This is a genomic window from Kineococcus sp. TRM81007, assembly GCF_022669155.1.
Classification (GTDB): domain Bacteria; phylum Actinomycetota; class Actinomycetes; order Actinomycetales; family Kineococcaceae; genus Kineococcus.
On sequence record NZ_JALBVB010000052.1, the window covers coordinates 138,124 to 220,964 of the forward strand.

The following is an 82,841-nucleotide window of genomic DNA, read 5'->3' on the forward strand; positions in this document are numbered from 1 at the left end:
GCGCGCCAGCGCACGCCTGCGCGAGCAGCTCGCCGTCACCCGGGCGCTGCAGGAACGTCTGGCCGAGGACGCCGTCCGCGACTCCCTGACGGGCCTGCACAACCGTCGCCACCTCGTGCAGGTGCTGGAACGGGCGCTGGCACGTGCGCGGGGGAGCGGGGACCCCCTGAGCGTCGTGCTCATCGACATCGACCACTTCAAGGCGGTCAACGACACCCACGGCCACCGCGCCGGTGACGAGGTCCTGCGCGCGGTGGCCGACGAGCTGCGGGCGGGGTGCCGCGCCGACGACACCGTCGCCCGCTACGGCGGCGAGGAGTTCGTGCTCGTCCTGCCCTCGACCTCCCGCGAGCAGGCCCTCGAGCGCACGGAGGAGCTGCGCCGCCGTCGTGCCGCGGGCGCCGTCCGCCTGACGGGCCCGGTGCCGCACCCGCGGCAGGCCCCCGCGATCGCGGTGACGTTCTCCGCCGGCGTCGCCACCCACGCCGGGGACGGCACCGACGCGGACGGCCTGCTCGCCGCCGCCGACCGGGCTCTCTACGCCGCCAAGGCCGCTGGGCGCAACCAGGTCGCCGCCGCGCGGTGACGCCGCGCGGGTGCCGCGTCAAGGACGCGTCAAGATCGGCGTGCGCGAGCACCAGCGGCGACGGTGCGCGCGCGGCGGCTGGCACCGTGGGGCGGTGACGAGCACGACCTCCCGCGCCGGGAGCGCCGACGGCGCCGGTCCTCCCCGCCGCGCGCAGCGCCCCGCTCGAGCGTGGCGGACCCGCTCCAGCCCCCACCCGGCGCAGCTGACCGTCGCCGGCTTCGCCGTCGGCGTCCTGGTCGGCACCGCCCTGCTGCTGCTGCCGTTCTCGCACCGCGAGGGTGTGCGCACCACCGTCGTGGAGGCGCTGTTCACCGCCACCTCGGCGCTGTGCGTCACCGGCCTGGCCGTCGTGGACACCCCCACGCACTGGTCCACCGCCGGGCAGGTCGTCATCCTCGTGCTCATCCAGGTCGGCGGCTTCGGCATCATGGCGCTGGCCTCCCTGCTGGGGGTGCTCATCACGCACCGCCTGGGGCTGCGCGGCCGGATGGCCGCCGCCGCCGAGACGAGGACCGTGCAGGCCGGGGACGTGCGCGCCCTGCTCGTCGGCATCGCCCGCCTCAGCCTGGTCGTGGAGGCGGTCACCGCCGCGCTGCTGGCCGCCCGCTTCGCCCTCGGCTACGGCGAACCGCTGCCGCGCGCGCTGTGGCTGGGGGTCTTCCACTCCGTCTCGGCGTTCAACAACGCCGGCTTCGCCCTCTACAGCGACAGCCTGGTCCGCTTCGCCACCGACCCGTGGATCTGCGTGCCGATCGCCGTCGCCGTCGTGCTGGGCGGCATCGGCTTCCCGGTGCTCTTCGAGCTGCGCCGGCACCTGCGCACCCCGGCGCGCTGGAGCCTGCACACCAAGGCCACCCTGCTCGGCACCGCCGTGCTGCTGCCCGCCGGCGCAGCGTTCTTCACGCTCGCCGAGTGGGGCAACCCCGGCACCCTCGGCCCGATGAGCGTGCCCGGCAAGCTGCTGGCGGGCGCCTTCCAGGGCGTCATGCCCCGCACCGCCGGGTTCAACAGCGTCGACGTCGCCCAGATGAACACCGGCACCTGGCTGGGCACCGACGTGCTCATGTTCATCGGCGGCGGCAGCGCCGGCACCGCCGGCGGCATCAAGATCACCACGTTCCTGGTGCTGCTGTTCGTCATCGTCTCCGAGGCGCGCGGCGACGACGACGTCCTCGCCTTCGGCCGCCGGCTGCCGCGCGGGGTGCAGCGCCAGGCCCTCACCGTGGCGCTGCTGGGCGTGGCGGCCGTCGTCCTGCCCGCCGTCGCCTTCGCCCTGACGACGCCGTTCACCCTCGACCGCATCCTCTACGAGGTCGTCTCCGCCTTCGCCACCGTGGGGCTGTCCACCGGCATCACCGCCCAGTTGCCCGTGCCGCACCAGCTCGTCCTGGTGGCGCTGATGTTCCTGGGGCGCACCGGCACCATCACCCTGGCCACCGCCCTGGCCCTGCGCAGCAGGCCCCGGCTGTACCGGCTGCCGCCCGAGCGGCCCATCGTCGGCTGACGCGCCCCCGGGACCGCACCGGGTGCGAGCGCCGCGTCACGGGCGCCGCGTCACGGGCGCCGCGTCACGGGCGCCGCGTCACGGGCGCCGCGTCACGGGCGCGAGCGCCCCACCGGCTGGTCGATGGAGACGTGCTCGTCCACCCCGGACACGTGCACCACCCCGGGCACGGTGCGCAGCAGCACCGCCGCGATGCGCCGCTGCCCGGGGTCGTGCACCCCGTCCAGCGTCACCACCCCGTCCTCCACCTGCACCCGCCACGGCTGCCCCGGCAGGTCGTCCGCCAGCCGTGCCAGCGCCGCCTCGCGCACGTCCTCGTCCGGGTGCGCGATCGTGCGCAGCACGTCGCGGCGCGCCAGGATCCCCACCACGCGGCGCCCCTCGCACACGGGTGCGGCGTGGATGCCGTGGTCCAGCAGCAGCGCCGCCGCCGTGGCCAGGTCCGTGCGCGGCTCCACCGTCAGCGGCCGCGTCGTCATCACCTCCGCGACCGTGCGCGGCGGTGCCGCACCGTCACCGCTGTCGCCGTCGCGGTCCAGCTCGCGGCTGCGCGGGTCGGCGCCCAGGCGCTCGCGCAGCAGGTCGCTCTCGCTGACCATGCCCACCAGGTGCCCGTCGGCGTCCAGCACCGGCACCGAGGAGATGCGGTGGTGCAGCAGGGTGCGCGCCGCGTGCGCCACCTCGTCGTCGTCCAGCACGGTCACCACCGGGACCGTCATCGCCTCGCGGACCAGCACCCCGACCACCTCCCGGCGCGCCGCGACCCTCGCAGCGCTCCCGCTCCCGATGGTGGCGCCTGCGCGCGCCGACCGCCAGGGCCGCGGGTCGCGGGTCGCGGCCGGTCCCGCGCGCTGCGCGCGTGGTGCGTGGCGGTCGCTAGTCTCGCCTCCCACCCGTGCGCCCGGAGGGGCGCCAGAGCACCCGGGAGCGAACGCACCGTGCACGGCGAGCCAGCACCCGACGCGACGGGGCCCGAGCAGAACGAGGCCATCGGGCTCTACTACGACGACTTCGCCCCGCACTACGTGCCGGGGTGGCGTTCCCTGGAGCACTACGGCCCCCTGGTCGCGGACTTCCTGCTGCGCACCGTGACGCCCGAGTGCCGGGTGCTCGACGTCGGGTGCGGGCCGGGGCAGCTGACGAGGGACCTCGCCCCGGACGTCTCCGTCACGGGGATCGACCTGTCACCGCGGATGCTCGCGGTCGCGCGCGCCGCCCGGCCCGGGGGCCGGTACGTGCGGCACGACTTCCACGACCCGCTGCCGGACGACCGGGGCCGCTTCGACGTCGTCGTCGCCGTGGGGTGCCTGGAGTTCTGCCGCGACCTCACCGCGACGCTGCGCAACCTCGCCGACGCGTGCGCGCCCGGGGCGCGACTGCTGGTGGGGGTCGTCGAGGACCGCGACGCGCGCGAGCCCGGTCGTTCCCGGCGCGCGTTCTCCGAGGACGGCCTGCCGGGGATCGACATGCACAGCTACGACGCCACCGCGCAGCTGGGAGCGGTCACGGCCGCGGGGCTGTCCCCCTGGTCGTACCGGTTCGTGCCGGCCTGGCGGCACGAGGAGTACTCCTACGTCGTGCGGTACGGGCTGTGGGAACTGCGGAAGGACGCGCCGGGCACGTGAGGCCCGGCGGCGCCGGCGGGACGCCCCGGCCGGTCGCCCCCGGTGTCCACAGCCCCCGCGGGAGCGTTGCAGACTGGGGGAGCGTGGCGCACCGGCGCGCCACCGGTACCGCGACGGAGAGCCTCGTGACCGACCTGCTCACCAGCGACTTCTACGCCTTCCAGGCCGACGCCCTCACGCCCCGCGAGCAGGAGTCCGTGCTCGCCCTGCGCGAGTACCTCGAGAGGGAGGTGCGCCCGATCGCCGACGAGTGCTGGGTGCGCGCGGAGTTCCCCCGGCAGGTCGTCGTGCCGCTGGCCGAGCTCGGCTGCTACGGCGCGGCGTGGCCGGAGACGCGACGCTTCGCCGGCTCCGCCGTGCACCGCGGCTGGGTCGCCCTGGAACTGGCGCGCGTGGACGCCTCCATCGCCACCTTCGTCGGCGTCACCAACGGGCTGGCCATGGGCTCGATCGCGCAGACCGGCTCGCCCGAGCAGCGCGCGCACTGGCTGCCGCCCATGGCCCGCGGCGAGCTCGTCGGCGCCTTCGCCCTGACCGAACCCGGCTCCGGCTCCGACGTGGCCGGGGGCCTGAGCACCACCGCGCGCCGCGAGGGCGGGCAGTGGGTCCTCGACGGCGCCAAGCGCTGGATCGGCAACGCCACCTTCGCCGACGTCGTCGTCGTGTGGGCCCGCGACGTCGCCGACGGGCAGGTGAAGGGCTTCCTCGTCACGAAGGGCACCCCCGGCTTCACCGCCACCAGGATCGAGGACAAGACCGCGCTGCGCACCGTGCAGAACGCCGACGTCGTGCTCGAGGGCGTGCGCGTGCCTGAGGAGCGCCGCCTGGCGAACGCCCGGTCCTTCAAGGACACCGCGGCCGTGCTGCGCCTGACCCGCGCCGAGGTCGCCTGGCAGGCCGTCGGCGTGGCCATGGGCGCCTACGAGGCCGCGCTGGCGTACGCGCTGCGGCGCGAGCAGTTCGGCCGGCCCATCGCCGCCCACCAGCTCGTGCAGGACCTGCTCGTGCGCAGCCTGGGCGACATCACCGCCTCCCTGGCGCTGTGCGTGCAGGTCTCCCGGCTGCTCGACGCCGGCCGGCAGCACGACGCGCACTCCGCGCTCGCCAAGGCGTACACCACCACCCGGATGCGCGAGACCGTCGCCCGCTGCCGCGAGGTCCTCGGCGGCAACGGGATCGTGCCCGGGCACGGCGTGGCGCGGTACTTCGCCGACGCGGAGGCGGTCTACTCCTACGAGGGCACGAGGGAGGTCAACACCCTCATCGTCGGGCGCGCGATCACCGGGCACGCCGCGTTCGCGTGAGCGCGCGGCCGCTGCGGCCGGGTGCGACCGGGCGGTGCGGGTGCGCGCACCCCGCCGTTGCCGCTGGTCGAGGGGTGTCGCTAGGTTGCCGCGCACGCCCTGACCAGCTGCGCCGACCCGCCTGCTGACCAGCGGGCCAGCCCCAGCCGGACGACCCGAGGTGACACCGTGGCCCTGCCTCCCCTGACCGCCGAACAGCGCGCCGCCGCCCTGGAGAAGGCGGCCGCCGCCCGTCGCGAGCGCGCGGAGGTGAAGAACCGGCTGAAGTACGCCGGCGGCTCCCTGGAGGAGGTCGTCAAGGAGGGCCAGGAGAACGAGGTCCTGGGCAAGATGAAGGTCTCCGCGCTGCTGGAGTCGCTGCCCAACGTCGGCAAGGTCCGCGCCCGGCAGATCATGGCCGAGATCGGCATCTCCGAGTCGCGGCGGGTGCGCGGGCTGGGCGCGCACCAGATCGCCGCCCTCGTGGAGCGCTTCGGCCAGGGGTCCGCACCGGCCGGCGACGGGGACGGCGCCGACGGCCGGGACGGCGCGCCCGAGGCGAACGGGAGCTCCCGCGCGGCCGCGAACGGGAGCGCACCGCGACCGTGAGCGACCCGCAGCACCACCCGCACGCCCCCGGCCCGGCGCGCCTGACCGTGCTGGCCGGACCCACCGCCGTCGGCAAGGGCACCGTCTCGGCTGACCTGCGCCACCGCTACCCGCAGGTGTGGATCTCCGTGTCGGCCACCACCCGGCCCCAGCGCCCCGGCGAGGTCGACGGGGTGCACTACCACTTCGTGTCCGAGGAGACCTTCGACGGCTACGTCGAGCGCGGCGAGCTGCTGGAGTGGGCCCGCGTGCACGGCCGGCACCGCTACGGCACCCCCCGCGGCCCGGTGGAGCAGGTGCTGGCCTCCGGGCGCCCGGCGCTGCTGGAGATCGACCTGGCCGGCGCCCGGCAGGTGCGCGAGGCCATGCCCGAGGCCCGGTTCGTCTTCCTCGCCCCGCCCAGCTGGGAGGAGCTGGTGCGCCGCCTGGTCGGGCGCGGCACCGAGGACGCCGAGGAGCGCGAGCGGCGCCTGAGCACCGCGCGCGTGGAGCTGGCCGCCGAGCCGGAGTTCGACGTGACGATCTACAACGACGACGTGCGCCGCGCCACCGACGAGCTGGTCACCTGGATGGGCGTGCCCACCGCGTAGGACCCCACCGCGTAGGACCCCACCGCGTAGGACCCCACCGTCCGGGCCGGCCACCTGGCGTGGGCGCCGCACCCGCCGGACCTCGTAGGATGGGGTCCGTCTGCCCGCCGCCCGGCGGGGACGTCCCGAACCGAGGAGAGCCACCGTGGCTGGAACCGTCGCGTCGCCCGAGGGCATCACCAACCCGCCCATCGACGACCTGCTGACGGCCGCCGACTCCAAGTACGCGCTGGTCATCTACGCGGCCAAGCGCGCCCGGCAGATCAACGCCTACTACTCGCAGCTGGGCGAGGGGCTGCTGGAGTACGTCGGCCCGCTGGTGGAGACCCACGTGCAGGAGAAGGCCCTGTCCGTGGCGATGCGCGAGATCAACGAGGGCATGCTGACCTCGGAGCCCGTCGAGCAGTGAGCCCCACCGCGCCCCCGGGCGGCCCGCGCCGGGTCGTCCTGGGGGTCGCCGGCGGCATCGCCGCCTACAAGGCGGCGCTGCTGCTGCGCGAGCTGACCGAGTCCGGGCACGAGGTCACCGTCGTGCCCACCGCGGCCGCCGAGCGCTTCGTCGGCCGCGCCACGTTCGAGGCCCTGTCCGGGCGCCGGGTTGCCCACGACGTGTGGACCGGTGCCGAGGAGGTCCCGCACGTGCGGCTGGGCCGGCACGCCGACCTCGTCGTCGTCGCCCCCGCCACCGCCGACCTGCTCGCACGCGCCGCGCACGGCCTGGCCGACGACCTGCTGACCAACGTGCTGCTGACGGCCACCTGCCCGGTGCTGCTGGCACCGGCCATGCACACCGAGATGTGGCTGAACCCGGCCGTGCAGGCCAACGTCGCCCTGCTGCGCTCGCGCGGGGTCACGGTGCTCGAACCGGCCTCCGGGCGCCTGACCGGCGCCGACTCCGGGCCGGGCCGGCTGCCCGAACCGGCCGAGATCGCCGCCGCCTGCCGCCGCCTGCTCGGCTCCGGCGCCCGCGGCCACGACCTGGCCGGCCGGCGCGTCGTCGTCTCCGCCGGCGGCACCCGCGAGCCCCTGGACCCGGTGCGCTACCTGGGCAACCGCTCCTCGGGGCGGCAGGGCGTGGCGCTGGCCGCCGCCGCGGCCGCCCGCGGGGCGCACGTGACGCTGGTGGCCGCGCACCTGCAGGTGCCCGCCCCCGCGGCCGTGGAGGTGGTGCCCGTGGGTACCGCCCTGGAGCTGCGCGACGCCGTCGTGGCCGCCGCCGCGGACGCCGACGCGGTCGTCATGGCCGCGGCCGTGGCCGACTTCCGCCCCGCCACCCGCGCGGACAGCAAGATCAAGAAGTCCGACGACCCCGCCCGCGACCCCGTGGTGGTCCTGGAGCGCAACCCCGACGTCCTGGCCGGCCTCGTCACCGCCCGCGCCGCCGCGCAGGGAGCCGGCGGGGGAGCCGGCGGGGGTGGCGCTCGCCGCCCCGTCATCGCCGGCTTCGCCGCCGAGACGGGTGACGAGACGGGCAGCGTCCTGGAGCACGGCCGCGCCAAGCTGGCCCGCAAGGGCTGCGACCTGCTGGTGCTCAACGAGGTGGGGGAGGGGCGCGGCTTCGGCACCGCCACCAACGCCGTCGTGCTGCTGGGCGCCGATGGCACCGAGCGCACCGTGCCCGAGGCCAGCAAGGACGTCGTCGCCGACGCGGTGTGGGACGCGCTGGTGCCTATGCTGACCGCGATCACCCCCGCGGCCGACGACGCCGCCGAGAACGCCGCCGAGAACCCCGAGACTGGAGCCCCGTGACCTCCCTGCGCCTGTTCACGTCCGAGTCGGTCACCGAGGGGCACCCCGACAAGATCTGCGACCAGATCTCCGACGGCGTCCTGGACGCCCTGCTGGCGCAGGACCCCCGCAGCCGCGTGGCGGTGGAGACGATGGTCACCACCGGCCTGGTGCACGTGGCCGGCGAGGTCACCACCTCCGCGTACGCCGACATCCCCACGATCGTGCGCCAGACGCTGCTGGGCATCGGCTACGACTCCTCCGCCAAGGGCTTCGACGGGCGCACCTGCGGGGTGGAGGTCTCCATCGGCTCGCAGTCCCCGGACATCGCCCAGGGCGTGGACGAGGCGTGGGAGAACCGCCAGGAGGGCGGCGGGGTGGACCCGCTGGACCTGCAGGGCGCCGGGGACCAGGGCCTGATGTTCGGGTACGCCTGCGACGACACCCCCGAGCTGATGCCGCTGCCGATCCACCTGGCGCACCGCCTCTCCCAGCGGCTGAGCGAGGTGCGCAAGAAGGGTGAGGTGCCCTACCTGCGCCCGGACGGCAAGACGCAGGTGACCATCGGCTACGACGGCGAGCGCCCCGTCACCCTGGACACCGTGGTGCTGTCCACCCAGCACGAGCCGGACGTGGACCTGGTGCGGACCCTCACCCCGGACGTGCGCCGGCACGTCATCGAGCCGGTGCTGGAGGGCCTGGAGCTGGACACCTCCGACATCCGGCTGCTGGTCAACCCCACCGGCCGCTTCGAGATCGGCGGCCCCATGGGCGACGCCGGCCTGACCGGCCGCAAGATCATCGTGGACACCTACGGCGGCATGGCCCGCCACGGCGGCGGCGCCTTCAGCGGCAAGGACCCCTCCAAGGTGGACCGCTCCGCCGCCTACGCGATGCGCTGGGTCGCCAAGAACGTCGTCGCCGCCGGCCTGGCCCGCCGCTGCGAGGTGCAGGTGGCGTACGCCATCGGCAAGGCGCACCCGGTGGGCCTGTACGTGGAGACCTTCGGCACCGAGCAGGTCGCCCTCGGCCGCATCCAGGCCGCCATCCGCGAGGTGTTCGACCTGCGCCCGGCCGCGATCGTGCGCGACCTGGACCTGCTCAAGCCCGTCTACGCGCCGACCGCGGCGTACGGCCACTTCGGCCGGGAGCTGCCCGGGTTCACCTGGGAGCGCACCGACCGCGTCGAGGCCCTGCGCGCCGCAGCGGGCAGCTGACCGGGACGGCGGCCGACCCGGGCGCCGGCACCGGCCCGGCCCCGGCTGACGAACCCGCCCCGGCCGAGCGCGCTCCCGCGAAGCGTGCTCCCGCGAAGCGCGCCCCGGCGAAGCGACGCAGCAGGGCGCTGGAGGGCGTGGCCGCCACCGACCCGGTGGCCAGCGTGCTGGTCCAGGTGCCGCTGCCGCACCTGGACCGCCCCTTCGACTACCTCGTGCCCGCCTCCGTGGAGCACACCGCCGAACCCGGGCGCCTCGTGCGGGTGCCGTTCGCCGGCAGCGACGTCGAGGGGTGGGTCCTGGCCCGCCGCGACGCCAGCGAGCACCCCGGCAAGCTGGCGCGGCTGCGGCGCGTCGTCTCCGGCCTGCCGGTGCTCAGCCCCCAGGTCCTCGACCTCGCCGAGCGCGTCGCCGCCCACTACGGCGGCACCCTGGCCGACGTGGTGCGCCTTGCCGTGCCCGGCCGCCACGCCGGCGCCGAGGACACCGTCCTGCGCGCCGACCCGGTCCACCACGAGCCGGTGCCCGACCCCGTCACCGGTGGCGAGGACCTGGCCGGCTGGGACCGGCACACCGCCGGGCGCGCGTTCCTGACCCACCTGGCCGGTGGCGGCGACCCCCGCGCCGTGGCCACCCTCGCCCCCGGCACCGACCCGCACGAGGCGCTGGCCGTGGCCGCCCGCGCCACCCTCGCCTCCGGGCGCACCGCCCTGCTCGTCGTGCCCGACCACCGCGACCTGCTCCGCCTGGACGCCGCCCTGACCCGGCGCCTGCCGGCCGGGTCCCACGTGCTGCTGGAGGCCGACGCCGGCCCCGCCGCCCGCTACGGCGCGTTCCTGCAGGCGCTGACCGGCCGTGCCCGCGTCGTCGCCGGCACCCGCGCCGCCGTCTTCGCCCCCCTGCCGAACCTCGGCCTGATCGCCCTGCTCGACGACGGCGACGACTCCCACGCCGAGCAGCGCGCCCCCTACCCGCACGCCCGCGACGTCGCCGTCCTGCGCGCCGACGCCACCGGCTGCGCCGCGCTGTTCGCCGGGCGCACCCGCACCGCCGAGACGCAGGTCCTGCTCGCCGACGGCTGGGCGCGCGCCGTCACCGCTCCCCGCGAGCTCGTGCGCGCCACCGCCCCGCGCACCGTCGTGGCCGGCACCACCGGCCCCGACGCGCAGGACCCGCTGGCCGCCGCCGCCCGCCTGCCCAGCGACGGCTGGCGCGTCCTGCGCGACGCCGTGCGCCGCGGCCCCGTCCTGGTGCAGGTGCCCCGCACCGGCTACGTGCCCGCCCTGGCGTGCCGCACCTGCCGCGAACCGGCCCGCTGCACCGCCTGCCACGGCCCGCTCGCCCTGAGCGCCCCCGACGCCCCACCGGCCTGCCGCTGGTGCGCCCGCCCCGCCGCCGACTGGACCTGCCCCACCTGCGGCGAGACCCGCCTGCGCGCGGTGGTCACCGGTGCGCGCCGCACCGCCGAGGAGCTCGGCCGCGCCTTCCCCGGCGTGGAGGTGCGCACCTCCGGCGGCTCCCGCGTCCTGGACGACGTGCCCGCCGAGCCGTCCCTGGTCATCGCGACCCCCGGCGCCGAGCCACGCGCACCCGGCGGGTACGCCGCCGCCCTGCTCCTGGACGGCTGGGCCCTGCTGAACCGCCCCGACCTGCGCGCCCAGGAGGAGGCGCTGCGCCGCTGGTGCGAGGCCGCCGCCCTGGTGCGGCCCGTCACCGACGGCGGCGCCGTCGTCGTGGTCGCCGACCCGCAGGCCGCCGCCGTGCAGGCCCTCGTGCGCTGGGACCCCGCCGGCTTCGCCGAGCGCGAGCTCGCCCAGCGCGCCGAGCTGGACCTGCCGCCCGCCGCCCGCTTCGCCGGCCTGATCGGCGCCGCCGCCGACGTCGCCGAGACCGTCGGCGCCGTCCTGGCCGCCCTGCCACCCGGCCCGGCCGCCGCCGCCCGCGTCCTCGGCCCCGTCCCGCTGCCCGAGCGCCCCGGCACCGCCCCGGCCGTGCGCACCGTCGTGCGCGTGCCGCGCACCGCCTCCGCCGAGCTCGCGCAGGCCGTCAAGACCGTCACCGCCGGGCGCAGCGTGCGCAAGCTGCCCGTGGTGCGGGTGCGCGTCGACCCGCCCGAGATCGGCTGACACCCGCCCCCGCGGAACGCGCGGGTGCAACGCGGGGAGGGCGCCCGAACGGGCGCAGCGAGCGCACCCGTGCCACGATCGCGCCCGGCGGGAGGCTCCCGCCGGACGAGGGGGTTCGCCGTGCGCGTGGTGGTCATCGGGGCGACCGGGCACGTCGGCACCCACCTCGTGCCCCGCCTCGTGCGCGCCGGCCACGACGTCGTCGCGATCAGCCGCGGCACCCGCGAGCCCTACCACCCCCACCCCGCCTGGGACCGCGTCCAGCGCGTCAGCACCGACCGCGACGCCGAGGACGCCGCCGGCACCTTCGGCGAACGCGTCGCCGCCCTGCGCCCGGACGCCGTGATCGACCTGGTCTGCTTCACCCCCGCCTCCGCCGCCCAGCTCGTCGACGCGCTGCGCGGGCGCTGCGGGCACCTGCTGCACGCCGGCACCATCTGGGTGCACGGCCCCGCCACCGCCTCACCCCTGACCGAGGACGACCCGCGCGAGCCGTTCGGCGACTACGGCACGCGGAAGGCGGAGATCGAGCGGCTCCTGCACGCCGAGACCCGCACCGGCGGCCTGGCCTGCACCGTGCTGCACCCCGGCCACATCAGCGGCGCCGGCTGGCCCGTCATCACCCCGCTCGGCAACCTCGACCCCGCCGTCTGGCACGCCCTGGCCACCGGCACCGAACTGCCCGTGCCGGGCCTCGGCCTGGAGACCCTGCACCACGTGCACGCCGACGACGTCGCCCAGGCCTTCGAGCTGGCCCTGCACCGGCGCTCGCGGGCGGTGGGGGAGAGCTTCCACGTCGTGTCCGAGCGGGCGCTGACGGTGCGCGGCCTCGCCGTCGCGGCCGCCGGCTGGTTCGGGCGCGAGCCGGTGCTGCGCCCCGTGGCCTGGGAGGAGTTCCGCGAGCTGGCCGGTGAGCACGCGCAGGCGTCCTGGGAGCACCTGTCGCGCAGCCACAGCGCCTCGATCGCCAAGGCGCGCGCCCTGCTCGGCTACGCGCCGCGCTTCACCTCGCAGGCCGCGGTGGCGGACTCGGTGCGCTGGGCGGGCGCGCGCGGGGAGCTGGACCTGGCCGGGCAGCAGGTGCCGCCCACCGCTTGAGCGCGAAGCGCCCGGGCAAGCGCTTGCCAGGGCGCCGCGCGGCCTCGTACGGTCGATCGAAGCGGGAGGGCCGTACGCCGCTGAATCGTTTCGCGACGACGGCGTCGCGTGGACCGGGCCCACCCACGGACGAAGGACGGGCGATGAGGCTTCTCCCACGTGCGACCACCGGTCGCGCGCTCCTGTGCGGCGGCGTCAGCGCCGCGCTGCTGGTGGGTTCCGCCGCCGGCACCGCCGGCGCGCACCCCGCACCGGACCGGACGGGCGCCGGCACCGGCGTGCAGCTCGAGTGGCTCGACCGCGGCCTGGTCGCGGCGGCCACCGATCGCGGCGTGTTCCTGTCGTGGCGGCTGCTGGGCCACGAGGTCACCGGCGCCACGGTGAGCGGCGAGACCGGTCCGGGCTTCCGCGTCTACCGCGACGGCGCGCTCGTGACGACCGTCACCGGCAGCACGAACTGGCTGGACACCGCCGGCGGCGAGGGCTCGCGCTACCGCGTCGTGCCCGTCGTCGACGGCCGCGAGGCCGGCCCGGTGGGGGAGGCGACCCCGTGGGGCGGGGCGTCCCTGGACGTGGCGCTGCGCAAGCCGGCCGGCGGCACCACCCCGGCGGGGGAGCAGTACACCTACTCCGCCAACGACGTCAGCGCCGCGGACGTCGACGGCGACGGGCAGCTGGAGCTCGTCGTGAAGTGGGACCCCTCGAACTCCAAGGACGTCTCCCAGGTCGGCTACACCGGCAACGCCTACCTCGACACGTACGAGCTGGACGGCACCCTCCTGGCCCGTGTCGACCTCGGCGTGAACATCCGCGCCGGCGCCCACTACACCCAGTTCCTGGTGCAGGACTTCGACGGCGACGGCCGCGCCGAGCTGATGCTCAAGACCGCCCCGGGCACCTCCAGCACCCGCTACGTCGACGGGGAGGCGGCCGGCACCCGGCCGATCACGCTGCTGCCCGAGGACGTGGCGGCGGGTGTGACCCACGCCGACGACTACCGGCTCAGCGCCGCGCAGTACCGCGAGCACTTCATCGGGGTGCTGCGCGGCTGGCACGCCCACCCCGAGGTCGTCGCCGGTCGCTGGCCGGTAACGGTCGAGGAGGCCCTGGGCCTGGAACCGAGGTACTCCTACCCCCTCTCGCAGGCCGACGCGGCCGCGCTGGCCGACCACTTCATCGACGTCTACGCACCCGCCCGCTCCTCCCGCAACGCGCTGCGGGCCTTCGAGGGTTTCATCCTCACCGGGCCCGAGTACCTCACCGTCTTCGACGCCGGCACCGGCGAGGAGCTGCAGACCGTCGCGTACGAACCCGGCCGCACCGACGACGGCCTGATGTGGGGCGACTACGCCATGTCCCGCATCGAACCGGGGAACCGTGTCGACCGGTTCCTCGCCGGCGTCGCCCACCTGGACGGCGAGCGCCCCTCGGCGGTCTTCGCCCGCGGTTACTACACGCGGGCGACGCTGGTGGCCTACGACTGGGACGGTGAACGGCTGACGCGGCGCTGGTCCGTCGACAGCGGTTTCGCCCCCATGACGAACCCGTTCGACGACAGCCCGCACGGGCGCGACGGCACCGACCCGGTGTACGGCACGCTCACCACGCAGGGTTTCCACTCCCTCAGCGCCGCCGACGTCGACGGCGACGGCAGGCACGAGGTCGTCTACGGTTCCGCCACGATCGACGACGACGGCTCCCTGCTGTACTCCTCGTTCGACACGATGCCCGAGGGCTCGGCGGACCCCGGCGCGAGCGCCCGGCTGGGCCACGGCGACGCCATGCACGTCACCGACATCGACCCCGACCGCCCGGGCCTGGAGATCTTCACCGTGCACGAGGGCGGCACCTGGGCCCCGTACGGCAACGCGCTGCGCGACGCCGCCACCGGCGAGACGATCTTCGGCACCTACTCCGGCCGCGACACCGGCCGCGGCATGATCGGCGACGTCGACCCCGGCACCCGCGGCATCGAGGTGTGGGCGTCGATGCCGAACGGCACGGACGGCTCCGGCCTGCTCAGCGCCCGGGGCGAGCAGCTGGCCACCACCACGCCCGGGACCAACCAGTCGATCCGCTGGGCCGCCGACGGCACCACCCAGATCGTCGAGGGCTCCGGCGACGCCACCCCCGTCGTGGTCGACCGGGACCACGGCGTCCTGCTCACCGCGACCGGCACCCGCACCGACAACGGCACCAAGGGCAACCCGGCCCTGGTCGCCGACGTCCTCGGCGACTGGCGCGAGGAACTGGTGCTGCGCACCACCGACAGCACGGCGCTGCGCATCTTCCTCAGCACCGAGGTGACCGACCGCGCCGTGCGAACCCTGATGCACGACGCGCAGTACCGCGACGAGGTCGCCCGGCAGCAGACCGGCTACAACCAGCCGACGCACCCCGGGTTCTACCTCGCCTCCGACACCGACTTCACGCAGGTCCCCGCACCGGACGTGCTGGCACCCACCCCCGAGGTGCTCGGTGCCCGCCTGGCGGAGCTGTCCGCCGCCGGCGAGGTCACCGGACCGGTGGTGAAGGTCCTGCGGGCGCACGCGCGCAACGCGCAGCGGCACCTCGAGCGCGGCCGCGCGGAGCAGGCCGGGCGCGAGCTGCACCGCTTCCTCGACCGGCTCGAGCAGCGCCCGGGCAGCAGCCGGGTCGGTGAGCACGCGGAGCGGGTCCTGCGGTACACCGCCACCTCCGCGCTCACCGCGCTGGGCTGAGCGCACCGCCCCGGTGCCGCTGCGTGCCCGGCGCCGGCCGTCCGCGACGACGGCCGGCGCCGGGCGCGGGCCTCAGCACGGGCCTCAGCACACGTTTCAGCCCTCGCCCGGCAGGTGCACCACGACCGTGTCGCCGGTGCGCTCCACCCGCACCCCCGGCAGCGCGGCGACCTCCTCCAGCCACGCCAGCTTCCCCGCGCGCGAGACGCCCGTGGACGCGCGCGAGGCGTCCAGGACCACCACGCCCGGCAGCCGCTCCAGCGGTGCGTCCACCGACCAACCCACCACGTCGTGCCCACCGCCGGCGTCCCCCAGCAGGTACGGACCGGAGGTGTTGTCCGCCGCCAGCCGCGTACCGGCCGGCAACTGCGCCGTCGCCGCCTGCACCTGCTGCACGTACGGCCCCGGCCGCCAGGCGGCCGCCTGCCACGGCAGCGACAGCGAACCCACCGGCAGCACCCACGCCGTCGTCGCCGCGCTCGCCAGAGCCGCCAGCACCGCCAGCGGCACCACCGCCCGCGGCCGCCGCCCGCCCACCCGGCGCAGCACGTCCACCAGCGCCACCGCCGCCACCGGCACCAGCACCGCCCCGTAGTGCAGACCCGGCGACCAGTACGACGGCGTGACCGAGACCAGCCGCCACGCCAGCGTCGGCACCGCCAGCACCGCCACCGGCGAGGCGACCCACAGCACCCCGCCGCCGACCGCGGTGGCGAGCACCAGCACCGCCCGCAGCCGCAGCGCCTCACCGGCCGGCACCGGCTCCGGCGCCGCCGCGGTGCGCGCGCTGCCGCCGAAGGCCGCCAGCCGGCTCAGGTCGTGCGCGGGATCCACCGCCAGCATCGTGGCGAACGCCACCACCACCCCGGCCACCGCCGCCGCCGCCAGCGCCGCCCCGGCCCGGCGCCGCCCGCGCACCCACAGCAGCACCGCCACCACCGCCACGGTGGCGCCCATGTCCTCCTTGACCAGCAGCAGCGGCAGCGACCACAGCGCCGCCGCCCGGTGCCGGTGCTCCAGCAGCGCGGTGGCGCACAGCGCCAGCAGCGGCACCGCCAGGCACACCTCGTGCACGTCGAAGCGCGCCGCCGCCAGCGACCCGTGCGCCACCGCCGCACCCGCCGCCACCGCCACCGCGGCCGGCAGCGGCAGGTGCCGCACCGCGCAGCGCGCCACCAGCGCCGTGCCCAGCCCCAGCAGCAGCGCCTGCGCCAGCACCAGCGAGCGCGGGTCCGGCCAGGCCGCCCACACCGGGCCGAACACGGCCGTGGCGGGCGAGAAGTGGTCCCCCAGCAGCGGCGTGCCGCCCAGCACGCCCGACGTGGGCAGCTGCAGGCGCGCCCACGAGGCCGCCGACTGGCTGAAGATGCCCAGGTCGTAGTTCGTCGCCTCGCCGCGGTGGAAGTGCCCCAGACCGATCGAGGCGCACAGCAGCGCCGAGACCACCCCGGCCAGCGCCACCAGCGCCCGGCCGGCGCCCGTCGGCGCCCGCGGCGCGGGCGGGGAGGCAGCCGGGGAGGTCGTGCGCAGCGCGGTCATCGCCGACGATGATGCCGCCCGCCCCGCCCGCCCCCCGCGCCCGGCCCGGCCCGGACCGGTCGGGGACGTCGGCGCGCCCACCTAGACTCTCAGGGCCGCGCGCGCCCCGCCGCGCTCGCGCCCCGGGACCCGCAGCACGACGGACCCGCAGCACGACAGACGCCCAGCACCACCCGATCCCGACGAGGAGCCCCGTGGCAGTCCAGCCGATCCGCCTGTTCGGCGACCCGGTCCTGCGCCAGCGCGCGCAGGAGGTGACGACCTTCGACAAGGAGCTGCGCAAGCTCGTCAAGGACCTCGAGGACACCATGCTCGCCGCCCCCGGCGCCGGGCTGGCCGCCCCCCAGCTCGGAGTGGGCCTGCGGGTGTTCACCTACCACGCCGACGGGGAGCTGGGGCACCTGGTCAACCCGGTGCTGGACCTGTCCGAGGAGTGCCAGGACGGCGACGAGGGCTGCCTGTCCTTCCCCGGCATCGTCGCCGACACCCGCCGCGCCCTGCACGTGGTCGCCAAGGGGTACGACGTGCACGGCGAACCCGTCACGATCACCGGCTCGGAGTTCAAGGCGCGCGCCATCCAGCACGAGACCGACCACCTGGACGGGGTGCTGTTCATCGACCGCCTCGACCGGGCCCAGCGCAAGCTGGCGCTGAAGGCGGTGCGCGAGGCGGAGTGGATGGGCCAGCCCGCCCCGCAGGTCAAGGTCTCCCCGCACGCCACGTTCGGCCAGGCCCGCTAGTGCGCCTGGTCTTCGCCGGCACCCCCGACGTCGCGCTCGCCTCCCTGGACGCGCTGCTGGCCTCCTCCCACGAGGTCGCCGCCGTGCTCACCCGCCCCGACGCGCGCGCCGGGCGCGGGCGGCGCACCGCCGCCTCGGCCGTGGCCGAGCGCGCCCGCGAGGCGGGCCTGCCGCTGCTGCAGCCGGCCACCCCGCGCGAGCCCGCCTTCCTCGAGGAACTGGCCGCCCTGGCCCCGGACGCCTGCCCCGTGGTCGCCTACGGCGCCCTGGTGCCGCGCGCGGCGCTGGACGTGCCGCGGCTGGGCTGGGTCAACCTGCACTTCTCCCTGCTGCCGGCCTGGCGCGGCGCCGCCCCCGTCCAGCGCGCCCTCACCGCCGGCGACGACGTCACCGGCGCCAGCGTCTTCCAGCTCGAGGAGGACCTGGACACCGGCCCGGTGTACGGCACCCTCACCGAGCCGGTCGGCGCTCGCGACACCGCCGGGGACCTGCTGGAACGGCTGGCGGTGCACGGCGCGCAGCTGCTGGTGCGGGTGCTGGACGCGATGGAGGCCGGCACCGCGCTCGCGGTGCCGCAACCGGCCGACGGGGTCAGCCTCGCCCCGAAGCTCACCGTGGAGGAGGCGCGGGTGGACTGGACCGCCCCCGCCACCGTGGTCGACCGCCGGGTGCGCGGGTGCACGCCCGAGCCGGGCGCGTGGACGACGTTCCGCGGTGAGCGGCTGAAGCTGTCGCCCGTGCTGCCGGTCGCCGGGGAGAACCCCGGGCCGGGCCGGGTGGTCGTGGAGAAGCGGCGGGTGCTGGTGGGCACCGGGGACGGGCCGGTCGAGCTGGGGCCGGTGCAGGCGGCGGGCAAGCGGGCGATGCCCGCGGTGGACTGGGCGCGCGGGGTGCGCCCCGGCGAGGACGAGGAGCTGCGGTGACACCGGCGCACGACGGGCGCGGAGACGAGCGCGGGGACGAGCGCGGTCGGAGGGACGGGCGCGGGGGCCCGGGCGGCTCGCGGGGCCCGCGCGGCGGGGAGCGCGGTGGTGCCCGCGGCGGTGCCCGCGGTGACGACCGCTCGGGTTCGCGCGGCCCCTCGCGCGAGGGCCCCGGTGGGCAGTCGCCGCGCCGCGGGGTGAAGCAGGACCGCTACACCCGCGTCGACGACGCGCGCCAGGTCGCGTTCGCCGTGCTGCGCGCGGTGGACGAGGAGGACGCCTACGCCAACCTGGTCCTGCCGCAGCTGCTGCGCCGACGGCACCTGGGCGGGCGCGACGCCGCCTTCGCCACCGAGCTGGCCTACGGCGTGCTGCGCGGGCGCGGCACCTACGACGCCCTGCTGGCCACCGTCGTGGACCGGCCCTTCAGCGACCTGGACCCCGGCGTGCTGGACGCGCTGCGCCTGGGCATGCACCAGCTGCTGGCGATGCGGGTGCCCGACCACGCCGCCGTGGCCACCACGGTGGCGCTCGCGCGCGGGGAGCTGGGCGCCGGCCCGGCCGGCCTGGTCAACGCGGTGCTGCGCAGCGCCGTCGGCCGCGAGCTGGGTCCCTGGCTGGAGGAGGCCGCCCCGCCGGTGGGCACCGACGAGGGGTGGGCGGTGCGCACCTCGCACCCGCAGTGGGTGGTGCGCGCCCTGCGCGAGGCGCTGCGCGCCCACGGCCACGACCCCGACGAGCTCGGGGAGCTGCTGGCCGCCGACAACGCCCCGGCCGCGGTGGCGCTGGCCGCGCTGCCCGGCCTGGCGGCCCCGGCGGACCTGCTCAGCGACGACCGCGCCCTGACCGTGCGCCCGGGCCGCTTCTCGCCCACCGCGGCGCTGCTGGAGCGCGGCGACCCCGGCCAGGTGCCGGCCGTGCGCGAGGCCCGCGCCCGCGTGCAGGACGAGGGCAGCCAGCTGGTGGCGCACCTGCTGGCCGCCGCCGACGTCGACGGGCGCGACGAGCGCTGGCTGGACCTGTGCGCCGGCCCCGGCGGCAAGGCCGCGCTGCTGGCCGCCACGGCCGTGCAGCGCGGTGCGCACCTGACGGCCGTGGAGGTCGCCCCGCACCGCGCCGACCTGGTGCGCTCGGCGCTGGCCGCGGTGCCGGACGGCCCGCTGGGCCCGGTCGAGGTGCGGGTGGGGGACGGGCGCGAGGTCGGCGGCGACGAGCCCGGCACCTACGACCGCGTCCTGGTCGACGCCCCCTGCACGGGCCTGGGCGCGCTGCGCCGCCGCCCCGAGGCGCGCTGGCGGCGCACCCCGGCGGACCTGGGCACCCTGGGTCCGCTGCAGCGGGCGCTGCTGGGCTCGGCGGTCGACGCGCTGCGCCCCGGCGGGGTGGTCGCGTACGCCACCTGCTCGCCCGTGCTGGCCGAGACCCGCCTGGTCGTCGACGACGCCGTCAAGGCCGCCGCCAAGCGCGGCGTGGGCCTGGAACGCCTGGACACCCCCGCGGTGCTGGCGCGCGTGGCCCCCGGCGTCGAGCACGCCGCCGCGGGCACCGCCGTGCAGCTGTGGCCGCACACCCACGGCACCGACGCCATGCACGTGGCCCTGCTGCGCCGCACGTCCTGAGCGCACCGCCCGCGCGCCCGCGCGCCGTCCCCGCACCGGGGAGGGGACGCGGGCAGGATGGGCCGGTGACCTGGGTCGAGGACCTCCACCGCCGCGCCGACGAGCAGCTGCCCGACTACGTCGCGGAGTACTTCGCCACCGCCGCCGGGGACGGGCAGTGCCGGCGCGAGGGGATCGCGGCGTGGGAGGCGCTGCGGCTGCGCCCGTCCGTGCTGCGCGACACCAGCCGCGTGAGCACCGCCACCACCGTGCTGGGCACCCCGGTGTCCTTCCCCGTGCTCGTCGCGCCCATGGCGCAGCAGGTCGCCGCCCGCCCCGAGGGGGAGGTGCTCACCGGCCGCGCCGTCGCCGGGGCCGGGACCGTCCTGGGCGTCTCCACCAACACCGGCGTGACCTTCGCCGACGTCGCCGCCACCGGCGCGCTGTGGTGGTACCAGGTCTACGTCATGCAGGACCGCTCCCTGACGCGGCTGCTCGTCGAGCGCGCCGCCGCCGCCGGCGCCTCGGCCCTGGTGCTGACGGTGGACACCACCGCCCTGGCACCGGCGCTGCCCGGTGTGGAGCCCACCGAGTGGCCCGACACGCACCGCAAGGCCCGGGTGGTCAACCTCACCGACGCCGAGCGCGCCGCCGCCGGCCCGCACGCGCTGCGCTCGGCGGAGGACCTGACCCCCGACGCCATCGGCTGGCTGCGCGAGCTCACCGGCCTGCCGGTGGCCGTCAAGGGCGTGTTGACGGCCCGCGACGCGCGCCGCTGCGTGGACGCCGGCGCCGACGCGGTGATCGTGTCCACCCACGGCGGGCGCCGCTTGGGCACCTCGATCACCAGCGCCCGCGCCCTGCCCGAGGTCGTCGCCGAGGTCGGCGCCGAGGTGGAGGTCCACGTGGACTCCGGCGTGCGCGAGGGCTCGCACGTGGTGGCGGCGCTGGCCATGGGCGCGCGCGCGGTGCACGTGGGCCGGCCGGTGATGTGGGGGCTGGCCGCCGACGGGCAGGCGGGCGTGAGCGCCGTGCTGGAGCGGCTGCGCGCGGACCTGGTCACCACCCTGCGCCAGGCCGGGGTCCCCGACGTGGCGCAGCTGCGTCCCTCGGACGTCGCCCACCCCGAGCCCGCGCACCCCACGGGCCACCCGCTCGCCCCCCCGCAGCCCTGAGAGCGAGCGCCCGAGCGGTCCCGGCGGGCGCTCGCCGCGGTTCGAGGTGCGCGACGCGCCCGGCGTGGGCAGCGTGGGACCCCGACCGCACCAGCAGGAGGAAGCCCGTGCCGCCCGAGACCGACACCCAGACCCCCCGCACCCCGGCCGCCGACGGCCGGGAGGGCGACCACGCCGCTCGGAGCACCGGTGGGCGCACCGACGAGCTCGCCGGTGAGCTCGCCCGCGCGCACGCCGGTGAGTACGACGGCGCGGAGGGTGCCGAGATCACCTACGACGAGCAGCGCTACCCGGCACGCCCGCGGCGGCTGCGCCCGCGCGCCCAGCTGCGCCAGGCGGGCGGGCGCCGCGTCAGCGACCCGCGCGCCGCCGACGGCTCCAACCCCGCCTACGTGCAGTGGCTGGTGGGGCAGTCGATGCTTGCCGACGCCGACGTGCTCTCCCGGCAGCTGTCGGGCCAGCCGGCGATGTGGCGCAACCCGTACGCGCGCCCGGACGCCCGCCGCGCCCTGGCCACCGCCTCGGTGTGGTTCACCGCCTACCCGATCTCCCTGATCACCGCGCCGGGGGCGTCCTTCCTGGGGTCGCTGGGCAGCGACGAGCTGTGGCAGGCGTTCCAGCGCATCGGCATCGACGCGGTGCACACCGGGCCCGTCAAGCGTGCCGGCGGTCTGACCGGGTGGAACGAGACCCCCAGCGTCGACGGGCACTTCGACCGCATCAGCACCCACATCGACCCCCTGTTCGGCACCGAGGACGAGTTCCGCGAGGTGTGCGAGGTCGCCGACCACCACGGCGGCAGCGTCATCGACGACATCGTGCCCGGCCACACCGGCAAGGGCGCCGACTTCCGCCTGGCCGAGATGGCGTACCGCGAGTACCCCGGCATCTACCACATGGTGGAGATCCCCGAGGAGGACTGGCACCTGCTGCCCGAGGTGCCCGCCGGCCGCGACGCCGTCAACCTCGACGCCGACGCCGAGGCGCAGCTGGCCGAGCACGGCTACATCATCGGCGCCCTGCAGCGGGTCATCTTCTACGCGCCGGGCGTGAAGGAGACCAACTGGTCGGCCACCGCCCCCGTCACCGGCGTGGACGGCAAGGTGCGCCGCTGGGTGTACCTGCACTACTTCAAGCAGGGCCAGCCGTCCATCAACTGGCTCGACCCCACCTTCGCCGGCATGCGCCTGGTCATCGGCGACGCCCTGCACTCCCTGGGCGACCTGGGCACCGGCGCGCTGCGCCTGGACGCCAACGGCTTCCTCGGCGTGGAGAAGTCCGCCGAGGGCCTGCCCGCCTGGTCCGAGGGGCACCCCCTCTCGCACGCGGCCAACCACGTCATCGCCGGGATGGTCCGCAAGGTCGGCGGGTTCACCTTCCAGGAGCTGAACCTGACGATGGAGGACATCCGCGACACCGGCCGCGTCGGCGCGGACCTGTCGTACGACTTCGTCAACCGCCCCGCCTACCACCACGCCCTGGCCACCGGCGACACCGAGTTCCTGCGCCTGACGCTGCGCACCTCGCTGGAGACCGGAGTCGAACCCGTCAGCCTCGTGCACGCCCTGCAGAACCACGACGAGCTCACCTACGAGCTGGTGCACTGGGCGACCCTGCACGCCGCCGACACCTACCCCTTCCGCGGGCGGGAGACCACCGGCGCGGAACTGGCCGAGACGGTCCGCGCCGACCTGCTGGCGCACCTGACCGGCGAGGCCGCCGACTACAACCACGTCTTCACCACCAACGGCATCGCCTGCACCACCGCCTCGGTCATCGCCGCCACCCAGGGCCTGCGCACCCTGGAGGACATCGACGACAGCCACGTGGAGGGCATCCGCCGCGCCCACCTGCTGCTGGCCATGTTCAACGCCTGGCAGCCGGGCGTGTTCGCCCTCTCCGGCTGGGACCTCACCGGCACCCTGCCGGTGCCGGCCGAGCAGGTGCGCGACCTCATCGAGGGCGGCGACACCCGCTGGGTGCACCGCGGCGCCCACGACCTCATGGACGTCGCCCCCGAGGCCACCGCCTCCGCCTCCGGGATGCCGCGCGGACGCGCCCTGTACGGCTCCCTGCCCGCGCAACTGGAGTCCGAGACGTCCTTCGTCGCCGGCCTGCGCGACGTGCTGGCCACCCGCGCCAAGCACGGGGTCGCCGCCGCCACCCAGATCGACGTGCCCCCCGTGGCGCACCCCGGCATGCTCGTCATGGTCCACCGCCTCGACGACGGCGACCCGACCCGCACCGACGCACCCCTGCAGGTGACGGTGCTGAACTTCACCGGCGACACGATCGAGGGCACCGTGCGCTCGGAGGCCTTCGAGCCGCGCCACGCCGTCGTCGACGCCTCCACCGGCGGCGAGATCGGCTGGGTGGACGACCTGCGCAGCTTCGGGGTGTGGCTGGGCCCGTACGCCGGGCTGTTCCTGGTGCTGACCGCCCCCGGCGAGCGCGACGCCGCCGTGCAGGGCGAGACGCTGGGCCGGCCCGAGACGGCCTGAGGGGCAGCCCGGGGAACGGCGCGAGGAGCGGCGGCCGGCGCTCGCGGGCCGGGGCCGCCGCTAGGGTCGCGCCGTGACGATCCAGGTCAACCCCAGCATCCTGTCCGCCGACTTCGCCAACCTCGCCGCAGAGCTGCAGCGCATCTCCACCGCCGACGCCGCGCACGTCGACGTCATGGACGGGCACTTCGTGCCCAACCTGACGCTGGGGCTGCCGGTGGTGGAGGCGCTGCGGAAGGCCTCGCCCGTCCCGCTGGACTGCCACCTGATGATCGAGGCGCCCGACCGGTGGGCGCCGGCCTACGCCGAGGCCGGCGCCCAGGGCGTCACCTTCCACGCCGAGGCCTCCGCCGCCCCCGTCAAGCTCGCCCGCGAGCTGCGCGCCGCCGGCGCCCGCGCCGGCCTCGCCCTGCGCCCGGCCACCCCGCTGGAGCCGTTCGTGGACCTCCTCGGCGAGTTCGACATGCTCCTGGTGATGACCGTCGAGCCCGGCTTCGGCGGGCAGTCCTTCCTCGACGTGACCCTGCCGAAGATCCGCCGCGCCCGCGCCGCCATCGGAGCCTCCGGCCTGGACGTGCGCCTGCAGGTCGACGGCGGCATCTCCACCTCCACGATCGAGCGGGCCGCCGAGGCCGGCGCCGACGTCTTCGTCGCCGGCTCGGCCGTCTACGGCGCCGAGGACGCCGCCGCCGCCGTGGACGAGCTGCGCCAGCTGGCCACGGCCGCCTGCGCGCACTGACGCCGCGGCCACCGGCGGTCCCGGCACCGCCCGCGTGGCACACTGACGCGACCGGCGGCCCCGCGCGGGGGACACCGGCCCAGCGAGACCAGAAGCAGGACCAGCAGGACCAGCAGGAACGAACGACACGCGTGCTCCGGGGTCGGTGGAAGTCCGAACCGGCGGTGACAGTCCGCGAGCCCCCACCTCGGTGACGGGCCGACCCGGTGGAACTCCGGGACCGACGGTGAGAGTCCGGACGGGAGGCAGCACGCGGGTAGTGCGCTCGTGCCCGCGCGCGCCCGGTGGCTCCGCCGCCGCGCGCCGCGCCGGTGCGCCCGCACGACCCGGGTCGCTGGTGCGCTCGCGCACCACCGACGGCCTCCGCGTCCCCTCGGACCGCCCGACGGTGCGAGAGCGAGGAACGCGGTGCCCCACACGCAGCCCCCGGCGCAGCCCGGGGACCGGCGCGCGGCCGAGCAGGCCGCCATGCGCCGCGCCCTGCACCTGGCCGCCCGCGGCCCCGCCACCGGCCCCAACCCCCGCGTCGGGTGCGTCCTGCTGGCTCCCGACGGCCACGTCCTCGCCGAGGGGCACCACCGCGGCGCCGGCACCGCGCACGCCGAGGCCGCCGCCCTGGCCGACCTCGCCGCCCGCGCCGGCACCGCGGCCGGCTGCACCGCCGTGGTCACCCTCGAACCGTGCACCCACACCGGCCGCACCGGCCCGTGCGCACAGGCCCTGCTCGCCGCCGGCGCCACCCGCGTCGTCATCGCCGACACCGACCCCAACCCCGCCGCCGCCGGGGGAGCGGACCTGCTGCGCACCGCCGGCGTCGACGTCGAGGTCGGCCTGCTCGCCGACGCCGCCCACGCCCTCAACGAGCGCTGGGCCACCGCCGTGGCCCGCGCCCGCCCCTGGGTGACGTGGAAGTTCGCCGCCACCCTCGACGGGCGCTCCGCCGCCGCCGACGGCACCAGCCGCTGGATCACCTCCGCCCCCGCCCGGGCCGACGTGCACCGCCTGCGCGCCGGGCACGACGCCGTCCTGGTCGGCACCGGCACCGCCCTGGCCGACGACCCCGCCCTGACCGTGCGCCGCGACGACGACACCGAGGCCGGCACCGAGACCGGCACCGAGGACGGCCCGCAGCCGCTGCGCGTGGTCGCCGGCCTGCGCGACCTGCCCGCCGGTGCCCGCCTGCGCGACGGGCGCGCCGAGCTGCTGCACGTGCGCACCCGCGACCCGCACGAGGTCCTGCACGCCCTCGCCCAGCGGGAGGTGCGCACCGTCCTGCTCGAGGGCGGCCCGGCGCTCGCGGCCGCCTTCGCCCGCGCCGGCCTGGTCGACGAGGTCGTCGCCTACCTCGCCCCGGCGCTGCTGGGCGCCGGGGCGGCCGCCGTGGCCGACCTGGGCGTCACCGGCATCGCCGGCGCGCTGCGCCTGGACCTGGCACCCGGTGCCGACGCGGTGCTCCGCGTCGGCGACGACGTGCGCGTCACCGCCCGCCCCCGCGCCCGGCCCGCCGGCGAGCGCGCCCCCGATCCGTCCCACCCGCCCGTCGTCGAGGAGGTCGCCCGTGTTCACCGGGATCGTTGAGGAGGTCGGCGAGGTCGTCGCCGTCGAGCGAGGCGAGGACTCCGCCCGCTTGAGCGTGCGCGGCCCGCTCGTCACCACCGACGCCGTGCACGGCGCCTCCATCGCCGTGGACGGGGTGTGCCTGACGGTCGTGGACCAGCCCGAGCCCGGCGTGTTCACCGTCGACGTCATGGCCGAGACCCTCACGCGCAGCTCGCTGCGCGACGTCGCCCCCGGCCGGCGCGTCAACCTCGAGCGCGCCATGTCCGCCTCCTCCCGCTTCGGCGGGCACGTCGTGCAGGGCCACGTCGACGGCACCGGCACCGTGCTGACCCGCACCCCCGGTGAGGCGTGGGAGGTGGTGCGCATCGGCGTCCAGCCCGCCCTGGCCCGCTACGTGGTCGAGAAGGGCTCCATCACCGTCGACGGCACCTCGCTGACCGTCTCCGCCGTCAGCGCCGTGGACGACCCGGACCCCTGGTTCGAGGTCTCCCTGATCCCCACCACCCTGGAGCTGACCACCCTGGGCGCCCGCGGCACCGGCGCGAGCGTCAACCTCGAGGTCGACGTGCTCGCCAAGTACGTCGAGCGCCTCACCGCCGGCCTGGCGGCGCGCGCCGGCGCTGCGGGGGAGCCCGCTGCGGGGGAGCAGCGGTGAGCGCCAGGACCGCCGAGACCGCCGCGAGCGCCGTCGCGGCCGCGCTGCACGCCCTGCGCGCCGGCCGCCCCGTCCTCGTCACCGACGACGCCGACCGCGAGAACGAGGGCGACGCGATCCTCGCGGCGTCGCTGGCCACCGACGCCTGGATCGGCTGGACCGTGCGGCACACCTCCGGGATGCTCTGCGCGCCCATGCCCGCCGAGCGCGCCGACGCCCTCGCCCTGCCCCGCATGGTCGAGCGCAACGAGGACTCCCTGCGCACCGACTACACCGTCAGCTGCGACGCCGCCGCCGGCGTGAGCACCGGCATCTCCGCCGCCGACCGCGCCCGCACCGCGCGCGTGCTGGCCGATCCCGCCACCGTCCCGGGCGACCTGGTGCGCCCCGGGCACGTCTTCCCGCTGCGCGCCCGCCCCGGCGGCGTCCTGGAGCGCCCCGGGCACACCGAGGCCGCCGTGGACCTGTGCCGGCTGGCGGGTCTGCCGCCCGTGGCCGTCATCGCCGAGCTCGTCGAGGACGACGGCTCGATGTCGCGGTGGGAGCAGATCACCGAGCTGGGCCGGCGGCACGAGCTGCCGGTCCTGACCATCGCCGACCTGCGCGCGCACCTGCGCGCGGGCACCCCGCAGGAACAGCCCACCCCAGGAGGAACAGCGTGAGCGGAGACGGCAGCCCCGAGATCGAGGTGGACGGCAGCGGCCTGAAGGTGGCCGTGGTCGCCGCCCGCTGGCACACCGAGGTGATGGACGGGCTGCTGGCCGGCGCGCGCCGCGCCCTGGCCGACTCGAACGTCACCGAGGTCACCGAGGTGCGCGTGCCCGGCGCCTTCGAGCTGCCCGTGGCCGCCGCGCGCCTGGCCCGCACCGGCCACGACGCGGTCGTCGCCCTCGGCGTCGTCATCCGCGGCGGCACCCCGCACTTCGAGTACGTGTGCGACGCCGCCACCGCCGGGCTGACGCAGGTGGCCGTCAGCACCGGCGTGCCCGTCGGCTTCGGCGTGCTCACCGTCGACAACGAGTCGCAGGCCCTGCACCGCGCCGGCCTGCGCGGCTCGCGCGAGGACAAGGGCCGCGAGGCCGTCCTGGCCGCGCTGGAGACCGTCGTGGCGCTGCGCGAGGCCGCCCCGCCCGCCTGAGCCCCGGCGCGCCCCGGCCCGGCACCGGGCCGGGGCGCGCACCGCCTAGACTCCCGGCACGTGAAGACCTTCGACGGCCTGTTCGCCGAGCTGACGGACAAGGCCCGCACCCGCCCGGCGGGCTCGGGCACCGTGCTCGAACTGGACGCGGGCGTGCACGCCATCGGCAAGAAGGTCGTCGAGGAGGCGGCCGAGGTGTGGATGGCCGCCGAGCACGAGTCCGCCGAGCGCACCGCCGAGGAGGTCTCCCAGCTGCTGTACCACCTGCAGGTGCTGATGATCTCCCGCGGTCTCACCCTCGACGACGTCTACGCGCACCTGTGAGCGCCCAGCCGAACGGTCAGGAGGCCAAACCCGTGCTGCGCATCGCCGTCCCCAACAAGGGTTCCCTGTCGGAGGCCGCCAGCGCCATGCTGCGCGAGGCCGGGTACAACCAGCGCCGCGAGGCCAAGGAACTGCTGCTGGACGACCCGGAGAACAACGCCCAGTTCGTCTTCCTGCGCCCGCGCGACATCGCCCTGTACGTCGGCTCCGGCACCCTGGACGTCGGCATCACCGGCCGCGACCTGCTGCTGGACTCCGGCGCCCCGGCCGACGAGGTCCTCCAGCTGGGCTTCGCCCGCAGCACCTTCCGCTTCGCCGGCCGACCCGGCGTCGCCTCCGCCGCGGCCGACCTGCACGGCCGGCGCATCGCCACCAGCTACTCCGGCCTGGTCGGCAAGCACCTCGCCGAGCACGGCGTCGACGCCGACGTGGTGCACCTGGACGGGGCGGTGGAGACCGCCGTGGCCCTCGGCATCGCCGACGTCATCGCCGACGTCGTGGAGACCGGCACCACCCTGCGCGCCGCCGGCCTGGAGGTCTTCGGCGAGCCCGTCATGCGCTCGGAGGCGGTGCTCGTGCGCCGCGCCGGCGCGGTCGCCGACCCGGCCGTGGACGTCCTCGTGCGCCGCCTGCAGGGCGTGCTCGTGGCCCGCCAGTACGTGATGGTCGACTACGACTGCCCCGCCGAGCTCGTCGAGCGCGCCACCGCCGTCACCCCCGGCCTGGAATCGCCCACGGTCTCGCCGCTGGCGCGCCCGGGCTGGGTCGCGGTGCGCGCCATGGTGCAGCGCTCGGCCACCAACCGCGTCATGGACGAGCTGTACGAGCTGGGCGCGCGCGCCATCCTCGTCACCAGCATCCACGCCTGCCGGCTGTGAACGCACCCGTGGACGGACGCGGAGCGCACATCCCCACCGTGGACGACACCCCCTTCCGGCCCCGTCGCGCCCGCACCGTGGGCCTGGCCGTAGCGGGCGCGCTGGCCGTGGTCCTGGTGGCGCTCGCCGTGGGGCTGTCCCTGGAACCGGGCACCGGCTGGGGCCCGCTCGACACCGCCTCCACCGTGGTCCTCGGGCTGCTCTTGTGCGGGGGCCTGGTGCGCCTGGTGTCCGTGCGCGCCGTGCCCACCACGGAGGCGCTCGTCGTGCGCAACGTCGTCCTCACCCGCCGGGTGCGGTGGGACGAGGTCCTCGAGGTGCGCTTCGGCCGCGACGACCCGTGGCTGGTGCTGGGCACCGCCGACGGGGAGGACGTGGCCGTCATGGCCGTCCAGCGCTCCGACGGCGAGCACGCCCAGGCCGAGGCCCGCCGCCTGGCGCGCATGGTCACCGCGCGCGCCGCGCGCCCGCACCGGAGCTGAACGGCCCGGTCCTGCGCTAGCCGTCCAGCACGCGCCAGCGCGCCCCGCCGACGGCCGCGCTCCCCGCCTCCCGGGGCGGGGAACCGTCCAGCACGACGTCGGCGGCGGCGCGCACGTCGTGCACCGCGAACAGCGCCTCCTCCTGCACCGCCCACCGCCGCCAGTGCGGCGCGAACACCGCCCCGTCGCGCCCCAGGGCGCGCCGCCGGCGCACCGCCTCCGCGGCCGCCACCCACACCAGCACGTCTGCGCGCACGGCGGTGCAGCCCGCCCCCACGCCCTCGACGACCAGCACCGGCGCCTCCGGCGTCGGCAGCGAGAGCGGCACCGGCACCCGTTCCCCCCACCGCCCCCGCACCCAGTCCCAGCGCCGCGGGGCGCTCGCGCGCCCGGCGCGCACCGGCACCAGCACCTCCCGCTCCAGCAGCGCCACCCCCTCGGCCAGCCCGTCCCAGCCGGGGTACAGCTCGTCCAGGTGCAGCACCGGTGCCCCCAGGTGCGCCGCCAGCGCCCCCGCCAGGTCGGTCTTGCCGCTGCCGGAGCGCCCGTCCACGGCCACCAGCCGCGGCCCGGCCGGTGGGCGCGGCGCCGCCGCCGTGCGCGCGGCCAGCAGCTGCACGACCTCCGCGGTGCCCACGCCGCCCTCGCGACCTCTCCCGACGCCGCCGGCCCGCACCCGCGAGAGGCCTAGAACCACGTGGGGCACCACGGCGCCCGCGGCGTCGCCAGCAGCGACTGCAGCTGCTGCACCGCCGCGGGCGAGCCCGCCACCCGCCCCGCCGCCGCCAGCGCCACCGCCGACACCCCGCCCAGCAGCAGCGCCCCCAGCTCCGCCGCACCCAGCACCACGTCCGGCTCCTGCGACGTCGCGGTCACCTCCGCGCACGTCCACCCGTCCTGCCCGCAGCGCTGCGCGTCCACGTGCAGCCGCACCGTCGCCGCCGCCGGGCCGTCCTCGTCGAGCACCCGCAGCACCAGCGAACCGCACCCCAGGTACCGGCGCGCCGCCAACGCCCCGGCCGCGTCCAGGGGCCGCACCCACAGGAAGTCGTCCACCGCACCGCGCTGCACCGCCCGCGGGTCCTCCAGCAGCAGCGGCAGCACCTCGTCCACCGGCCGGTCCGCCGCGTGGACGGTGCGCACCCAGTCCAGCGAGGTCACGAACCCCCACAGGTCCCGGTAGGCACCGGGGGAGAGCGCCTGCAGGTCCAGCACCCGCGCCGAGCACCGCGAGACGCGCCCGGCCCACTCCTCGCTCACCTCGTACGCGGCGTACCCGTCCGCTCGCCCGTCACCGTCGCGGTGCAGCACCACGTGCGCCTGCGGCCCCAGCGCACCCCGGGCGCCCGGTCGCGTCCACTGCCGCCACCACACGTCCTCGCGCAGCAACCCCCCCGGCCGCGCCCGGCGGGCCGCGTCGTGCACCGCGGACAGCTCCCGCCACGCCAACGCCGGCTCCACCAGCTCCAGGCGCCCCGAACCACCCGGTGCGTCCGCGCGGAAGCGCACCGCACCGGCGTCCAGCACCAGACCCGCCGACGCCGTCGCCGCCCCGAACCCGAAGCGCCCGTAGATGGGCGCCTCCGCCGCGATCAGCACCGCCAGCGCGTGCCCCGACTCCCGCGCCCGGCGCAGGTCCTCACCGATCAACCGACGCAGCAGCCCACGCCGACGGTGCGTGGGCAGCACCGTCACCGTCGAGACCGCGTTCACCGACACCGGCCCGGTGCCCGGCAACGTCAGCTCCGAGTCGAACGAGCGGTACGTCGCCACCCACCGACCGGCGTCCACCACCCCCGACAGGCGGTGACCGGCCATCCGCTCCACCGACTCCAGCGCCGCCCGCCCCGCGTCCTCCGGCGCCGGCCGCATGAACGCCACCTGCGGCACCCGCGACCACGCCGCCACCGCCTCCGCGTCGGCGGGGTCGACCGTCCGCAGGGGCAGCGCCCCGCTGTCCGCGCTCATCACCCCTCCGACGCTACCGGGACGGCACCGGCCGGCACCGCGGCGTCCCGGCGCCCACTACCCTCCTGCCGTGAGCGTCGCCGTCCGTGTCATCCCCTGCCTCGACGTCGACGCCGGCCGCGTCGTCAAGGGCGTCAACTTCGCCGACCTGCGCGACGCCGGCGACCCCGTCGAGCTCGCCCGCCGCTACGACGCCGAGGGCGCCGACGAGCTCACCTTCCTCGACGTCACCGCCTCCTCCGCCTCCCGCGAGACCACCTACGAGGTCGTCTCCCGCACCGCCGAGCAGGTCTTCATCCCCCTGACCGTCGGCGGCGGTGTCCGCTCGGTCACCGACGTCGAGCGCCTCCTGCGCGCCGGCGCCGACAAGGTCGGCGTCAACACCGCCGCCATCGCCCGCCCCGAGCTCATCACCGAGATCGCCGAGCGCTTCGGCTCCCAGGTCCTCGTCCTGTCCGTCGACGCCCGCCGCACCCTCCCCGGGCAGCCCACCACGCCCTCCGGCTTCGAGGTCACCACCCACGGCGGCCGACGCGGCACCGGCCTGGACGCCGTGCAGTGGGCCGAGCGCGCCGCCGAGCTCGGCGCCGGGGAGGTCCTGCTGAACTCCATGGACGCCGACGGCACCGGTGCCGGCTTCGACCTGCAGATGCTCACCGCCGTGCGCGCCCGCGTCGGCGTCCCCCTCATCGCCAGCGGCGGCGCCGGCGCGGTCGAGCACTTCCCCCCGGCCGTCGCCGCCGGCGCCGACGCCGTCCTGGCCGCCAGCGTCTTCCACTTCCAGCAGCTGAGCATCGGCCAGGTCAAGGACGCCCTGCGCGCCACCGGCGCCCCCGTGCGCTGACCGTCCCGGGCACCCGGCCCGAACCCGCTAACCGCCCAGCGGGAACGCCTCGGCGAACGCCCGCACCGCGTCCGGCGCACCGTCCACCTCCACCAGCGCGTGCGAGCGCCGCCCGAACGCGTGCAGCAGCAGCTCCTGCGGCTCACCGCGCACGCTGACCGCCACCGCACCGGGGCGCACCACCGCCCGCGGACCCCGCTCGCTGACCAGCACCACCCCCACCGGCGAACGCCGGTACGCCGTGCGCGCCACGAGCCGCACCGCCCGCCACAACCCCGCCGACTCCCCACCGGTCAGCTCCCGCGGCTGCCAGCCGCCCTGCGCCCGGCGCACGTCCTCGCGGTGCACGAAGAACTCCACCCCGTTGACCACCTGCGCCACCGGCCGCCAGCGCGCCGGGCTGCGCGACGGCGGCCCCGAGCGCACCCGCTGCACCAGCGCCTCGAACGGCTCCTGCAGCCACTGCGACCGCACCCGCTGCGCGTGCGCGCCCAGCGACGGCACCGCCCGCCCCAGGGCCTCCCCGGCCAGCACGTCCGGCCGGCCGTCGCGCACCGCCAGGTGCACCAGCAGGTCCCGCACCGCCCACCCCTCGCACAACGTGGGCGCTCGCGGTCCGGCACGCAGCGCGTCGTCGCACAGTCCGTCGCGTTCTCGGGCGGCATCGGGTCCGGGCACGGCGCGATGCTCGCACAGGCCGGTGCGACCATGAGGCACGTGCCCGCCGATCCCTCCGCCGATCCCACCGCCGAGCCCGAGCCCCTCGTGCTGGACCCGCAGGTGGCCGCCCGCCTCAAGCGCGACGCCGCCGGTCTGGTCTGCGCCGTGGTGCAGCAGCACGACACCCGCGAGGTGCTCATGGTCGCCTGGATGGACGACACCGCCCTGGCGCACACCCTGAGCACCGGCCGGGCCACCTACTACTCGCGCAGCCGCCGGGGCCTGTGGCGCAAGGGCGACACCTCCGGGCACGTGCAGTGGGTCAAGCGCGTCTCCCTGGACTGCGACGGCGACGCGCTGCTGGTGGAGGTCGACCAGGTCGGCGCCGCCTGCCACACCGGCGAGCGCACCTGCTTCGACGCGGTGCAGCTGCCCGCCGCCACCGGCGCCCGCCCGTGAGCACCGCACCGGTCCCCGCCACCGGTGCCCCCGCCCCCCGCGCCGGGCGGGGCCGCGGCGCCGTGCTGCTGGCCGGCGCCGCCGGAGCCGTCCTGGCCCTGGTCGCCGGTGCCCCCACGTGGGTGCAGGGCGCGGTGGGCACCGCCGCCGGGGCGCGGGAGGTGGCGGCCGCCGGCCGCGCGGCCGCGCCCGCCGCGACCGCGCTGGCGCTGGTCTCCCTGGCGGCCGTGGTGGCCTGCTCGCTGGGCCGGCGCGCCGCCCGGTCGCTGGCGGCGCTGGTGCTGCTCCTGGCCGGCGCGGGCACCGCCGCCGCGGCGCTGGCGGTGGCCGCCTCCCCGCAGCAGGCGCTGACGACGCCGGCGCGCGCGGTCAGCGGCCTGAGCGAGCCGCCCGTGCAGCGCGTGCAGACCTCCGGGTGGCCCCTGGTGTGCGCGGCCGGCGGGGCGCTGGCCGCCGCCGGGGGCGCCGCCGCGCTGGTGCGCGGGCGCACCTGGGGCTCCTCCAGCCGCCACGAGCGCGACGCGGCCGGTGCTCGCGCCGGGTCGGCCGGGCCCACCGCCGCGGCCGACCCGGCGGCCACCTGGGACTCCCTGACGCGCGGGGACGACCCCACCCGCTGACCGCGCGTCCCCGCACCCCTCACGCACCCCTCACGCACCCCTCACGCACCCCTCACGCACCCCTCACGCACCCCTCGCGCGCCCGGTCCCGCTCGCCGCCGCGCCGCCCGGCGCCCACCGCCCACCGGCCGCGCCCTGCCCGCCGGTCGCGGTGCCGGGCCGGTACCGTGGGAGCACCACCCCCGCCACGTCCGAGGAGCACCACGGTGACCAGCCAGCAGCCCGAGACCACGCACGGCGCCCCCGCCGACGAGCACGGCCACGGCCACAGCGTCGCGGGCTGGGCCGGTGTCGGCACCGCCCTGGTCGGTTTCCTGATCCTGTCCCTGGCCGTGGTGTTCACCAGCCTGCTGTGGGGGATCATCGGCGGGGTCGTCATCCTCGCCTCGCTCGTGGTCGCCTACGTGCTCTCCAAGACCGGGCACGGCGTCACCACCGCCTCCGGGGAAGCCGTGGGCGCCGGCCGCCCGGGGCGCTGAGACCGGCACGTCCCGCCCCGCCGCCCGGCGCCGGGAGCAGGCGGGGACCGGCGTCGGCACCGGCCCGCCGGGGACTACGCTGCAGGACGTGACCGTCCTCGACGACATCCTCGCCGGAGTGCGCGAAGACCTGGCCCAGCGGCAGGCCCGCACCTCGCTGGCCGAGCTGAAGGAGCGCGCGCACCGGCAGGTGCCCGCCAAGGACGCCGCGGCGCTGCTGCGCCCGCGCGACAGCGAGCAGCGCGGCGTGAAGGTCATCGCCGAGGTCAAGCGCGCCAGCCCCTCCAAGGGGGCGCTCGCCCAGATCCCCGACCCGGCCGAGCTGGCCCGCCAGTACGAGGCCGGTGGCGCCACCGTCATCAGCGTCCTGACCGAGCAGCGCCGCTTCGGCGGCAGCCTGGCGGACCTGCGCGCGGTGCGCTGCGCGGTGGACGTGCCGGTGCTGCGCAAGGACTTCGTCGTCGGCTCCTACCAGCTGTGGGAGGCGCGCGCCTTCGGCGCCGACGTCGTCCTGCTGATCGTGGCGGCCCTGGAGCAGGAGGCCCTGGTCTCCCTGGTCGAGCGCACGCACTCCCTGGGCATGACGGCGCTGGTGGAGGTGCACACCGCCGAGGAGGTCGAGCGCGCGGTGGCCGCCGACGCCCGCGTCGTCGGGGTGAACAACCGGGACCTGAAGACGCTGCAGGTGAACAACTCCACCTTCGCCGAGCTGGCCCCCCTGATCCCCGCCGGCGTCGTCAAGGTCGCCGAGTCCGGGGTGCAGAGCCCGCACGACGTGGTCGAGTTCGCCCGCGCCGGCGCCGACGCGGTGCTGGTGGGGGAGACCCTGGTGCGCGGGGATGACCCGCGCCGCGCCGTGGCGGACCTGGTGGCCGCCGGTGCCCACCCGGCGGTGCAGGCGGTGCGCCCGTGAGCACCCCCGTCGCCCGGGCGCAGGAGCAGCCCGCGCCCGCCACCGGCCTGGCCGCCGAGCGCGGCCCCTACTTCGGCGCCTTCGGCGGGCGCTTCGTGCCCGAGGCGCTGGTGGCCGCCCTCGACGAGATCGAGGCCGCCCACACCGCGGCCATGGCCGACGAGTCCTTCCTCGCCGAGCTCGCCGAGCTGCACCGCACCTACTCCGGCCGGCCCAGCATCCTCACGCCCGTGCCGCGCTTCGCCGAGCACGCCGGCGGCGCCACCGTGCTGCTCAAGCGCGAGGACCTCAACCACACCGGCTCGCACAAGATCAACAACGTGCTCGGCCAGGCCCTGCTGACCAAGCGGATGGGCAAGAGCCGCGTCATCGCCGAGACCGGCGCCGGCCAGCACGGCGTGGCCACCGCCACCGCCGCGGCCCTGATGGGCCTGGAGTGCACGATCTACATGGGCGAGGAGGACACCCGCCGCCAGGCGCTGAACGTGGCGCGCATGCGGCTGCTGGGTGCCACCGTCGTGCCCGTCACCGCCGGCAGCCGCACCCTCAAGGACGCCGTCAACGAGGCCTTCCGCGACTGGGTCGCCTCGGTGGACACCACCCACTACGCCTTCGGCACCGTCGCCGGCCCGCACCCCTTCCCCGTCCTGGTGCGCGACTACCAGCGCGTCATCGGCCTGGAGGCGCGCGCCCAGGTGCTGGAGCTGACCGGCCGGCTGCCGGACGCGGTGTGCGCGTGCGTGGGCGGCGGCTCGAACGCCATCGGCATCTTCCACGCCTTCCTCGACGACCCGCAGGTCGCCCTGCACGGCTACGAGGCCGGCGGCGACGGCGTCGAGACCGGCCGCCACGCCGCCCCGATCACCGCCGGCGTCACCGGCGTCTTCCAGGGGGCGCGCCAGTTCGTCATGCAGGACGAGGACGGGCAGACGATCGAGTCCCACTCGATCTCCGCCGGCCTGGACTACCCGGGCGTCGGCCCCGAGCACGCCTGGCTGGCGGCCGGTGGTCGCGCCTCCTACCACCCGGTCACCGACGCGCAGGCGATGGACGCCTTCCGGCTGCTGTGCCGCACGGAGGGCATCATCCCGGCCATCGAGAGCTCGCACGCCCTGGCCGGCGCCCTGCAGCTGGGTCGCGAGCTCGGCCCGGACGCCGTGCTGCTGGTGAACCTCTCCGGCCGCGGCGACAAGGACGTGGACACCGCCGCCCGCTGGTTCGACCTGGTCAGCGACGCCGACCTGGTGGCGTCCGAGGCCGAGCGCGTCGCCGACGCGCCGCAGCGCACCGAGGGAGCAGGCTGGTGAGCACCACGAGCGAACGGGCGAGCACGAACGGCCCGGTCGAGGGCAGCACGGTGGACGGCGGCGCGGGCGGGGCGCTCGCGCCGCGACCGGGCTCCGCCGCCGCAGCGGTGGACCGCGCGAAGGCGGAGGGCCGCGCGGCCCTGGTGGCCTACCTGCCGGTCGGGTTCCCCGACCTCGACGCGAGCGTCGCGGCGGCGAAGGCGGCCGTCGCCGGGGGAGCGGACGTCGTGGAGCTGGGGCTGCCCTACTCCGACCCCACGATGGACGGACCCACCATCCAGCGGGCCGTGGAGGTCGCGCTGCGCGCGCGCACCCGCCCCGCCGACGTGCTGCGCGCGGTCGAGCAGGTGGCCGCCACCGGCGCGGCCGTGCTCGTGATGACGTACTGGCCGCCGGTGGACCGCTACGGCGTGGACCGCTTCGCCGCCGACCTGGCCTCCGCCGGCGCCGCCGGGCTCATCACCCCCGACCTCATCCCCGACGAGGCCGACGGGTGGATCGCCGCCAGCGACGAGCACGACCTCGAACGCGTCTTCCTCGTCGCCCCCAGCTCCACCGACGCCCGCCTGGCCTCCACGGCCGCCGCCTGCCGCGGCTTCGTCTACGCCGCCTCCACCATGGGCGTGACCGGTGCGCGCACCGCGGTGGGCGCCGGCGCGGCCGGGCTGGTCGAGCGCACCCGCGCCGCCGGCGCCGAACGGGTCTGCGTCGGGCTGGGCGTGTCCACGCCGGAGCAGGCCGCGCAGGTCGCCGGCTACGCCGACGGCGTCATCGTCGGCTCGGCGTTCGTGGCGCGCCTGCTGCAGGCGGGTTCACCGGCCGAGGGCGCCCGCGCGGTGGGGGAGCTGGCCGAGGACCTGGCCCGCGGCGTGCGCCGCGCCTGAGCGCCGGCCCGGGGCGGGGGAGGACCCTGCAGCACGAGGAACGGACCGACGACCGCCCGCGCGGCGCGCGGGCGCCTGCGAGGGGACGAGCGTTGAGCAAGAAGCGACCGGGCGGCCACCCCGCCCGCGCCGGCCAGTCCGAGGACGCCGCCGCGGCTCGCCGCGCCGAGGCCGCCGCGCTGCGGCAGCAGGAGCTGGCGCGCGAGCGCAGCCGCCGGGTGCTGCTGGTCAGCGCCGCCGTCGTGGTGGTCCTCGCGCTCGTGGCCGTCGTCGTCGTGCTGGTGGTGCGCCAGGGCGACGACACCACCACCGAGGGTGCCACCCCGCCCTCGGCCACCGCCCCCGACGGCGGGTACCTGCTGGCCGGTGACGCCGCACCCGGCGCCCCCACGCTGGACGTGTGGCTGGACTACCAGTGCCCGTTCTGCGCGGACTTCGAGGCCGCCGCCGGGGACGACCTGCAGGAGCTGGCCGCCTCCGGGCAGGCCCGCGTGGTCGTGCACACCCTCAGCTTCCTCGACGAGAACCTCGGCAACGACTCCTCCACCCGTGCCGCGCAGGGCGCTGCCGCCGCCGACGTCCAGGGCCGCTTCGCCGAGTACAGCGAGGAGGTCTTCGCCCGCCAGCCCGGCCGCGCCGGCAACGACGGCGCGGAGGGCGACGGCTACACCGACGAGCAGCTGCGCGCCGCGGCGCAGGCGGCCGGGGTGGGTGACCTGGACGCCTGGGAGCAGGCCGTGGCGGACGACACCCACCTCGGCTACGTGCGCCGCGTGCAGGCGTCCATGGCCGACGCCGGCGTCGAGGGCACCCCCACCGTGCAGCTCACCCCCGACGGCGGTGAGACCCGCGCGCTGGAGACCGGGCAGCTGCTCGGCGCGGACGCCGGTGCGTACCTGCGCGAGCAGGTCGCCCGGGCCACCGAGGCGGCCGCCTCGTGATCACCGCCCTTCCCGCGGCACTGCCCGCCGCGCTGCCCAGCCCCACGCAGAGCGTGTGGTACCTGGGCCCGGTGCCGCTGCGCGCGTACGCGCTGTGCATCCTCGCCGGCATCGCCGCCGGTCTGTGGATCACCTCCCGGCGCTGGCGCGCCAAGGGCGGCAACCCGGACTTCCCCCTGGACGTGGCGGTGTGGGCGGTGCCGCTGGGGGTCGTCGGCGCCCGCATCTACCACGTCATCACCTCCCCGGAGGCGTACTTCGGCCCCGGCGGGGACCCGGTGCGCGCGCTGTACCTGTGGGAGGGCGGCCTGGGCATCTGGGGCGCGGTGGCCGCCGGTGCGCTGGGCGCATGGATCGCCTGCCGGCGCGCCGGCTACCGCCTGGCCCCCTTCGCCGACGCGGTGGCCCCCGGCCTGCTCGTCGCGCAGGCCCTGGGCCGGTGGGGCAACTGGTTCAACAACGAGCTGTACGGGCGCGCCACGGACGTGCCGTGGGCGCTGACGATCCACGACTGGGACGAGGCCGCCGGGCGGGCGCACACCGGGGCGGACGGCCAGCCGGTGGTGCTGGGCACCTTCCACCCCACGTTCCTGTACGAGTCGCTGTGGTGCCTGCTCTCAGCCGCCCTCATCGTGCTGGTCGACCGCCGCCGGCACCTGCGCCACGGGCAGGCGTTCTTCCTGTACGTGGCCCTGTACACCGCCGGCCGCTCGGTCACCGAGGCGCTGCGCATCGACCCGGCCAACGAGATCGGCGAGCTGCGCGTGAACCAGTGGGTCGCCGCGGCGGTCTTCCTCGCCGCGGTCGTCGCGCTGGTCCTCTCGCGCCGCCGGCACCGCGGCGCAGGTGGTCGGGACGAGCCCCTCGAGCGGGTACCCTCACCGCAGTCCCCGGCGGCCACTCCACCCACCGGTGACACTGAGCAGCAGGCCGGTGAACCGAACGTGACCGCGTCCTTGCCGCCGTCCTCACGGGAACGCGACCACCCCCAGTCGTGATGATCCGGTGACGCTCTCGTGCGAATGAGCACGGGTTCCTGGGCGTTACAGTGAGGTGAACGCGGGCCAGCGCCGTCCCCCGTTCGGGTGCGCACCCACCAGGAGCGCACCCGTGCCCCCGAGGAGACCCATCCGGCTCCGAGGGGACCCACGCTCGAAGAGACCCGTCGAGAGACCCCCTGTCCATCGAGGTCCTCCCGGACCTCTCTCCGAGGACGGTGCACCGCATGTCGCAACCCCTCGCGCAGCCCACCGCGCAGACCCCCGGGAACACCACGGCGCAGCCGGTCCGACCGCTGCCCTTCTCGACGCTGCCGCCGAGCTCCGGCCTGTACGACCGCCGCAACGAGCACGACGCCTGCGGGGTCGCCTTCGTCGCCACCATGCGCGGCGAGGCCGGCCACGACATCGTCGAGCACGCCCTGACGGCCCTGCGCAACCTCGACCACCGCGGCGCGGTGGGTGCGGAGACCACCACCGGTGACGGCGCGGGCATCCTCACCCAGGTCCCCGACGAGTTCCTGCGCGCCGTGACGGCCGAGCAGGGCATCGAGCTGCCCGCCCAGGGCGCCTACGCCGTCGGCAACGCCTTCCTGCCGGTGGACGAGACCGAGCGCGCGGCCGCCGTGGCCCGCATCGAAGAGCTCGCCGCCGAGGAGTCGCTGACCGTCCTGGGCTGGCGCGAGGTGCCGGTGACCGCCGACCTCGTCGGCTCCCAGGCACGTGCGTGCATGCCGCACTTCGCGCAGCTGTTCGTCGCCGGCCCGGCCGGCGAGAGCGGCCTGGACCTGGACCGGCGCGTGTACCCGCTGCGCAAGCGCGCAGAGCGGGAGCTGGGCGTCTACTTCCCCTCCCTGTCGGCGCGCACGATCGTCTACAAGGGCATGCTCACCACCGGCCAGCTCGAGCCGTTCTTCCCCGACCTGTCCGACCGCCGCTTCACCAGCGAGCTCGGCCTGGTCCACTCGCGCTTCTCCACCAACACCTTCCCGTCGTGGCCGCTGGCGCACCCCTTCCGCACCATCGCCCACAACGGCGAGATCAACACCGTGCGCGGCAACCGCAACTGGATGGCCGCGCGCGAGTCGCAGATGAGCACCCCCCTCATCCCCGGCGACGTGCAGCGACTGGGCCCGGTGTGCGCCACCGAGGGCTCCGACTCCGCCTCCTTCGACGAGGCCCTGGAGCTGTTGCACCTGGCCGGGCGCTCCCTGCCGCACGCGGTGCTGATGATGATCCCCGAGGCGTGGGAGAACAACACCGAGATGGACCCGGCCCGCCGGGCCTTCTACGAGTTCCACTCGATGTTCGCCGAGCCCTGGGACGGCCCGGCCAACCTCACCTTCACCGACGGCACCCTCATCGGCTGCGTCCTGGACCGCAACGGCCTGCGCCCCTCGCGCTACTGGGTCACCGACGACGGCCTCGTCGTGCTGGCCAGCGAGGTCGGCGTGCTGGACGTGGACCCCTCCTCCGTCGTCGCCCGCGGCCGCGTCGCCCCGGGCAAGATGTTCCTCGTCGACACCGCCCGCGGGCGCATCGTCGACGACGAGGAGATCAAGGCCGAGCTCGCCGCCGCCCGCCCGTACGCGGAGTGGCTGAAGAACGTCGTGCACCTGGGGGACCTGCCCCCGCGCGAGCACGTCGTGCACACCCACGCCTCGGTGGCCCGCCGCCAGCAGACCTTCGGCTACACCGAGGAGGAGCTGCGCCTCATCCTCGCCCCGATGGCCCGCGCCGGCGCGGAGCCGATCGGCTCCATGGGCTCCGACACGCCCCTGGCGGTGCTCTCCGAGCGCCCCCGCCTGCTCTTCGACTACTTCACCCAGCTCTTCGCGCAGGTCACCAACCCGCCGCTGGACGCCATCCGCGAGGAGCTCGTCACCTCGCTGATCACCATCGCCGGCCCGCACCAGAACTTCCTCGCGGAGTCCCCGGCGCACTGCCACCAGCTGGTGCTGCCCTTCCCGGTCATCGACAACGACGAGCTCGCCAAGATCGTCCACATCGACAAGGACCGCCGCAACCCGGGCCGCACCACCCACACCGTCAAGGGCCTGTACCGCGTCGCCGGCGGCGGCGCGGAGCTGGCCCGGCGCATCGAGGAGATCCGCGCGGAGGTCACCCGCGCCATCGCCGACGGCGCCGTCTTCGTGGTCCTCTCGGACCGCGACTCCACCGCCGAGCTGGCCCCCATCCCCTCGCTGCTCCTGACCTCCGCCGTGCACCACCACCTGGTGCGCCAGAAGCTGCGCACCCAGGTCGGCCTGGTCGTCGAGGCCGGTGACGTGCGCGAGGTGCACCACGTCGCCCTCCTCATCGGCTACGGCGCCGCCGCCATCAACCCCTACCTGGCGATGGAGACCGTCGAGGACCTCGTCCGCGACGGCGTCATCACCGGCGTCGACGCCCCCACGGCCGTGAAGAACCTCATCAAGGCCCTCGGCAAGGGCGTGCTGAAGGTGATGTCCAAGATGGGCATCTCCACCGTCGCCTCCTACCGCGGCGCGCAGGTCTTCGAGGCCCTGGGGCTGTCCCAGACCCTCGTCGACGAGTACTTCACCGCCACCACCTCCCGCCTGGGCGGGGTCGGCCTCGACGTGCTCGCCGAGGAGGTCGCCCGCCGCCACCGCATCGCCTACCCCGTGGAGGGCCAGGAGCGCGCCCACCGGCGCCTGGAGACCGGTGGCGAGTACCAGTGGCGCCGCGAGGGCGAACCGCACCTGTTCGACCCCGAGACCGTCTTCCAGCTGCAGCACTCCACCCGCCAGCGCAACGAGGCCCTCTTCCGCAAGTACACCTCCCGGGTGGACGACCAGGCCGAGCGCCTGATGACCCTGCGCGGGCTGCTGCAGCTGAAGAAGGGCGTGCGCGAACCCGTCCCCGTCGACGAGGTCGAGCCGATCAGCGAGATCGTCAAGCGCTTCTCCACCGGCGCGATGAGCTACGGCTCCATCAGCCAGGAGGCTCACGAGGTCCTCGCGATCGCCATGAACCGCCTCGGCGGGCGCTCGAACTCCGGTGAGGGCGGCGAGGAGGTCGAGCGGCTGCACGACCCCGAGAAGACCTCGAAGGTCAAGCAGATCGCCTCCGGCCGCTTCGGCGTGACGAGCAACTACCTCTCCTCGGCCACCGACCTGCAGATCAAGGTCGCCCAGGGCGCCAAGCCCGGCGAGGGCGGGCAGCTGCCCGGCCACAAGGTCTACCCGAACATCGCCAGGACCCGGCACTCCACGCCCGGCGTCGGGCTCATCTCCCCGCCGCCGCACCACGACATCTACTCCATCGAGGACCTCGCCCAGCTCATCCACGACCTGAAGAACTCCAACCCCGCGGCGCGCGTGCACGTCAAGCTCGTCTCCGAGGTCGGCGTCGGCACGGTCGCCACCGGGGTGTCCAAGGCCAAGGCCGACGTGGTCCTCATCTCCGGCCACGACGGCGGCACCGGCGCGGCACCACTGACCAGCCTCAAGCACGCCGGCGGCCCCTGGGAGCTCGGCCTGGCCGAGACCCAGCAGACCCTCGTCGTCAACGGCCTGCGCGACCGCATCTCCGTCCAGGTGGACGGGCAGCTGAAGACCGGGCGCGACGTCGTCATCGCCGCCCTGCTGGGCGCCGAGGAGTTCGGCTTCGCCACCGCCCCCCTGGTCGTCTCCGGCTGCATCATGATGCGCGTGTGCCAGCTGGACACCTGCCCCGTCGGGGTGGCCACGCAGAACCCCGAGCTGCGCGCACGGTTCACCGGCAAGGCCGAGTACCTGGTGACGTTCTTCGAGTACCTGGCGCAGGAGGTGCGCGAGTACCTGGCCCAGCTGGGCTTCCGCTCCCTGGCCGAGGCCGTCGGCCACGTCGAGGTCCTCGACACCCGCCGTGCCGTGGCCCACTGGAAGGCCACCGGGCTGGACCTGGCGCCGATCCTGCACGCGCCCGCCGCACCGGAGGGCACCGCGCTGCACCAGACGCAGACGCAGGACCACGCCCTGGAGAAGGCGCTGGACCACGTCCTCATCGAGCGCGCCGGCAGCGCCCTGCGCGACGGCACCCCGGTGCGGATCGAGGTGCCGGTGCGCAACGTCAACCGCACCATCGGCACCCTGCTCGGCCACGAGGTCACCAAGGCCTGGGGCGAGGCGGGCCTGCCCGAGGGCACCATCGACATCACCCTGACCGGATCGGCCGGGCAGTCGCTGGGCGCCTTCGTGCCGCGCGGCATCACCCTGCGCCTGCTCGGTGACACCAACGACTACGTCGGCAAGGGCCTGTCGGGCGGCACCGTCGTGGTGCGCCCGGACCGCGCCAGCGGCACCCGCGAACGCGACATCGTCGCCGGCAACGTCATCGGCTACGGCGCCACCTCCGGCTCCATCTTCCTGCGCGGGGAGGTCGGCGAGCGCTTCTGCGTGCGCAACTCCGGCGCCACCGCCGTGGTGGAGGGCGTCGGCGACCACGCGCTGGAGTACATGACCGGCGGCGAGGTCGTGATCCTGGGCCGCACCGGCCGCAACGTCGCCGCGGGCATGTCCGGCGGCCTGGCCCACGTGCTGGACCTGAAGGAGTCCCGCGTCAACCGCGACATGGTCGACGTGGAGCCGATGGACGACGAGGCCGCCGCACGCGTGCACGACCTGCTCGTCGCCCACCGCGAGCACACCGACTCACCCCTGGCCGCCAAGCTCCTCGCCGACTGGGGCACCGCGCGCCGCCGCTTCTCGACGATCGTCCCGCGGGACTACCGCCGCGTGCTGCAGGTGCGCGCGCAGGCCGTCAACGACGGGCTGGAGCCGGACTCCGAGGCCGTGCTGACCCGCATCATGGAGGCTTCTCATGGTTGATCCCCGTGGATTCCTGAAGGTCCGCGAGCGCGAGCTCCCCGCCCGCCGCCCGGTGCCGCTGCGCCTGATGGACTGGCGCGAGGTGTACGAGAAGCAGAGCCAGGACCAGCTGCAGCGCCAGGCCGGTCGCTGCATGGACTGCGGCATCCCCTTCTGCCACAACGCCTGCCCGCTGGGGAACCTCATCCCCGAGTGGAACGACCTGGTCAGCCGCGCCGACATGCGCGAAGCCGTCGAGCGCCTGCACGCCACGAACAACTTCCCGGAGTTCACCGGCAGGCTGTGCCCGGCGCCGTGCGAGTCCGCCTGCGTGCTGGGCATCAACCAGCCGCCGGTGACCATCAAGCAGGTCGAGGTGATGATCGCCGAGAGCGCCGCCGAGAACGGCTGGATCGAGCCCCGCCCGCCGGAGCGGCTGACCGGCAAGACCGTCGCCGTGGTCGGCTCCGGACCGGCCGGCCTGGCCGCCGCCCAGCAGCTGACCCGCGCCGGGCACACCGTCGCCGTCTACGAGCGCGACGACAGGATCGGCGGGCTGATGCGCTACGGCATCCCCGAGTTCAAGATGGAGCGCTCCGTCCTGGACCGGCGCCTGGCGCAGATGGAAGCCGAGGGCACCCGCTTCCGCCCCGGCGTCGACATCGGCACCGACATCACCGGCGAGCAGCTGCGCGAGCGGTACGACGCCGTCGTGGTGGCCACCGGCGCCACCCAGTGGCGCGACGTGGACCTGCCCGGCCGCGACCTCGACGGCGTGCACCAGGCGATGCGGTACCTGCCGCCGACCAACCGCGTCGCCGTGGGCGAGCCCCGCCCGGACGACCTCGTCGACGCCGCTGGCCTCGACGTCGTCGTCATCGGCGGCGGCGACACCGGCTCGGACTGCTACGGCACCGCCCTGCGCCAGGGCGCGAAGTCCGTCACCCAGCTGGACATCTACCCCAAGGCACCGGGGGAGCGCAGCGAGGACGAGCCGTGGCCCACGGTGCCGAAGGTCTTCAGCGTCTCCTCCTCCCACGAGGAGGGCGGCCAGCGACGCTTCTCGGCCTCCACCCAGGCCCTCATCGGCGACGAGGACGGCCGCGTGAAGGCCCTGCGGGTCATCGAGGTCCGCAAGGTCGACGGCGTGTGGACCCCCGTGGAGGGCACCGAGCAGGACCTGCCCGCCCAGCTGGTGCTCCTGGCCATCGGCTTCACCGGACCCGAGCAGGGCGACCTGGTGCACCAGCTCGGCCTGGTGCCCGACGAGCGCACCCGCTTCACCCGCACCCCCGGCTACGCCACGAGCACACCGGGCGTCTTCGTCGCCGGCGACGCCGGGCGCGGGCAGTCCCTGATCGTGTGGGCGATCGCCGAGGGCCGCGCCTGCGCCGCGGCGGTGGACGAGTACCTCATGGGCGACACCGCCCTGCCGGCACCCGTCCGCGCCGACGCCGCACCGCTGACCGCCTGAGCCGACCACCCGCTCCAGCCCGCCGCGCTCAGCAGCGCGGCGGGCTGGAGTAGTACCGCGTCAGCCACCGGCTCAACCCGTCCAGACCGGGGAAGAGCACCCGCTCGGTGATGTTGGCCTGGTCCAGGCGCTCACGCACCAGCGGCTTCAACGCCGCCGGCACCACCAGCTTGCGCACCGACGGCGTCTCGGCGCGCGTCAGCCACGCGTCCGGCCGCTCGTGCACCGAGGAGAGCACCGAGAAGCTGGCGTACTGGTTGACGATGCGCTCGTCCAGCGACGGCGGCTCGAAGAACGCCATGAACGGCTCGGGGTCCAGGGCGTCGAAGCGCGCCAGGGTCGGCGCCACCTGACCCAGCAGCTCCACGGTGAACGCGGTGCCCCCCGACGCCTGCAGCGCCTCGCGCACCTTCCCGGGCAGCCGCTCGTGCGCGGCGACGAAGTCCGCGCTCCACACCGCCCCGTCCTCGTCGTGGCGCCGCACGTCCGCCGTGGCGAAGTGCAGCGCCACCAGTGGCGAGTACGTCCAGTCCAGGATGCGGGTGGGCAGCCCGTGGTGCTGCGCCAGCGTCAGCCACTCCCAGTCGCTCTCCTGGTGCCCGAACGGCACCCGCGAGTACTTGCGGAAGTTGCGCAGCAGGTCCGTCTCGCGCTCGACGCGTCCCAGCCGCTGCACCGACGTCAGCAGCCCGTACGCCGCGCACGGCAGGCCCCGGTGCACCACGTTGGAGTGGTACCGGCCCGCCCGCTGCGGCCACGGCTCGGCGAACAGCAGGTCCTGCAGCTGCGCCCACGTGCGCGGTGCCACCGTCTCCACCTCGGGGTGATCCACCCGCACCGACCGACCCCTCCCGCCTCGACCCGTGCCTCGACCCGCCAGCCGCCCCCTGCCGGCCCTCCGGCGGGCCCCCGTGCGCCCGGCGGGCCGCGACCGGGCCCGCCGGGCAGGGGTCACCAGCCGGCGACGGCCTCCCGGTCGTACACCCACACCGCCGAGTCGCTGATCACGGTGACGTCCGCGGCGTGCCCGGCCAGGCCGCGCTCGGCCGCGGCCTCCTCCACCTTCGCCAGCGCACGCTGCGCGGCGCTCTCGGCGTCCAGCCCGTCCCCGTCGACGCTGATGACCACGTCGTGCTCGGGCGCGTCCACCGACTCGATGCGCGGGTGCGCCGTGCGCAGCGCCGCCACCAGCTCCTGCAGCGCCCCCTGCGGCCAGTCGGCGTCCGCGTGCAGCCGCACGTAGACGGCGTACTCGTGCTCCAGGTCCGCCACGCCCTGCTCGATCAGCTCGTCGATCTCGCGGTCCACCGCGGTCCCCAGCACCACGTCGTCGCGACCCGCTCCCGTTCCCGTCGTCATGGCAGCCAGCATGGACCAGTCACGCGCCCGCGCACCCCGGGAGGGCGTGCACGGGCGTCAGGAGCGCTGCTCGACCCCCGGTGGGTGACGGGCGCGTGACCGGGGTGTGACGAGCCGGTCGCGAGCGCACGGGCGGCACGCCCCGCGGCGCGCGCGCCACCGCCGTCGGCATAGGGTCGGGGCATGCGCAGAGCGAAGATCGTCTGCACCCTCGGACCCGCAGTGGGCGGCCCCGAGCGGTTGCGGGCCCTGGTGGACGCCGGGATGGACGTCGCCCGGATGAACCTCAGCCACGGTTCCCACGACGAGCACCGGACCAACTTCGAGGGGGTGCGTGCCGCGGCCGAGGCCAGCGGCCGCGCGGTCGGCATCCTCGCCGACCTGCAGGGCCCCAAGATCCGCCTGGGCCGCTTCGCGGACGGCCCCCACGACCTCGCGGTCGGTGACGTCTTCACCATCACCACCGAGGACGTCGTGGGCACCCGCGAGGTGTGCTCCACCACCTACGCGGGTCTGCCCGGTGACGTCTCCGTCGGCGACAGCATCCTCATCGACGACGGCAAGGTCGGTCTGGAGGTCACCGCCGTGGACGGCCCCCGCGTGGTCACCCGCGTGACCGTGCCCGGCCCCGTCAGCAACAACAAGGGCATCAACCTGCCCGGCGTCGCCGTCAGCGTGCCCGCCCTGTCCGAGAAGGACGTCGAGGACCTGCGCTTCGCCCTGTCGCTGGGCGTGGACATGGTCGCCCTGTCCTTCGTCCGCTCGGCCGCCGACGCCGACGACGTGCGGCGCGTCATGGACGAGGAGGGCGTGAACGTCCCCGTCATCGCCAAGGTGGAGAAGCCGCAGGCGGTGGAAAACCTGCGCGAGATCGTCGCCGCCTTCGACGGCATCATGGTCGCCCGCGGCGACCTGGGCGTGGAACTGCCCCTGGAGGAGGTTCCCCTCGTCCAGAAGCGAGCCATCGAACTGGCCCGCCGGCAGGCCAAGCCCGTCATCGTCGCCACCCAGATGCTCGACTCGATGATCACGAACCCGCGCCCGACGCGCGCGGAGGCCTCCGACTGCGCCAACGCCGTCCTCGACGGCGCGGACGCGCTGATGCTCTCGGGGGAGACCAGCGTGGGCGCCTTCCCCTTCGAGGCCGTGCGCACCATGGCCCGCATCATCGACAACACCGAGACCCACGGCCTGGAGCGCATCGCCCCGCTGGGCACCACGCCGCACACCAAGGGCGGCGCCATCACCCTGGCCGCCGCCGAGATCGGCAGGCAGCTGGACGCCAAGCTGCTGGTGACCTTCACCCAGTCCGGCGACTCCGCCCGCCGCCTGTCCCGGCTGCGCTCGCAGATCCCGCTGCTGGCGTTCACCCCCGACCACGGCACGCGCCGTCGCCTGGGCCTGAGCTGGGGCATCGACGCCCACCACGCGCCGTTCATCAGCACCACCGACGAGATGGTCAAGGCCGTCGACGCCCGGCTGCAGGAGATGGGCCGCTGCTCCGAGGGCGACCTCGTCGTCATCGTGGCCGGTGCCCCCCCGGGGATCGTCGGCTCGACCAACGCGGTGCGGGTGCACCGCATCGGCGACGCCACGGAAGGGGTCTCCTCCGCCTACGCGTGAGCGAGCCCGGCCACGCGCGAGCGAGCCCGAGCGGGGCGAGCACGTCGCACGACGAGGGGGACGGACCGGTTGGTCCGTCCCCCTCGTCGTGCTTGCGGTGCGCGTGCGTCGTGCGGTGCCCCGGGTGGGATTCGAACCCACACTGGATCGAGTTTGAGTCGATTGCCTCTGCCGGTTGGGCTACCGGGGCGCGCCACCCCCGCACCGGGTGCGTCGGGCGGCGGTGCCACCCTACCGGCCCACCCGCACCCGGCCGGTCCCGCGGGTGCCCTCGGCGGTGCGGGTGACGCGGCTCCGGGGCGGTGGGGAGCGCCCACTAGGATGAGGACGTGACGAACACTCCTGACACCGCCGCGACCGCACCCACGACCGCTCGCCGGGTGGTCGTCGCGGAGGACGAGGCGATCATCCGCCTCGACATCGTGGAGATGCTGCGGGAGGCCGGCTACGACGTCGTCGGCGAGGCCGGTGACGGCGAGCAGGCGGTCTCCCTCGCCGAGGAGCACAAGCCCGACCTGGTCGTCATGGACATCAAGATGCCCGTCCTGGACGGCATCTCCGCGGCCGAGCGCATCGTCAAGGCCCGCATCGCCCCCGTCGTGCTGCTGACCGCCTTCTCCCAGGCCGAGCTCGTCGAGCGCGCCCGCGACGCCGGCGCCATGGCGTACGTCGTCAAGCCGTTCACCTCCGCCGACCTGCTGCCCGCGGTGGAGATCGCCGTCAGCCGCCACCAGCAGATCATGGCGCTGGAGGACGAGGTCGCCGACCTCGCCGACCGCTTCGAGACCCGCAAGCTCGTGGACCGCGCCAAGTCGAAGCTGCAGACCCAGTTCGGCATGACGGAGCCGGAGGCCTTCCGGTGGATCCAGAAGACCTCGATGGACAAGCGACTGACCATGCGCGAGGTCGCCACCACCGTCATCAACGCCGGCGACGACCGCCCCTGAGCAGCTGACCGCGCGGACCACCCGCGCCGGTCCCCGCGACGCCCCGGCACGCACCTCGTGCCGGGGCGCTCCTGCCCGCCCGGTGCCGCCACGGGGCGCACCTCCGCGGCACCCCCGCCGCACCGTTGACCCGAGCGGGTGAGAACCTTCGCGGCACCGCTGCGGATCTTCCGCCGCGCCCCGCCAGGCCCTATGGTCCCTGCAGCCGCGAGCGCGGCGACCGGAGGCGGGGGCCCGGTCCGTTCGAGGAGGACGCCGTGCCGAGACCTGTCGTGCTGGTGCGCGAAGCCGCGCTCACCGACGTGGACACCCTGATGCGCCTGTACGCCTCGGCGCGCTTCGACGCCGGCCAGCTGCGCGCCCCCGTCGAGCACGTGCGCACCCGACTGCTCCGCGCCCTGGACGAGGGCACCGCACGCGTGCTGCTGGCCACCGTGGCCGGCGAGCCGGCCGGGTACGCACTGCTGACCCGCGCCCAGCTGCTGCCGCTGGCCGGCCGCACCGGACCCAGCGTCGAGCACGTGCACGTCGTGCCCGAGCACCGCCGCCGCGGTGTCGGGCGTGCCCTGCTGCGCCGCGCGGTCCTGCTCGCCGAGGCCGAGGGCGCCGATCAGCTCGCCTGCACCGCACTGCCCGGCGACCGCGACTACACCCGCTACCTGGCCCGCCTGGGCTTCGCCCCCGTCGTCGTGCGCCGCGCCGCGCCACTGACCGTCCTGCGCCGCCGGCTGGCCCTCGACGGCCCCGCCGGCGCCACCGGGAGCCCCCGCGGCGTCGTCGCCCGCCGCCGCTCCCTGCGCGTCCGCCTGGCCCGCGCAGCCACCACGAGCACCCCCGCCGCCCACCCCGACCACACCGGTGCCACGGGGACGGTGCCGCTGCCCGGCACCGGGGAGGTCCCCGGCACCGCCCCGGTCGCCTGAGCAGCGACCCGCGCACCGCCACCGCCACCGCCCCGCCACCGCCCCGACGCCGGACCCGCCCCGCGGCCCACCACGCCTGCACGCCCGCACGCCCGCACACCCGCACGCCCGCACCTCGCGAGTCCGACCCCCTGACTACCCTGACCGGCGTGACCCCAGCCCCCGCGTCGACGTCCCGCCGCACCACCGGCAGCACCGGCGGCACCACCCCGAGCACCCGCCCCCGCCTGCTCCTCGTCGACGGCCACTCCCTGGCCTACCGCGCCTTCTACGCCCTGCCCGTGGAGAACTTCGCCACCAGCACCGGCCAACCCACGAACGCGGTCTACGGGTTCACCTCCATGCTCATCAACGTCCTGCGCGACGAGGAACCCACCCACCTCGCCGTCACCTTCGACGTTTCCCGCACCACCTTCCGCACCGAGGCCTACGCCGACTACAAGGCCACCCGCCTCAAGAGCCCCGACGAGTTCCGCGGCCAGGTCGACCTCGTCAAGGAGGTCCTCGCCGCCCTGCGCGTCCCCGTCGTGGAGAAGGAGGGGTACGAGGCCGACGACGTCATCGCCACCCTCACCGAACGCGCCGTCGCCGCCGGCTACGACGTCCTCATCTCCACCGGCGACCGCGACGCCCTGCAGCTCGTGCGCGACGGCGTCACCGTCCTCTACCCGCGCAAGGGCGTCTCCGACCTGCTGCGCATGACCCCCGACGTCGTCCAGGAACGCTACGGCGTCCCCCCCGAGCGCTACCCCGACCTCGCCGCCCTCGTCGGCGAGACCAGCGACAACCTCCCCGGCGTCCCCGGGGTCGGCCCCAAGACCGCCGCCAAGTGGATCACCGCCCACGACGGCCTCGACGGCGTCATCGCCGACGCCGACCGCATCAAGGGCAAGGCGGGGGAGAACCTGCGCGCCCACCTCGACGGCGTCATCCGCAACCGCCGCCTCAACGCCCTCGTGCGCGACCTGGACCTGCCCGTCACCCCCGACGACCTCGTGCGCCGCACCTGGGACCGCGAACAGGTCCACACCGTCTTCGACGGCCTGGAGTTCCGCGTCCTGCGCGACCGCCTCTTCGCCACCCTCGAGACCACCGAACCCGAAGCCGAAGCCGGCTTCGGCGTCGACGGCGCGATCCTCCTCGACGACGAGGTCGCCGACTGGCTCACCGAGCACGCCACCGCCCGCACCGGCCTGCACGTCGTCGGCCAGTGGTCCCGCGGCACCGGCGACGTCACCGCCCTGGCGCTCGCCGGCGCCGACGGCGTCGCCGCCTACATCGACCCCACCACCCTCACCGACGGCGACGAGCGCGCCCTGGCCGCCTGGCTGGCCGACCCCGACGCCCCCAAGGTCGCCCACGACGTCAAGGGCCCCAGCCACGCGCTCGCCTCCCGCGGCTGGACCCTGGCCGGCCTCGTCATGGACACCGCCCTGGCCGCCTACCTGTGCCGGCCCGACCAGCGCAGCTACGACCTCGCCGACCTCGCCGTGCGCCACCTCAAGCGCGAACTGCGCGCCGAGGGCGCCACCGGCACCGACGCACCCACCGCCGGCGCCGACGAGCAGCTCGCCCTCGACACCGACGACGGCCCCGTCGGAGCCGACCGGCACGCGCGCGCCCAGGACGCCATGGTCCGCGCCCTCGCCGTCACCGAGCTCGCCGACGTCCTGGCCGCCGAGCTCGACGCCCGCGGCGGCACCCGCCTCCTGCACGACGTCGAACTGCCCCTCGTCGACGTCCTCGCCCGCGCCGAACGCGTCGGCATCGCCGTCGACGACGACCTCCTCACCGACCTCGAGAACCACTTCGCCGACCGCGTCGCCCACGCCCAGGCCCAGGCGCACGAGGTCATCGGCACCGAGATCAACCTCGGCTCACCCAAGCAGCTGCAGACCGTCCTGTTCGAGCAGCTGGCCATGCCCAAGACCAAGCGCACCAAGACCGGCTACACCACCGACGCCGACGCCCTCGCCGCCCTGTACGTCAAGACCGAGCACCCCTTCCTGCAGCACCTGCTGGAGCACCGCGACGCCTCCCGCCTGCGCCAGACCGTCGAGGGCCTGCGCAAGTCCGTCGCCGACGACGGCCGCGTCCACACCACCTACCAGCAGATGATCGCCGCCACCGGGCGCCTCAGCTCCACCGACCCCAACCTGCAGAACATCCCCATCCGCACCGACGAGGGCCGCCGCATCCGCGCCGCCTTCGTCGTCGGCCGCGACAGCGGCGGCACCGGCTACGAGAGCCTGCTCACCGCCGACTACTCCCAGATCGAGATGCGCATCATGGCGCACCTGTCCGGCGACGCCGGCCTCATCGACGCCTTCACCTCCGGCGAGGACCTGCACCGCTACGTCGGCAGCCGCGTCTTCGGCGTCGACCCCACCGACGTCACACCCGACATGCGCGCCAAGATCAAGGCCATGTCCTACGGGCTCGCCTACGGACTCTCCGCCTTCGGCCTGTCCAACCAGCTGAAGATCACCACCGAAGAGGCCCGCGGCCTCATGGACGACTACTTCGCCCGCTTCGGCGGCGTGCGCGACTACCTGCACGGCATCGTCGAACAGGCCCGCCGCGACGGCTACACCGAGACCATCATGGGCCGGCGCCGCTACCTGCCCGACCTCACCAGCGACAACCGCCAGCGCCGCGAGATGGCCGAACGCGCCGCCCTCAACGCCCCCATCCAGGGCTCCGCCGCCGACATCATCAAGGTCGCCATGCTCGACCTCGACCGCGGCCTGCGCGAGAACGGCCTGCGCTCACGCCTCCTGCTGCAGGTCCACGACGAACTCGTCCTCGAAGTCGCCCCCGGCGAGCGCCGGCACCTCGAGGACCTCGTGCGCCGCACCATGGCCGGCGCCGCCGACCTCGCCGTCCCCCTCGACGTCTCCGTCGGCGCCGGCCGCTCCTGGCACGACGCCGGTCACTGACCACCCACCACCCCGGCCCCGCAACGCCCCACCACCGGTGAGCCCCCGCGAGCGCCCGCCTCAGTTCCCGCCCGCACCCACCGGCGGGCGGGAGCACACCAGCACCAGCGTCCCCGGCACCAGCTCACCCCGCAGCCGGCTCCACCCGCCCCACACCGCCTCCCCGGCCGACCACTCCGGCTCCACCAGGTCCTCCACCACCAGACCCGCACCCCGCACCGACCGCACCCAGTCACCCACCGTCCGGTGGTGCTCCACGTACGTCACCCGCACCCGCCCCGCACCGTCCGTCTCCGACTCCACGTACGGACGCCGGTCGAAGTACGAGTGGTGCACCCGCAACCCCTCCGCACCCGGCACGTCCGGCAACGCCCACCGCACCGGGTGCGGAACGCTCCCCACGAACCGCCCACCCGGCCGCAGCACCCGCCCCACCTCACCCAGCACCCGCTCCGCGTCCGCCACGAACGGCAACGCCCCGTACGACGTGAACACCACGTCGAACACCCCGTCCGCGAACGGCAGCACCCGCGCGTCGCACTGCACCAGGGGAGTGCGCACCCCCGCCTCCGCATCCGCAGCCACCGCCTGCGCCAGCATCCCCGCCGACAGGTCCGAGGCCACCGCCAGCGCACCCCGCCCCGCCAACCACCGCGAGCACTGCGCCGCCCCCGCACCCACCTCCAGCACCCGCCGGCCGGCCACGTCCCCCAGCAGCCCCGCGTCCTCCTCGCGCAACCCCTCCGGACCCCACACCAGGTCCGACCCCACCCGCGCGTCCCCCAGGAACGAGCCGTGCTCCGCCCGGTACCCCACCGCCTCCGCGTCCCACCAGCGCCGCTGAGCCGCCACCGTCTCGGCCGCCCCCACCTCGCGCCGCTCCACCCCGAACGCACCGTCCACCCCACCGCTCACGTCACCGCTCACCACCCCATCGTCCCAGCGGGCGCTCGCGGGCCGAGGGGTTGCGCGGCGTGCTTTGCCTGCGTGCGCGGGCGCGAGTAGGCTGGAACGGCGCGCGCCCGCCCCCGGTCACCTCACACGGCCCGGGGAAGGGCACGCGTGACGGCCGGGAACCCCCGGGCGTGCCCCTACGAGTGTCCCTGACGGAGTCCCTACCTCCATGACGACCACGACGACCGCTCCGGCGAGCGGTACCCCTCAGATCGCGATCAACGACATCGGATCGGCTGAGGACTTCCTCGCAGCGGTCGACAAGACCATCAAGTACTTCAACGACGGTGACATCGTCTCCGGCACCATCGTGAAGGTCGACCGTGACGAGGTCCTCCTCGACATCGGTTACAAGACCGAGGGCGTCATCCCCTCGCGCGAGCTCTCGATCAAGCACGACGTCGACCCCAACGAGGTCGTCGGCGTCGGCGACGAGGTCGAAGCCCTGGTCCTCCAGAAGGAGGACAAGGAAGGCCGCCTGATCCTGTCCAAGAAGCGCGCGCAGTACGAGCGCGCCTGGGGCACGATCGAGGCCAAGAAGGAGGCCGACGAGGTCGTCGAGGGCACCGTCATCGAGGTCGTCAAGGGTGGTCTCATCCTCGACATCGGCCTGCGCGGTTTCCTCCCGGCGTCGCTGGTCGAGATGCGCCGCGTGCGCGACCTGCAGCCCTACGTGGGCAAGACGATCGAAGCCAAGATCATCGAGCTGGACAAGAACCGCAACAACGTGGTCCTGTCCCGCCGCGCCTGGCTCGAGCAGACCCAGTCCGAGGTGCGCCAGAACTTCCTCACGACCCTGCAGAAGGGTCAGGTCCGCTCCGGCGTGGTCTCCTCCATCGTCAACTTCGGTGCGTTCGTCGACCTCGGCGGTGTCGACGGCCTCGTCCACGTCTCCGAGCTGTCCTGGAAGCACATCGACCACCCGAGCGAGGTCGTCGAGGTGGGCCAGGAGGTCACGGTCGAGGTCCTCGACGTCGACATGGACCGCGAGCGCGTGTCCCTGTCGCTGAAGGCGACGCAGGAAGACCCGTGGCAGCAGTTCGCCCGCACCCACGCGATCGGCCAGGTCGTCCCCGGCAAGGTCACCAAGCTCGTCCCGTTCGGTGCGTTCGTGCGCGTCGACGACGGCATCGAGGGCCTGGTCCACATCTCCGAGCTGGCCGAGCGCCACGTCGAGGTGCCCGAGCAGGTCGTCCAGGTCAACAGCGACATCTTCGTCAAGGTCATCGACATCGACCTGGAGCGTCGCCGGATCTCGCTGTCGCTGAAGCAGGCCAGCGAGGCGCTCGCCGCGGCCGGCGACGAGTTCGACCCGTCCCTGTACGGCATGGCCGCCGACTACGACGAGCAGGGCAACTACAAGTACCCCGAGGGCTTCGACCCGGAGACCAACGAGTGGCTCGAGGGGTACGAGGCGCAGCGCGAGGAGTGGGAGACGCAGTACGCCCTGGCCCACGAGCGCTGGGAGACCCACCGTCGCCTGGTCGCCGAGCAGGCTGAGGCCGAGGCGCGCGCCGAGGCCGAGGGCGTCCCCGCCGCCGCGAGCACGAGCAGCAGCACGAGCGGCAGCGGCAGCGGCAGCGGTTCGGCTCCGTCCTCGTACACCTCCGAGGCCCCGGAGGTCGCGGGCACGCTCGCGTCCGACGAGGCCCTGGCGGCCCTGCGCGAGAAGCTCACCGGCGGGCAGTGATCCACCCGGCCGGGACCGCGCTCTGACGGTCCCGGCCTCCCGTCCACGCACGAGGGCCCCGNCGGCACGTCCGGTCGGGGCCCCTCGTGCGTCGCGGGTCGTGCCCCCGTCAGCCGGCCACGGGGGAGCGGGGCGCATCCGTGCCCGCCGCCGCGGTGACCGCCGCGACCGGCGCCGGCCCCGTGCTCTGCCGCACGACCAGTTCGGGCGTGAGCGCTCCCGGCTCCACCACCCGGCGGTTCAGCCTCCCCAGCAGGACCCGCACGCAGCGGCGCCCGATCTCCGTGAAGTCCTGGCGCACCGTCGTCAGCGGGGGGTTCAGGTACGCCGCCTCGGGGACGTCGTCGAACCCGACGACGCTGACGTCGCCGGGTACCGACAGCCCACCCTCGGTCGCGGCGCGCACCACCCCGATCGCCATGTGGTCGTTGCCGCAGAAGATCGCCGTCGCGCCCGCCGCCAGCACCTCGCGGCCCGCCCGGTAGCCGGACGCCGCCGTCCAGTCCCCGCGCACCGGTCGCGGCACCACCCGCCGCGCCTCCACCAGCGCCGTGCGCCAGCCGGTGGACCTCGCCCGCGACTCCGCCCAGTCCACCGGCCCACCCACGTGGTGCACCGTGCGGTGCCCCAGCGCCAGCAGGTGCTCGGTCACCGCACGGGCAGCCGCCACCTCGCTCCAGTAGGCGTCCGGCACGCCCGCACCGTCCAGGCCGGGCGCCAGCACGCAGGGGAACGCGGCATCGGTGGCGGCCACGGCCGCTTGCGAGGCGTCCTCGGGCACGACCGCGATGGCACCGTCCACGGTCTGGCCGCGCAGCTCCTGGAACGCCTCGGCAACCGTCGTCGGGAGCAGGTCGCTGACCATGACGACCGTCACCGAGTACCCCGCCGCGCGCGCGGCCTCCTGCACGCCCACGAGCGTCAGCGCGGGGCCGTACAGGGACGTGCTGGCCGCCACCACGCCGATGCGGTGGGAACGGCGGGTCACCAACGCCCGCGCGGCCGCGTTGGGCTGGTAGCCGAGTTCGGCGATGGCCTGCTCGACACGCTCGCGGGTGCGGCGGGCGACCGAGCCGGAGCCGCGCACCACGCGCGAGACGGTCTGCTGTGACACCCCGGCGAGCTCGGCGACGTCCGCCAAGACCGGTGTGCGCGTTCCCTCGCCCGGCGTCGGCGCCGGGTCGGTGGGAGGACTCATCTTCGTTTCCTGCCTGTGGCCGTGGGGACACGGGGGAGTGGGGGAGCGGTCGGCACGTCCGCGTGCGGGGCCGGTGCGCGGCGGGGAGGCGCGCTGCTCCCGGAGACGTCAGGATACCCACCGCGCGACGGTCCGCACCGGTCCCGGGCGGGGTTCCCGACACCGCTGCTCCCGATGGGGGACCTGCTTGACGCCCTCGAGTGCTAACGTTAACAATGTTCGAGCCAAACCACCTGCCGATGTCGAACGGGACGAGGAAGCCCGGTCGGGCAGGTGCCCCGCGCCGCCAGTCGGCGCCCCCCAGCACACGCCGCGAACCGCGCACGTCCGCGGCACTCACGAGGTACAGAGGAGTTCCCCCGTGATCACTCGTCGCTACCTGGCAGCCTTCGCTGCCGGCCTGGCTCTGACCGTCTCCGCCTGCGGCGGCGAGGGCGCCGGTTCCGGCACCTCCGGTTCCGGCGGTGCCGCCGACGGTGACATCACCGTCGGCGTCGCGATGCCGACCCAGACGTCCGAGCGGTGGATCGCCGACGGCAACAACGTCAAGGCGGGTCTCGAGGAGGCCGGCTACGAGGTCGACCTGCAGTACGCCAACGACGACATCCCCACGCAGTCCCAGCAGATCGACCAGATGATCACCAAGGGTGACGACCTGCTGATCGTGGCGGCCATCGACGGCACCGCCCTGAGCAGCCAGCTCGCCGCCGCGAAGGCCGCCGGCATCCCCGTCATCTCCTACGACCGCCTCATCCGCGGCAGTGGCGACGTGGACTTCTACGTCTCCTTCGACAACTACAACGTCGGTGTGCAGCAGGGCACCTCCCTGCTGACGGGCCTGGGCCTGCTGAACGAGGACGGTTCCCCGGGCACCGCCACCGGCCCGTTCAACGTCGAGCTCTTCGCGGGGTCGCTGGACGACAACAACGCCCAGTTCTTCTGGAACGGCGCGATGGACGTCATCCAGCCGTTCATCGACTCCGGCCAGGTCGTCGTGCAGTCCGGCCAGACCACGATCGACCAGGCCGCGACCCTGCGCTGGCAGCAGGAGACCGCCCAGAAGCGCATGGAGGACCTGCTCACCTCCGCCTACAACGGCGGCGGCACGGTCGACGGCGTCCTCTCGCCCTACGACGGCATCTCGCGCGGCATCATCACCGCCCTGCAGAACGCCGGTTACGGCAGCGCCGAGAAGCCCATGCCGATCATCACGGGCCAGGACGCCGAGATCGCCTCCGTCAAGCTCATCAACGACGGCGTGCAGTACTCGACCATCTTCAAGGACACCCGAAAGCTCGCCGAGGAGGCTGTGACCGCGGCCGAGGCGATGCTCGACGGCGAGGAGCCCGAGGCGAACGACACCACCACGTACGACAACGGCGTGAAGGTCGTGCCGGCGTACCTGCTGGAGTCCCAGATCGTCACCAAGGACAACATCGTCGAGACCCTGGTGGACACCGAGTACTACAGCCAGGCCGAGGTCGACACCGGCCAGGCCGGCTGACCCTCCGCCACTCCACGGTTCGTCCCCGTCGCGCTCCGCGGCGGGGACGAACCGTGCGGACCACCCCCCACACCACCGCGGGCGCGGTAGCGCCCGCACGGTTCCCCGAGCGAGGACGACGGCGCGCCGATGACCGACAACATCCTGGAAATGCGTTCCATCACCAAGACCTTCCCCGGCGTGAAGGCGCTCTCCGGCGTCTCCCTGTCGGTCCGGCGCGGTGAGGTGCACGCCATCTGCGGCGAGAACGGCGCCGGCAAGTCGACCCTCATGAAGGTCCTCTCGGGCGTGTACCCGCACGGCACCTACGAGGGGGACATCGTCTTCGACGGGCAGGTGTCTCGCTTCAGCGGGATCTCGGACAGCGAGCGGGCCGGTATCGCCATCATCCACCAGGAACTGGCGCTCGTGCCGTACCTGTCCATCACCGAGAACCTGTTCCTCGGCAACGAGGTCCGTGGTCGCACGGGTTTGATCGACTGGCACCGCGCCAACGGTGAGGCGTCGAAGCTGCTGCAGCGCGTCGGTCTGGACGAGAACCCCACGACACCCATCGGGCAACTGGGTGTCGGCAAGCAGCAGCTCGTCGAGATCGCGAAGGCGCTCAGCAAGGACGTGCGGCTGCTCATCCTCGACGAGCCCACGGCGGCGCTGAACGACAACGACTCCGAGCACCTGCTGGGGCTGCTGCGCCAGCTGCGGTCCGAGGGCATGACGAGCATCATGATCTCGCACAAGCTCAACGAGATCGAGGCCATCTCGGACGCGGTCACCATCATCCGCGACGGGCAGACGATCGAGACCCTCGACATGCGCGCGGACACCGTCACCGAGGACCGCATCATCCGCGGCATGGTCGGCCGCGACCTCGACAGCCGGTTCCCCGAGCGCGAGTCGCACCCCGGTGAGGAGGTGTTCCGCATCGAGGACTGGACGGTCGGGCACCCCTCCCAGGACCGCCACGTCGTCGACGGAGCGAACCTGTCGGTGCGTGCCGGTGAGGTCATCGGCATCGCCGGCCTCATGGGTGCCGGGCGCACGGAACTCGCCATGAGCGTTTTCGGCCGTTCCTACGGCCGCTACCTGAGCGGGCAGCTCTACATGCACGGCAAGCCGATCGTGGCCCGGTCCGTGCGCCAGGCCATCAAGCACGGCATCGCCTACGCCACCGAGGACCGCAAGAAGTACGGCCTGAACCTCATCGACGACATCAAGCGGAACATCTCCGCCGCAGCACTGGGCAAGCTGGCAACCGGCGGCTTCGTGAACGCGCACGAGGAGATCCGCGTCGCCGAGGACAGCAAGCGGAGCATGAACATCAAGGCCCCCACCGTCATGGCGGTGACGGGCAAGCTGTCCGGCGGGAACCAGCAGAAGGTGGTCCTGTCGAAGTGGATCTACTCCGACCCGGAGGTCTTGATCCTCGACGAGCCGACGCGCGGCATCGACGTCGGCGCCAAGTACGAGATCTACACGATCATCAACCGCCTCGTGGCGGCCGGCAAGGCGGTCATCGTGATCTCCTCCGAGCTGCCCGAGCTGCTCGGCATCTGCGACCGCGTCTACACCCTGTCCGCCGGCCGGATCACCGGTGAACTGCCGGTCGCCGAGGCGACGCAGGAGAGGCTCATGAGCCTCATGACCAAGGACAAGACGCCGGCACGCGCCGGCGCGCACACCCCCTCCACCGACGACGACCAGGAGCACTCCGCATGAGCGGTACCGGCGACCTCCTCAAGAAGGGCAGCGCCCCGGGGAGCCTGCCCTCGAAACCCCCGGCGCCGCGCTCGGGCTCTGCGAACCCCTTCCGCGCGCTCACGGGCAACTTGCGTGAGAGCGGCATCTACATCGCGTTCGTGGTCGTGGTGCTGCTGTTCGCGTTCCTGACCGACGGGCTCTCCCTGAGCCCGGGCAACATCACCAACATCGTCCTGCAGTACTCGTACGTGCTGGTGCTGGCGATCGGCATGGTCATCGTCATCGTCGCCGGTCACATCGACCTGTCGGTCGGTTCGGTGGTGGCACTGACCGGGGCGGTCTCTGCGCAACTGGTCATCGGCTCGAGCCAGCCGTGGTGGGTCGGTGTGCTCGCCGCCCTGGCCGTGGGGCTCGCCATCGGTGCCTGGCAAGGTTTCTGGGTCGCCTTCGTGGGAATCCCCGCCTTCATCGTGACGCTGGCCGGCATGCTGCTGTTCCGCGGCCTGACGTACTACGTCCTGGACAACGTGTCGCTGTCGCCGTTCCCGGGGGAGTACAACGGGATCGCCACGGGGTTCATCCCCGCGCTGATGGGCGGCTACGGGTACGACGCGTTCACCCTGTTCATCGGTGCGGTGGCCGTCGCCGGCTACGCCGTCAGCCAGGTCCGCAACCGGATCGCCCGGGTGCGCTACCAGCAGAGCGTCGAGTCGATGCCGCTGTTCGTCCTGAAGCTGATCGCCGTCGCGGCCGTGGTCATGGCCTTCGCCTGGCAGCTGGCCAACAGCCGCGGCATGCCGATCGTCCTGATCATCCTCGCGGTCCTCATCCTGACCTACTCGCTCGTGATGAAGTCCTCGGTCTTCGGTCGCCAGGTGTACGCGATCGGCGGCAACCTCGCCGCCGCGCAGTTGTCCGGCGTGAACGTCCGGCGGGTGAACTTCTGGATCTTCGTCAACATGGGCTTCCTGGCCGCGGTCGCCGGCGTCATCTTCTCCTCGCGGTCCAACGGTGCCCAGCCGGGCGCCGGCAACAGCTTCGAGCTGGACGCCATCGCCGCCGCCTTCATCGGCGGGGCAGCGGTCACCGGCGGCGTCGGCAAGGTCACCGGCGCGATGATCGGTGGTCTGCTGGTGGGCGTGATCTCCAACGGCATGCAGCTGCTGGGCGTGGACCAGTCGCTCCAGCAGGTCATCAAGGGCCTGGTGCTGCTGCTCGCGGTGGCGTTCGACGTCTACAACAAGCGCCGAGCCGGCGTGCGCTGAGCCGCGGGAGCTCTCGGGGAGGGGCCCGACCGGGACGTCCGGTCGGGCCCCTCCGTCGTCGTGGGGTCGCACCGCAGGGACCGCGCGTGTGGGAGGGACGAGTCGCTCCCACGGCCGTGCGGAACCGTCCGAAGCTCCCGCGGCCCGTCGACTGCACCGGCCGCAGGAGCCCTCCTCGCATGACGATGTAACTTGTGTTTATCGCGGCTAAAGGATAAAACGATCATGCTTGAGTACTACTGATCCAAGAGGAATAAGCTCGAACGGTGTTGAGGATCGGGTTGACCGGGGGGATCGGTGCCGGCAAGTCGACGGTGGGTCGCGTCCTGCGAGGTCTGGGGGCCGTGCTCGTCGACGCTGACGTCCTGGCGCGCGAGGTCGTTTCGCGGGGGACTCCCGGGCTCCGCGCGGTGGTGGACCGCTTCGGTACCGCAGTCCTGTCCGCCGGGGGCGAGCTCGACCGGCCGGCGCTGGGGCGGCTGGTGTTCGCGGACGACGCGGCCCGGCGGGACCTCAACGCCATCGTGCACCCGCTGGTGGCGGCCCGGCGGGAGGAGCTGGTGGCGTCCGCGCCCGCGGACGCCGTGGTGGTCGAGGACGTGCCGCTGCTCGTCGAGACGGGAGGGGCGTCCCGCTTCCCCCTGGTGGTGGTGGTCCACGCGGACGCCGGCGAGCGCGTACGACGGCTCGTCGAGGACCGGGGGATGAGCGAGGAGGACGCGCGAGCGCGCATCGCGGCGCAAGCGGACGACGCCGATCGGCTGGCGGCCGCCGATGTCGTGCTGGACAACCCGCGCCGTTCCGCGACCGCACCCGACCCTCTGCCGGCCGTGGTGGAGCGGCTGTGGCGGGAACGGCTGGTGCCGTTCGAGCGCAACGTGCGCTCGGGACGTCCGGCTCCCGTCCCGGTGACGGCGCCGGTGGTCCACGACCCGGCGTGGGAGGGACAGGCCGCGCGCCTGGCCGCACGCGTCGCGCGGGCCGCCGGTGATCGCGGGCGGGAGGTGGAGCACGTGGGGCTCACGGCGGTGCCCGCGGTGCCGGCCGAGGACGTGCTGGAGCTGCAGCTGGCGGTCGTCACCGAGGAGGACGTCTCGGCGGTCGTCGGACCGCTCGCGGCGATCGGTTTCCCCCGTGTGTCCGTGGAGCCGGACGGGTCGGCGGTGCACGGCTCCGCCGACCCGGGGCGCCCCGCCCGGCTGCACGTGCGCGTCCGGGGCGGCGCGGGGTGGCGACGGGAGCTGCTGCTGCGGGACTGGTGGCGTGCGGGTCCCGGGTCCGCGAGCGCCGGGGCGGTGCGGGGCGTGCTGGGGGACGTGGAGGCGGCGGAGGCGTGGGCGCGGCGGGTGGGGTGGTCACCGGCGGCTGCCTGACCCGGTGTCCGGGTGTCCGGGTGCCGGGTGGGGCGGCTGTTCGCCCTGAGCGGTGGAGCCGGGTGCGTGTCGGGGGTGCGACCTACAGTGGCCCCATGCGGCCCACGACAGACATCCAGCGGCGGGTGGCCCCCTTCGAGGTGGTCTCCGAGTTCGCCCCGTCCGGTGATCAGCCGGCGGCCATCGCGGAGCTGGCGCGGCGGGTGCGCGGTGGGGAGAAGGACGTCGTGCTGCTGGGTGCGACGGGCACGGGCAAGTCGGCCACGACGGCGTGGTTGATCGAGCAGGTGCAGCGGCCGACGCTGGTGATGGCGCCGAACAAGACGCTGGCGGCGCAGCTGGCGAACGAGTTCCGCGAGCTGCTGCCGAACAACGCGGTGGAGTACTTCGTCTCCTACTACGACTACTACCAGCCCGAGGCGTACGTGCCGCAGTCGGACACGTACATCGAGAAGGACTCCTCGATCAACGACGAGGTGGAGCGGCTGCGGCACTCGGCGACGAACGCGCTGCTGACGCGTCGGGACGTGGTGGTGGTGGCGACGGTGTCGTGCATCTACGGCCTGGGCACCCCGCAGGAGTACGTGGACCGGATGGTCACCTTGAAGGTGGGGGACTCGATGGACCGCGACGAGCTGCTGCGCCAGTTCGTGGGCATGCAGTACGCGCGCAACGACCTGGCGTTCACGCGGGGGACGTTCCGCGCGCGCGGTGACACGGTGGAGATCATCCCGCAGTACGAGGAGCACGCGATCCGCGTGGAGTTCTTCGGCGACGAGATCGAGGCGCTCTACACGTTGAACCCGTTGACGGGGGAGGTGCTGCGCGAGGAGGAGCTGGTGTACGTCTTCCCGGCGTCGCACTACGTGGCGGGCCCGGAGCGGCTGGAGCGGGCGATCGGCACGATCGAGGCCGAGCTGGCCGAGCGGCTGGCGGAGCTGGAGCAGCAGGGCAAGCTGCTGGAGGCGCAGCGGCTGCGGATGCGCACCACGTACGACGTCGAGATGCTGCGGCAGGTCGGGACGTGCTCGGGGGTGGAGAACTACTCGAGGCACATGGACGGCCGGGAGCCGGGGTCGGCGTCGAACACGCTGCTGGACTACTTCCCCGAGGACTTCCTGCTGGTGATCGACGAGTCGCACGTGACGGTGCCGCAGATCGGTGCGATGTACGAGGGGGACGCGTCCCGCAAGCGCACGCTGGTGGACTTCGGCTTCCGGCTGCCGAGCGCGATGGACAACCGGCCGCTGCGCTGGGAGGAGTTCCTGGACCGGGTGGGGCAGACGGTGTACCTGTCGGCGACGCCGGGCCCGTACGAGCTGTCCCGCGGCGACGGGGTGGTGGAGCAGATCATCCGGCCGACGGGTCTGGTGGACCCGCAGGTGGTGGTGAAGCCGACGAAGGGGCAGATCGACGACCTGCTGCACGAGGTGCGGGCACGCACGGACCGGGACGAGCGGGTCCTGGTGACGACGCTGACGAAGAAGATGGCGGAGGACCTGACGGACTACCTGCTGGAGCAGGGCGTGCGGGTGCGGTACCTGCACTCCGACATCGACACCCTGCGGCGGGTGGAGCTGCTGCGTGAGCTGCGGCAGGGGGAGTACGACGTGCTGGTGGGCATCAACCTGCTGCGCGAGGGGCTGGACCTGCCGGAGGTGTCGCTGGTGGCGATCCTCGACGCGGACAAGGAGGGGTTCCTGCGCTCGTCGACGTCGCTGATCCAGACGATCGGGCGTGCGGCGCGCAACGTGTCGGGGCAGGTGCACATGTACGCGGACACGATCACGCCGTCCATGGCGAAGGCGATCGAGGAGACGAACCGGCGCAGGGAGAAGCAGGTCGCCTACAACCGGGAGCGTGGTGTGGACCCGATGCCGCTGCGCAAGCGGATCGCGGACATCACCGATCTCATCGCGCGGGAGGACGCGGACACGGCGGCGCTGCTGTCGGCGCAGGGCGGCAGCGGGCGGTCGCAGTCGCGCGGCAAGGCGCCGGCGAAGGGCGCCAAGGGAGCGGCGGTGGGGCGCGAGGTGGGTCCGGAGCCGCGCGGGTCGCTGCCGCAGGCGGACCTGGCGGACCTCATCCAGCAGCTGAGCGACCAGATGCACTCGGCTGCGGCGGAGCTGCAGTTCGAGCTGGCGGCGCGGCTGCGCGACGAGATCGGGGACTTGAAGAAGGAGCTGCGGGGGATGCGGGCCGCGCAGGGGGCGTGAGCACCCGTCGCCCCGGATCGCGGCACNCACACCCGCGGTCCGGGGCGCGGGTGCTCACCGGCGGCTGATCACCCGTCGCCCAGGGGAGCGACCAGGGGGACGGGGGAGACGCTGCCGGTGTCGGTCAGGTGCTGCAGGAGGACCTCGCAGGTGCGGCGCAGCTGCAGCTGCTCCTCGGCGTCGAGGCGGTCGAAGAGGAGGCTGCGCACGGTCTCCACGTGCGCGGGTGCGGCGGCCTCGAGGGCGCGCAGGCCCTCGTCGGTCAGGACGGCGTTGAAGCCGCGGCCGTCGGTGGCGCAGGGTTCGCGGCGGATCCAGCCGCGCTCCTCCATGCGCGCGACGGCGTGCGAGACGCGGCTGCGCGAGGACAGGGAGGACTCCGCGAGCTCGCTCATGCGCAGCGAGCGCCCGGGCGCCTCGGACAGTCGCACGAGCATCTCGTAGTACGTGTGGACGACCCCGGACTCCTGCTGCAGCTGACGGTCGACGCGGTCCATGAGGAGCTGCACGGTGGCGAGGAAGCTGCGCCAGGTGCGCTGCTCCTCGGGGTCGAGCCAGCGGGTGCTGCCGGTGCGTTCTGCGGTGCTGGAGGGGGTCTGGGGCAGTGCTTCGCCGGTCGCCATGCACACAGAGTAGTCGTTCCCTTCAACTACTGTCGTCGTCCGATCGGCCGACCCCCGTCGGGGGGTGCGGCGCTCGGAGCGGGTGGCGAGCGCCGGCGGGGCTCCGTCGGGTCCGGTGGGCTGCGGTGGCCGTCCGGCGGGGCGGGTCCGTGTCGGAGGCGGCACCTAGGGTTGGGGCGTGGCCTCTCGCACCCCTTCCAGCGGCACCTCCCGCAGCAGCAGTCCCCGGCGTGCCCGCGCCGCCGTCGGCGCACCGGCGCGGCCGGTGGCCACCGCTCGCGTCAGCTCGGACCGCCTGGTGGTCCGGGGGGCGCGTGAGCACAACCTGAAGGACGTGTCGGTGGACCTGCCGCGCGAGAGCCTGGTGGTCTTCACGGGGCTGTCGGGCTCGGGCAAGTCGTCGCTGGCGTTCGACACGATCTTCGCGGAGGGGCAGCGGCGGTACGTGGAGTCCCTGTCGGCGTACGCGCGCCAGTTCCTCGGGCAGATGGACAAGCCGGACGTGGACTTCATCGAGGGTCTGTCCCCGGCGGTGTCCATCGACCAGAAGTCGACCTCGCGCAACCCGCGCTCGACGGTGGGCACGATCACGGAGGTGTACGACTACCTGCGTCTGCTGTTCGCGCGGGCTGGGCGGCCGCACTGCCCGGTGTGCGGGGAGCCGGTGGGGCGGCAGACGCCGCAGCAGATCGTGGACCAGTTGCTGGAGCTGGAAGCCGGCACCCGCTTCCAGGTGCTGGCGCCGGTGGTGCGCGACCGAAAGGGCGAGTACGCGGAGCTGTTCCGGGAGCTGCAGGGGAAGGGCTTCGCGCGGGCGCGGGTGGACGGGGAGGTCGTGCCGCTGGACGCCCCGCCGGCGCTGCAGAAGAAGCTGAAGCACACCATCGAGGTCGTGGTGGACCGCCTGGTCGTCAAGGACGGCGTCAAGCGGCGTCTGACGGACTCGGTGGAGACGGCGCTGGTGCTCTCCGGGGGCCTGCTGGTGGCGGACCTGGTGGACGTGGACGGCCCGGAGGGCGAGCGCCGCTTCTCGGAGAAGATGGCGTGCCCGAACGAGCACCCGCTGGACATGGACGAGGTGGAGCCGCGCTCCTTCTCGTTCAACTCCCCGTTCGGGGCGTGCCCGGAGTGCACGGGCATCGGCACCCAGCTGGAGGTGGACCCGGAGCTGGTGGTGCCGGACGAGGACCTGTCGCTGGCGGAGGGGGCGATCGCGCCGTGGGCGGCGGGGTCGGCGGACTACTTCCAGCGGTTGATGACGGCGCTGGCGGAGGACCTGTCGTTCTCGATGGACACCCCGTGGCGGGCGCTGCCGAAGCGGGCGCGGGACGCGCTGCTGCAGGGCAAGGACCACGAGGTCCACGTGAAGTACCGCAACCGGTGGGGTCGGGAGCGGCAGTACTCCACGGGCTTCGAGGGGGTGATCCCCTTCGTGAAGCGCCGGCACGGTGAGACGGAGTCGGACTGGAGCAAGGAGCGCTACGAGGGGTACATGCGCGAGACGCCGTGCCCGGTGTGCCGCGGGGCGCGGTTGAAGCCGTCGTCGCTGGCGGTGAAGCTGGGTGGGAAGTCGATCTCGGAGGTGTGCGCGCTGCCCATCGACGGGTGCGCGACGTTCCTGCGGACGGTGGAGCTGTCGCCGCGGGAGAAGAAGATCGCCGCGCAGGTGCTCAAGGAGATCCAGGCGCGGCTGGGGTTCCTGCTGGACGTCGGTCTGGACTACCTGTCGCTGGACCGGCCGGCGGGCACGCTCTCCGGTGGTGAGGCGCAGCGCATCCGGTTGGCCACGCAGATCGGGTCGGGGCTGGTGGGTGTGCTGTACGTGCTGGACGAGCCGAGCATCGGCCTGCACCAGCGCGACAACCGGCGGCTGATCGACACGCTGACGCGGCTGCGGGACCTCGGCAACACCTTGATCGTGGTGGAGCACGACGAGGACACGGTGCGGGTCGCGGACTGGGTGGTGGACTTCGGTCCCGGTGCCGGTGAGCGCGGTGGTCAGGTGGTGCACTCCGGTGACGTGGCGGGGTTGCTGGCGAACCCGAAGTCGCTGACGGGTCAGTACCTGTCGGGGGCGCGGCGCATCGAGGTCCCGGCGCAGCGCCGGCCCGTGGACCCGCAGCGGTCCTTGGTGGTGACGGGTGCGCGTGAGCACAACCTGAAGGACGTCACGGTGGAGTTCCCGCTGGGGTGCCTGGTGGCGGTGACGGGGGTGTCGGGGTCGGGCAAGTCGACGCTGGTCAACGACATCCTGTACACGGTCCTGGCGAACAAGCTGAACGGTGCGCGGCGGGTGCCGGGGCGGCACAAGTCGGTGCAGGGGCTGGAGCACCTGGACAAGGTCGTGCACGTGGACCAGAGCCCGATCGGGCGGACGCCGCGGTCGAACCCGGCGACGTACACGGGGGTGTTCGACCACATCCGCAAGCTGTTCGCGTCGGCGCCGGAGGCGAAGCTGCGCGGCTACCAGCCGGGCCGGTTCTCCTTCAACGTCAAGGGTGGCCGGTGCGAGGCGTGCTCGGGGGACGGCACGCTGAAGATCGAGATGAACTTCCTGCCGGACGTGTACGTGCCGTGCGAGGTGTGCCACGGGGCCCGGTACAACCGCGAGACGCTGGAGGTCCACTTCAAGGGCAAGACGATCGCCGAGGTGCTGGACATGCCGATCGAGGAGGCGGCGGAGTTCTTCTCGGCGGTGCCGGCGATCTCGCGGTACATGGCGACGTTGACGGAGGTCGGTCTGGGGTACGTGCGGCTGGGGCAGCCGGCGACCACCTTGTCCGGTGGTGAGGCGCAGCGGGTGAAGCTGGCCGCGGAGCTGCAGCGGCGCTCGAACGGGCGGACGATCTACGTGCTGGACGAGCCGACGACGGGTCTGCACTTCGAGGACATCCGCAAGCTGCTGGGTGTGGTGCAAGGGCTGGTGGACAAGGGCAACAGCGTCCTGGTCATCGAGCACAACCTGGACGTGGTCAAGAGCGCGGACTGGTTGGTGGACATGGGCCCGGAGGGCGGCGGTGGTGGCGGCGCCGTGGTGGCCACGGGCACGCCGGAGGAGGTGGCGGCGAACCCTGCCAGCCACACGGGCCGGTTCTTGGCGGACCTGCTGGGTGCGAAGCCTGCGGTCGGGCGGCAGGCGCCGGCGCCGCGGCGCAAGTCCCCGGCGCGGGTGAGCTGACCGGAGGGTTGTTCGCCCGGTGCACGGCGGTGCGGTCGCCCGCCGTGCACCGGGCGGGATCGGGTGCGGTTCAGCCCGTCTCGCCGAGTCGGCGCAGCGCTGCGTAGGTGGTGCTGCCGGCGGCGGCGGAGCGCAGTTCATGGGCTCCGGCGTCGACGTACTGCTGGGAGGTGGTGAGGTTCTGGTGGCCGAGCAGTCGCATCACCTCGACGGCGCTGGCGCCGGCGGCGACGACGCGGGTGGCGAAGGTGTGCCGCAGGGCGTGCACGAGGGCGCCGCGCTGGACGCGGTCGCCGATCCCGGCGGCGCGGTAGCAGCTGCTCACGAGGTACTGCAGCTGGTTGCGGTTCAGTGCCTGCCCGCTGGTGTCCACGAACAGGGCGGCGTTCAAGGGTGTTCTCCTCCCGCCGAAGCGGGCTCGGCGGCTGCCGAGGTAGGTGGCGACGAGGTCGGCGAGGGCGGGCTCGACGGGGATGCTGCGTTCGGCGTTGCCCTTGCCGACGACCCTCAGCCGCTGTTCCCCGTCGGCGCCGGCGAGGTCGCCGACGCGCAGGCCGAGCAGTTCGGCGCTGCGGATGCCGGTGACCAGCAGGGTCGCGAGGACGGCGAGGTCGCGCTCGACCCAGGGGTCGCGGGCGGTGCGGCGGCCCTCGGCGACGGACGCCAGGAGGACTTCGGGGGTGTCCTCGCCGCGCAGGGGCTTGGGTAGTTGCCGTTCGGGTCGGGGTCGATGCACGCCGGCCATGGGGTTGCCGGGCAGAGCGTTCTCGGCGACGAGGAAGTCGCAGAAACCGCTCCAGGTGGACCAGCAGCGGGCGATGGAGCTGCGGGCGTGGTCGATGGCGAAGTCCGCGAACGCGGTGCGCAGCACGACGGTGGTCAGGTCGGCGACGGCGGGGCAGTCGTGGCCGAGGACCCGGTGGATGCGGGGGAGCAGACCGGCGATGTCGCGGCGTCGAGCGGCGACGGTGTTCGGGGAGTCCTTGCGGGGCCGGCGTGCGATCTCGTAGGCGTGCACCGCCGCGGGGAGCTCGGTGGTCGCCGTCATCGACTCGGGAACCCCGGGGAGCAGGGGAGTCATGTTTCCAAGGTAGCGCCGGGGGAGTGGTGCGTCAAGCAGAACCGTTGCAGCGCAACGTATTTGATGAGCAAGTCTGCATATTCGCCGTTATGCTGAATCCGCGGTGTTTCACTCGCACTGACCTCACCCTGAGGGACCAGCGTCGAGGGGTGAGGGGGTGCGGGTGTCGGCTCGTCGAGCGACCATCGGCGGCCGGTGGTGACGGAGGTGAGCTGGTGGGGAAGTCGCGCCTCGTGGATCCCTCGTCCTTCGTCGACGTCTCGCGACCCCAGCAGCTCGGCGGCGCGTCGAACTGGACGTCGGTCGGCGCGCCGATCCAGGCGGCCCACCCGGAGGCCGTGGGTGTGCGTGCGGGCTCCAGGTGACTTCAGGCGATTCCAGGTGCGACTCCGAGTGCGACTCCGGGTGGTCGGTGAGGTCGGTGGCGGATCGCTCGATGCCGTCGCGTGGGACCTGCAGCACGCGACGGCCCGATCTGCTGCAGGTCGCGGCATCGGATCGACGTACGCACTCCAGACGTACGCACTACAGGTGCGTGTGGTCGGGTTCGTCGTCGCCGAGCGCGCCCGTGAAGGGCTGGATGAGGGTCCTGAAGTGGTCTGCCGCGCCTGCCTGCGAACGCCGATAATCTACATTATGTCAGTTCGCGCGGAGTGACGCCCGTGGTACGTCCCCCGCTGTTTGTCGCGTCCCAGTGGGGATGTCCCAATCCCAGTCGTCCTGTCCCACGTCCCACTCTTCTTGTCCCAACGTCTCAGCTACTTGTCCTCGCCGCTGGATCGGAGGACTCTGCAGCTGTGGACGTCGATACGACGTGTCCCGACCGGTTGTGCTACGTGGCCAACGACGGCACGGCCAGCATCGCCACGCCTTCCGTGGCCGTCACGATCACGTTCGAAGACGTCGACCCAGTGCGCTCGTTTCCCACGTGGCCGCACAAGCGCAGCTACGACGGCTGGTGGTGGTCCGCCTCCACCAGCCGGCACATCGGGTACGAGTCCTGGCTCGAGCGCGATCACTTGATGCTCTTCGACCATGATCCTGACGTCATCGGCATCGCCTCTCAACCCTTTTGGATCATCTTCGACGGTGACGCTCACGGTGAGCGGGATGCCTGGCATGCACCCGACTACTTCCTGCGCCTGCGCGACGGCTCTGCGGTCGTCGTCGACGTCCGGGCTCGCGCCCGCCTCGATCCGGTGAGCGAACGGACGTTCGAGCGCACCCGGCGACTGTGCCGCCAGCTCGGATGGCAGTACCGCGTGTGCAGTGACATCGAGGCCGTGCACGTGCGCAACGTGCGCTGGCTGTCCGGCTACCGCCATCCTCGCTTCGGCTCTGACGAGGAGAAGAGCACCAAGCTGCTGGATGTCTTCGAGGCGCCACTCCCCCTGGCCGATGGCCTGACTGCCTGTGGCAGCAACCTGCACTGGCGAGCAGTGCTGTACCACCTGCTGTGGCGAAGAGTGTTGACCTACGAGCAGCACCTTCCCCTCAGCGACGCCAGCCTCATCACAACGGCTATCGACGCACCAGGTGCGGGAAGGTGAACCATGGCGGAGCTCCACATCGGCGAGGAACTGCGCGTTGACGGCACAGCGCACACGGTCGTCGCTCTGGACGGCGGCACCTTGACGTTGCGTTCCATCACGGGGGCGGAACGGCGATGCAGCGCCATCGACCTGTTCGCCTTCCACGACGTTGAGCCGGTACGTGGCAAGGGGCAGCACCTCTCCCCCGTCGCCAGCATGGTCTCGCTGCCGACCGTCTCAGCAGCGACCCTGGACGAGGCCAGGTTCTGGGAGATGCATGTCGCCGACCTGCTGCTGGTCCACGATGACCGACGATCGGCATCGGAGCATGCAAGAGACGCGCAGGCGACGTCGATGCGTGCACGCAGCATCGCCAAAGCTCAGGCCCTGACGGCAGGCCACCCGATCAGCGATCGTCACCTACGCCGGATGTGCCAGCGCTACCAGCAGCACGGGTTGTGGGGTCTCATCGATCAGCGCTCCACGCGTCGCTCATCCCCCACCGGACGCATCGATCCACGGGGTCTGCCCCTACTTCAGTTGACTCGTCTCGGTAGGGGCGATCAAGCCGCGTAAGCGGCTTCCCGACTGGGCCACCGCTTGCGGTTCAGGACGTTCTTCTGCAGCAGGCTGAAGAAGGACTCCATGGCGGCGTTGTCCGCGCAGGTACCGACCCGGCCCATCGACCCACGTGCTTGCGCTGCGGACAGCGCGCGAAGGTAGCGGTGAGAACGAACTGACTGCCGCGGTCGGAATGGACCACGACCTGCAGGACGTCGGTGCCACCCCGGAACGCAAGCGCGTTCTGCAACGCCTGCACGGCCAGGTCGGCGGTCATCCGGGCGTCGATGGAGTACCCGACGATACGGTTGGAACAGGCGTTCTTGACTGCGCAGAGGTAGAGCTTGCCCTCGGCGGTGGGGTGCTCGGTGATGTCGGTCAGCCAGAGAACGTTGGGCTTGTCAGGGGTGAACTTTCGGCGCACAAGGTCGTCGTGCACGGGCGGCCCTGACCTGCGGGCCGCGCCGCGCTTGCGGGCGTGGACCGACCACAGCTTCTGCAGGCTGCACAGCCGGTTGACGCGGTTGCGCGACGCTGTCACGCCCTGCTGCTCAAGCTCGTCGGCGATGAAGCGGCACCCGAACTCGGGATCGTCGTCGTGGATGGCGATAGCGGCGTTGATCAAGTGGGCGTCGTCCCAGTCCCGGGCGGTCACTGGCGCGGCTCGCCACTTGTAGTAAGCCTGTTTGGAGAAGCCCAGAACCCGGCAGTTCACCGCCACGGGGATGCCGTCGGCGGCGAGGTCACGGACCAGCGGGAAGATCATTTTGGGAGGACGTCCCGAGCGAAGTACGCCGTCGCCCGGCGCAGGATCTCGTTCTCCTGCTCTAGCTGCTTGGCCCGCTTGCGCAGCTCACGGTTCTCCACCTCCAGATCGACGCCGGCAGTCGGGCCCGAGTCGCTGCTCTGGGCGGTCTTGCCGTTCCCGCGGTCAGCCATCTTCAGCCAGCGGCCCAGACAGGACTCGGAGATGCCAAAGCTGCGGGCGGCCTCGGCGCGGGAGCGGCCACTTTGGCGGGCGACAGCGACCACGTCGCGGCGGAACTCCTCGGGGAACGGCGTCGGCACGGTGGTCATCCTTCCAGCGAGGACCATGATCCTCACAGCTCAAGCTGTCACCTGTTCGTGCAGCAGACCCGACGCCGAGGACGCCCCGGTGGCGCCGGCGAGCATCCCGGCGACAACGCAGGTCACCTTCGCCGGAGCGTTCAGGACCGGGACGCTCACTCCCGACAGGTGGGCGTGCAGGGCCGTTGCTCGGGCCAGGGCCAGCGTCGGGACCAGCCCCGCAGCGCCGAGCAGGTTCGAGTCGTCGAAGACCGGGCGGACGATGCTGTGGGAAAGCCTCACCCACGGGGCGCTCCTGGTTGACCGGTGGATGTGGACGTCGCGCTCGACATCCTTCCTGGTCACCAGGGCAGCTGGCCTACTTCACCGCCACCACGCCGACTGTCACCGGTGGATCAGGGCTCAGCTGCCGGCGGACCCGGCGTCCGGTGGCCCGGGGTCCGGGGCCTCGGCGCCCGCCGCCCCGCCGGGGTCAGTGCGCAGCCGCGCCGACGCGGTACGCATGTGGGTCTCCATCGCCTCCCCGGCGCGCGCCTGGTCACCGGCGCGGATGGCCGCGGCGACGGCGGCGTGCTCGGCGACGGTGGCCTCGAAGTCCGTCGCCCGCTTGACGTAGCGCTCCGCCCACACGCGCAGCAGCGCGCGGGAGGTGGACAGGAGGTCCTCGAGCACCGGGTTGCCGGCCATCCGAGCCACGGTGCGGTGGAAGCGCATGTCCGCCGTGACGAAGGCCTCGACGTCGTCGCGGCTGCGGCGCTGCTCGTCCAGGTGCGCGTCCAGCTCGAGCAGGTCGACCTCACGCGGTGACGCGGCCGCCTGGACGGCGGCCTGCCGCTCGAGGCCGGAACGCACCTCGAGCAGGTGCTCGGTGCTCTCCGCTCCGACCAGCAGGCCCCAGGTCAGGCTGCGCGGCAGGAGCTCAGAGGTCGTCGAGCGCAGGTAGCTGCCGGAGCCGACCCGGATCTCCACGACCCCCAGCACCTGCAGCGCGGCCAGGCCCTCGCGCACCGCGGAGCGCCCCACGCCCAGGCGATCGGCGAGGATGCGCTCGCCGGGAAGGCGATCACCGGGGCGCATCGCGCCGCCCGTGAGCAGATCCAGCAGGGCGCCGGCCACCTCGGCGGCGGCGGAGCCCGGCGGCACGGGGCCGAGAGCAGCCTCCAGGCCTCGGACGGCCTCGGTGGGAGCGGGACTCACCCGCCGAGCGTACCTCCCGCACGGAAGTGACAACCGGTTGACCGGTCGACCGGTCGACCAGTACGGTCAGCGGACCACGACGAGGTGAGGAGGCATGGCCGTGAAGGTGGGCACCAGCACGTACGCCCTGTACTGGGCCTGGCACGCGCCCGACCGGGAGCCGCTCGACCTGGCGGGCCTGGTGGCCCGCGGGGCCGAGGACGGCGCCGACGTCGTCCAGCTCTGCGACCACCCGGGCCTCGAGGGCCTGTCCCCGGCGCGCCTGCGCGACCTGCGAGCGCTCGCGGACGACCACGGCGTCGCCCTCGAGGTGGGTACCCGGGGCGTCGACCCCGAGCACCTCGAGCGCTGGCTCGACGTCTGCGGGCACCTGGGCAGCGGCCTCCTGCGCAGCATGCTGCCGGCCGGCGCCCGCGGCCCCGACGGCCGGCGGGAGGCGGTAGCCGCTGTGGCGCAGGTCGTCCCGCGACTGGAGGCCGAGGGCGTGGACCTGGCCCTGGAGACCTACGAGCAGGTGCCGACGAGCGTCCTCGTCGACGTCGTCGAGGAGGTCGGCAGCGACCGGGTGGGCGTGTGCCTGGATCCCGGCAACTGCGTGGCGGCGCTGGAGCACCCCCGCGACGTCGTCGACCGCTGCGCGCCGCACGTGCGCAACGTGCACGTCAAGGACTTCGACTTCAGCCGCCAGGCCGGCTGGGTGGGGTTCACCTACGCCGGCGCCCCGCTCGGCGAGGGCCTGCTGGACCTGGACCACCTGCTCGGCTCGGCCCTCGCCCACCGCCCCGACGTCACCTGCGTCGTCGAGCAGTGGGTCCCCTGGCAGGGGGACGCCGAGACGACCCTCGCTGCCGAGCGGGAGTGGAACGCCCGCAGCCTGCGCGTGCTGCGCGAGCGGCAGCGCGCCGCCGCGTGAGCGCCCCGCCCGGCCAGCTCGACCACCCCGACCGGCTCCGGCCGGCACCGCCAGGCACCCCGTCCGTCCGTCGTCGCCGACGGGTACCACCACCACGAGGAGACACCATGAGCACCACTGCAGAGCAGGCCACCACGACGGTCGTCGTCGTCGGCGCCGGCGGGAAGATGGGGACCCGGGTCTCCGACAACCTCGCCCGCTCGCGCTTCACCGTCCGCTACTGCGAGTCCTCGCCGGCGGGCCAGGAGCGCATCGCCGCCAAGGGCCGTGAGGTCACCCCGACCGACGAGGCCGTCGCCGACGCCGACGTCGTCATTCTCGCGGTGCCGGACGTCGCCCTCGGGCCGGTGTCCGAGCTGGTCGTCCCGAAGGTGCGGCCCGGCACGATCGTGCTGACGCTCGACCCCGCCGCCGCCTACGCCGGGCTGCTGCACCGGAGCGACGACGTGCACTACGCGTGCGCCCACCCCTGCCACCCGTCGGTCTTCCTCGAACGCACCTCGAAGGAGGAGTGGGCCGACACCTTCGGCGGTGTCGCGGCGCCCCAGGAGGTCGTCGCGGCCCTGGAGACGGGTGACGACGCCGTTCGCGAACTCGCCCGCGAGGTCATCACCACGATGTACGCGCCCGTGCTCGACGTGCACTGGGTGACGGTCGAGCAGCTCGCCTACCTCGAGCCCACGACCGTCGAGGTCATCGGCTGCATGCTCGGCGAGTTCCTCGCCGAGGTCCGCGAGACCGCGGTGCAGGAGAAGGGCATCCCGCGTCCCGCGGTCGAGGCGATGCTCTACGGCCACATCTTCATCGCCCTCACCAACGGGCTGCGCGGCTCGAACCCCTTCTCGGACGCGTGCCTGCGCGCCATGGACTACGGGCGCCAGCAGGTCATCCGCGAGGACTGGAAGACGGTCTTCGACAAGTCCGAGCTGGACCGCGTGATCTGCCAGATGCTCGGGATCGACGAGATCAAGCGCTGACCCCCGTGCCCGGGCCGCCCGCGCGGCGGCCCGGGCACCACCGTCCCTCCGCATCTGCGGACAACGTCGTCCAGAAGGAGGCCCCTCGTGGGCACCGGCTACCTCGTGGCTGTCGCCGTCGCGGCGATCGTCCTGCTCCTCGTGCTCGTCATGAAGGTGAAGCTCCCCGCCTTCGTCGCCCTGCTCCTCGTCGCCGTGGGCACCGCCCTGGCGACCGGCGTGCCGCCGGAGGAGGTGGTGCCGCTCGTCGTCGAGGGCATGGGGGGCACGCTCGGCACCGTCGCCCTCCTCGTCGGCCTCGGCGCCATGCTCGGCTCCATCGTCGAGAAGACGGGCGGGGCCCAGATCCTCGCCGACGGCCTCGCCGAGCGGCTCGGTCCCAAGCGGGTCGGTCCGGCGCTGCTGCTGGCGTCCTCGATCGTGGCCGTGCCGATCTTCTTCGACGTCGCCTTCATCATCCTCGTCCCGATCATCCTGAGCTTCGCCCGTTCCGCCGGGCACCGCTCGCCCGTGATCGTCGGCATCCCCGTCGCCGTGCTCATGGTCTTCCTCCACAACACCGTGCCGCCGCACCCCGGGGTGACCGGCAGCAGCACGCTCCTCGGGGCCGACATCGGTCTGGTGACGATCACCGCGCTCCTGATCGCCGTGCCGATCGGCTTGCTGTGCCACGTCGCGGGCAAGCTGGTCACCCGGCCAGACTTCGACCTCGCCCCCCGGGTGCGGGAACAGTTCGAGCGCCCCGGGGTCCTCACGACCGGTGACGTCGACGCGCCGTCGGGCGGCGCCGGCCGAGGCCACGAGGGCGACGGCGAGCGCGCCGTCGCCGCCGGCGGGTCCGCCGCGGTCGCCGCCCGCACCGACAGCGGCGTCACCCGGCCCTCGCCGCTCGCGGTGGTGCTCATGGTGGCCGTGCCCGTCATCATGATCGCCATCGGCACGGTCGGGGGGCTCCTGCTGGCGGACGACTCGCCCGCCCTGGGCGTCGTCAGCCTCGTCGGTGCGCCGGCCTTCGCCCTGCTCGTCGCCGTGATGCTCTCGCTGTACGTCCTCGGCGTCCGGCACGGCTGGGGCCGCACGCAGATGGGCGAAGTCATGGACGCCTCGCTCGCCCCGGCGGCGATCGTCGTCTTCGTCACCGGCGCCGGCGGCGTCTTCGCCCGGGTCCTGTCCGAGACGGGTCTCGGCGGCTCGATCTCGGGTCTGCTGGTCGGTGCCGGCGTGCCCGTCCTGCTCCTGGCCTTCCTCATCGCGACGGTGTTCAAGGTCGCACAGGGCTCCGGGACCGTGGCCACGCTGGCGGCCGCAGGGCTCTTGCAGTCGACGGTCGAGGGCGGCGACTTCTCGGCCTTCCAGGTCGTGCTGCTCGTGCTCGCCATCGCCTGCGGGTCCATCGCCCTGTCGCACATCAACGACTCGGGCTTCTGGATCGTCACCCGCTTCCTCGGGCTTTCCGTGGCTGACGGCCTTCGGACGTGGACCGTGCTGTGCACGATCCTCGGCTGGACCACCTTCGCGATCATCTCGCTGCTGTGGGTGCTCGTCTCCTAGCAGCAGCCCCGTCCGACGTCGGCCCCGACACCCTGCACGCGCACCGCGCGCGACGGGTGCCGGGGCCGTCCTCGTCGTCCGCCGACCTGCGCGCGCTCTGCGCCGGCCCGAGGGTGGTCCGAGCGCGCCGGTCGCGGGTCCACGCGCCCAGGGCCCGTCTGATGGATCTCTGCTTCAGCCAGAGCAGCAGCGAGGCCAGCAACAGTCCGGCGCGGTAGTAGCGGGTCAAGCTCCACGGCTTGCAAGGCTGGCCATCGACCCACGTCAGGGCCCGGTCACCTCGACCAAGCCGTCCAGTCCTCGGTAGTCGCCGAGGTTCGAGGTCACGAGCGAGAGGTCGTGGGCCCGTGCGGTCGCCGCGATCATGAGGTCGAGGCGGCGAGGCCTGGGCTTGCGACCGATCGTCACCACGGCTGCGTCGATGTCGTGGTAGGCGTCCAGAACCCGCTGGGACACCGGGAAGGGGTCGAAGACTGCTGCGGCGAGGTCGTAGCGCCGTTGTCGGGTCGATCGCACGGCGGGATCAGCGCTGCTGTTGATCCCGCCGGCCAACTCGAACATCGTCAGGATGGAGATGGAGGCGCCTTCGACGACGATCCCGTCGATCAGAACGTTGCTGTCGATGAGCACGGCCACTGCCGAAGTCACCGACCCCGACGGCGGGAGTCGCGGGTGTAGGGGTCTTCCAGTTCGTCGTCGAAGGCATCGCGCACGTCCCGCTTCCAGGCATCGGCCTGCGCCTCGCTGAGGGGCGCGTCGGCGTACAGGGCTCGGAGGGCCTCGGCACTGACGAACCGCTGAGGCTTGACCGGCGGCGGGTCCATCCGAAGGATGCCGAAGCTCTCGCCGTTGATGGTGACCTCGAACTCCTCGCCGTCGCGCAGCTCGCGGAGGATCTTGCCGCTGTCGTTGCGGAGCTCTCGCTGGCTGATCGTCCTCATGGAACCACCGTAGCAGCCGACTGCTACAGGTGGTGCCCCACCGCGTCGACCTACCGCACATCAGTGTGCAGACGTTCTGCGTCAAGTCCCAGGGTGGGTGCCCTGCTCGTCGTCGGTGCCCTGCACAGCGGTGACGGGACTCGCGCCCGGCAGCGTGTGATCGGGTTGAAGAGACGACGGGCGGGGCTGCTCAAGATGACCGGCGAGGTCCGGACTGCGGCCTCGATGGCGCGGGGAGCTCGCCCCACCAGGTGCTGGCGCAGAACGGCGTGCACTGGCGTCGGCGGCGGTGGACCTCGCTCAGCTGATCGTGCGACGACCTCCAGGAGGAGCCGACGCGAGCTGTGAGTGGCGATGTCGGGTTTCCAGGGCCGGCCGGTGACGATCACGGCGTGCAGTTGCCGCAGCAACGCCGCGGCGAGGGCCGCTCGGGCTCGGGTGGGCCTCAAGCGGTTGTGCTCCCGGGTGGTCAGGTTCTGGTAGCGGGCGGCGTGGACGGGGTCGCTGCGCAGCGTTCCCCAGATGCCCCGCCAGACCGGCGTGCTTGACCAGCGCCCGCGCGGAGGCGAACCGGTGCAGATCGCCGGTCCCGGCCAGGATCGTCGCCGCCCCGATCGCGCTCAGGCCGGGGATCGAGGTCACCAACTGCGTCAGTTCGAGTTCATCGAGCACTGCGCTCATGCGTCCCTCGACGTCCGCGCGGCGCCAGCGGGTGGCGAACCAGTCCTCCAGGACGAACCCCACCCGTTCCAACGCCCCGCGACGGTGAGCGATCACCCCGGCTCGATCTTCCAGGGCGGCGAAGAGCGTGCGGGTGATCCGCAAGGTCGGTCGCACTGCGCTCCAACACCTCACCTCCTCGCGGACCAGGTTCTCCAGCCGTGCCAGCCCCAGCCGCTTGGTCCGGGCGAAGTCACCCCCGTCACGCTCGAGGGTGATCGACATGGTCGCCGCCCACGTCCGGGACCGGAACGGGTAGTTCGCCGCTTCCAGGACTGCCGGCCAGACGCGCTCGAGCAGGTCGCGCATCTGCTGGACCTGAGCGATCAGCTCAGCGAGGAGTCGTTCGCGGCGGGCGCCGAGGTGCCGCAACCAGCCCCACGTCTCGTCCACCGGCTCGGGGGCGTAGCAGCGCAGCTGGGCAGCGGGGCGGGCGATGATGACGGCGTCCTTCTCGTCGGTCTTGTCCGTCGTCAGGTCCTCCCTGCGACGCGCCCGTGCGGAGATCAGCGGCTGGACGCAGACGAAGGCCATGCTGCGTTCGGCGGCGAGCTGGCCCAGGATCCGCCACGGGTGACCAGTCGGCTCGCACGCGATCGTCACGCCCGTGAAGCCGGCCTTGGCGGCCTTGATCGCGGCCCAGTCCAGCGCCGCGCCCAGGTCCCAGGCGCGGACCCGGAAGGTCTTGCGGGCCAGGACGCGGGAGTCGTGATCGGTCACCACGGTCATCTGCTTGGCATCGGCCAGGTCGATCCCGACGATCGCGTTCGTCACCGGGACCAGCATCCGCAACCGGCCCAGACGGGCGTTGCGGCTCTCGTCACCACGAGAGAGAGCACTAGCCTTGTTCACGACGTCCTCCTCCTGCGCATGGGACCCCAAGCCCGCCAAGCGCACCAGGAGGACGTCTTCGCGACCAGCCCCTACAGCCCTCGATCAGCTCTGATCCGACGCGCAGAACGAATCACTATGGCGCCCTCCGGGCGCGATCGTGACCGGCCGGCGACCTCACGGACTTGTCGATCTCCGCAAGGAGATCCACAGACGCCTGCGTCAGGTGACCATGGACGGCATGACGTCGTGGAACCTGACCGTCGACGGTCACGACTGGCTGGTCGAGCAGCAGCCCGATGCGCCCGGCACCTACCACTTCACCTGGCTCACGGGCCCCAACCCCGACTACGGCTTTCACCCTGGGCACATCCACCGGGTCTGCCATCACCGAAGCCGACATGCAGCGGTCGATCGCCAGCTTCCTCGCCGACATCAACCCCGAGACCGGCTACCTCGACTGATCAGCGCGGCAGCGACCGAGCTCGCTGGGTGAGCACCGCTCGGCCACCCTTCGTACGACGTCGCGGTCATCCCGCCCTCCGGGCGCGATCATGACCGGCCGACGACTACACGGCCTTGTCGATCCGTGAGGTGTGATTAGGGGGTCGTGGCCAGGGCCGCGATGCGGCGCAGCTCCGCCAAGTGCCCATCCAGCGCCGTGCGGCCGGCGTCGGTCAAGGACAGCCAGGTACGAGTGCGCGAGCCGTGCGGGGTCTTGGCGGTGTGCACGTACCCGGCGTCCGCCAGGACCTTGACGTGCTTGCTGAGCACCGAGTCGCTGATGGCCAGCGCCTCGCGCACGGTGGCGAAGTCCAGCGCCTCCACGGCGGCGAGCATCGCGCAGACCTGCAGGCGGTTGGGGGCGTGGACGATCTCGTCGAAGACCGGGCGCGCCTGCGCGCTCACGCTCCCGCCTGCGCGCCTCGGCCCTCGCGCACGCGCCGGCGCAGCAGGTCGTCGATGCGCCGCTCGGTGAGCACCGTGGCCACGAAGGCACCGACCCCGGCGACGGGCAGGGCGAAGGGCACGCCGGCGAAGGCCTGCAGCGCGAACCCCAACGCGAAGAGCCCGAACACGACGGCGTACCAGGTGCCCAGGCCCTCGCCGTAGCGCTCGATGGAGATCCCCGTCGAACGCCTCAGCGCCGCCAGCAGAGCCATCGGCGCCAGGATGGCCCCGAACACGATCAGCAGCGTCGATGCCGACTCCGCGCTGCTGCCGGCGTCGGGCCGGCCCACGAGCAGGCCGACGCCCAGGAACAGCGAGGCGGTGCAGGCGGCCGCGCCCAGGCGGTACCACCACGGGGAGGTGATGCGCTCGGCCAGGCGCCGGCGCGTGTCGGTGAGTTCGCGCAGGGCTGCGCGGGCGTCGTCGGGAGTGGCCCGAGGATCGCTTTCCATACTGGAAAGCTAGCTACGACTTTCCATCACGGCAAGTAGGAGGTCGTGCTCGCGTGGATGGTTGCTGAAGTGCCCGCTCATCCCGCGGTCCGAGCGCGATCACGGCGGCGTACGACTTCACGGTCATGCAGCAGACCCTTCCGCGCGGCTACGGCCACCACCGGCACATGCTTGTGGCTATTACCCCGCTGTCGCGTTAGTGGAGGCGAGCGGCTCGCTCCGCAGGCCGTCTCCACCGCGCCAATGCCAAGGCCCCCCACGCAAGCAGGCCACCGACAAGCGCGCCCATGGTGTTCGCCAACCAGTCACCGGTGTCGCACGAGCGACCCAGGCCGGGAACGAGAGCCTGCAGCACCTCGATCCCCGCCGACAGCGCACTACCAACCACAGCGGCCAACACCCACCGACGGGTCGCTACACCCGCCAACAGCACCGGCGCGATAAAGAGCACCACGTTGGCAAAGGACTCCACCCGAGCCGGCGTTGGCCAGTCCCACTGGACCGCACAGCCCACGCTCAGATCGCGATCGACCGGCACCAGCGTCAGAGCCGCCAACGGCAGCAGGGACAGCGCAGTCAACGCCCACGCCAGTCGAGGGCGCCGGACCAGCCACGCACCGATCACCGGACCGATGACGATGTAGACCAGCAGTAGAGCCGGGGTGATCCACCGGTGGGTGATCAGGAACGTGCTCAGCACAACGCCACCACCCCTGCACCTTCCAGGCCGCCCGAGGCACGGTGCCCGACACCTTGCCTCGGGCGTAGGTCACCGGACCTGAAGGCCACGACGCCTGCTCGCAAGAGAGCTTCTCGCGGCAGCGGTAGGTGGTCGAGCACTAATCGATCATGTCAGGGGACTTCACGGTCATCCCGC

General features: G+C 74.1%; 71 protein-coding genes, 1 tRNA gene, 3 pseudogenes and 1 riboswitch. Of the genes and pseudogenes, 54 read left to right on the forward strand and 21 right to left on the reverse strand.

Going from position 1 to position 82,841, the window contains the following annotated elements; genetic code table 11:
- Both MN205_RS11165 and MN205_RS11170 read left to right on the forward strand, forming a co-directional pair.
- The coding region (locus MN205_RS11165; protein ID WP_242127220.1) for a GGDEF domain-containing protein at positions 1-586 on the forward strand (586 nt) is incomplete at its 5' end.
- 205 nt (positions 587-791) lie between these two features.
- Positions 792-2,093, forward strand: a complete 1,302-nt coding sequence (locus MN205_RS11170; RefSeq protein ID WP_255819113.1) for a potassium transporter TrkG — start codon at positions 792-794, stop codon at positions 2,091-2,093.
- A gap of 92 nt (positions 2,094-2,185) precedes the next feature.
- On the opposite strand, the gene MN205_RS11175 is transcribed toward MN205_RS11170, so the two are convergent.
- Positions 2,186-2,830, reverse strand: coding sequence for a CBS domain-containing protein (locus MN205_RS11175; protein ID WP_242127224.1), 645 nt, complete (start codon positions 2,828-2,830; stop codon positions 2,186-2,188).
- A 201-nt stretch (positions 2,831-3,031) separates the two neighbouring features.
- Between MN205_RS11175 and MN205_RS11180 the strand changes: the two genes are divergently transcribed.
- From MN205_RS11180 to MN205_RS11225, 10 genes and pseudogenes are all read left to right on the forward strand, one after another.
- Entirely contained in the window at positions 3,032-3,718 is a 687-nt protein-coding gene (locus tag MN205_RS11180; RefSeq protein WP_242127226.1) for a trans-aconitate 2-methyltransferase, read from the forward strand.
- Between the two features lie 125 nt (positions 3,719-3,843).
- Positions 3,844-5,022, forward strand: coding sequence for an acyl-CoA dehydrogenase family protein (locus tag MN205_RS11185; RefSeq protein ID WP_242127228.1), 1,179 nt, complete (start codon positions 3,844-3,846; stop codon positions 5,020-5,022).
- A 168-nt stretch (positions 5,023-5,190) separates the two neighbouring features.
- Positions 5,191-5,511 (forward strand): annotated as a pseudogene (gene mihF / locus MN205_RS11190) (integration host factor, actinobacterial type); the annotation flags it as partial.
- 95 nt (positions 5,512-5,606) lie between these two features.
- A complete protein-coding gene (gmk, locus tag MN205_RS11195) occupies positions 5,607-6,200 on the forward strand; it encodes a guanylate kinase (RefSeq protein WP_242127230.1) in 594 nt (197 codons plus the stop codon).
- A gap of 145 nt (positions 6,201-6,345) precedes the next feature.
- Positions 6,346-6,609 (forward strand): DNA-directed RNA polymerase subunit omega, encoded by a 264-nt coding sequence (gene rpoZ, locus MN205_RS11200; RefSeq protein WP_308220271.1) that lies wholly within the window; start codon positions 6,346-6,348, stop codon positions 6,607-6,609.
- Complete coding sequence (coaBC, locus tag MN205_RS11205) at positions 6,606-7,949, forward strand: bifunctional phosphopantothenoylcysteine decarboxylase/phosphopantothenate--cysteine ligase CoaBC (RefSeq protein ID WP_242127232.1); 1,344 nt, start codon at positions 6,606-6,608, stop codon at positions 7,947-7,949. Before rpoZ ends, coaBC begins: the two co-directional genes overlap by 4 nt.
- Complete coding sequence (gene metK, locus MN205_RS11210) at positions 7,946-9,145, forward strand: methionine adenosyltransferase (protein WP_242127234.1); 1,200 nt, start codon at positions 7,946-7,948, stop codon at positions 9,143-9,145. Before coaBC ends, metK begins: the two co-directional genes overlap by 4 nt.
- Positions 9,142-11,271, forward strand: a complete 2,130-nt coding sequence (locus tag MN205_RS11215; protein WP_374115915.1) for a primosomal protein N' — start codon at positions 9,142-9,144, stop codon at positions 11,269-11,271. Before metK ends, MN205_RS11215 begins: the two co-directional genes overlap by 4 nt.
- 120 nt (positions 11,272-11,391) lie before the next feature.
- Positions 11,392-12,369, forward strand: a complete 978-nt coding sequence (locus tag MN205_RS11220) for an NAD(P)-dependent oxidoreductase (RefSeq protein WP_242127238.1) — start codon at positions 11,392-11,394, stop codon at positions 12,367-12,369.
- Between the two features lie 143 nt (positions 12,370-12,512).
- Positions 12,513-15,089 carry a rhamnogalacturonan lyase gene (locus tag MN205_RS11225; protein ID WP_242127240.1) on the forward strand — a complete coding sequence of 859 codons (2,577 nt, stop codon included), beginning with the start codon at positions 12,513-12,515 and terminating at the stop codon, positions 15,087-15,089.
- 96 nt (positions 15,090-15,185) lie between these two features.
- Here the strand turns inward: MN205_RS11225 and MN205_RS11230 are convergent, their stop codons facing one another.
- A complete protein-coding gene (locus MN205_RS11230) occupies positions 15,186-16,628 on the reverse strand; it encodes a DUF2079 domain-containing protein (RefSeq protein WP_242127242.1) in 1,443 nt (480 codons plus the stop codon).
- Positions 16,629-16,822: 194 nt separating this feature from the next.
- Between MN205_RS11230 and def the strand changes: the two genes are divergently transcribed.
- From def to MN205_RS11295, 13 genes and pseudogenes are all read left to right on the forward strand, one after another.
- The gene (gene def, locus MN205_RS11235; RefSeq protein ID WP_242127244.1) at positions 16,823-17,368 is read left to right on the forward strand and encodes a peptide deformylase; all 546 of its coding nucleotides are present in this window, start codon (positions 16,823-16,825) and stop codon (positions 17,366-17,368) included.
- Positions 17,368-18,291, forward strand: a complete 924-nt coding sequence (gene fmt / locus MN205_RS11240; protein ID WP_242127246.1) for a methionyl-tRNA formyltransferase — start codon at positions 17,368-17,370, stop codon at positions 18,289-18,291. Before def ends, fmt begins: the two co-directional genes overlap by 1 nt.
- Positions 18,288-19,910 carry an RsmB/NOP family class I SAM-dependent RNA methyltransferase gene (locus MN205_RS11245; RefSeq protein ID WP_242127248.1) on the forward strand — a complete coding sequence of 541 codons (1,623 nt, stop codon included), beginning with the start codon at positions 18,288-18,290 and terminating at the stop codon, positions 19,908-19,910. The genes fmt and MN205_RS11245 overlap by 4 nt, the downstream gene beginning before the upstream one ends.
- 65 nt (positions 19,911-19,975) lie before the next feature.
- Positions 19,976-21,064 carry an alpha-hydroxy acid oxidase gene (locus MN205_RS11250; RefSeq protein ID WP_242127250.1) on the forward strand — a complete coding sequence of 363 codons (1,089 nt, stop codon included), beginning with the start codon at positions 19,976-19,978 and terminating at the stop codon, positions 21,062-21,064.
- Between the two features lie 266 nt (positions 21,065-21,330).
- Complete coding sequence (gene treS, locus MN205_RS11255) at positions 21,331-23,565, forward strand: maltose alpha-D-glucosyltransferase (protein WP_374115916.1); 2,235 nt, start codon at positions 21,331-21,333, stop codon at positions 23,563-23,565.
- Positions 23,566-23,638: 73 nt separating this feature from the next.
- The gene (gene rpe / locus MN205_RS11260) at positions 23,639-24,304 is read left to right on the forward strand and encodes a ribulose-phosphate 3-epimerase (protein WP_242127253.1); all 666 of its coding nucleotides are present in this window, start codon (positions 23,639-23,641) and stop codon (positions 24,302-24,304) included.
- Positions 24,305-24,431: 127 nt separating this feature from the next.
- A riboswitch (FMN riboswitch) is annotated at positions 24,432-24,560 on the forward strand.
- Between the two features lie 212 nt (positions 24,561-24,772).
- Positions 24,773-25,882 (forward strand): bifunctional diaminohydroxyphosphoribosylaminopyrimidine deaminase/5-amino-6-(5-phosphoribosylamino)uracil reductase RibD, encoded by a 1,110-nt coding sequence (ribD, locus tag MN205_RS11265; protein WP_255819135.1) that lies wholly within the window; start codon positions 24,773-24,775, stop codon positions 25,880-25,882.
- A complete protein-coding gene (locus MN205_RS11270) occupies positions 25,863-26,519 on the forward strand; it encodes a riboflavin synthase (protein WP_242127257.1) in 657 nt (218 codons plus the stop codon). Before ribD ends, MN205_RS11270 begins: the two co-directional genes overlap by 20 nt.
- A pseudogene (gene ribB / locus MN205_RS11275) lies at positions 26,516-27,166 on the forward strand (3,4-dihydroxy-2-butanone-4-phosphate synthase); the annotation flags it as partial. The gene MN205_RS11270 and the pseudogene ribB, both read left to right, overlap by 4 nt.
- Positions 27,167-27,177: 11 nt before the next feature.
- On the forward strand, positions 27,178-27,657 hold the full coding sequence (gene ribH / locus MN205_RS11280) for a 6,7-dimethyl-8-ribityllumazine synthase (RefSeq protein WP_242127259.1): 480 nt from the start codon (positions 27,178-27,180) through the stop codon (positions 27,655-27,657).
- Between the two features lie 60 nt (positions 27,658-27,717).
- Positions 27,718-27,981, forward strand: coding sequence for a phosphoribosyl-ATP diphosphatase (locus MN205_RS11285; protein ID WP_242127261.1), 264 nt, complete (start codon positions 27,718-27,720; stop codon positions 27,979-27,981).
- A gap of 32 nt (positions 27,982-28,013) precedes the next feature.
- A complete protein-coding gene (hisG, locus tag MN205_RS11290; protein ID WP_242737993.1) occupies positions 28,014-28,859 on the forward strand; it encodes an ATP phosphoribosyltransferase in 846 nt (281 codons plus the stop codon).
- 8 nt (positions 28,860-28,867) lie between these two features.
- The gene (locus MN205_RS11295; protein WP_242127265.1) at positions 28,868-29,341 is read left to right on the forward strand and encodes a PH domain-containing protein; all 474 of its coding nucleotides are present in this window, start codon (positions 28,868-28,870) and stop codon (positions 29,339-29,341) included.
- Between the two features lie 16 nt (positions 29,342-29,357).
- Here MN205_RS11295 and MN205_RS11300 read toward each other — a convergent pair whose 3' ends face one another.
- The gene (locus MN205_RS11300) at positions 29,358-29,978 is read right to left on the reverse strand and encodes a hypothetical protein (RefSeq protein WP_242127266.1); all 621 of its coding nucleotides are present in this window, start codon (positions 29,976-29,978) and stop codon (positions 29,358-29,360) included.
- Positions 29,979-30,028: 50 nt separating this feature from the next.
- Positions 30,029-31,309: a GNAT family N-acetyltransferase gene (locus tag MN205_RS11305; protein WP_242127268.1), complete on the reverse strand. Its 1,281-nt coding sequence runs from the start codon at positions 31,307-31,309 to the stop codon at positions 30,029-30,031.
- Positions 31,310-31,379: 70 nt separating this feature from the next.
- Here MN205_RS11305 and hisF point away from each other — a divergent pair, with 70 nt between their 5' ends.
- Positions 31,380-32,153 carry an imidazole glycerol phosphate synthase subunit HisF gene (hisF, locus tag MN205_RS11310; RefSeq protein WP_242127270.1) on the forward strand — a complete coding sequence of 258 codons (774 nt, stop codon included), beginning with the start codon at positions 31,380-31,382 and terminating at the stop codon, positions 32,151-32,153.
- A 27-nt stretch (positions 32,154-32,180) separates the two neighbouring features.
- On the opposite strand, the gene MN205_RS11315 is transcribed toward hisF, so the two are convergent.
- Positions 32,181-32,831: a TIGR03085 family metal-binding protein gene (locus tag MN205_RS11315; protein WP_242127271.1), complete on the reverse strand. Its 651-nt coding sequence runs from the start codon at positions 32,829-32,831 to the stop codon at positions 32,181-32,183.
- Positions 32,832-32,861: 30 nt separating this feature from the next.
- Between MN205_RS11315 and hisI the strand changes: the two genes are divergently transcribed.
- The 10 genes from hisI (at position 32,862) to MN205_RS11365 (ending at position 45,699) form a co-directional block, all read left to right on the forward strand.
- Entirely contained in the window at positions 32,862-33,272 is a 411-nt protein-coding gene (gene hisI, locus MN205_RS11320; protein ID WP_374115911.1) for a phosphoribosyl-AMP cyclohydrolase, read from the forward strand.
- A complete protein-coding gene (locus MN205_RS11325; protein ID WP_308220272.1) occupies positions 33,269-33,892 on the forward strand; it encodes a Trp biosynthesis-associated membrane protein in 624 nt (207 codons plus the stop codon). The genes hisI and MN205_RS11325 overlap by 4 nt, the downstream gene beginning before the upstream one ends.
- 206 nt (positions 33,893-34,098) lie before the next feature.
- Positions 34,099-34,371 carry an HGxxPAAW family protein gene (locus MN205_RS21860; RefSeq protein WP_242127275.1) on the forward strand — a complete coding sequence of 91 codons (273 nt, stop codon included), beginning with the start codon at positions 34,099-34,101 and terminating at the stop codon, positions 34,369-34,371.
- A gap of 88 nt (positions 34,372-34,459) precedes the next feature.
- Positions 34,460-35,284, forward strand: coding sequence for an indole-3-glycerol phosphate synthase TrpC (gene trpC, locus MN205_RS11335; RefSeq protein WP_242127277.1), 825 nt, complete (start codon positions 34,460-34,462; stop codon positions 35,282-35,284).
- Positions 35,281-36,591 carry a tryptophan synthase subunit beta gene (gene trpB, locus MN205_RS11340; RefSeq protein WP_242127279.1) on the forward strand — a complete coding sequence of 437 codons (1,311 nt, stop codon included), beginning with the start codon at positions 35,281-35,283 and terminating at the stop codon, positions 36,589-36,591. The genes trpC and trpB overlap by 4 nt, the downstream gene beginning before the upstream one ends.
- Before the next feature lie 50 nt (positions 36,592-36,641).
- Positions 36,642-37,475, forward strand: coding sequence for a tryptophan synthase subunit alpha (gene trpA / locus MN205_RS11345; protein ID WP_374115917.1), 834 nt, complete (start codon positions 36,642-36,644; stop codon positions 37,473-37,475).
- 92 nt (positions 37,476-37,567) lie between these two features.
- Positions 37,568-38,416 (forward strand): thioredoxin domain-containing protein, encoded by an 849-nt coding sequence (locus MN205_RS11350; protein WP_242127283.1) that lies wholly within the window; start codon positions 37,568-37,570, stop codon positions 38,414-38,416.
- A complete protein-coding gene (gene lgt / locus MN205_RS11355; protein WP_374115918.1) occupies positions 38,416-39,414 on the forward strand; it encodes a prolipoprotein diacylglyceryl transferase in 999 nt (332 codons plus the stop codon). The genes MN205_RS11350 and lgt overlap by 1 nt, the downstream gene beginning before the upstream one ends.
- A 227-nt stretch (positions 39,415-39,641) precedes the next feature.
- Positions 39,642-44,246, forward strand: a complete 4,605-nt coding sequence (gene gltB, locus MN205_RS11360; protein ID WP_242127287.1) for a glutamate synthase large subunit — start codon at positions 39,642-39,644, stop codon at positions 44,244-44,246.
- A complete protein-coding gene (locus tag MN205_RS11365; protein ID WP_242127289.1) occupies positions 44,239-45,699 on the forward strand; it encodes a glutamate synthase subunit beta in 1,461 nt (486 codons plus the stop codon). The genes gltB and MN205_RS11365 overlap by 8 nt, the downstream gene beginning before the upstream one ends.
- A gap of 28 nt (positions 45,700-45,727) precedes the next feature.
- Here the strand turns inward: MN205_RS11365 and MN205_RS11370 are convergent, their stop codons facing one another.
- Positions 45,728-46,507 carry an FRG domain-containing protein gene (locus MN205_RS11370; RefSeq protein ID WP_242127291.1) on the reverse strand — a complete coding sequence of 260 codons (780 nt, stop codon included), beginning with the start codon at positions 46,505-46,507 and terminating at the stop codon, positions 45,728-45,730.
- A gap of 143 nt (positions 46,508-46,650) precedes the next feature.
- On the reverse strand, positions 46,651-47,058 hold the full coding sequence (locus MN205_RS11375) for a hypothetical protein (protein ID WP_242127293.1): 408 nt from the start codon (positions 47,056-47,058) through the stop codon (positions 46,651-46,653).
- 183 nt (positions 47,059-47,241) lie between these two features.
- Here MN205_RS11375 and pyk point away from each other — a divergent pair, with 183 nt between their 5' ends.
- Complete coding sequence (gene pyk, locus MN205_RS11380; RefSeq protein WP_242127295.1) at positions 47,242-48,681, forward strand: pyruvate kinase; 1,440 nt, start codon at positions 47,242-47,244, stop codon at positions 48,679-48,681.
- A gap of 116 nt (positions 48,682-48,797) precedes the next feature.
- On the opposite strand, the gene MN205_RS11385 is transcribed toward pyk, so the two are convergent.
- Positions 48,798-48,871 (reverse strand) — tRNA-Leu (locus tag MN205_RS11385).
- Between the two features lie 139 nt (positions 48,872-49,010).
- On the opposite strand from MN205_RS11385, the gene MN205_RS21865 reads away from it, so the two are divergent.
- The 3 genes from MN205_RS21865 to polA all read left to right on the forward strand — a co-directional run bounded on the left by MN205_RS21865 (position 49,011) and on the right by polA (position 53,490).
- Entirely contained in the window at positions 49,011-49,628 is a 618-nt protein-coding gene (locus MN205_RS21865; protein ID WP_242127297.1) for an ANTAR domain-containing response regulator, read from the forward strand.
- 257 nt (positions 49,629-49,885) lie between these two features.
- On the forward strand, positions 49,886-50,551 hold the full coding sequence (locus MN205_RS11395; protein WP_242127299.1) for a GNAT family N-acetyltransferase: 666 nt from the start codon (positions 49,886-49,888) through the stop codon (positions 50,549-50,551).
- 149 nt (positions 50,552-50,700) lie between these two features.
- On the forward strand, positions 50,701-53,490 hold the full coding sequence (polA, locus tag MN205_RS11400) for a DNA polymerase I (RefSeq protein ID WP_242127301.1): 2,790 nt from the start codon (positions 50,701-50,703) through the stop codon (positions 53,488-53,490).
- Between the two features lie 60 nt (positions 53,491-53,550).
- On the opposite strand, the gene MN205_RS11405 is transcribed toward polA, so the two are convergent.
- Positions 53,551-54,417: a class I SAM-dependent methyltransferase gene (locus MN205_RS11405; RefSeq protein WP_242127302.1), complete on the reverse strand. Its 867-nt coding sequence runs from the start codon at positions 54,415-54,417 to the stop codon at positions 53,551-53,553.
- Positions 54,418-54,613: 196 nt separating this feature from the next.
- Here MN205_RS11405 and rpsA point away from each other — a divergent pair, with 196 nt between their 5' ends.
- On the forward strand, positions 54,614-56,134 hold the full coding sequence (rpsA, locus tag MN205_RS11410; RefSeq protein ID WP_242127304.1) for a 30S ribosomal protein S1: 1,521 nt from the start codon (positions 54,614-54,616) through the stop codon (positions 56,132-56,134).
- 109 nt (positions 56,135-56,243) lie between these two features.
- Here rpsA and MN205_RS11415 read toward each other — a convergent pair whose 3' ends face one another.
- Positions 56,244-57,332 carry a LacI family DNA-binding transcriptional regulator gene (locus MN205_RS11415; protein ID WP_242127306.1) on the reverse strand — a complete coding sequence of 363 codons (1,089 nt, stop codon included), beginning with the start codon at positions 57,330-57,332 and terminating at the stop codon, positions 56,244-56,246.
- A 364-nt stretch (positions 57,333-57,696) separates the two neighbouring features.
- On the opposite strand from MN205_RS11415, the gene chvE reads away from it, so the two are divergent.
- The 5 genes from chvE (at position 57,697) to uvrB (ending at position 65,388) form a co-directional block, all read left to right on the forward strand.
- Positions 57,697-58,836 (forward strand): multiple monosaccharide ABC transporter substrate-binding protein, encoded by a 1,140-nt coding sequence (gene chvE, locus MN205_RS11420; RefSeq protein ID WP_374115919.1) that lies wholly within the window; start codon positions 57,697-57,699, stop codon positions 58,834-58,836.
- Between the two features lie 129 nt (positions 58,837-58,965).
- Positions 58,966-60,552 carry a multiple monosaccharide ABC transporter ATP-binding protein gene (gene mmsA, locus MN205_RS11425; protein ID WP_242127310.1) on the forward strand — a complete coding sequence of 529 codons (1,587 nt, stop codon included), beginning with the start codon at positions 58,966-58,968 and terminating at the stop codon, positions 60,550-60,552.
- On the forward strand, positions 60,549-61,799 hold the full coding sequence (gene mmsB, locus MN205_RS11430; RefSeq protein WP_242127311.1) for a multiple monosaccharide ABC transporter permease: 1,251 nt from the start codon (positions 60,549-60,551) through the stop codon (positions 61,797-61,799). The genes mmsA and mmsB overlap by 4 nt, the downstream gene beginning before the upstream one ends.
- Before the next feature lie 266 nt (positions 61,800-62,065).
- Complete coding sequence (gene coaE / locus MN205_RS11435) at positions 62,066-63,172, forward strand: dephospho-CoA kinase (protein WP_242738001.1); 1,107 nt, start codon at positions 62,066-62,068, stop codon at positions 63,170-63,172.
- Between the two features lie 95 nt (positions 63,173-63,267).
- Positions 63,268-65,388 (forward strand): excinuclease ABC subunit UvrB, encoded by a 2,121-nt coding sequence (uvrB, locus tag MN205_RS11440; protein ID WP_242738003.1) that lies wholly within the window; start codon positions 63,268-63,270, stop codon positions 65,386-65,388.
- A gap of 68 nt (positions 65,389-65,456) precedes the next feature.
- Here the strand turns inward: uvrB and MN205_RS11445 are convergent, their stop codons facing one another.
- Entirely contained in the window at positions 65,457-66,011 is a 555-nt protein-coding gene (locus tag MN205_RS11445; protein WP_242127314.1) for a MarR family winged helix-turn-helix transcriptional regulator, read from the reverse strand.
- Between the two features lie 265 nt (positions 66,012-66,276).
- On the opposite strand from MN205_RS11445, the gene uvrA reads away from it, so the two are divergent.
- Positions 66,277-69,189: an excinuclease ABC subunit UvrA gene (gene uvrA / locus MN205_RS11450; protein ID WP_242738018.1), complete on the forward strand. Its 2,913-nt coding sequence runs from the start codon at positions 66,277-66,279 to the stop codon at positions 69,187-69,189.
- A gap of 70 nt (positions 69,190-69,259) precedes the next feature.
- Here uvrA and MN205_RS11455 read toward each other — a convergent pair whose 3' ends face one another.
- Complete coding sequence (locus MN205_RS11455; protein ID WP_242127318.1) at positions 69,260-70,270, reverse strand: tyrosine-type recombinase/integrase; 1,011 nt, start codon at positions 70,268-70,270, stop codon at positions 69,260-69,262.
- A gap of 215 nt (positions 70,271-70,485) precedes the next feature.
- On the opposite strand from MN205_RS11455, the gene MN205_RS11460 reads away from it, so the two are divergent.
- The 3 genes from MN205_RS11460 to MN205_RS11470 all read left to right on the forward strand — a co-directional run bounded on the left by MN205_RS11460 (position 70,486) and on the right by MN205_RS11470 (position 72,378).
- Complete coding sequence (locus tag MN205_RS11460; protein ID WP_242127320.1) at positions 70,486-70,635, forward strand: hypothetical protein; 150 nt, start codon at positions 70,486-70,488, stop codon at positions 70,633-70,635.
- Positions 70,636-71,067: 432 nt separating this feature from the next.
- A complete protein-coding gene (locus MN205_RS11465) occupies positions 71,068-71,820 on the forward strand; it encodes a TnsA-like heteromeric transposase endonuclease subunit (RefSeq protein WP_242127322.1) in 753 nt (250 codons plus the stop codon).
- A 3-nt stretch (positions 71,821-71,823) separates the two neighbouring features.
- Positions 71,824-72,378, forward strand: a complete 555-nt coding sequence (locus tag MN205_RS11470; RefSeq protein WP_242127324.1) for a hypothetical protein — start codon at positions 71,824-71,826, stop codon at positions 72,376-72,378.
- Positions 72,379-72,383: 5 nt separating this feature from the next.
- Here MN205_RS11470 and MN205_RS11475 read toward each other — a convergent pair.
- The 3 genes and pseudogenes from MN205_RS11475 to MN205_RS11485 all read right to left on the reverse strand — a co-directional run.
- Positions 72,384-73,431, reverse strand: a pseudogene (locus tag MN205_RS11475) (IS3 family transposase); the annotation flags it as partial.
- 39 nt (positions 73,432-73,470) lie between these two features.
- On the reverse strand, positions 73,471-73,713 hold the full coding sequence (locus tag MN205_RS11480; RefSeq protein ID WP_242127325.1) for a hypothetical protein: 243 nt from the start codon (positions 73,711-73,713) through the stop codon (positions 73,471-73,473).
- Between the two features lie 120 nt (positions 73,714-73,833).
- On the reverse strand, positions 73,834-74,628 hold the full coding sequence (locus MN205_RS11485) for a FadR/GntR family transcriptional regulator (RefSeq protein WP_242127327.1): 795 nt from the start codon (positions 74,626-74,628) through the stop codon (positions 73,834-73,836).
- A gap of 94 nt (positions 74,629-74,722) precedes the next feature.
- Here MN205_RS11485 and MN205_RS11490 point away from each other — a divergent pair, with 94 nt between their 5' ends.
- From MN205_RS11490 to MN205_RS11500, 3 genes are all read left to right on the forward strand, one after another.
- Positions 74,723-75,541 carry a sugar phosphate isomerase/epimerase gene (locus MN205_RS11490; RefSeq protein WP_242127328.1) on the forward strand — a complete coding sequence of 273 codons (819 nt, stop codon included), beginning with the start codon at positions 74,723-74,725 and terminating at the stop codon, positions 75,539-75,541.
- A gap of 107 nt (positions 75,542-75,648) precedes the next feature.
- Positions 75,649-76,518 (forward strand): phosphogluconate dehydrogenase C-terminal domain-containing protein, encoded by an 870-nt coding sequence (locus tag MN205_RS11495; RefSeq protein WP_242127330.1) that lies wholly within the window; start codon positions 75,649-75,651, stop codon positions 76,516-76,518.
- 87 nt (positions 76,519-76,605) lie between these two features.
- Positions 76,606-78,069: an SLC13 family permease gene (locus MN205_RS11500; protein WP_242127332.1), complete on the forward strand. Its 1,464-nt coding sequence runs from the start codon at positions 76,606-76,608 to the stop codon at positions 78,067-78,069.
- Between the two features lie 264 nt (positions 78,070-78,333).
- Here the strand turns inward: MN205_RS11500 and MN205_RS11505 are convergent, their stop codons facing one another.
- From MN205_RS11505 to MN205_RS11515, 3 genes are all read right to left on the reverse strand, one after another.
- On the reverse strand, positions 78,334-78,705 hold the full coding sequence (locus MN205_RS11505) for a PIN domain-containing protein (RefSeq protein ID WP_242127334.1): 372 nt from the start codon (positions 78,703-78,705) through the stop codon (positions 78,334-78,336).
- Positions 78,706-78,713: 8 nt separating this feature from the next.
- Positions 78,714-79,010: a type II toxin-antitoxin system Phd/YefM family antitoxin gene (locus MN205_RS11510; protein WP_242127336.1), complete on the reverse strand. Its 297-nt coding sequence runs from the start codon at positions 79,008-79,010 to the stop codon at positions 78,714-78,716.
- A gap of 300 nt (positions 79,011-79,310) precedes the next feature.
- Positions 79,311-80,504: an IS110 family transposase gene (locus MN205_RS11515; RefSeq protein WP_242127337.1), complete on the reverse strand. Its 1,194-nt coding sequence runs from the start codon at positions 80,502-80,504 to the stop codon at positions 79,311-79,313.
- A 289-nt stretch (positions 80,505-80,793) separates the two neighbouring features.
- On the opposite strand from MN205_RS11515, the gene MN205_RS11520 reads away from it, so the two are divergent.
- Entirely contained in the window at positions 80,794-81,057 is a 264-nt protein-coding gene (locus MN205_RS11520) for a hypothetical protein (RefSeq protein ID WP_242127339.1), read from the forward strand.
- A 104-nt stretch (positions 81,058-81,161) separates the two neighbouring features.
- Here the strand turns inward: MN205_RS11520 and MN205_RS11525 are convergent, their stop codons facing one another.
- The 3 genes from MN205_RS11525 to MN205_RS11535 all read right to left on the reverse strand — a co-directional run bounded on the left by MN205_RS11525 (position 81,162) and on the right by MN205_RS11535 (position 82,664).
- The gene (locus tag MN205_RS11525) at positions 81,162-81,470 is read right to left on the reverse strand and encodes a transcriptional regulator (RefSeq protein ID WP_242124796.1); all 309 of its coding nucleotides are present in this window, start codon (positions 81,468-81,470) and stop codon (positions 81,162-81,164) included.
- Positions 81,467-81,964, reverse strand: a complete 498-nt coding sequence (locus MN205_RS11530) for a hypothetical protein (RefSeq protein WP_242124794.1) — start codon at positions 81,962-81,964, stop codon at positions 81,467-81,469. The genes MN205_RS11525 and MN205_RS11530 overlap by 4 nt, the downstream gene beginning before the upstream one ends.
- 196 nt (positions 81,965-82,160) lie before the next feature.
- Entirely contained in the window at positions 82,161-82,664 is a 504-nt protein-coding gene (locus MN205_RS11535; protein WP_242124793.1) for a VanZ family protein, read from the reverse strand.
- Between the last annotated feature and the right edge of the window lie 177 nt (positions 82,665-82,841).

What these genes read in the sequence shown, in the direction of transcription:
- MN205_RS11225 (WP_242127240.1), top strand. Translation starts at nt 12,513, where the DNA reads ATGAGGCTTCTCCCACGTGCGACCACCGGTCGCGCGCTCCTGTGCGGC.
- MN205_RS11230 (WP_242127242.1), bottom strand. Translation starts at nt 16,628, where the DNA reads ATGACCGCGCTGCGCACGACCTCCCCGGCTGCCTCCCCGCCCGCGCCG.
- ribD (WP_255819135.1), top strand. Translation starts at nt 24,773, where the DNA reads ATGCGCCGCGCCCTGCACCTGGCCGCCCGCGGCCCCGCCACCGGCCCC.
- MN205_RS11305 (WP_242127268.1), bottom strand. Translation starts at nt 31,309, where the DNA reads ATGAGCGCGGACAGCGGGGCGCTGCCCCTGCGGACGGTCGACCCCGCC.
- hisI (WP_374115911.1), top strand. Translation starts at nt 32,862, where the DNA reads ATGAGGCACGTGCCCGCCGATCCCTCCGCCGATCCCACCGCCGAGCCC.
- gltB (WP_242127287.1), top strand. Translation starts at nt 39,642, where the DNA reads ATGTCGCAACCCCTCGCGCAGCCCACCGCGCAGACCCCCGGGAACACC.
- MN205_RS11365 (WP_242127289.1), top strand. Translation starts at nt 44,239, where the DNA reads ATGGTTGATCCCCGTGGATTCCTGAAGGTCCGCGAGCGCGAGCTCCCC.
- MN205_RS11375 (WP_242127293.1), bottom strand. Translation starts at nt 47,058, where the DNA reads ATGACGACGGGAACGGGAGCGGGTCGCGACGACGTGGTGCTGGGGACC.
- pyk (WP_242127295.1), top strand. Translation starts at nt 47,242, where the DNA reads ATGCGCAGAGCGAAGATCGTCTGCACCCTCGGACCCGCAGTGGGCGGC.
- rpsA (WP_242127304.1), top strand. Translation starts at nt 54,614, where the DNA reads ATGACGACCACGACGACCGCTCCGGCGAGCGGTACCCCTCAGATCGCG.
- MN205_RS11415 (WP_242127306.1), bottom strand. Translation starts at nt 57,332, where the DNA reads ATGAGTCCTCCCACCGACCCGGCGCCGACGCCGGGCGAGGGAACGCGC.
- mmsA (WP_242127310.1), top strand. Translation starts at nt 58,966, where the DNA reads ATGACCGACAACATCCTGGAAATGCGTTCCATCACCAAGACCTTCCCC.
- mmsB (WP_242127311.1), top strand. Translation starts at nt 60,549, where the DNA reads ATGAGCGGTACCGGCGACCTCCTCAAGAAGGGCAGCGCCCCGGGGAGC.
- uvrB (WP_242738003.1), top strand. Translation starts at nt 63,268, where the DNA reads ATGCGGCCCACGACAGACATCCAGCGGCGGGTGGCCCCCTTCGAGGTG.
- MN205_RS11445 (WP_242127314.1), bottom strand. Translation starts at nt 66,011, where the DNA reads ATGGCGACCGGCGAAGCACTGCCCCAGACCCCCTCCAGCACCGCAGAA.
- MN205_RS11455 (WP_242127318.1), bottom strand. Translation starts at nt 70,270, where the DNA reads ATGACTCCCCTGCTCCCCGGGGTTCCCGAGTCGATGACGGCGACCACC.
- MN205_RS11470 (WP_242127324.1), top strand. Translation starts at nt 71,824, where the DNA reads ATGGCGGAGCTCCACATCGGCGAGGAACTGCGCGTTGACGGCACAGCG.
- MN205_RS11490 (WP_242127328.1), top strand. Translation starts at nt 74,723, where the DNA reads ATGGCCGTGAAGGTGGGCACCAGCACGTACGCCCTGTACTGGGCCTGG.
- MN205_RS11495 (WP_242127330.1), top strand. Translation starts at nt 75,649, where the DNA reads ATGAGCACCACTGCAGAGCAGGCCACCACGACGGTCGTCGTCGTCGGC.
- MN205_RS11510 (WP_242127336.1), bottom strand. Translation starts at nt 79,010, where the DNA reads ATGAGGACGATCAGCCAGCGAGAGCTCCGCAACGACAGCGGCAAGATC.
- MN205_RS11520 (WP_242127339.1), top strand. Translation starts at nt 80,794, where the DNA reads ATGGACGGCATGACGTCGTGGAACCTGACCGTCGACGGTCACGACTGG.
- MN205_RS11530 (WP_242124794.1), bottom strand. Translation starts at nt 81,964, where the DNA reads ATGGAAAGCGATCCTCGGGCCACTCCCGACGACGCCCGCGCAGCCCTG.